This window comes from Dickeya fangzhongdai (assembly GCF_002812485.1).
GTDB lineage: Bacteria > Pseudomonadota > Gammaproteobacteria > Enterobacterales > Enterobacteriaceae > Dickeya > Dickeya fangzhongdai.
Genome location: NZ_CP025003.1, coordinates 575,041 through 689,932, shown reverse-complemented (window position 1 = coordinate 689,932; position 114,892 = coordinate 575,041). Strand labels below are relative to the sequence as shown.

The window sequence follows — 114,892 nt, the reverse complement described above, 5'->3', positions numbered from 1 at the left end:
AACATCGCCGGGTCGACCTGATAGTGGCATTCGATGTGCTGTTGCGCCAGCAACGGTTCACCGGCGGCGACGCGACCGATCAACGGCAATCCCTGATCTTCTTCTTCCATCAGCAGGCGAATACCGCGGGAAGCGCCGGTGACGATCTCAATAACGCCTTTACGCGCCAGCGCCTTGAGATGTTCCTCAGCCGCATTCGGCGAACGGAAGCCAAGCTGACTGGCGATTTCGGCCCGGGTGGGCGGCATACCGGTTTGTGAAATATGATCGCGAATCAGATCATAAACCTGCTGTTGTCTGGTAGTTAGCGCTTTCATTCCGCCCCCTGGTTGTTTATACAGTTTCGCTGTGAGTATATACAGGGAAAGTGCCGATGGGAACCGCGATATCGCTATTGCGCGGATTTTTCTGCGATTATGCAAAGCGTCACGCAAAACGATTCCACAGTATCGCCCCCCATACTCCGGTCGCCAGCAAACAGGCGACAAATACCGCCGCCGAACCGATGTCCTTCGCCCGGCCGGACAATTCGTGGTAATCCATGCCGACCCGATCCACCACCGCTTCAATAGCGCTATTGACCAGCTCAAACAGCACGATCAGCACCACGGAACCGATCAACAACAGCCGTTCCACCATTGAAACCGGCAGCCAGCAGGCAATAATAATCGCAGCAAGCGTGAGTAATGACTCCTGGCGAAATGCCGCTTCGTGCCGCCATGCCTGTTTCAACCCTTGTAGCGAATAACCCGCCGCCTTGATGATGCGGGTTATTCCGGTTGTTTTGTTCATGCTTACTCCACCTTTAATTTGTCATTGGCCGCAATTTTAACGCGTCGTCATGGTCTCATCACCACAGATATCCTGCCGGGTTTCTGGTATCCTTGGCCCGCATTGCTAACAAGAGGCTTCTGGTTGTTATGTCAGGTTGGCGTAGAATCTACTATAAACTACTGAATTTCCCACTAAAACTCTTGGTAAAGAGTAAGGTTATCCCACAGGATCCCGTTAACGAACAACGTCTGGATCCGGCGCGGCCGATCTTCTATGTGCTGCCCTACAATTCCAAGGCGGATCTGCTGACTCTGCGCACCAAATGTCTGGAGCTCAATCTGCCCGATCCGTTGCAGCCGTTGCAGATCGACGGAAAAACCTTGCCGAGCCACGTATTTGTCAACGACGGCCCGCGTCTGTTCCGTTACTACGTGCCCAAACAGCAGTCGATAAAGTTGTTTCACGACTATCTGGATCTGCATCGCAACAATCCGGAACTCGACATACAGATGGTGCCGGTGTCGGTCATGTTCGGCCGTTCCCCAGGCCGCGAAGGCCAGAATCAGGACACGCCGCATCTGCGGTTGCTGAACGGCATAGAGAAATTCTTCGCCGTTCTGTGGCTGGGTCGCGACAGCTTTGTGCGTTTCTCCGTTCCCGTTTCGCTGCGTTACATGGCGACCGAGCACGGCACCGACAAGACCATCGCCCACAAACTGGCGCGCGTGGCGCGTATGCACTTCTCCCGTCTGCGACTGGCGGCCGTCGGCCCGCGTTTACCGGTTCGTCAGGAGTTGTTCAACAAGCTGTTGTCTTCCCGCGCCATCGCCAAAGCGATTGATGATGAGGCGCGGGTCAAGAAGATTTCCCACGACAAGGCACAGCAGAACGCCATCACGCTGCTCGAAGAGATTGCCGCCGACTTCTCCTATGAAGCCGTCAGGCTATCCGACCGTGTGCTGGGCTGGACCTGGAACCGTCTGTACCAGGGCATCAACGTGCACAATGCCGAGCGGGTACGCCAGTTGGCGCAGGACGGGCATGAAATCGTCTATGTTCCCTGCCACCGCAGCCACATGGACTATCTGCTGCTCTCTTACGTGCTCTACCATCAGGGGCTGGTGCCGCCGCACATCGCCGCCGGCATCAACCTTAACTTCTGGCCGGCCGGTCCGATCTTCCGCCGTCTCGGCGCCTTTTTCATCCGCCGGACCTTCAAAGGCAACAAGCTCTATTCGACCCTGTTCCGCGAGTATCTGGGCGAGTTGTTTACCCGCGGTTATTCGGTGGAGTACTTCGTCGAAGGCGGCCGTTCTCGCACCGGCCGTTTGCTGGAGCCGAAGACCGGCACGCTGGCGATGACCATTCAGGCGATGCTGCGCGGCGGCACCCGCCCGATCACGCTGGTGCCGATTTACATCGGCTACGAACACGTGATGGAAGTGGGCACCTACGCCAAAGAGCTGCGCGGCGCCACCAAGGAAAAAGAAGGCTTCCTGCAGATGGTGCGCGGGCTGCGCAAGCTGCGTAATCTCGGCCAGGGGTACGTTAACATCGGCGAGCCGCTGTCGCTGACCACCTACCTCAACAACCGCGTGCCGCAGTGGCGCGACGCCATCGATCCTATCGATCCGCAACGTCCGGCCTGGCTGACGCCGACCGTACAGGATATCGCCGACGACATCATGGTGCGCATCAACAACGCGGCGGCGGCCAACGCCATGAACCTGTGCTGCACCGCGCTGTTGGCTTCCCGCCAGCGGGCGCTGACGCGCGAGCAGATGGAAGAGCAGTTGGAGTGTTATCTGCAGTTGTTGCGTAACGTTCCTTACAGCAGCGATATCACCGTGCCGAACAAAACCGCCGCCGAGTTGCTGGAACACGCGCTCGGTATGGACAAGTTCGAGGTGGAAAAGGACAACGTCGGCGACATTATTATCCTGCCGCGCGAGCAGGCGGTGCTGATGACGTACTATCGCAATAACATTCACCATATGCTGGTGTTGCCATCACTGGTTGCCAGCATCGTAATGCATTATCGCCGGATCACCACCGAAGAACTGCTGCGCCAGATAACGCTGATTTATCCGCTGCTGCAGGCCGAATTGTTCCTGCATTACAAGAAGTCCGAACTGTCCGCTGTACTGGATTCGCTGGTGTCCGAGCTGGCACGTCAGCAGTTGATTCTGAATAAGGACGGCGGGCTGGAACTGAACCCGGCGCGTATCCGCGCGCTGCAATTGCTGGCCGCCGGTGTCCGCGAAACGCTGCAGCGTTACGCTATTACCCTGGCGTTGCTGAACGCCAACCCGACCATCAGCCGCGGCGCGCTGGAGAAAGAGAGCCGCAGCATGGCGCAGCGTCTTTCGGTGTTGCACGGTATCAACGCACCGGAGTTTTTCGACAAGGCGGTGTTCTCAACGCTGGTCAACACGTTGCGTAACGAAGGGTATGTCAGTGACAGCGGCGATGCAGTGCTGGAACACGTCCAGGCGATTTACGCCATTCTGGGCGAGCTGCTGACTCCGGAAGTGAAGCTGACGATTGAAAGCGCCAGTCTGGCGCAGGAAAGCGACGATAGCGAACCTGCCGCCAGTATCGTCGAAAAAGAAGAAACCGAGTGATAATCAGCCCTGCGGATCGACTCCGCAGGGCTGCATTTATTACCAGGAAAACGGTTACAGACCGAACAGGATGCCGAAAAACAGCACCATCCCCACGTAGTTATTGTTTTTGAACGCCCGAAAACAGTCATCGCGCTCACGCCCGGCAATCAGTTTCTGCTGATAAGCGAACAAGGCGGCGGCCGCCAGCACCGACCAGTAAAAAACCTGACTCAGCCCCATCATCCGCCCCAGCGCCAGCATCGCCACCAGCGTCATCAGTTGCAGTACGCCGATAATCAGGGTGTCGTGACTGCCAAACAGAATGGCGGTGGATTTTATCCCGATCTTGAGGTCATCGTCGCGATCCACCATGGCGTATTCGGTGTCGTAAGCGACGGTCCAGCAGATATAGGCAAAAAACATCAGCCAGCAGGTGGCAGGCAATGATTCGCTGACAGCGGCGTAAGCCATCGGGATCGACCAGCCAAACGCCGCGCCCAGCACCAGTTGCGGCAGATGGCTGACGCGCTTCATAAATGGGTATACCCAGGCCAGCGCCAGCGCGGCGACCGATAACCAGATGGTCAACGGATTCATGGTCAGCACCAGGCCGAACGCCAGTAACACCAGCACGACAAACAGCACCTTGGCGGATTGTTCGCTCACCAAGCCAGCCGGCAACGGACGCGCGGCGGTGCGTTTAACATGACCGTCGAAATGGCGGTCGGCGTAGTCATTGATCACACACCCTGCCGCACGCATCAGGAACACGCCCGCCACGAACACCAGCAGCGTCCAGGGTGCCGGCGTTCCTCGCCCTGCCAGCCACAATGCCCACAGTGTCGGCCATAACAACAACAGGGTGCCAATCGGGTTGTCGATACGCATCAGGCGACAATACGCGCCCCAGCGTTCTGACGTTAACAGTCTTTCCAACGCCTGATTCTCCTTCTGCACTCAGCCCTGATGGGCGTCGGGGAAATAAATGGGGGCATCCGGCAAAAACAGCTCGGTGATCAGCAACGGATTGCCCGACAAAAGCAAACGTGAACGCCGCACCCACAGCGCCCCGCTTCGGCCGGTCTGAATCACATCGCGCGGCGGCGGTCCCTGCAGAAACAAATAACGCCCCAGCGGCGTGTTACCGATCTGCGTCAGGTCAATATCGGCCTCCTCCAGCGTCTGCTCCGGTATTACCGTGCGGCCGAATAACCAGGGCTTGCCATCACCCAGCAGCGTCACCTCACGCAGCCAATAACGTTCACTCAGCGGCAACAGCGCCGATTCGCCAGCCATATCCAGCGACGACACAAACTGCTCTTCGCTAACCTCCACGGTCAGCCGCAGGCAATGCCGTTCCAGACGACGCGTCATAGAATCGCGGTAAACCAACCAGTCCACCACTGACGCGGGTAAATCTTCAGGCGCGCACCACTCAACCGAGTGCAGGCTAGCCAACGCCTTATCAGACATGTATCCCATTCCACCCGGTGTTTAATAAATAAAATCTACCCAAAATAATTCGAGTTGCAGGACAACACGCTGGCGTGTTGAACAACGCTACGCGTTGGCCCTTCAGGGCAAGGCTCATTAGCGCCTTGTAACACGGCAACCGAATGAATCCCCGAGAGCTTACATAAGTAAGTGACCGGGATGAACGACAAATTGGCGTAAGCCGATTTGAACGCAGCCAACACACCTGCAACTTGAAGTATGAAAGGTATAAACGCGCTTATTGTAGCGCAGATGCTCAGTGTAGCGAAGAATCGTACGCTGATAACAGGCTCTGAACCGCCTGTTAACGATTTGAGTAATTTTTACACAATCTATCAGCCCGGCTCACACCCTGTTGCAAACTAGCGGGTAGCCAAACCTCATCACACATGAGGTACGTTCCTGCGCTCACCCTGCATACCGGCAGCCCTTAAAAAAAACTACCCGGCCGAAGCCGGGTAGTTTTTACAGTGCGACAGGCACCACAGCAAGAATATTGCTGCGGTCGCGCGGCAGATTACATCATGCCGCCCATACCACCCATACCGCCCATGCCGCCAGCAGCGCCTAAGTCAGGCGCGTCGCCTTTCGGCAGCTCGGTCACCATACATTCGGTGGTGATCATCAGGCCGGCAACGGAAGCCGCGTACTGCAGCGCAGAACGGGTTACTTTGGTCGGATCCAGGATACCCATGTCGATCATGTTGCCGTACTGCTCGGTCGCCGCGTTGTAACCGTAGTTGCCTTCGCCCGCTTTCACGTTGTTGGCAACCACTGACGGTTCTTCACCGGCGTTGGACACGATCTGACGCAGCGGCGCTTCCATAGAGCGCAGCGCAACTTTGATACCCACGTTCTGGTCTTCGTTGTCGCCAGTCAGTGCGCTGATGGATGCCGCTACGCGCACCAGCGCCACGCCGCCACCAGCAACCACGCCTTCTTCAACGGCGGCACGGGTCGCGTGCAGCGCGTCTTCAACGCGGGCTTTCTTCTCTTTCATTTCCACTTCGGTCGCTGCGCCAACCTTGATAACGGCAACGCCGCCTGCCAGTTTGGCTACGCGTTCCTGCAGTTTTTCACGATCGTAGTCGGAAGTGGCTTCTTCGATCTGCTGACGAATCTGGGTCACGCGGCCCTGAATCGCGGCTTCGTCGCCCACGCCATCGATGATGGTGGTGGTATCTTTGTTGATAACCACGCGTTTAGCCTGACCCAGATCTTCCAGGGTGGCTTTTTCCAGTTCCAGACCGATTTCTTCGGAAATCACGGTACCGGAAGTCAGGGTAGCGATGTCCTGCAGCATGGCTTTACGACGGTCGCCGAAGCCCGGCGCTTTCACCGCGGCCACTTTCACGATGCCGCGCATGGTGTTGACCACCAGCGTCGCCAGCGCTTCGCCTTCCACGTCTTCAGCGATGATCAGCAGCGGTTTGCCTGCTTTGGCAACGGCTTCCAGCACCGGCAGCATTTCGCGGATGTTGGAGATTTTCTTGTCAGCCAGCAGAATGAACGGGCTTTCCAGCTCAACAGAACCGGTTTCCGGCTTGTTGATGAAGTACGGAGACAGGTAACCGCGGTCGAACTGCATACCTTCCACCACGTCCAGTTCGTCCTGCAGACCGGAACCTTCTTCAACGGTGATCACGCCTTCTTTACCTACTTTTTCCATGGCTTCGGCGATCAGCTTGCCCACGGTTTCGTCGGAGTTGGCGGAGATGGTGCCTACCTGAGCGATGGCTTTGGTATCAGCGCAAGGTACAGACAGTTTCTTCAGTTCTTCTACTGCGGCGATAACGGCTTTGTCGATACCGCGTTTCAGATCCATCGGGTTCATGCCCGCGGCAACGGCTTTCAGACCTTCGTTAACGATAGCCTGAGCCAGTACGGTCGCGGTGGTGGTGCCGTCGCCTGCCGCATCGTTGGCTTTGGAGGCAACTTCTTTCACCATCTGGGCGCCCATGTTCTCGAACTTGTCTTCCAGTTCGATCTCACGTGCAACGGACACGCCGTCTTTGGTGATGGTCGGCGAGCCGAAGGATTTGTCCAGTACCACGTTACGGCCTTTCGGGCCCAGCGTTACTTTCACTGCATCAGCCAGCACATTAACGCCACGCAACATTTTTACCCGAGCGTCATTACCGAATTTTACGTCTTTAGCTGCCATTGGTAGTTTCCCTTGAATTCGTTTCGTTCAGATGATTACGTGAGATTAGGCTTCAACAATCGCCAGAATGTCGCTTTCAGACATGATCAACACTTCTTCGTTATCGATCTTCTCAGTCTTCACGCCATAGCCATCATTGAAAATGACGATATCGCCAACCTTCACGTCCAGCGGTTTCACTTCACCGTTTTCCAGGATACGGCCATGGCCAACAGCCAGGACTTCACCACGGGTGGATTTACCCGCTGCAGAACCGGTCAGAACAATGCCGCCAGCAGATTTTGACTCGACTTCTTTGCGCTTGACGATCACGCGGTCATGCAATGGACGAATTTTCATTGATAGCTCTCCTTTGAGAAAGTCCATATCAGTTTAGGTTAAACGCCGGACGCACTCTGGCATCCGGCCTTGTGGTGAACTAAGTGGGGACGTTTCACGACGCTTCAAGGGAAAAAAGAAATTTTTTTTGCGTTAAGTGAAATTTTTCCGCCGGCCTGCGCCCGGCGCCGTTCCGCGCCCCTTCCGGCCGGGGTCAGCGCGGTGAGGAATCGTTGGGTGGATTGCCGTCGTGGCGGTCGTCATCGGACTTGTCCAGCCGCTCGTGCTCGTCTTTGCGCTGAAACTCGCCTTCAAACACATTGCCCTGCCCGCCGTGACCGCCCGGACCCGGACGGCCGCGCCAGATTTGCAGGTGCGGCATCAGCTTGAGCGTCAGGTGCTTCTGCACTGGCGGCAGCAGCAGCAACAAGCCGAGAAAGTCGGTGAAAAATCCCGGCACCACCAGCAGGAAACCGGCCAGTATCAAGGATACGCTTTTAACCAGTTCGGCCGCCGGACTTTCCCCCGCCTGCAGGCGCTGCTGCATCAGCATGATGTTCTTCACGCCCTGGTTACGCACCATGGAGATCCCGATACAGGACGTCAGCACGACCAGCAGCAAGGTGAGCGCCACGCCCAGCACTTCGGCCACCCGAATAAAAATAGAGATTTCGATGTAAACGAACAAAAAAATCAGCAAAAGCGGTAACCAGCGCACCCGAAACTCCTGTGGTTGATATTTAACCCATTGATAGAAATATTGACTTAGAGCCTATCCCAATCGGCGTCATTGGCGCAGCCAGTTTGGACTCGGACAGCGCGCAGAACCCGGAGCGTACACGTAGTACGTGAGGGTTTCGAGCACTGCCCAGGTCCAAAATGGCAAGTAAAATAGCCCTATTGGGATAGGCTCTTAACAGCGCGCGGTCATATTCCTTACCTCATGCTGTCATCACGAACAGGTATGAAGATACGACCAGTTGGCGTGGTACAGTACTTTATACTCGAACACGCCATTTACCCATACTGGCGGACGCTAATCAGGAGATGGTAGTGCAAACGCCGTTTTTCAACCACGATGGTGATGTATCCGTTTATTCCTGCGCCACGGTCATGACCCTCATCACAGTTCACACAGTAGGAGAGAGATGACCGCCCATATGTGATCGGGGCAACGGAAATCCTGCATAACAACAGAATATCATAACAACAACAGCGAGCATGGTGGTTAAACATTCTGCTGCTGTCCTCCACGGTAAGACGATACATCCTATAAATTCTAATCGACAGAAGTAAGAGAAGGCTCTCATGTCAGATAACATTCGCATTGAAGAAGATCTGTTAGGTACCAGAGAAGTTCCGGCTGATGCGTATTACGGCGTCCACACGCTGCGCGCGATAGAAAACTTCTATATCAGCAACCAGAAAATCAGCGACATCCCGGAATTCGTACGCGGCATGGTAATGGTCAAAAAAGCCGCGGCCATGGCTAACCGTGAACTTCAGACCATACCGCGCAAGATTGCCGACACCATCATCAAAGCCTGCGATGAAGTGCTGGTCAACGGCAAATGCCTGGACCAGTTTCCGGTCGACGTGTTTCAGGGCGGCGCGGGCACGTCCGTCAACATGAACACCAACGAAGTGCTGGCCAACATCGGTCTGGAACTGATGGGCCATAAAAAAGGGGAATATCAGTATCTGAACCCCAATGACCACGTCAACAAATGCCAGTCCACCAACGATGCCTACCCCACCGGTTTCCGCATCGCGGTGTACAACTGCATTCTGAAACTGGTCGAAGCCGTGACCGTACTGGGCGATGGCTTTGAGCAGAAGGCGAAAGAATTCGAAAACATCCTGAAAATGGGTCGCACCCAGTTGCAGGATGCGGTACCGATGTCGCTGGGCCAGGAGTTCCACGCTTTCAACGTGCTGCTGAAAGAAGAGAACAAAAACCTGCTGCGCACCGCGGAACTGCTGCTGGAAGTGAACCTGGGCGCCACCGCTATCGGCACCCGTCTGAACACCCCGGAAGGCTACCAGCCACTGGCGGTGCAGAAACTGGCGGAAGTGAGCAAACTGCCGTGCGTACCGGCGGAAGACCTGATCGAAGCCACCTCCGACTGCGGCGCCTACGTGATGGTGCACAGCACGCTGAAACGTCTGGCGGTCAAACTGTCCAAGATCTGTAACGACCTGCGTCTGCTCTCTTCCGGCCCGCGCGCCGGCCTGAACGAAATCAACCTGCCGGAACTGCAGGCCGGTTCCTCCATCATGCCCGCCAAGGTCAACCCGGTGGTGCCGGAGGTGGTTAATCAGGTGTGCTTCAAAGTCATCGGCAACGATACCTGCGTTACCATGGCGGCCGAAGCCGGTCAGTTGCAGTTGAACGTGATGGAGCCGGTCATCGGCCAGGCGATGTTTGAATCCACCCAGATTCTGACCAACGCCTGCTACAACCTGCTGGAAAAATGCGTCGAAGGCATCACCGCCAATAAAGACGTCTGCGAATCCTACGTATTTAATTCCATCGGCATCGTGACGTACCTGAACCCGTTCATCGGTCACCACAACGGCGACATCGTCGGCAAGATCTGCGCCGAAACCGGCAAGAGCGTGCGTGAAGTGGTGCTGGAGCGCGGTCTGCTGACCGAAGCCGAGCTGGATGACATCTTCTCGGTGCAAAACCTGATGCACCCGGCTTACAAAGCCAAACGCTACACCGAAGACCAAGACGCGTCGTAATCCCGCGCGGTCTGTTCTGTAAGGCACGTCAGTCCCGCCTGGGGCTGCGTGCCTTTATTCTATTCACTACTATTCATTCGCTACTTTTTTCCGCGCCGCAAAAGGCCAGGCTGTCGCCACAGCCATAAGAAAAAGATATGGAAAGACGTTTTGCAATGTCACGGACAACAAAATCAGAAGGAACATCAACATGGTTATTCTGGAACTGTTTATCGTACTCCTCGCTATTTATTTGGGCGCCAGACTCGGCGGCATCGGCATCGGTTTTGCCGGTGGGCTGGGTGTACTGGTTCTGACGCTGGGGTTTCACATCAAACCGGGCGCGATCCCGTTCGACGTGATTGAAATCATCATGGCGGTTATCGCCGCTATCGCCGCCATGCAGGTAGCAGGCGGCATGGATTATCTGGTCAGTCTGGCGGAAAAATTGCTGCGCCGTCAGCCGCGTTACGTCACCTTTCTCGCGCCGCTGGTGACCTATTTCATGACACTGCTGGCTGGCACCGGCCACACCGCGTTCTCCACCCTGCCGGTTATCGCCGAGGTGGCGAAAGAACAGGGCATCCGCCCGTCCCGTCCGCTGTCGATCGCAGTGGTCGCCTCGCAGATCGCCATTACCGCCTCGCCGATCTCCGCCGCGGTGGTCTTCGTCGCCGGTCTGCTGGAACCGAAAGGCGTGAGCTATCTGGCGCTGCTCGGCATCTGCATTCCCAGTACGCTGATCGCCATCATGCTGACCGCCGTGTTCACCAACTTTCTCGGCAAGGAGCTGAAAGATGACGAGGTTTATCAGGAGCGCCTGCGCAAAGGCGAAGTCACCCTGCGCGGTCACGGCCAACTGGCGCTGAAACCGGGCGCCAAACGTTCGGTCGGGCTGTTTCTTGTCGGCATCATCGCCGTGGTGCTGTACGCTACCGCCATCAGCGACACCGTCGGGCTGATCCATAACCCGGTGTTGCCGCGCAATGAAGCGATTGTGGTGTTCATGCTGACCATCGCCACGTTGATCTGCCTGACCTGCCACGTCGATACCGCCCAAATCCTCAGCGCCAGCACCTTCAAGTCCGGTATGAGCGCCTGCGTGTGCGTAATGGGCGTAGCCTGGCTGGGCGATACCTTCGTCAAAGCGCACCTTGCCGATATTCAGAGTACGGCGGGCACGCTGTTGCAGAGCCACCCGTGGATGCTGGCGGTGGTGCTGTTCTTCGCCGCGACGCTGCTCTATTCGCAGGCCGCTACCGCCAAAGCGCTAATGCCGGCCGCGCTGCTGCTGGGCGTTAGCCCGGTGACGGCGATTGCCTCGTTTGCCGCGGTATCGGCGCTGTTCGTGCTGCCCACCTACCCCACGCTGCTGGCGGCGGTGGAAATGGACGACACCGGTTCAACCCGTATCGGCAAGTACGTGTTCAACCATGCGTTTCTGATCCCCGGCGTGGTGGCGATTTCGCTGTCGGTCGCCTTCGGCTTCGTTATCGGTCACCTGGTGCTGTAACGTTCCGCCGAATCGTAAAGTTTTTTCGGATCGGCGTTCCAGCGTCGATCCGGCCTTACGATTGCCGACCCCGCACGGTATAGTGTGTCAACCGTTACCGTTATCGAGGTCACGATGTCAAAACCCAACGACGATGCGTTATTCGGCAACAATGCGCAGTTCAACAGTAATGCGCAATTCAACAGCGCGGTGGTAGTACTCTGCACCGCACCCGATGAAGACTGCGCCCGACGGTTGGCCAACTCCGCGCTGGAAGCGCGTCTGGCCGCCTGCGTCACCATACTGCCGGGCGCTACTTCCCTGTATCACTGGGAAGGTAAACTGGAACAGCAGACGGAACTTCAACTGCTGCTTAAAAGCGACAGGGAACATCAGTCCGCACTGCTGACTCACCTGAAACAACAGCATCCTTACCAGACACCAGAATTACTGGTGCTGCCGGTCGAGGGTGGCGACAGCGATTATCTCTCATGGCTCAACGCATCTTTACGCTGACGGTTCTGTGCCTCAGCCTGTTTTTCAATACTCTGGCGTCGGCGCAAAGCCCCTTCGGGCGCAGCGCGACGTCGCAGTTCCTGCCGGTGGATCAAGCTTTTACCTTTGATTTTCACCAGCGTGGCAACCAACTGACGTTGAACTGGCAGATCCACCCCGGTTACTACCTGTACCGCCAGCAAATCAAGCTGGATAGCGCGCTGCTCGCGCCTCCGGGCCTGACGCTGCCGCCCGGCGAACCACATCGGGACGAGTTTTTCGGCGAGGTGGCCATCTACCGCCAGTCGCTGACGCTCAATGTCCCTTTACGCGACGTGCCGCCCGGCGCCTCGCTCAGCATCACCTATCAGGGCTGCGCCGACGCCGGCTTCTGCTACCCGCCGGAAACCCGTTCGGTGCCGCTCAGCGCCATCGCCAGCGCTATCACCAACGATACACCGGCAACGCCGACCGCCGTCACGCCGCAGCCGGACCGCGCTTATACCCCGCGGTTGCCGTTCTCGCCGCTGTGGGCGCTGCTCATCGGTATTGGCGTCGCCTTCACCCCTTGCGTGCTGCCGATGTACCCGCTGATTTCCGGGCTGATTCTCGGCCGCCAGCAACGGCTGTCCGCCGGTCGTACGCTGTTGCTGACGATGGTGTACGTACAGGGAATGGCGCTGACCTACACCCTGCTCGGCCTGGTGGTTGCGGCGGCCGGCTTGCGTTTTCAGGCGGCGTTGCAACACCCTTACGTCCTGATTGGGCTGTCGGTGATGTTTGTCGCGCTGGCGCTGTCGATGTTCGGCGTCTATAGCCTGCAATTGCCGTCATCCCTGCAAACACGCCTGACCCTGTGGAGCAATCGCCAGCAAAGCGGCTCCGCTGCCGGGGTTTTCGCCATGGGCGCACTGGCCGGACTGATTTGCTCGCCCTGCACCACCGCGCCGCTCAGCGCGCTGCTGTTGTACATCGCCCAGAGCGGCAACCTGCTGGCCGGCGGCGGCTCGCTGTACCTGTACGCGCTGGGCATGGGGCTGCCGCTGATGGCGATTACCCTGTTCGGCAATCGGCTGTTGCCCAAACGCGGCCCCTGGATGAATCACGTCAAGGAAGGTTTCGGGTTTGTGATTCTGGCGCTGCCGGTATTCCTGCTGGGAAGAGTGCTGGGCGATGTCTGGGAGTGGCGCTTGTGGGGGTTGCTCGGCGTGGCGTTTTTCGGCTGGGCATTTGCCCTCAGCCTGCGCAGTCACGCCGGCGGCATGCGAATGGTGCAGATTCTGCTGTTTCTGGGCGCGTTGCTGGCGGCCCGGCCGTTGCAGGACTGGGTGTTCGCGCCGGTACAGGCTGAACCGACCAGCGGCAGCCAGTTGCACTTCACGCCGACCAACACGCTGGATGACCTGACCACGGCGCTGAGTCGCAGCGACAACCGCATCACCATGCTCGACCTGTACGCCGACTGGTGCGTGGCCTGTAAAGAGTTCGAAAAATACACCTTCCGCGATACGGCGGTGCAGCAGTCGCTGTCCGCCATGCAACGATTGCAGGCGGATGTCACCGCCAACAACGAAACGCAGCGGGCGCTATTGCAGCACCTACAGGTGCTGGGACTGCCGACGATTCTGTTTTTCGACGCCAGCGGCCGGGAAATTCCGGGCTCGCGTGTAACCGGCTTCATGGACGCCGCCGCGTTTAGCGCGCACTTGCAGACGCTGGCGCGCTAACATCAAGCTATATCGCGGCAGGTGGTCATAAACTTGAAAGATGCCGGAGATAAACCACACTGGTTAGTGATGATTGATGAGCAGGAGGAGCATGATGCAACGGGAAGAAGTTCTGGAGCAGGCGCTGGCCTTGCTGGAACGGCGCGGATTCGCCGACACAACGCTGGATATGCTGGCCGACCAGTTGGGCGTCTCTCCGGCCGAACTGCAACCCTTCTGGCCCGACCGTGAAGCCCTGCTGTACGACAGCCTGCGTTATCACAGCCAGCAGGTGAATATCTGGCGCAAACAGGTGCAGTTGGATGAACAACTCGGCCCGGAGCAAAAGCTGCTGGTACGCTACCAACGGTTACAGGACGCCGTCAGCCAGCATCGTTTTCCGGGCTGCCTGTTCATCGCCGCCTGCAGCGCGTTCCCGGACCCGCTCCACCCCATTCACCAAATTGCGGAACAACAGAAACAAGCCTCGTACCACTACACCAAAGCGTTGCTGGAAGAACTGGAAACCGACGACACGGACATGGTGGCATTACAGCTGGAACTGATTCTGGAGGGCTGCCTGAGCAAGTTGTTGGTAAAACGCCAGTTGTCCGACGTGACCGTGGCGAAACGGCTGGCGGAAGACGTACTACGCGTGGCAATGTGCCGGAAACACGGCGCGCTGGCGTAACGCTTTCGCACCCGGCGAACCACGTCCGACAGGCCCATCGGCGATATGCTGTTGCTTATTTATGCAAAAACCGCATAAACGCCGAAAAAGCAGCCAAACCGTCAAAAAGTGGGTGAATTCACGTTGACGAAGCCGCCTGAATCCGGTTTAATGCGCCCCGTTGCCCGGATAGCTCAGTCGGTAGAGCAGGGGATTGAAAATCCCCGTGTCCTTGGTTCGATTCCGAGTCCGGGCACCACTTATTTGCATCAAAGCACGCTGGTTAAGAGTGAGATCCTTAACGGGCGGTTAACGCAGGGTTTGGTCATAGAATCGTTTTCGGCGCAGATAGCATTCAACAAGCTGCACTGTTTAACAAAGAACTGAATCCTCAAGATAGGGAATCTGTGTCCGCAGATTCCCTTTTCTCGATCGCTGTGTATAGTTACAGCCAACTACATTACTGTCAAGTCATGTAATTGGTTATCCACGCAAATATCTGTGTGTAACGCCAGCTCAGTCTCCAGTGTCCTCCCTACAATTTCCATATTCAATTCAATGTATTCCATCGTGGTACTGACACTACTGTGTCCCAGTAGATCTTTAACCAACTGCAAATTACGATCCGGCGTTTTCATCAGCTCGGTGGCCAACGTATGCCGGAAACGGTGTGCCGTCACCGCGAATCCACAGTCCCGGGCCAGTCGGCGGAAAAACGACCGTGTACTCTGTAATGCCTGGGCTTCATCATACTGATACTCGTCATGGTGGCGTCGCGACGGTGCAAAGCGATTGACATCAAATAACATGTCGAACGGACGGGCGCCGGCCAGTTTTGCCTGCGCCAGTAACCGTGCCAGCCTGACACGCAACTGACGAACGACAGGCACCCGCCACTCCCTGTGCGTCTTGCTTCCCTCCAGTCGCAGTTCGATGAATCCCTCATCGAGATTGATATCCTGCAATCGGAGGTGCAGTAGTTGATTCTGTCTCATCCCGGTATAGCGCAGAGTATCGAGGACAGTCAGCCAGTACCAGGCTGGATACAATGCACACCGACGTCCCCAGGGAGCATGAGACTCTTCGGACTCTACTCGTTGCATCAGCAGGTAGATTTTCGTCAACTGTTCTCGGGTGAGTGTCTTCTTTTTCTTCTTGTCTTTTTGAACAGCGACGTCATTAAATGGATTTTTATCCTGTTCAATTAAACCTTCCTCTATCCCAAAATTAAATATCGCCCGCAGGTGCGTCACTTTGTTATTCCAGGTATTGGCGGACAATTTGCGTTCCTTTAAGGTATGTCTTCGCCATTTCAACACATCACGGTGTGTTATTTTGTCTGGTAAAACTTCCGCACCGATATACTTCCTGAATCCCTTCACCACTTTCACATAACTGTCTTCGGTGACTTGTCGAAGATTGTGAGAGAAGAAATATTCATCCAGCAGTTCTTCCCAGGTCATTGACGTATCTGGCATAGACATTCCCTTCGATTTACAGAGTACAAAAACTGCACCTTTGCTGTGCGCAGACAAAAAATAAGCCTGCTAATCAATCAGATTGCCATACATCAGGGCAGGATCAACAACCGACTTTCATCAGGAATACGGTTTCCCCGATACAGTGTTGATGCTTTGACCAGATAGCCATGAATATGTCGAAACGTCCCGGTCCCCGAGGGCGTGCTATACACTTTTGCCTGAATGAAACGCTCCCCTTCAGATACCCGGTGTACGCCCAAACGCTCGAAAGATGACTGCAACGCGTTACGTTTTACCTTATTTCCTGTTTTCTTTTGAAACAGATAAAATATTTCCGGCACACATAAAAAAACGAATCCCGCGACTAAATGGGCGCGGGAACCGTCCTCGTTAATATCAATTTCTCCACTAATCAATCCGGCCGACAGCCATTCCAGAAACTCTGTTCCCTTATTATTTTCCCCCGTCACGTTTTCGCTGTTTTTTTCCGCATCATACTGATGATGTTCTGTTCCAGCGGATGCTACGTTTATGTCGTCAGGCTTTTCAGCATGGGGAACGGCCGACAGATTGTCGTGAGGTTTTTCCTGTTCGATGACCGGTATTGGCGTTTCCGTCATACCAGACAGCAGCCCCAACAGCGCCTGGGTATCATCCTGTTCAGGGGCTACCATTGCCGGCTCTGGCTGCGCCACCATGTCCGGGACAATGTTGTGAGATATAGCAGAACCGAGTACAGACACCAGTTCGCCCACATCAAGAGGAGTTTGCTGGGGTGTCGGTACAGCAGAGAGAGCCACACTAGCCACCGCAGGTAATGGCGAGTCTGACAAGGCTGATGTCAGACTTGCCGTTGCCAGAGGTTCAGCCTGTACCGTCTGTGTCACTACTGCTGCCACCTGGCTGACTACCTCTACCGGGGACGTCATCCTGGTCAGAGATGGTGCTGCAGCTTTTTCTGCAGCACTCAGCAACAACTCATCAATCAGTGGCACGGTTGCCGGCTGCCCCTGCATTCGCTGCGCCAGGCAATCGAACGCATCCGGGATACCAGACAACCAGGCTATCCCGGCAGCCGGCAGCAGTTGACTGGCCAGTATGTTAACCCGGCCCTGGGTCCGATACGGCGGGATAATATTGGCTGAGTAGCGAAAGCGAAACGGCTTCCCGGGCACAGTAAATCCCGGTAGCCAGCGATCGCCCCCTTCCAGTTCGCCCTCCAGTTCACAGAGCAGCGGCAGGTGATAAAACAACGCACACCAGAACACCACCGCATTCCAGAGCAATCCCTGTTCGGCTTGCTCTTCGGGCGGAATACCCGGTGGCAGAGTCCGGCCTTTGGCAAGCCTGACTGCGTAGGTGGTAAATTTAAGTGTCAGGTCGCCAAATGCGCCGGCGTAAGCCCATTCACCTTCACGAGTGGCCGGCACATTCTGCACACGACTCAGTAGTGAAAACAGCGGAGCCAGGTACAACTGCCGGTACAGCGCGTCAGGCAACGCGTTATTCTCATTGAGCTGCTGAAGAAAGTGCTGTCGCGGCGGTGGCGATACCAGTGCATCAAGTGACTGAGGCGGGTAATAGCCTGATGGTGACGGACCCGGTGATTGGGGACGAGTTTTCACGCCCATCGCACCGGAGCGTACATCCTGACTGGCGAAAAGCGTTCTGAGTCGATTAAACATTCACGTCCTCCTGCCTGTAAGCGGCACAGTCTTGAGCGACCCTCTACCGCAGGCAAGAAGAAACTCTTTTCGTGTTTTGAAAATTACGGCATGGAATCGTCAGTGTATTCAGCCGACAGCTGGGACACCGTCTCCACGACCTGAATCTGACTGCTTGCTGTTTCATGTCCTGCTTCAGCCTGTTCAGCCAGCAGTTGCAGCAACTCATTTCTGATCAACAGCTTTCGGGCTCGTGTTGTGGCCACATACAGCAGATTAGTCTCGTCCGTTCGCTCAGCCTCTGACAGCAACGGATCGGTAATATCGGCAAAATCGTCATTCAATATCACCGTATCCCATTCCAGGCCCTTACTACGATGCGCAGTTGATACCACGACATCGGCCTCGTTCTCCTTCGTCGTTGCCTGACGCCGTAACACCTGTAGCTTTTGTGGCAACGGAAAATACTTATCCAGTAGACCAATCGCCTGGTTCATTTCCACATCATTCGTCGCTTTGGCGACAGATTTATATTCGTCAAAATCCCGGTATTCACGACTAAGACGTGGAGTACGCATACGTTCGGGCATATCCACGGAGAACCAATACAGGTCCTCCAGCTCTTCCGTCTTATACCCTTCAATACCGCCCACCCAATACACGCGTTTCTCACGCAAACTGGCCTGAAGCGCAGAACCAATCACGCCGGCAACCGTACGACTGAGTACCGTAAAAGGCGAAACACCAGCTGGCACCCGATCAGCCACAATATCCTCGCCGCCATTCCCAACAACAGGATGTGTTTCGCCCTGGCGTTGCAGCAGTAGATTCGCCATATCAGCTACGGCAGGACCAAAGCGAAAACTTTGGGTTAACCAGAGCCGATCAGCACTTTCCAGCGCCGGCGCGTTCAGGGCATTATCCGCTCCCCGGAAACGGTAAATCTGCTGATGCCGGTCACCAACCAAAACCACATTGCAGTTCTGCCCTAATACCAATGCACTGGTCACAGGGTTAGCATCCTGCGCCTCGTCAAACAGGATGGTGTCCCATCGTTTTGAAAGGTCAGGTGATGACAACTGGAACAACTTCAGGTACGTGTCATGCGTTACGGGAAATGTCGAATCCATCCGGCTCATTTCATTCCACAAAAACTGTACGGCTCCCAGTATCTTTTCAGCATCCAGTCCATCGCGTTCGTCTTCATCTGGAAGGTGCTCATAACCCGGCGCTACCGATGCACTGCACAGAAAGTGATTCAAGGCCGATAACACTGTCCTGGCCAGCGCCCAGTGGCGGGTATTGAGCTTACGGGCAATATCGGTAATGCGTAGATTACCGGTCAGCCTGTTTTTGAAATGCTTGCCGAACTGCATCCAGGCGAGCTGATGTGACGTTTTGCACTCAACATTGAAGGGGAATTTTCGCTCAGCTTCATCGCGGACAGCGCGATTGTAAGCGAGATATAGCATCTTCGTATCAGGATTAGCCTGGGCGTATCGCACCAGTGTTGATGTTTTCCCCGTGCCGGCAAAAGCATTAACCACCAGATGCCGCCCTTTCCAGTGGATGACGGCCTCCTGCTCATCGGTGTTCATATAGGACATAAGGCACCTCGTAAGTGAAAAAAATCACGGTGCCAACTTCAAGGGATGGTTGCGACAATAAACTCAATATGCAGGGTTCGAATTTTTGAGCAAGTTAGTCAAAAACCCAGATATTTTTTGACCGCATCAATCGCCAAGAGCGCAGCTTTATCAAATGCGGCATCAAGAACACGTTTTGCTTCCTGTCACAACAGATCCGAATTCCGGCAAAAGCGGAAAGGACTCTACTGCCGTTCACTATTTAACAACTGCAGAAACGGCATATACCTGCCTTCATCATTCTTCATCTGTCTTTTTCTGGCTGGTATAGTGACTTAAAAACCGCTGGACAGAGCTCCGAATGGAACTACAGACAAGACTCGTGTTTATTGACACCTCTGCATACGAAACAAAAAAACTCCAGTTCGGTCATTTCGTTCTGGCCAGGCTTCAGCAGCTCGTCGAAGAAGAAAAAATACACCTGCTCATCACCGATGTGGTTCGCGCAGAAATAGAAGCACATCTGAAAAAATACGCCGAGGCGGCGGTTAAGGAACATAAAAATTTCCGTAAAAAAGGGAGCTTTTTATGCGTGGCCGACGAGGTTACGGGAGGTGGCCTCTTCCCGGAACTCACCTCAGAAGCGGTACTCAGAGTGGCTATGGAAAAATTCCGGGCGTTAGTTGATAACGGGTTAACCGAATCCGTGTCTGTCGCAGAAGTGAATCCGAAACTCATTTTTGATGCTTATTTTTCCGGCACCGCACCGTTTCACCGTGAGGCGAAAAAGTCGGAGTTTCCGGATGCGTTTTCCCTGGCCGCAGTGGATGCTGTGGCGAGGGCTCGTCACCATAAAGTATATGTCGTCAGTGCTGATGAGGATATGGCAGCAGTCGCGGCGGCTAATGACAATTATATTCACCTTCCAGCCATCGATACGCTGCTAGACCTGGTTAACAGGAATGATGACGAGCTGGCGGAACTGTCCACGTTTGCGGATGGTATTCTGGAGCAGCTGAAGGATGACGTGATAAGGATGGCACGAGAACATCTGAATAGAGCAGAGTTCATGCCCGTATCTTCCGGAGAGTACGAACCGGATATCTATGAAACAGAGATAACCGCAGTCAGCATTGATGACGTTCAGCTGATTGACGTCAGCAAAGATGACGCTACTTACGACATCACGTTTAAGGTTGATGTTACGGCCACCTACGATTACGAAGATTTCTCCGGCGCTGTCTGGGATAAAGAAGATCGTGCGTACTATGGCGTTGAGGTCTCCAGTGATTCCTATCGCCATCAGGAACGGTACACGGCGGCGCTTGAGATTGGATTTATGGACGGGATAAAGGCAAACGCGGAGATTCATTTTCTGAACTTTGATGACAGTATCTTCCTCCTGGAGCTGGACAGCGCTGAACATATTGAGTATGACGCGTATAAGCCTCAAGTACCCGATCCCTTCTGAACCACACCACCAGGTGCTGCAGTCCGCTGCGTAGCACCCGGCCAAAGAAGAAACAACCAGTCTTCGGACACGACCGGCATGCGTCCATGAGATATCCTCTCTGTCCGGCGGTACATTTACGTCTGGCCGCCATTCGCCGTACGCTGATTAACTGAGCGGTAAAAAAAGGCCCCGAGAGGCCTTTTGCATTGAGGTCAGAGAAGAGCCTCAGCCGTGGAGAAAATCACTACTGAGCAGGTGGGCCTCATCCGGAGTGAGGACGTCGGATGTCATGTCCGCAAACCGCACCGGATCATCGATGGTACCGAAGCTACCAAACTCTTCACGGATCTGTCGCAGCAGGTTATCCGGGAGTTTGCGGGCTGCCTGATAGGCACGATCAAAGATGTTGCCTGTCCCGACCGGACTGTCCACCAAAGCCCGGCCGGTATGGGGCAGGTATTTACCCAGCATTTCCTCTGCATAACGAACGGCCATACCCGCCTCAAGAGATGAGCTTTTTAGCGTACCCTTTGAGGCGCTCCGAGGGTTCAGCAGGTAAACAGCCCCGAGGGCCGCCTGGTAGAAAAACTGATCCCAGCGGTCGTAACGCCAGCCAATGCACAATCCGTAGTCATAGTCCCTGGCCAGTTCGCTATCATCCTTGAACGTTACTACACCTTTCGCAGGGTGATTTCTGCTGCACTCAGCAGCGGATAAAGCTCGCCGCCCAGCGCCTGGTTCCAGATATAAATGCCTACAAGTTCCCTGTCGGTTAACTTTCCGAAAACCCGTTCATAGCTGAACATTCTTTTTTGCGTGAATATTCTGTCCATCAGGTCAGGCTGATAAGCTACGCTGTCCGGCATAGTTTCTCCTTTTCTTTATCCGGCTGACTTCTCAGCCTGCAGTACGATACTTGAGATTACCATGCGCAGCTTGTAGGCTTTGCATCAGGTTGGTGTTAGGAACCAATGGCCCTCGGGTGTATGACCTCTCACAAAGACCGCAGATTTTGACCCCGGCTGAAGCCGGGGTTTTTGCGTTTAGGGCTTTAATCTTCACCTCTGTGACAGGCACTAACTGCGCAAAGACATCCGTTTGTTGATTAACTCAAACAGCTTTTCAAAGCGATCCAGCTCTTCATCAGAGAGGAGCATATTACCGGCATCTTTCATTTTACTGATAAAAGCTCTCGCGGGTTTTGCCTTAATGAACTTTGATTTTCCCTGAGTCAGAGCATGCTCAATCTGTTTGACAATGCGGGGGATTTTTTCATTCAGCGTCATATCAGCCGGATCAAGGTCGTAGCTTTCACCGAGCAGCTGCAGAAAAGTGGTTCGGTCGAAAAGGTCCTCAATGTCACACTCATCCCGCGGCTCTTCCAGCGCATCCGAAACAAATAATACATTTTTCCTGTTCAGCATGCCCTGTTGCAGTAATTCTGCAGACGTTGCCCGGCTCTGTTTCTCATCATCCAGCAGGACCACCACATTCAGGTTCTGCGAGGAAAGCAGGGATACCATATAGGAAACACGCTGAGCTCCTCCCGCGGGGGTGATGGTAATTTTGCTGCTCAGACCTTTTCTTCCAGCTGAGTTAAGAAGGTCAGAAATTGTGCTGAGATACCAGAAGTCAGTGATACCTTCGACAATCAGGTTATGGGAGCCAATGAAAAGCGACTGAGCGATGTCATACCCCAGTGCGGCCTGCAGAGGGAATAACGTTGTTGAATCGCCGCTGGGATCGTTCGTTACCGTTGTGCCCTTATCTTCCGCAATGGAAACCGTTTTGACGTCAGAAATGCTTTTGATCGGCACAAGAAACGGGGAATGAGTGGTAAAAATTATCTGGTTATCAAAGTCATTCGTCAGGTGGTTGAGTAAATCAGTCTGTGATTTGGCATGCAGATACAGTCCCGGCTCATCTAGCAGGATTATTGCGTTTTGCGCTTTGCCGCCTTTCGTATCGGCAAAAAAGGTGATGTAAAATGAGAAAAACCACTTAAAACCCCTGCTTCTCTCATCAAGATTAACCTCAACGTCATAGGAATTGTTGGAGTCCGAGACATAAGTATCGAAATAGTCGCTGTCCACATTAAACCGGACTTTCAGGGGCTTGTCCTGCCACAGCCTTCTGATTTCAGTGGTCACTACGGCTCCGGCACGGTTAACCAGCTGATTACGGACCTCAGACTCATTTCTTTTGGCCATCAGCTCAGCTGCGTCAATGCCCGCGACCTTGCAGAGCTTCTCAAAATTGATATCAGCCTTGGTCGGGTTGTTCTGCTGTTTCCGCTGGGCGTACTGTGCCATGTGGTGATGCCCGTCGATCTCAGGATATTCATCAACCAGTACAAAAACGGGGAGCCTAGACATCACCCATTTTCTGGCAGCAGCCTGCTTTGCGCCGTCACCGCTGATTTCATCGAGCTTATCTTCAATTTCAATCAGAGCATCCTCTGAAGCGATTTTAAGTTCAATATCATGCTTCGTCAGATATTTTCTCAGCTCCTGCGGCTTCCCTGTTGCTTGTTTTGACCAGGTAACAGGTCTGTCAGCAGTTGGTATCAGAGCAGTACAGATATCTTTTATTAATTTCAGTTCGGCCTGATTTTGCTCCGTGTTGTTTTCGGGCTTGTCGAAGAAAACCTCAACTTGCGCGATAATGGATCTGACATCTTTTTTAATCTGCTGACTGTCAAACGAAAACCCTTTTAATCCTGTAAAATTGATGTAGCGGGCTTCACCGTTGTAGCATCTGCTGATCCCGACGGAAGTAATCCCTTCGGCACGGGGATATATTGCAACGAGTTCGGCCAGTTCATTCGAAGTTAATGACCAGGAGGAATCAACCACGGGTGTGTCGGGAGTGCATTCGCTCAATTTTCTGTTACGGGGAAAATCCTTGATGGTATTTAACTCGGTAAACCCCTCCGCGGGGTTGAGGCTATGTAAGGCAAGCAGAAGGTTTGTCTTCCCGCTTTCATTTCTGCCCAGAATGGCCGTAAGTTTATCGGTGGTGATCACTTCACTGTCAAAGACAGATCTGAAATTCTGTATGCGAAAACTTTCAAGTTTCATTTATCGTCCTTATTTAAGCAGTGCAGTTACAATTGCGGTTACAGATGACAGGAAGGCAAGCCCCATGGCTGACCATATTTTTATGTTATTGCTTTTTATCTCGAAGCTGAGCCTTTTATTCTGTTCTTCCACCGCTATCATTTTAGTGACCAGGTCCAGCATGATTCCCATTTCTGCGGCGCTGATAGGCGGCGACTCACGGGCGTCTGTTTCTTCATTTTTTTTTCTCCGGGCATAACGCAGATGGATCATAAAAAGCGGTTCGCCCTGAGCGCTGAGGTTGCTTGACCGCCGGAAAAAGGCAGGATAACTGATCAATACCCTTTCAATCTCACCCATATCCATGCCGATGCTGTCTGCAATATTTCTGGGGGTTCTGCTGTTCCAGCGCTCATGCGCGCCGAGGTGCTGTATTAGCGCAGTCAGATAATGAAAATCGCGTACAAAGGAAACTTCAGGTTTTTTGCCAGAGGATTGCAGCGTGGAAAACATACGCGTCCTTATTAATTAAAAAAAAAGAATCGCACTTAAATAATAAATGTAATAAAGGCCACGATGTGGCCTTTTAGAAATAGACTCTCAGTCTTTCAGGTTATCGCGGACATATTCATCGACAGTATCTGCGATCGCGCCTGCGACGGCCGTCATTGAGGTGGGATTAAAGTCTTCAAACTTGCCGTCTGAGTAGACGTCAAACTGGCATTCGCCGGCCACAAACTGGAATCCGGGTTCTGATCCCTTTTCATTAAGGAGAGCCTGACAGGTGTACAGTCCCTCTTTCTCAGCGTGAAAGAGGCGGTGCGGGAGTGTGGGAAAGCGAAGGCAGGCGGTCGGAGGCTGCGTGGCCTTTTCACTGAGCCGGATGTCAACCCGCCATGCACCGTACTGGTAGTGCGCAGGTTTGGTGACGACAACCTGACAGAATTCACCGTCACGTTCGAAATCCCTGGCATCAGCCGAAATTTCATCCAGATGGTGCAACCGACGCAGTTCATTGACGTTAGCGTAGTACCGGTAGTAAGCGTCACCGGAAACGGAATAGAATATTTTCTCCCAGGCCTGACGCACAATATCCGGAGAAGACAGGGCTATTTCCGCAAACAGGGCAAACCAGAGAGCAGTTCCTTTGGGGATCCACTTGTACCCCTTTATTACCTGGTCAGCCCTAACGGTAAGGTAGCGGGTGTTATCGACCACTATGCGCTGCAACTCTTCATCACTGCGGATATTGAGCAGTTCACGCATCGCCATATTCCAGCGGGTGCCGAAATGATTGTCAACCTGATGGTCACTGACGACGGCACCGACATGTCCCGCCACCACTTCATCCAGCGCGCTGACAAGCTTGCTGAGCATGCCAAACGTTTTGATGCGGTCGGTCAGGTGCTCTTCTGCAATTTCCCGCAGAATAACCGATTTGGGTTTGTTCCACAGAATGGAAAGATCAGTCAGCGTGCGATCGAAGGAGCGGGAAAAACCGCGTACGGTATAATCCACGGTGTCTTTTTCATTAGACATATGATAAACCCTTTAGGTCAGATGTTGTGTGTTTGGCCGGTCCGTAAAATCTTGGCGGAGCTTGCGGACTGGCCTCTTACCCCTGCAATGCGTCATAAAGTGACGTGTTTGATGATGCAGTGTCGATTTAGACGCTAACACCCTACTTGGAATCTAGCAAGCTATTTTTTTGACCTACTTACATTGCATCATTAGCTGCCCTCATAAATAACTAAAGTTCTTTCTAGTCCATAATGGTTGGTTTTTATGACCAACCGCCTGCTATTTGTTCACTCTTCTTATTCCGGATCCGAAAACCCCCAGAACCGGATCGGCGTCCCCCGCACCGGCCCCCCGCGACGCAGAAACACCAGATGTGCCCCGCCGTCAGCAGGGTTTGGCCTGTATGTGGTGTTTTCCCCCGTCCCCGTCGCCGCGGCCCACCCGCGCCACAGCGCCTGTCCGCCGCTGCCACCACCGTGCTACACTTCCGAAAATTTGCCATACCGAAAAAAACGGATCCGCCCGCACCGGGCGTCCGGTAATTTAATGGTGTGACTGTTTCACAGCTTACCATGTGTCGCTTCCTTTCATTGTATACAAAATGAATCATTAAGAGTACATTAAATCATTAATAGGCAAGTAAGTCCTCATGTCTACTGTTATCGCTTTTTACCGTCACTGAATACGTTTTGTATAAGGAAAGAATCATGGCGAAGATCCAGGCCAGAAATGTTGACGAGACGCTGTTTGCGTGCATTGAGCAGTCAGCAATGAAAAATGAACGTTCCCTCGAAGGGGAGATCCGAATTGCCCTCCGGGAGTATTATCAGCCCGTCATTCACGCCGAGCCGGTGATATCTGACAGGGAACGCTGGCAGCGCGAAACGGGCAAGCGGCTGAAGTGGCTGTTAAACCGTCTCATGGCGGATAATTACTTCCGGGAATTTGCCGGAGCCAGACCGCTGGACACATTTGACCTGGTCCGCTTCGGCAGGCAACTGGATTCCTCGCCGGGTGTGCTGATGGATATCATGGAAGGACGTCAGGAGCTGTCCTTTACGCTGGCGGATACGATCGCCCGTAATTTTGATGCCTCGGCGGACTGGCTTCTGGGCGAAAGCGGGCAACCTTTTCCGTTTGTCCGCCTGGGCTCTGCGGGGTACAGTGAGTTTTTCTTTCCTGCCGGCAGTACAAGTGACTACACGTTTGAATTTCTCAGAATAGCCGGCGGCAGGCATGACGGCACCCTGATCATCCTGCGTCAGGATATACAGACGAAGCGGGTCACATCCGGCGTTGTCACGGAGAGTTTTTACCTAGGCAGCGGCATGGGAAGCGGCGGATATGGCAACCTCAAAAAGTTCCTCCTCTTTCTCAAAACAGCAGGTGCACGTCTGTCAATCAACACTTATGACTGGACGCCGGAGCACCCGGATTTTGATTTCTGGACGGTTATCGGCCAGCATCACCACGTCTATTTCCAGGACTCGCCACGCCGCTCATCGGCCCGCTGGCTGCAGCAGGTACTTAACGGCGAAGATCCGGGCGGCTGGTTTACCGGGTGGCAGGGCACGCTTGAGGAGGTGGCCCGTGCCCCCTACGGTACCGCCCCGGAGGATCACGACGACGAGGAACAGGCATGACCGTCCGCTACGTCCCGCACGTGACCCGGGATCGCGTTGACAGGGCGGCGTTTTTTTTCAATAACGGCGGCCATACCGGGCGCGTGGCCGCTGACTGACTGTTCTTTCTGGTGTGGTTATGACGCCATTCATGATGACGTCAGGGGGATATCACCCGTTTCGGGTAACGCGATTTTACTGTTAACAGGACTCCAGTGATGAGCACGACAAAAGACGACATGATGACCCTGGAAGAAGCGCGGTTAGCGGCGTGGATGGCAGAGCAGTACCCGGACCTGGAGCCGGATTCGGCAGAATGGGAGCAGGCGGCTCAACTCCACTTCTGGGAGCAGGATGCACGGGCTGCGCAGGCACAGTGGGATCACGAACATGACCTGTTTGTCGTCTCCCTGGATGATGTTCAGCAACGTTACCGGCACGCCATGCAGGAGCTGAGGAAACTGTATGCCTTGCTGGATGATCCGCAGCCGGAGATCGTGTACCGGATGGCCGTCGTGCATGCCGTGACCGTCATGGAGGCCTACCTGATGTACTGTGCCAGGGCGCTGCTGGAACATGACTGGCCGCTCCGCCGTTTTTTTGATGAGTATTTTGTGCCTTTTGCCAACGTAGACAAGAAAGAGAAGCAGGCGGCCCGCGAGATGAGTCTTTCTCTGTTCCGTTCCGTTGCACGGAAGTACGTTGCTTCTTCCATGACGTTTCATAACGTTAAAACCATTAAGCGCTATTTCGGTGCTGTACTCCACATTCCACCCGTCTGGCCGATTGAGCCACTGGGTATCATCGCAGACTGGCGGAACGACCTGGTCCACCGTAATGGGGTGGACAAACAGGACGTGCCACTCGATATATCGCCGCATCAGTTGCAGAATGCTCTGCAGAAGGTTTGTGCGCTGATCGAGGCGGCGGACATCGCCATGCAGCAGGAGATTGATCTTTTTGGCAACGGGCGAACAGAGGAAAACCGGGAGATTATGGCGTCAGCACTGAACATAACCTTATCTGGGGATGCATCCTCATGACCGGGGCCTATTTGTCCTGCAACTTCCAGGCGAGCTGATGTGACGTTTTGCACTCGACATTGAAGGGAAATTTTCGCTCAGCTTCATCGTGGGCAGCGCGATTATAAGCGAGGTAAAGCATCTTCGTATCAGTATTAGCCTAGGTGTATAGCACCAGTGTTGATGCTTTTCCCGTGCCAACAAAGGTATTAACCACCAGATGCCGCCCTTTCCAGTTAATGACAGCGGATTGCTCGGGGGTGTCTGAGTATGTCATGCCAGTATTCCATAAGGAGAAAAAATGATACGAACACTGTGCAGGGAACACCTACACAGACGCTATAGAAAACTGATTATGTCTTTAGTAAAACTTATGGATTAGCGCATAAAAAATAAGAAAGGATAAGAATGAAGATCACCAGAAAACAACACCATGTATATAGAAAATACCTATCCTCCTGGACTGACAATAAAGAAACCAAGGGGAAAATATGGTGTTACTTTAAAAAAAACAGAGCCATACATAACCCATCATTGATGGGGATAGCACACGAAAGAGATTTTTATGAACTAAAAGAGTTAACCGATCTTGAAAAAATAGCCTTGGCTTTTCTTTCAAAACCAAATAATAAATCCAAACAAGAACTTCCCCTGTTTGACACCTTAAAAAACGTAATAAAAATAGAAAACATCAACAAAAACCTGAAAAATAGCAAATTAGAAGACAAGGGGAATCAGAATCTTTCAGATTTCAGGAAACAGTTTGGCGAGGAAATTCAAGGATTTTATGAATCATGGGGGATTCATTACCTTGCCACTTTAGAGAAAAAGGACTTAGAATTTTTTCTCTGTGAAAAACAACGAATAGAATTCGCTTTCTTTCTGTTCATGCAATATGCCAGAACAACGAGCCAAAGAAAAAGGTTTATTCAACTTTATGAATTCATCAAAATGTCTAAACCTGTCATTGGAAAAAACATGGAAAAACTGGCCGAGCCACTCATTAGAGAACAGGTTTCTATATCCATAAGAACAGCAAGAGCTCAGCTCTATGAGATTGATAATAACTTAAAGATAGAAAAAATAGTACCCTACCTTATCGAAAATCAAGTTCTTGAAATGGTAACGTTATTTTCCATACTAAACCCGATGAAACTAGATTTGTTAATATCACCACCTAATAATCACTTTATCACAGCTGATCAACCGGTGATTAACCTAATGGCAGACCCGGATTATCAAAACATTCAGGGAAATAGTTTTTATTACCCAATAACTCCGGAACTAGCAATAAAAATGGCACAACATGATAACTGGCAAACTCAAATATTGCATATTTCAAAAGAAGAAGTTCACTCATTGAACGAGAAGATAGCTCAACTTAGCGACGCGCAAATCTATGCTTGCTGTAAAGAAGACCTAGAATGGTTATTGAACTGACATAAAAGCCTCCAGAGAGGCGTTTATGTCAGATATCAAATCATAACCAATCATATTAAAAAACTAGTAAGAATTTAAGATACACCCTCATTATGGGAGACGAGCAAGTAAATCTACCATTTCCTGGATAGATTGTTTGAGCTCTGCTTGAGTGTATCGTTGAGACTGCATAGTGACATTCTCTGGATGATGTATATGATTACGAATAAACGTTTGTAAAGTGGCTGGCCGTGGATTGCGTGGAATACCCTGATCTTCCTGAGTCCACTGCTTACTGCAAGCAATTCCATTATTATTAAACCACTGCTCAAAATTCTGAAGTGAGTGCTGACCACTTTGCTCCTGTAAATACCCATAAAGCTCGTTATGCAAATCTACCGTAGGTAGCTCATATGCCTTATAACTAATTTCCCCCCATGAAGGACTCCAAGGGAACATAGGTGATGCGCTGGCCTTAGAAATAAAATTCATATTATTATTTTTTTTGAAGATGAATAGCCCAGCATTTTTCAAATTTGGAGATGAAAGCATAAAAGGTGAATGTGTTGTTATAAACACTTGCTTCCTTTTTGATATTGCCATCAGTGCATTCAATAATTTTATTTGTCCAGACGGATGCAGGCAAATTTCCGGTTCATCTATGAATAAATAAAATGGCTTTGATACAGGAGCATTAGCGACATTAGATGTAATATCGGCATAAACCTGCAGAAGAGCAAGAGCTACAGCCCTTTGCATACCATGACCTTTTTCAGTCATAGGCACAGAAACACCATCATCGATAATAACACCAGCAGTTTTGAAAAAATTTTCAATCTGAAGTTCCTCAAAGGAAAAAGAGATATTAGCCACTCCAAATTGTGATGAAAAAACCTGCTGAACCAGACTCTCTATTTGTGATATTTTTGCTCTTAACTGAGATCCTTGATTGTTAAACAGCTCATGATAGCTTGTGACAAAATTTTTATACTCCGTTGTTTCAACATGACCTAGAGCTATATCTTTCAGCAATGAGCCACAGATTGTGGAAGCACCAAACTTAGACTCATCACTTGGATTGGTATCAGCCCAAATAAAATTATTATCATAAAACTTCTTGAAGGGGGCATCAATACCACTTGGATTTGAGTACTCCTGATCAGATTCATTCCAAAAGAGTATTTTCTTTACATCACCTTCATTAGTTTTTTTCCATATTCTTTTTACACGAAAGAACTCGGAGCTATTATTAATAAATATTTGATTCAAAAAAGAAGATATTTTATTTTCCTGAATGTGAGCTCTGACAACATTGCTTATATCGCCAGTATATGTAACTTCAACAGACAGACTATCGGGTTTTATATCAGGGTTAGATTTATTTACCAGTTCACTAACCTCCTTCTTTGTCCCATCCTTTATAAAGTCGAGGGCTTCAAATATTGTAGACTTACCAGAGTTATTCTCGCCAACAAAAATATTCAATCCACTACCTTCAGTGGTACCATCAGGAATATTGAAATCTATTGAATTATTACCACCATGATAGCCCTTGAAATTATCTATCCTCATCGATTTAATGAACATAATTATCCTTTACTTAAGCCATTCCCCAACCAATATTAAACTCTATCCACAGAGCTCCCCGATATATCCTTCACTGCACCTTTATCGACTGAAAAGACTATTCGTATAACGTAAGAATTTCAGTTTTTTCATGAAAGATACTCATATCAATGTTCCTTCCAATACAGACAACCGAATAGATAAGAATCATTTAATAATTTAGAATCAACCTTAGCTATACTGAATAAGGTTGTCAAAAAAAATCCTCAACAATCACCTAAAAGGCAAAACGCCTCCGAAGAGGCGTTCAACGTCAAACATCAAGCCGCACTATCCTGGTAAGAATCGAGCCTCCTGCTCCATCCCCCATAATAATGCGCCGGCGTAAAAAGAACGCGTCGGCAATCCCGTGTCAGCGCGTTCCCGGTGATCACCTGGGCGGGTATCCCGGCAAGAGACAACTGGACAAACGTCATGTCTGCCGCCAGTGAGTCAATATCCGTTGCCGAGACCCAAAGATGATGTGACGGGTCAAAACCCTGTTCCCGAAGCTCTTCTGCCGATGCCAGTATCATGCAACCCGCCCCACAGGCAGGTTCACTCAAGGTCACAAAAGGCTTTGTCTTAAGCAACGCATCAACCCCCATCAACTGTATTTTTGCCATCATCCGACTGACATCCCAAGGTGTGAAGAACTGCCCCATGCAGCTATCGCCGAATTCCAGTTGCATAAAGACACCGCCAAGAAAATCACGGGGGGCGTCATGCATACCCAGGATTATTCGGCTAAGCAGATGTGAAAAACGGATGACATCGTCCTTTTCATACCGCCCGATAGTTTCCATATACGCCTGTTCCAGGCTGTCATTCATACAGACCCGGTTGTGCAATGCTGCCGCCGCACAACTGACAAAATCGCGGAATACCTGATAACGCGAGTGGTAACGCGCTGTCGCATTGAACTCGGCAATAAATGCTTTTTGGTGATCAATAAAGGAAGGCATACGTATTCCCCATTAAAAAAAGGGAACACGCCCGCCGGGGAGTGCTCCCCTTTGGGTTAAAAAAAATGGCCACCGGTATTCCGGTGGCCACAGGTTAAAAACTACCAGTCGTGAACGGCAAAACCCTCAACCAACGATCCGGCACAGTCAAAATGCACCATATCGATAGCGTCACGTCTTACCAGTGAGACTATCAAACGCCGAACGTCTTTTGACAGCCCCACCTCTTTCAACTTCAGGACCGGTTTTGACCAGGCATAAAGCCGTATCAAATATCCCTGACCCGTGAAGTGTATCCACTCACTGCTGCCGTACTCCTGATAATTACAGGACAAATCCAGCAGCCGATCATTATCAGCCTCGGTCAAATGCCCGGTACTGACTACACGACAGTGAAGCAGTGACACTTTGCCAGACATAAGCGACCTCACTGCCCCACAGCCATACCGGCCGGGGTTGGCCCGGTCGGCGTATCGTCATTGACCAGGTACAACACCGGGCGGACATCGGACTCAGGTAACAAAGTACCGCTGCCCACATGCTCTCCCTGGTCATAACTGTCATAACGATGAACTGTGGTTCCTGGCTCGATGTACGTGTGCTGTATCAGGCAGTCAAAGGTCCGGGATAACACGGCTATCAGATCCCCTGATGGTGAAAACCGGGGTGAATCAAACAACACGGTTAAACTGCTTATTCCCTCCCGGGAATAACGTACCTTTTGTCCCACCGGCCATTCCATCCCAAAAAGCCGTGAATAAAGATTTAAGGTACCTGATATGCCTGTCAGCAGTTCACCGTTACCGTTCAACTCGGTGGCCAGGCGTGTTGGTAACACCAACAGCATGTCACAGGGTTGCGCGTAATCCGGAAACGCCATCAGCCTCTCCCAGCATGTGGCCACATCGATATCATCAATACCGACAAGACCAAACCACTGTTCGTACTGCCGTACCAGGATGTCCGAAATTATCCCGCGTGATACCAGTGGGACATTTTCCCACTTCACCGCGCCGATACCGGACTGATGATAAATGCGCTCGATCGAACGGATAGTGTCATCGTTCAGCACCGCATCCTTTTGCAATAACCCCAGCCATTGCTCGAATGCCTGATTCTGCGTGGATGAACTGCCAATCCCATGTGATATCAGCCCCGGATACGGCGGATATACCGTCGATTTCACCGGTTTGAGTATGCCGGCACATCCGGCCAAAAACAGCTGAATACTCTGCTGTATGGCATGGCGATAATGCGGAGTGCAATTACCGACGACCCATTGCTGAAACACATCCAGGCAAACGGATTTACCGGTGATATCCAGACGATTTTCGCACCATTCAAACATTGTCGAACTCCTCTCTCTTGAATAAAAAAGAGGGAGCTTCCCCACAGGGGGAAAGCTCCCCCGGTGGGTGATTAATGTTACAAACCGGTCATTCAACCTTCGCTGTTTACCGGATTTTGTTTCTCGATATCCAGGCTTGCCATCAGTTGATCCGCTGCCGTCAGATACGGCGAACGTGGCTGATAGGTATTCTTGTTCAATCGAGTCAATTCGTATCGGTCAACCAGCTCGTTGACCGCTTCAAACGGCTGGACGCCTTTTCCAATCTGATCGTTAACCACGCAGGCCTCTCCCAGATTGGTATCGTTCAACGTTAATCCAAAATGGTGGGCTAACAGGGCTGATGCCAACTGAGTCCAGTATTTTGCGTCATAAAACATAACGCCTCTCCTGTCAGGTAAAATGCCCCTGACCGCGCCCTGCCCCCAGCAGAAAAATGCGCCGCCCGGGACAGTACGTTTAAAGAAGAAACATCGTTATAACCAGCCACGCTCGGCAAATGACACCATTTCGCCATGACCAACAACAATATGGTCAAGTACCTTGACATCAATCAGAGCCAGTGCAGTAACCAATTTTTTCGTTATTGCATGGTCTGCCGAGCTCGGTGCAGCATTGCCTGACGGATGATTGTGAGACAATACGACAGCGGCAGCATTGAATGACAACGCCATCCGTACGACTTCACGCGGATACACTGCGGTCGCATTGATTGTCCCGAGAAACAAGGTTTCACTGGCAATCAGTCGGTGCTGGTTATCCAGAAACATAACGATGAATACCTCTCGCTCAAGGTGTTCAAGGTTAAGTCGAAGATACGTTCGCACACCTTCCGGCGAGTCCATAAAATACCCTTTCTTTCGGATACGCCGGTCAAGCAGTTTCAGCGCCATATCAATAATGCGCTGCTCCCGTTCGGGAAAACTCGAGCAGGATTGTGATATCAGTTCATTCATGAACAGCATCCTGCGTTACCTGGAACCAAATCGGTGACGATATTTCCCTTCTGGGGTAATATCGCTAATCTGCATACGCAGTGCGCGAATGGCATCCGCATGTCGTATCAGGTCAGTAGCTTTTGCACGTTTACTACTGAGCCGCACCACTTCATCAAGAGCGCGTAACGCCGTTATTCGCCATGTTGCTAATTCAGCATCCCCCTTGCACGCACAAAAATGCTGATGAGCAAGGTTGAACACACGTTCAGTCTCCTGCCGCAATGTTGCAACAGGAACCCAGACTTTCTCAAAACGACGGGTTTCAATATGCTGTGACGTGCCATTCAGCGTAATGATCAGGTCACAGAGATCATCCAGTACCTGACCATAAATGGCATGGTGAAAAAAGAAACTCCGGGCAAAATCATCCGTATTGGGTTCACCGGCATTCTGCTCTGCCTCTGCACTGGCCTGACGGACTATCTGTCCATCGTGGTGATACGCGTCATCAACACGCAGACAAACCGTTGGTCCCACTTTCACCAGGCGTAACGGTGTGTCGGGAATAACAATATTGCGTGTACCATTCAGAGCTTTCTGCAGCTCAAAAACGGGACGGAGTGTGAGTGAAGTAAAACGAAACATCGTTGACATGGTTATCTCCTTAACACAATTCCAGAGATAACCATCCCGGAGGATAGTTATCCTCCGGGAGGTTTAAAAGCCGAGAGCTTTACCCTATTAGGAAAAGTTTCTCTGCTCGTTTTGGCTTGACTAACTGGTCGATTTCAGTGACCAGGTAACTACCAGATCTGTTGATGCCTGAAATTCCTTGCTTGCAGGAATTTTGATTTTTCGGATAGGACCCAAGGTCGGATGCATACGATGGCGAAAACAATGAAAATAACGTTCTCTCAATCCAAACCATGATGTCTCCCTTTGGGTTTCCATATACTCCCACGCTTCGCCGAAATTTTCGGCTACAGTCGGCTGAGATAAATTGCGGTTTGCTTTATGATTAGCCAGTGCACTCCACAGGTAATCCCACTCCCTCGTGCCACGAGGAACAAGTGTCAGCTCTAAATCATCATATTTCATTGGTAAATCCCTCATTGGTGTAAAAGGGATTTATCCCCATCGGGGAAAATCCCCGTCTGGGTTGATTCTGGTGATTCTGGTTAAACTTCAGAGCTTCCGATCCAGTTAGCGTCACTGCCCAGATACGCATCCCAGGCATCATGACTTAACGCATCGTAATCAAATGATTCGAGTGCATCATGGGTCCATCCGCCTGATGGCGGAGGAAATATCCCCACGATATTCCCATCCAGATCTTTCACGATAAGCGACAGCGACTCACATCCTGCCAGCAAATCGGGCTCATGGTCATACCATGGACGTGCAACAATCATGCATAGCTCCGTTTCACTGGAAGCGATAACGCATTGTGGCCAGTTGGTTTGCCAACAGGCATGATGCAGCGATCGCCTGATTTCGACAGAGCAGCACATCCTCTCGTGGTATATGAAAGTCATACTCATAGGCAGCACCTTGCCACCCAGTCCGACTTTCAACCCAATAACGCCAGCCGTGATCAGCCTGGACAACTCTCGCGCGGAAACTCATATGACCGGAACGATTGATTATCCAGTTACCGATGAATCCCGCCTTTTGTTGCTGACGGAACCGCAGAGACAACAGGGAAAAGCGATCGGTTATGCTGGTAACGTTAAAGAAACGCGGTAAAACAAGCAGCATGATGTTCTCCTCATGAAAATGGGGAACATCTCGCCCGGACGGGAAGAGATCTTCCCCGTTCGGGTGGCAGGTATGTGAAATCAGAAAGAATCGTCTGGATAGACCGTTTCGGTCGATGCCGTTACCGGCACATCCGTCACCATGTCATCAATCTGAGATTTATGTTTGAAACCGCCAATCCGGGACAAATACAGAAAGCCGCCAGCAATAATCACACTCAACCAAATGAGTGACCATTGAATGGGGGTAAGTGCTTTGTAGACATGCCGCTTCGTTTTCACTTTTTTCATCAGTGAAAGCAGTAACTGACCTGTCCAGTATCCATCACGGTATGCAGTAGAATGACTCATTGTGGTTACTCCCAAATAGATGGAAAACCACTACCCCATTGGGAAGCAGCTTCCCTAAGGGTTCGAGTTAGTTGAACTGACCTTCATCACCACGCTCGTAACGGCGTTCAAACTACATGGTGATATCTGCTCTCAAAGGTGGGCAGATTTACCGCGCTTCTTCATCACGCCCCTTTCCTTTCAGGCTCTGGAAAGGTGATTCAGTCACCCGAAGGCGATCCTCACAGACTGATGGACCATTGGTGGTCGTCAATGACGACAAGTAAGCCTGCTAACAATACGTAAAAACGACGATTAATTCAACACGCAGTGAAGGAAAAAACATTATTAAATTATTCGTATCTGATACGAATTAAATATTGTCAGGAAAACTTGATAATCGTATTAATTCGTACCTGATACGATTAAGGAGTAAGCCTATCCGCCTGTCAAAAAACCAACGTAACATTCTATTACTCTTATATGGAATAGAGTATAAGGGAATAAGCTCTCCCGTGCCTGTAACTGCACTGTTTAATATGACACAAAAGAACAAATCCCAGACTCTTTACGCTAATCACTTCAGGACGTCATGCCATACATTACATGAAAATGGTTTACTCAACCAGTTCAGGAGTAAAAGTCTTAACCTTGCCTATACTCTGACTGACAGTGGGCGAGAAATTGCCCAAAAAATTTACACAGATTCAGTAATGAATACTAATAATACAGAAGGCTGATCGTAAAAAAACCGGTCGCAGCCCTGCAAGACTGCGACCGGAAATAATAAATGATTAATCCGTTGTCAAAGCGCATCTGCATCATTCAACTTTTGACTATAGACGCGCTTAATATAATCACCACGGCCATCGCCATGCCCCAGATCCATTGATGTCAATGCATATGCTTCCTTCTCGCTAAATCCCTGCGATTTATAATATGCTTCAGCATCCTGTGCATACGCATATCGTAATCCATGATTAGACTCTTCATTAACCAGCCCGCCAGTTCGTCGCATGACATTAATATATCGATCCATCGCTTGACTTAGCGATGGTTTATCAATCAATTTCCCGTTATGCGTGTCGGCGTAATCAATAGCGTTATTTAGAGCAGCCAGTAGTTTATCGCGATCAATGATTCGGGTATCTCTCGGCCTTCCACCTTTTGTTCCGAACACAACCCGGACTTTATCATCTCCCCGTAATAACGCCTGTCTCCACGTTTTGATTGATTTTGCAGACTGAACAGCTTCTTCATTTCGTAACCCTAAATGACGTGCCAGTTGCATGACTGCGGCAACGCCCTCATCCTTTTCTTTAACAAGGGCGAGCGCTGTGTGATAGCGCTCGTCCGATATTGCAACTTTCGTCCCCGCACGACTGGCATTTGAAATGCCCAACGCTTTATTACTTAGCCGTTCATGGTCCGGATCAGCCATCTTGGTTTTTCCTGCTGCCCGACATATTGCGCGAATAGCCGACATTTCATTTTGAAGCGTACGTTTTGAAATATTCTCAACCTGGCGACTTTGCATATACAACTCAATATGTCGAACCTTTAACTGTTCGGCAGAACGTATTTGAATATTCAAATCTGCCAACCGCCTTGCCAGTCGCTCAACAATCTTTGAGCGGTCAGAAATCGTTTTAAAACCACCTGACTCCCGTCTGGCCAACGTAACAAAATCGCGAACCAATAATCTTTCGTGTCTGGACATAAACTTCTCCCTGGACAAAACGTATGACGTCGCCCTTTCGTCTTAAAGCCAAAAGAGCGTTGCTGTACGTTTTGAACTGAACGTACTAAATGGCGGACATCTTCCCCTGACGGCACGGTTTCTTTTGCGCTTCCTGCGTCTTAACGGGTATCTGTGCATCAGGGAATGCAAGATGTTGAGGTATTGAGGGGTCTCAAATCAGTGGAAACTGACTGCAGCGCATGCTGTACCTGTTGCCAGGTCACCCCCGACGTCAATCCTCATTGACGTCGCCATCGATACCGCGTTAATTCTCTCCTATTTTCAAAATGTTAGGCGTATTCATGACGGTCTCCCGTGCGTTTACGCGTTGGTTAAATATCGCATCCAGCAAATTCCGAACGTATCCACTACGTGTTTGTCCGAATGTCAAACGTCCCGGAAAGCCTTGCGAGAACAGGTTAAAGCGTTGTGCGCTGCGCGCGTCACTTTGTCATCGCTTCGCGTGAGCAAAGTGACGCCGCGCAGCTTTAACCTTCCAATGCGACTCCCGTAAGCGGCCAAATGTACCAAATGGCCTTATACGTGCGTGCAAAGGTCGGACGCTGCTTTAGACGTATCTGAAATGCTCGTAAAGATGAAAACTTCACACAACAGTAATAACCTGCTGCTGAAGCTATCGAACTGGTTCTGGCACTGCCGACCAGTATTTGAGTGGATTAACTAACCTTCATCACCACGCTCGTAACGGCGTTCAAACTACCTGGTGATATCTGCTCTCAAAGGTGGGCAGATTTACCGCGCTTCTTCATCACGCCCCTTTCCTTTCAGGCTCTGGAAAAGTGACTCAGCCACCCGAAGGCGATCCTCACAGGCTGACAGATCATTGGTGATCGTCCCAAGACGATAAGTACAGCAGTGAGATACTAACAATGTGATTCGAGATCGTCAAACAGTTACCCACATACCCACCGGCAAAGTCGGCTCGACACTCGCCGACCGCTCCCGTTCGCCAGCCCCTTTGGTGGGAGCTGGCTCACTGGCTTATTTGCCCGTGGATATATGGATAACTGTGAACACGTATTACTCTGTGTATGAGTTAGCTAAATCTCTTTCTCTCCATATATCTGGTTTGATATCAATATCATCAACAGGAACACGTAAAAAACCTATCTTAGACAGTGCCAGAATTTTGTTTAATTTATTGTCTCTCTCAATCCTGCTAGGTCTTTGATGTGTTTCATCATCGAGTTCAATAACACAAACGACTTTATTCGTTTTCTTTGAAACCAGTACATAGTCAAGAGCCATGTTGTTTACTATTGCGGAAAAACGTCGATAACTCTCATCATCATAACTCTTATTTGGCACAAATATTATTTGCCCCAAAGAAACCTGACAATGGATATAACAATACTCGCCAAACCATTTATTCAGATTATGATAGAAAGCAGATTCACTTCTTGTAAGGAAATACCCTTTTCTTTTAATTTCCACCCCATTATTCACCATACCCCAGAACAAATCATCACGACCAATTCTTTTAGGTATGAACATATCTCTATATTCATACTGACTTCCATTCGGGGCGGAATGTGTTCTTTCCACACTACCTTTTTTAGAATTCGTGGGCTTCGGACCTTTAAGCCAATATATAAGAATCAAAACAACTATAACTACAACAATAAAATCCATAAAAAACCCATAGAAAATCTTGAAAAATTACAAAGTCACACCCACATCCACCCAAAATAATATTCTTTCAGAATAAATCGAAGAAAAGCCGCGTAGCGGCTTTATCCGGAAATAAAAACAACCCCTTCATTATTTATTTCCTGTCAAATCAGCAAAGATGGACATAATTCTTTTATTTATACTATCACATTCATCATTACTCGCTCCCGACGGATAATCAATATGACTATGGCCATGAGAAAAAAAACCGTCTGCACTAGTAAATTTAAATTTCACATCATAGCTTTCGTTTTTAAACTCATCACGAAGTGCTTCTTCAAAAGATTCACTAGTAATGTTTTCTCTTTTACAGCTAGGAAAATGAATGTCTATAACAAGCGTTCTTTCCATAAGGTATGTCTCTCACCCATAAAAATAGTAGTACCGAAAAATATTAATAATTCTTCTACCTGATAAAAAGCCGCTCACGCAGCTTTTTATCAGAATGGGATTACTTCCCTTTTGAAGGGGCATTCCCACGGTTGTTGCCAGATGGATTTCCGGTTGTACTTGGCCAATTACCACCAGAACCTGGATGGCTCGATGGCCCACGGCCTTGCCCCTGATTACTTCCCTTTGATGCTGAAGATCCGCTGTTTTTTGACATCGCTAATTATCCTTGTTTGGTTGTCCCGAGAAAAGAATAGTAGACATCATTCCGGGCTGCCACAGCGGCTCCGCTATTTTTCAACAGCACCAATCTTCAATATTTAGTCCCGGTACCCGTGCAAACTCCTTCACATTATTGGTCACCAAAATGGCGTCCGCCGCAATAGCATGCCCGGCAATAGCTGCGTCATTGTTACCAATCGGTGTGCCGACAGCAGCCAGCGTAACCTTGATGTCTGTGGTGGCATCCACCGCGGCACGATCCCATGGCAGCACAGTATCAAGGCGAGCACAAAACGCATCAACCAGCAACGCATGGCGTGGCGAAGCCTTTTTTCCAATTGCTCCGAACCGCATTTCGGCATAAGTAATAGCCGACACCACAATACGGTGACGTCTCAGTACGGCTTGCTCAAGTCGCTTCAGTACTGCTTCTGGTTGTTCACGCATTATAAAGGAGCAAGTACAGGTATCGAGCATGTAGGTCTTACTCATAGATCAAAACGACCCTCATCACTGACAACATCTTCACGTTCAATCAGAAAGTCTGAATCGGCTTTCTCTTCCTGCAGGAACGAACTCCAGGTGGGTTTGACCGGACGGAGGATAATCGTGTCACCTTCACGGACTATCTCCAGCTCGTTAACACCCTCAAAGTCCAGATCACGAGGCAGACGGATGGCACGGTTATTGCCATTTTTAAATACAGATACAGTTCGCATGTCTTTCTCCTGGCCGAAGGGCCGTTGTGCGCGTACTACGCATCTTACATATGTAAAGTATATGCAAACTTTTGATGTATGTATATGCTTAGGATATACTAAGATAACTTGCTGGTTTTACAATCAACACATCTTATGCGCCGGGTATATTTTGAGCTATACTGGTACTAAGTAACGCTTTGGATAATAAGGATATGACCATGCAAAACGCGGTTCAGAACAAGGCTTATCAGCGAGGGCTGAAAGTTGCCTCCATCTGGAAGAATGCGAAGAGCAATCTGATGCGGTGGGACGTAAAGTGCGTAGACTGGGCAACCAGACACCACATTCCCAAGTGGGTCGGTCACATGCCTGTCATTACGGGTATTGTGTTGTTTCTATCCGGTGCATTTCTGGGTGGTATTGTTCTTTCTGTCATCATGCTCTTTGTTGCCGCATTTGCATCAGTAATGTTTGGAAGCGCCTCCACCGTTACAACTGATAATGCCAGTAATACTAACAACAACGTATTTTCTGATGATCTGTTTGTATCTAAATCTCCAGAAAACTCGGATGTGTACGATCTTGACCATCCATATAATGACCCGCACTACAACGGATGCCCCTACGGCGACAAGGTCGAAGATTATAATACTTGCAGGAATGATGGATACACTGGTGTATAAGTTCAAAGGGAGCATGATTAGCTCCCTTTGTGCATTTTATGGTTTTTTCAACCCCTCATTAATTCCACTCTCAAAAGCTCCCATCGCTTTGCCGGCAACACTCCCAGCCTGCCCTCCTGCCTGCTGAGCCGCCATCGGGCCTTTATCTATAGCTGCCGCTAGCACATTGCTGACGTTAATCCCGGCCCATGACAATGCGCCCACCCACACTGCCGGCAGAACAATGAACATGGTTCCCAGCACAAATGTCATAACGATGTCATCAGATGTGTTTTGAAACCCAGCCAGATTAAATCGGCTATGAGTATCTGAGCTGTACAGCGCCTCCAAAAACCAACTATCTAACCAGCGAGCCAGTTCCCACCAGAACGTCAGAAAGTTCAGCGCAAAGATTACAAACGTCAGCGTAATTACCACTTTGAACTCATAGACACCAAACGCCAGAATTAACGGCAGCAATACGTACATGGCCATCAACAGTACTGCCTGAACCATCGGCAGCGCCTGACGCATCGCATCAAACGCCGGAAATGCTGCCAGGCTACCTAACGCACTGCCGGCAATGGCGCCTAGTCGGGTAGCCGTATTCATGGTGGTGAAGTCAGCGTTACCACCGTAGCCTGCATAAACCTGTCCGCCCTGTGAAATGTTGAGACTTTGCGGACTGACTAGGCGTCTAATCACGGCTTCCTTGTAATCAGCGGTACTTTTCCCCATCATTTTCAACGCTGCAGATAAACGCAGCCACATCCCTGGGTCTGCCTGATTAACCACCCTGTCCTGCAAACCGGTATCCGCCGTAGACCACCACTCGTTACACGTTGGATAACCGCCCCGGCCAGTGTTGGGTCGTCCACTGTCTCTCGATTCGCTCCAGGGGAAGCTGGGGCGTGGCATTTTAGAATTCAACGATCCGTAATAACGTGAGCGAAATGTCGAGCTCCCCAGCCACTCGATATCCCGCAACACTTCCTTGTCGGTAGTCATCCCCTGATCTTGTTGTTTCCACATGTACAACGCCAGGGCGTAACAGTCGTTTGTGAAGTCTTGCAGCTCTTCAGCCAGTGCGGGATTATCGATACTGGTATGCTGTACCTCAAAACGTACCTGTCGGAGATCCGGTCGGCATGGGATTGTCGCCACTGCGGCCTGCGTGATCCCTTTCGACAACCTGTGTACGACGGCCCACCACACCGGCACTGCAGCCGTCTGGTCGTTCAGGCTGGAAACAACGCCTGAGTATCCGGATTCATCGGGTGCCTTTGGCGTCCAGGTACCACAGGTTTTAGCGCGGGAAGCGTCATACTCTATCGCGCTCAGGCTGACATTAATTAACGGTACACAGCAGGCCAGCATGACGATAAATGCGCCGTAGATAGCATTCTCTATACGAGGAAGTGACAACATGCCTTTGTTGCCCTCATCCTCCCCTTCTTCTCTGACACGCATCCAGATACCCACGATCTTGAAGGCCAGTGGCGCCGCAAACAACCCGGTACCAATCAGGATGTTCCACAATCCATTATTTATTACCCAGCCCAGCAGTGTCAGAAAATACTCCAGGTAGCTGTTCGTGATCATGATGCCTCTCCCGGCGCACTAAAAATGGCATACTCGCAGATCAGCAAAAACACAGCTCCCACAATAGCTATGCGTATTAGCGACTTCCTGTACTCGGGCTTACAGCCGGAAGCGCGCCAAACCTTCCAGAGTCCCCAGCCTAACGCGCTATACAGTGCCAGCCGCCAGACCAGCCATACCATCCGGGTGTGTTGCATCCATTGCCGTAATGCCAGAAATTCATCGGGGTGCGACATCCCTAAACGTGCAATCAGGAGCGCGATCAGCATCGTACCCGTGATCACTGCCAGGATAAGTAATGTGCGCCGGACACCGCGACGCATCTGCCCGAGTACACGCTGAAGTGGTGGTATATCGGTGTGTTTAATGTCCATCGATGCCTCCCTTACTTCTGTGTGTCAGGCAACGACATTTGATTGAAGCGCGTATCTGTGTTGTCCTGTACCTGCTTCTGCGGGTTCACTTCAACACGATTATTCTCACGCTCAATGATTGTCAGTACCGAGTTACGTGCCAGTTCCCGCTTGAGCTCCATCTCGTTTTTCAGCGCAGCGATTTCTCGGTCGAGCGCTTCGACACGCTTCGTTCCTTCATCAACTGCGGCTTCCTGTGAAGCAGCGTTTGGCTCAGACATCCCCGTTACCAGCATGCGACGCATCAGCAATGCCGTCTCGACGGTATCTGCCATTGCGAGTTCACTAGCCAGGCGCCCGGTCAGGGCGGCGTTATCCGGGTCACGCTGTAGTGCGTAAATCACACCACTGGTGATACTCAGGCTCCCCGTTTTCAATTTGGCCAGGTTGGCCGCCGTCGGTTTTTCACTACCGTTCACCAGTTTCACCAGTTGCTCGGTATTGGCTTTTGTCGCTTCTTCCAGCATTGGTGCAAAGCCGGTTCCTGCCTGTGTAGTCCCAGGCTGCTGGGCATCATCGCCGCTGGTACATTCGGCGGCGTTCTTGCACGTTCGCATCGACCGATCACCCAATACCTGAACGACAGCTTTCGCGGCTTCTTCCGGGTTACTGAACTTCTGGCATACAGACCCGTTACAATTACTGGCACTGACCGAGGCGGTACTCAGCACAGGCTGGCTGGTCATCATGTTATAGCCAGCTGCGGCCAGGTCATGGGTTGGCCTGATAGCCGGCTGCCCTTTACCGCCACGACGCTGGCCACCGATCCAGTTCTGACCATTATTCCCAGTAAGCTTTTGCGAATCGTTATCGACCTGGATACCGTCCGCTTTTCCGCTGTTCACCATCTGCTTGTACTCATCCGCTAAGGCTGATTGCGTCCATTTGCTTGAGTCCGAGAAATCCATCATGCGCTTGGTCATGTTCTGGCAATTGAACATCGCTTTATCGAACGCCATATTCGCCTGCAATACCCCGTTGGTCAGCATGTCATACAGCCCCGGGTTAGCGCGCTGGATGACCGCGCCAGGTAAACTGCCCACGGCTCCCGTTGCGCCCTGGATAACCTCTCCCATTAAGTTCTTGAAACCCGATGTAACACCATTCAACTGGTTACCGACCGTGGTCCTGAGGTCAAAGTTCCCGCACTGCAGGTCCGAACTCCACCCCAGATCCACCCCCAGTTTCTGCATACTGCTGCGCGTTGCCGGCTGCGAGATAACTGAGCCGCCACCCAACGTGTAAAACAGCTTGTCTGACACACCGCCGCTCATATCGGCGCCATAACCCAGGGCGCTGTTATTCGCCTGAGGCAGATTGACATTAAACAGATCGGCGAATGCTCCTGGCGTCATCAGCAGGCTGATGACCAGGGCACATGATTTCACTTTCATGGACAACCCCATTAAAAATTCGTGGTATATAAAAGCCGCTGGCCACGACGCTGGCAGCAGCTGTACGGTTGCCAAAGTGCGTAGGCTTCATTGCCATTTTCCGCACTGACATGATCACCATCTGGAAAGATGGCGCAGGAGGTACTCATCTGAGGTGAGAGACGCTGCCACTTATGGTTGTTCGTGTTTTCGGTAACGGGTTCAGGTGGCCAGTAGCCGTCTGTACGGGAACCGGATAAAGCCTGGTAGACATGAGGCTGCCCCGTTCGGGTGATAATGTCGGCCACACGTTGGGCAACAATCGCAGATGCCTTGTCATCATCGGTATGCTGAACGAATCCAGACCGGGGATAGATACTGCCCCACATATTTCCTGAGGTCGTACTCCCCAGCTCGCGCTGTCCCGGCACGAGGGCTTCTGGATAGAGAAATTCAGGGATACCTGTTCGCCAGGCGATAGAATCCAGCGTGCTCAGAAAATACGGCATCAGTGGGGTGGCGGCACTGTTACAGGAATACCCCGGGATCTGGCCACCGATGATGGCTGCAGATGGATGACCGATCGCATCGGCATACTTGAATTTGATATTGGATTTACGGCGTCCAGGGTCCTTAATGTCAGCGGCGTTACCCCCTCCCGCTGACAAACCGGCAAACGCATTCGTCACCGTATTTTCCAACCCACCGGCCCCTTGACTGACCAGAGACATCTCCGCCCAAGGATTTCCGCCCGGCGCTATATAGGTGGATACCACGGCATCTGGAATGAAATGCGTTACTTTGACAGAGGTCCGTACCTGGCAACCGAATGGTGTGCAAAACAGCCAGTAACAAATTCCACTGATACGCCAGCTGATGCAAGTGGGTGATATCGCGCTCGCCACAATCTGTGCCGTATTGATCGCTGCGATCGCTGCCGGCTCACTGGCGGCCATTAGCATCATTCCCGCTGCAATCGGTCGTAACCGAACCCGCCACTTCATGGGCGGCCCCCAGTTTCAGTCGCTTTGGCTCTTAAGGCCGTCGCTTTGGCGACATCCAGCGTGCCGTAAACCACATCACGATCATCAAAAACAATAGCAGGATATTTACTGACGCCGAGTTCCCAGGCATGCATAACACCACGGTATGCAACCTGCAGCGCCTGCTCATGCCGCTGCCAGTCTGGCGATTGCATCATCGTTCGTACCTGTGAAGCCGCCTGCTCCATTGATGCCGACAGGTCACCAAACAGCGAGTTCTGTAGGTGTTCCGGGCCATCCAGCCAGACGATTCGCGTCCCAGGAGAAAGATTAACGGGGGGGTGTTGTGTGTCGGTATAGACGACAGGGTTGGCCAATAACGGCACAGGCGAGAGTAAAAGAAGAAAGGCAGCCACTTTGCTGTTCATCACCACGCTCCTTTGGGTTAAGAAATACCCTTCAGGGTGCAGCAGGCGCGAAAGATAAACAGCGATTAACTCTTTCTTATATCATGAAAATAAACGTTAAAAAGCATGTGACTGGCTAGCAAGCATATACACACCACTATTGATACACTGAAAGAATTATAGCCTTTGTATGTCAATAAATTATAGGATAGGGAGTGCTAACTATGTCCGACTGGGCCTTCATGAGGATCTGTGGCGTAACTGTTGATTCATGGCAAAACAGTTATGACCCATGGTATTTCAGAGCTACAGACCGTGTGCGGCACATCCATATCCCCCACACTCCACTTGATTATGAACATTACACCGAAGGCGATTTTATTGGTTACCGCACTACTGCGGCTCAGCTTCGCCGACGGCTGGCATTGCACGGATTTGACCGGGATTCGCTTGAACGCCATTTTAATGAATCACTAGCCTTGCTCATCGAGAGTATCCAGGTTGCACTCCTTCTACTTCATGAACGTCGTGAGGGCAATGAATTAGTCCATCACTTACTTAGTCGTGCCAGTAAGGTCCTACCATCCAGCACATTGGATGACTGGCTGTCACGTATCCCTCGCGCCATTTCACTAACCAAAGGAGATAGTGTTGAGGACTACTTCAACATTCAGGATCACCCTATTGAGGAAGATCCGCTTCTCTCCGTAATGCTTTCATCTCTCCCATATTTTTCTGATACTTCTATTGCTGCGAAATGGCACTTCCCTTGTCAACTTAATGATTTTTTTGCGGTAGCTATATTGGAAATCAGTGACGATGAGGAAATTTGCGAACTGGATATTACTGAACTGGTTTATGGCGAGCGGGCTGATGACTTTACAGACATCGAAGAGATTCAGCAGGGTGCGACAAGCTATTTTCTGACTTGCTGCAACTCGCTTACCCAGATAACCAACTTGTCCGCCACAGACACGGGAAACCAAGTACTTCAACGTATGTGTTATGCCAGCATTATTACTGCGATGGAAGCCTATCTGGGTGATGTTATGAAACGTGAAGTTCTGAATCGTGAACCAGTGAAAGTACGCTTTGTTGAGCATTACAAGCCTTTCAGCTCACAAAACTTCAAACTTTCTAATATCTATATTCAGCTAGATAAACTAGACAAACTCATCACTGAAGAACTGGATGGGATTGCATTTCATAATCTTGTTATTGCAAAACAAATGTTCGAGAGTGTTCTTCTTACGAAGTTTCCACAAAAAGAAATGGCAGAACTGAACCGTGCGGTAAAGACACGCCATGATATAGTTCATCGTAACGGGAAACGTACCAGTGGTGAGTTAATCGAGGTATCGTACGATGAGGTGGTCAGGCTGAAGGATATAGTGCATCGATTTACTATTCACATAGACCAACAGATTTTGGATGGTTTCGTCACTGACGATCAATAAAACCATAAAGAGATCACACACGTGATCTCTTTATACATATTAATTGCGCTAGGAAATATGACTTGAACTATATTCAGTAAGCTGAGTATGTATACGTATTAGTACATCCATAATCTCTTGCTCTTCTTCAGTATAATCACGTTCACCAATATAGGTAGCTAACTTACTGCTAATATCCGCATAATCAGCAAGTAGCTTATTAATTACTTCAGGATCCATTTTATTTTCCTTATTTTAATCGTACAGCCTTTGGCTGTACATATACATTATACCGTAAAAGATTTTTTCGTTCCGAAAATCTAAGTCTCTATAGATATAACGTGCCGATCTCCCCATCGGCACATTTTCATCATTACCTTATTAGTGGCTGTCCGAATCTGATGACGACGTATCCGAACCCGAATCTTTGAGCCGGGCCAGTTTCCGACGCAGACTTTCTGTCGTAGCGGCGGCATTGCGACGCTGGCTTTCTGCATCATCAAGCAACCGCTGGGCATCAGTGCTGATTCCCGGGATTTTATCCGCTGCCATCTCTTTCAGATACAACACCAGATACACAACATCCACCGCATCCGGCACGGATACATACCAGCGAGGATGATCGTACTCGTCCGACTCTGGCCAGCTGGTTGTGCCGGCCACAGTGATCAGAATATCGACGCACTGGCCAACACCCCGTTCGCCTTCAAAATGCAACGCCACGTTGCTGCGCGTACCGACCCGATGCGGGTGACAGGTAACACGGCATTCGCCTGGCACTCGCTGCCGGATAGCCTCTCGCAGGTGCTGAAGGGCCTGATCGTTCTGCAGAGAGATCCCTGCCACACCCTGTGGGTACAGGTTAAAAATGACCGGAAATGTACTGCTCTCCGGCTGAATAGCAGGCGTCGGGTATTTCAGTGTCATCATGCTGATTTATTCTCCAGGCCTCTGGCTTTGTCTAACGCCTTCGCGACCAATATTGCCGCATCCAGTTCCGAACAATTGTGTTCGTTCATCAAACGACGTCGCTCCACTTTTTCTTCTTTTTCTGTCATTCCCAAAGCCAGGTAAAGGCTGGGAGGAACCGCTCTGAACAATGCCTGAATGTTTTTCGACAGCACCACCCCTTCGGTATAGCATTTGTCCAGCTTACTGGCAGACATCAGCACCGACTTCTGCTCATCTGTCAGCGACTTGAACCGACTAATGTCATCGACCTCTTTTTTAGGCATGACAAGACACAGCCACCACTCGGCCATATTCAACATCTTGCGGGAGATATCAGGGTAGTCTTCCAGGTTCTGCGTCGCCAGCCACAGCCAGGACCCCAGTTTTCGCCACATCTTGACGATTTTGGTCATGTACGGTGCCAGCAGCGGGTTTACAGTGGCGATATGCGCTTCATCGACGGTGAAGACGATATCCCGCCCGAGATACTGATCGCGCTCGGCGATGTTATTGATGGTATTCGTCAGTGACACCATGGTCAGCGCCATCTGGGCCTCGTAGCCTTCTCGCGCAAAATATCCCAGGTCGATCAGCGTAACATCGGCTTCTGGCCACAACTGTCCTTCCCGGTTGAACAGCTCCGCTTCAAAACTCCCCTCAAGCGTGAAAATCCCCAATGACTCAGCCATTTCAGCCGCTTTAGCCTGCCGCTGGGGGTTTCGGTTCACATCCACCGAAATCCCCAGCAATGCACGCTGCAAATCAGAAGGCAGCATCTGCCGCCCCTCGGCGTACGAGGCTCGGGCACCCATCAACAATGCCTCACGGATCATGGTGCGATCGGCTCGCTTCAGGTCGTCCTCTTCTTTGACATCCCCCCCGGTGATCATCATCCTGGCCGATATCTCCATTTCCCCGAGGATGTCACGTTTTTCGGTATCCCCTTCCTCGTCATCTTCTTCAGCATCGAGATCGGGCAAAGCATCAGCATCCAGCGTTAATGGTACATCGCTATTCAATAGCTGATGAGCATCACCGAACAGCGGCAGACTCAAGCCATTTCCCGGCTTGATACTCACTTTATTGACGGTCAGTCCCAGCCGCTCAAAGTAATCGGCCAGCAGCCCAAACGAGTTGCCGGCTTCAGCAATAAACAGGCGCGGACGATGAATGGCCATTGTCTGTGACAACAGGGCACAAAGTGTCGCCGATTTACCGGCACCGGTCGGTCCAAACAGCAACATATGCGCATTCTGCCCGCGATCTTTTTTGTTGAGCGGGTCAAACGACAGCACATCACCGCCGCGGTTGAAGAAGCTAAAACCAGGATGCCCCGTTCCCGTCTCCCTCCCGGTAACCGGAAGCAACCCCGCCAGGTGCTGAACCCAGGTCAGTCGTGTATACCAATGTTTTTTATCCATCTCCGGGTTAAAACACATCGGTAATGCACGTACGTAGGTATTCAGCGGCCCGACATCGTATTCCGGACGAACTGGTTGCAGACCTGCCCCCAGCAGTACCGTAGTCAGCTCTACGCGCTTGTGATTCAGCGTTTTCAGATCGTCTGCGCGCAGCAGGAAGGTCAGACCGGCGCGGTACAACTTATGCCGGTTACCCAGGTATTCCTTCACCGTCCTGACATCCTGACGCACACGCCCGGACTCGGTATTTTCGCCGACCGCATTCTTGGACAGACTGTTAAAATCAGCTTCCAGCTTGTCTTGTGGCTGAACCACAATCGTCATGCAGAAAATAGTTCCCTCCGGGAAGAGGTCCATCAACGCATTGATTTTCTCTCCCCGAACCTTCTCACCCGTCACGGCGCCGGGTTCAGGCGGCTTACGCAGCTTCTCGACCGGTAATGCGCAATGGGCCTGATTGTCAAACCACCACACGCCATTTTTGGCGTCAGATTGTGGCGGATTGAACCAGAGTGTTTCAGCAAAATCATTCATCACCGGCATCATGCCGTCCGGCGTATCGCGACTGTCAAAATATGCCGCCTGTCGATATAAAACCTGTTTATCCACCCAATCGGGCGCTGGGTTGAAGTGACGCAACAGCCAGTCATGTACCTGGTGACCATTCTGCCGAACACACACTACGCCGGCACCCGATAACGCGCTGGTTACGCGTTCGCACACCTGGTTCAGCATCTCCACCGGTGGCATCGGATCACGGTTATTGCCAATCCATCGATAGACCACCATACGCGTACGACGTTGCTGACCACGCCAGGGTTGTCCGGTGATCAATGTGTCGTGAAACAGCCCGTCCGGGCGCGCAATTCCCCGTAAATGTCGTTCAGTCTCCTGCAGCCAGTCCTCGGTGAATGCACTGCCCTGCGCATGAGGTTTAACGTAGCTCCGTAGCCGGTCTATGTAGACATCAACATTATCCTCATCCTGGCAATAGAACTGTATAACCCACGGATTCTCATCATATTCATCAAAACTATCCTGTATCGCGTCTTCAACAGTGTCGCGGATCTGCTCCAGTCGATCATCTGTTCGCCCCTCAGTGGCCACAGGGGTCAGTTCAAACACGGCGCCAACAGAAATACCGTCATCCAGCAGCAGGCATTGCTCCCGATCCAGGTACTCCACCCATGGCAGAAAATCGATAATCGATGGGTTGGCATGATTCAGCCGCTCCTCATCGAGGACAGTCATCTGCCCTGGACGCGTTAATGCGTCACGCCCGGATACATGATGTGGAACACCCTCGCCGGAAGAGAACGGAATATCCTGCCTGGGTTCTTTCTTTTCGCGAAGCGGCGCGTCTTTCTTGAGGCGCTTTCGATCAAATAACGAGAACAGCATTACAATGCCTCCACGCGTTCGCCAGGCATCGCATATTGCGTCTGGCTGTAAAATGGAAACACAGTGCTATATCCGGGAATTGGCGTATTACCATCAGCAAGATGCGGAAAGAGGTACATCACCATATCGGGGTTCGGCAACCGGGGAAACTGCTGACTGATTTCGCTCTCCTGGGTACGGCTGTAACTGCGATCATCACGTAACGACGCTTGTGTCTCTCGTGAATCCAGTGGGCGGCGTAATGCGTCTCTGGCCTGGGCCGCCTTCCGGGTAGTTCCCTCCCCGTCTGCGCCATTCCACAATTCAAGCATGGTATGTTCTCCTGCCGGCAACATCTCCTCTTTCGAAGTTGAACATCCCCCTAACAGCAGGGGGATCAGCATAATAATCATCAATTTATCCATGTCAGCTTCTCGCATCAGTCCAGACCATGCTGACCGGCACTGTCTGCCGGCAACACAAAATTGTCATAACGAACCTTCCGCCCTTTTTGCTCGTAGTCGATCGCCAGTTGGCGGGTAATATGCACTGCCAGACGCATACCAGGGGGCACATAGATGGCGTCGAAGGTCTGGCCATAACGTTGTTTCACCCAGTCCGTCGTTTCACTCAGCCCCCCGGCAACAGCCTTACCGAGCACAGCCTGCCCTGCATCACCAGTCAGTGACGACGTCACTCCGCCATAGCCGTTCGTCTGCGTCGTCTGCTGGTTCTGACTCAGAGCACTGGCGGCTCCTGAGCCTGCAGACAAGGCGAATAGGGTCGGCAGGTAGGTGGAGGCATTAGACTTTCGCTCACCGCTGATACACGGGATCCCGGCTTCATCTGAGATCCAGCCGATACCGCTGCTGGCACTCCCACCGGATGTATTTTGATTACCGCTACTGTTGCCGGCATTGCTGCTGCCATTAGCATCGGCGCGGGGTAACGTACGCACAGTTCCGTCGGCAAAGACAAACGTAATGCTGGTCACCTGCCCCCGGACACACGACAACGTCCAGTCCCCACTGGCCGTGCCGGAGACAATCGCACCTTCAACGTCAGGCAGCTCGATGCCATTCGCCGTGAGGTTGTCTTTACCAATTAATACTTTGAACGGGTACGGATCAGTGACCGTACCGTTAATAGGAATGCGGCCGAGTAAGGCCGTCATTGCACGGCTGCCGATGAGGGTGGAGTTTTCAGGTAAGGTGTAGACAGGATCAGCCTGCTCCTTTTCCTTTTCGCCAGAGTACCCTTTTACCTGTTGTTCATAGGCGGCCTTCTGGCGTGTGAGCTCGTTGTCGCTCAGAAAAGAGGTCGGAAACTGAGGCGCAGACAGGGTACCGCCGACGCCAGTAGTTGTCTTATCCGACGGCTTCTGATCTCTGGGCGTGACCCACAGCATGCCATCAGCGCCTTGCGTCGTGGTGCCACCGGCATCACTTCCCATCCCGTCAAGACCCAGACCCAGCGGAATATCGCCCTGCCCCTGACCTGATTGTGGGTATCCTCCGGTGACATGACTACCCGGATTGCTCATCGCATTGGCCAGTTTATCCGTCAGTTCCTGAAACCTGCTCTGCAGCCGGATCTGCTCATCCTGTAACTGTTTTTGCCGTGCGTCATACGACTGCTGCACGCCTGCAACCGCTTCATTGACCTGCCCCGAAACATCAGTGCTGCGTTTCGTTAGCTGGTCGTTTTGCTTTCGCAGCTCTTCATTCTGTTTACTCAACGCAGACAGTTCACCACGGACCTGATTCAATGAGCCGACTAGCGTTCGTAACGTATCCTGCGGCGTATCACCCGCGACGCCCAGCGCTTTGAGCTCTTCCTGAGATAAACCCAGCGTTGTCGTTGTCTGCCCACCGCTGTTTTGCACGGGTGTCGACTGACAGCTTTTTACGCCGATCAGGGCACCGGCCACCACGACAGTCGGCACAATAATCTTGACCAGCATATTCGATTTAATCTGCATGCTTGCTCCCTTTTCGGCTCTTGTCGGGTTTGGCGCTGACAGCGATCGTCGGCTCGGCGACAAAGGCAAGCTCAGGTCGCCCGGCTGTCACCAGATACAACGTTGTCGTGTCTTCCGGCGATCCTGTCGGCCCCACCCATCGATGCTGGAATGTTGCTGAAACGAACTGCCCTTGCAGTACACGCGGATCCAGCACGATTTTCCGGCTGACGGTATTACGGACCCGTAGGGCTACGACTGTGCGGGTCCCAACCCCCCAGGCGGCCAGCGTTGAAATCTCCAGCGGTTCTGACGGGTAAAGGGTCGTAATTCGTGCGGGCAATCGGGGGTTTACGGGGTGGATCCCTGTCACTGGCTCCACAGCCCGTAACGGACCATACAGTGACTGCGCGGCATAACGAGTCAGAACAACAGGCAGGGGGGCGTTGTAATGTGGCGTCTGCGGTTTTGTCGCGCTGGCCTCTTCCGCCGTAGCGGAAGAAGAGGTGGATTTACTACGACTCGCTTTATCTGCTGCCGTACTGCTGTTAACGGAGGTCACATCACCGTTATAAACAATACGGACTGGCTCTGTTGGGCCAGTAGGTGTGGCAGTGACATCCAGCAGGATGATTTCGCCACTCTCCATATCCTGCAGTTGGACACGCGTTTGTGGAAAGGCACTGTCAGCCTTGAGATACACAGCTCCGCCCGTCGACTGTACTCTCAACTTGCCATCCAATGCCCTTGGGAAACCCACTCGCACATTTTTGTCCGCAAAAACGACGCGTTCCTGCCCCACTTTTAATGGGATCGGCAGCGGAATGCGCTCCCATTTCATGAGTTCATCCGCTGAGACACCCAGTGATACAGCCAGCAGGATAGCCATCATTCCAGCGCGGATACCTGGGGTAAAGGGAAGACGACTCAGACTCACTGTGTTCCCCCTTTTTTATCAGTCTGAGGCTGATGCGAAATCTCCAGCCGCTGGGGAACGCTGTCATAACAGTCCAACGCCAGGCCAAAGGGATTACGCTCGGCATCCCCCTCCCACCGAACCACTTTCAGAGGATAACGAACCAGAACGCGTTTGACCGGCTCTGTGTGATAATACTCGTCGGTAACCAGATCAAGCCGGACAACCCAGTTATCGCGGCTCAGGACATCCACACTGTCGGTGTTATAACCCCGCCCTGGTATTTCATAGACAACACGAACACGATCCAGCAGCTCATTGCTCAATGAGCGTTTTTTCGCATCCGCATTCAGAAAATCCTGACAGGCCGGTGTCAGATACGACGACAGGCTGTAAATTTTGGCGGGATAGTCCTGTTCACCGTTTTTTGGCCAGGAGTTCAGTTGCTGGAAAATGTAGTAGGCAAAGCTGTAGACGGTAGGTGCGGGCACCTCCCACCATGGCCGGGTACTGCCCGTGCGCAGATCAGGCGGAGTATGAACAGTCAGCTTATCCGGCGCCCGCATCCATCCCCAGATTGTTATCACTAACAACACAACCAGTACGCCACACGCGGTACGCAACGTTAGTATGTGCTGATCGCGATTTTGTATCGCATGCCGAAAACGGCTCATGAGTCCCCCTTGATTACTGATCGGCTGCGGCGTAATGACCAACCTTGTGAATGGATAATCAGTGCGGCTTTTCCCCACCCCCAGTGACGTTTCTTTTCCTCCAGCCGCTGCCAGATGTAATTTTCCGGTTTGCCTCGCTTGATACTCGACATCCAACGCCCCCCGAACCCGATGACCAACAGCGGAGTCAATAACATGCCGGTTGGAATAATGACCCAGCCGACAAGGGGAATAAGAAACAGCGACCAGAGGAAGCCCGCGCCGACACCGACCAGCGCAGCCAGGCCTAATTCGGGAGTAGTGAAGCCGCGGAATACGACAGGTTCAGCGTTCAGACGATCCGGTAAAAATCGAATGGTCTGCATAAAGCACCTTACAGAATGATGCTGGCTGATTTGCCCAGCAGCCAGATGACCACGACAAGCAGAATGGCGCCGACAACCACAATCGAACCGAATTTGGTCCAGGACGCACGTTCATTACGCACATCAACAAACGTGTGACCTGCAGCGATCGCAACGTTGATGAACATGATGGCGGCAACCAACAATCCCCCCAGGACAATACCGTCCTGAAAATAGCCCTTTATTTGCCCCAGCAGCCCCGACCCGCCACTCGATTGAGGTGCTTCGACTGACGGCAACCCCGCCAGTGCGGTATTGCTCAGTACACCCATGGTGAACCAGACGAACGCTAAACGTGACAGCAAGTTTTTAAACATCAGGATTCCTTATTCCTCTTGGAAAGATTCAATTTAGCTGGCAAAGATCCAGATGCTCATCACCAGCAAAATGGTGGTTTTTACCGCGAAGCGCCCTAGGGCAGCATTCCGTACCTTTTCATTCGCCCATCCGTTCCATACATCATTCAGTGCCCATGCAGCCCACAAAAACAGCGCGGCCAGAACAAATCCGACGCAAATAAGGTTGAGAACCTGAGGATCAAAACCGCCGGACGCGGCTTTAAAGGCGGATGATTGCGCTGCGGATAACCCCATCAGGGACGCTCCCGGCGATAATTACCAACCAGCGTACCGGCATCGCGTGGCTGTGCCCGGGACGGTGCCAGATACATATCAATGCCGGCTTTAATGGTGTTGAGGTCTGTCGTGATGCGCTGATAATCAAAGTGATAGCGTGCCCGATCAGCCGGGTCTGATTGCGCAGCGGCAACGCGAGCCCGCTCTAACGACGCCTGTACCTGCTCAAGCAGACGCTGTGTGCTGGCCAGTTCGTCCTTTTCTGATGCTTGGGCTGGCATAGACAGAAGCAATGACGCCCCAAGCAGGCAAGCAGGAAGTGCAGAAAGAGAGGGAAACATGCACACCTCACAGTTAAGTTAACGGTGTGCATAGCATGGGGAATCAGGACAATCAGGTCAGCGATAAACCCTTTATGTAATTTTGAAAATTAACCAAACAACCTCATCTATTATGCAAGCATAACCTGATAATATCCTAACACGGAGGGTACTCTCTTGACTTTTATGTCAAATGAGCTAAATAGCTTCTCATAATAGCGCTACACTTGTGAGAGATGACATCCCGCCAGCTCTTGAACCGCGCAATGATAAGTGGAGCATTAATGCGAGAAACTATTTAGATAACCAGTATAAAAGTGGTTAGATATTCTCATATTATGAGCTATATTAGAATCTATTCCATTACGGCTATCTTGCTTGCAATTTTGCTCCTTACACTTGGGCTGTGCTCAACACCATAACGTACTTCGTGTACGCTTAGATGTGGCAAAGATATTTGAGTCTAAGCTGGCCAAGCAAGTTATGCCTACAGGGATAGAATCTGATTCAATTGCTGGCTAATAGATTGTAGCCAGATAGCTCTTGAGGGATTAGGGATCAAGCGAAATATAAAACATCATTTAAATGGGGACTTTATAATGAAGTATTTTTCCACTGGATTTTACGTTGACAACACAGCTCAATTAAAGAATATATTTGATGAATGTTTCACGTGGGTTCAAGAGTCACCTCACACATCATTCATACCAGCACAATTATTTTGCGATTATAAAAAGGAGTACAATCCATTTGAATCCGGGAATGAAAAAATAGAGATACTCATTCACGAAAATAAATCAAATAATATCACAATGTGTTGTTTCAGGTATTCAAAAATATCCACCCCACACAAATGGATAACGGACATATCTGTTAACAAAGACTTAATCCAAAAAAAAACATGGGTTCAAGTAGAGTCAAGTGTTGTTAGTCAAGAAGCAGCATACTCAGCCCCACAACCAAAAAAACCTCTTATTGTAATGCGTTTAATTGAAAAATTCCCTGGAGGGAACGATGATTTCTTTCCGATTAGTATAGAACCTTTCAGATTTAAAGACGACAACGATAGTATTAAGTTTGCATCTGACATTATAAATGGAAACACAAAAAATAAACTACCAGTAATATATGTCAGCTCAAAATATTACTTCAATGAGCACCCGCATAATATAATACCTGAGCGTTTAGCCAGAAAAGTTTGTGGCCTAGCTCATGTAGTAGTTGAGCCTGGGAGTAAAATCTTCTCCAATAAAGTTAAGCGCGCTACAAATGCTAAAAATGCTTATAGCGGTGTTGTTGGGATATATTGGCCAAAAGGACAAGGTATTAGTTTCTATAAACGAAATGAAAAATCAGCCAAGGATTTCGAGGATGAAATATATGAAGAAGTGCTCAAGGCGACTACAACAATGGCACCAATCTCTAATAGCGGTTGGTCAGAGATACAAAATCAAAAGACAAAAGAATCAATCAACACATTGAAGGAAAAAGGAGAACATACACAAGAGCTGATTGAACTATACGAAGAAGACAATACTGCGCAAAAAGAAAAAATAGATGAACTCAACCAAAAAATAAATCACCTAGAAAATAGAATAAGAATATTACAAGCTAAAGCCCCTAGCCAAGGAGATATATCAATAAGCATCGGCGACGAAATTGATTTTTATGAAAATGAAATAAAGGGCTTTATAATAACATCATTAAAACAGTCACTATTATATAAAAAAACCAACTGCAGAAGTTACCACATCATCACTTCAATAATCGAAAACAATCAAATAAAAAATGAAAAAGAGACTCATTCAAATGCATTAAAAAGAGCACTCACGGGATATAGAAACATGGATAAACGCACATTAAGCCAATTAAAAGACCTAGGATTTGACGCAAAGGAAGAAGGTAAGCACTGGAAAATAACATATAATGAAGACTCACGATACACATATATCCTACCTAAAAGCGGGAGCGATCACAGAGGATCGCTAAATGCCATATCAGATATTGACAACCTGATTTTCTCTTAATGAAATTCATTAAAAAGGCTTGGTTAAAGACATAACCAAGCCATATCAATCTATGGTCACCCCCCTTTTTGCAACACTGATTTTGACTTATGACAGGCTTGCTTAAATCTATTCGGCGTCTGGTGAACAGCAACTGCTCGCGCCACGATGAGTTCCGCGCCTGCTGAACCTTAAAAACAGGTCGGCTTCAGAGAGCCATTTGATATGCCAGGTTCATCGGCAGGCCGATATGCCGTTCATGTCATCAATAATCAGTCTTCGCAAAACCAGATAGTAACTTTCTAATTGATTGATACAAAATCAATTTAAGGTGTATTTTCTATTTACTGAACTCTGTCTGATGTGCTGTAACGGCCCATGCTATACGCGCCAGTTTGTTTGCAAGAGCACATGCCACAACGTTCGAATGGTGGCTGGCAAGCTGCTTTTTAACCCACTCCGCCAGACGCCCCGAATTATGTTCCAGCCGTCGCATGAAAGCCCGGGCACACTGAACAAGTAAACTTCTTAACACCTTGTTCCCTCGCTTGCTGATACCCATTAATGTCGGTTTTCCGCCCGTGCTGTACTGTCTGGGGACAAGTCCTGTTGAAGCAGCAAAATCACGACTGCTGGCATAATTTTTTCCGTCGCCCAGACGTGTGGCCAGCAGACTGGCTGTTACTGGCCCGACACCGGGGATAGTAAGCAGCCGTTGCGCTGTTTCATCTTCATTGAGGTGTGTTTTCAGCTCGTTATCGATTTCTTTAATTTGCTCACTAAGATAGCCGTAATGCGTATGGAGCCTTGCCAGAAGCCTTTCCAGGTAAGGTGGGATACCATTTTCCTCCAGTACCGAGGGAAGGCGTTTTATCACTGCACTGCCGCGTGGCAAGCTGATACCAAATTCCAGCAGGAAAGCATGCATCTGGTTGGTAGTTTTAACACGCTCCCGTATCAGAGAACTCCTGACGCGGTGCAGAGCTGACATGGCCTGCTGCTCTTCTGTTCTGGGCGTTACAAAACGCATAGAAGGTCGGGAAGCTGCCTCGCAGATAGCTTCAGCATCAACAAAATCGTTCTTGTTACTTTTGACAAACGGCCGGACAAATTGTGGCGCAATCAACTTAACCCGATGGCCCAGCTGAGATACGGTTCGAGCCATGTAATGTGCCCCGGCACAGGACTCCATTACCACGGTACAGGCCGGGTAGGTTGCAAGAAAGGTGGCAAGTTGAGAACGAGAAAACTTCTTACGTAGCAAGGCATTACCTTGCCGATCCTGGCAATGAACGTGAAAGGAATATTTACCCAGATCGATACCAATAAGCGTCGCGGTTTGCATGATGGAACCCTCTGAAGAATTGCACCCTGCCAGCGTACTGCCCACAGGGTGGGGGTGACCATCTCATTAACCGGAGGAATTATATATATTTCTTAAATGACGCTGTCGTCACCGTAATCGCCGTTCCCAGTAATAGCGCGGCGGGCAACAGCAAAAAATTGGGGTAGATTGATGTTGGCCAGGACAAATAAAGCATGCACGGAAAATAAAATGCCGGCTTCACCAGTCGCTTGGCATGGTGATACAAAAACGAGGACTCATAACCTGCGCCAAAACGGCGCAGATCCCGACGCCCCAGGCCTTCAACCACCGCAACAATCACAACCATGATAAACAGCGGCACCGACAACATCAGAATCGTAACCCTGACCAAGGTAATGACCGTGACGTACACCGTGGCCAGCAAGTACTCCCGCAGATAACCGGCCAGCCAGCCACTCCAGGCATTCAGCGTTCGCGCCATTTCATTGCCGCTTAGTGCCTGTACCTGATACTGATTCTTCACCCAATCCATAAAACCGCTGTTCACAAACGCCCATTGGTAGGCCGTATTGATCCACCGAACAACGGTAATGGACGGTTCAGACAGCAACAAGCTGCGTGTAAACCCAGACGACAGGTAGCCCAGTTCAGTATTCATCACCCTCAGGCTGTGAGCCGCCCCTTCATCTGGCCACAGGAACACAATTCCAGCGTATTCAATCAGCAGACTCAGCAGTAACGACGCTATGACAATGCCAATCAGTTTCCATGGCCATCCCCATATCAGATTGTAAAACAGCCCATGCTGACGTTTGGGGGCTGGTTGCTGAGTCGGGGTTTTATTCTGCTGTGCCATGAACACCTCCGACATTCGGCAGTGCGCTACCACTCCACCATCCTTCACTGGAGTGATAATTCCGCCGCATTGCCTCCGCAACATCCTGCAGACTGGCAGGCATCAATGCATCATCAATGTCATTAGCCGGCAACGGCATACGAATCTTCCAAAGCTGGCCACCTTCCAGCAGTGCGAACGCCTGGCCTTTGGGCAGGCTGACGACATCGGGGGGCTCAATCAACGGGGTCTTCACTGTACCGACACGATCTTGCGTACTTGAAGTAAAGTCCTGCCCGGTTTCAACATTGGGGCTATCTGAATAACCTGACACCAGGGTTTTGCTATAAATTTCAACCTGAGGCAATTGTGTCGTCAGCAGTTCAGCGGTCTTGTTGTCACGCACACGCAGCATGATCAACGTGTTGAAGTTACCGATGACCTGAGCTGTTTTCGCACTGTTGCCAATACGGGCTTCAATGTCTGACGATGTTTGCGTGTACGCAGTCACTTGGACACCGGCACCGCCCCCTTTATTGATCAGTGGAATGAATTCATCACCCATCAATTCGTTGAATTCATCGCAATGCAAGTTTACCGGTATTTTCTCATCCTGTTTTCCAGGCAGGCCGGCATTCACACCGTATTTATAGATATGGCCAGCGACACTGACAAGGTCAGCAAACATGGAGTTTCCCACTGCCGACGCGACTTCGCTGTCGGTCAGTGCATCAAGGCCGATATAAACAACCCCGCGTTTACGGACAATCTGTTCCCAGTCAAAAATCGGCCTGGGATCATCCATGTCGAGATAATCAGGGGATAACAGTGACGCCGTCTTGCCCGTCGTCAGCTTTTCCAGCAACGGCAACAGCGATGCAACAATCTTGTCGAAGTAGGTCCGGTCATAACGAACAGCGCTACGCAGGCCATCTAAAATAGGGTCATACAGCTTTTTCCCGGTTTCTGAACTTAGCGCCACCTCTATCGCCCAAATCCCGGCAGCATTTGGCTGCCCCTGCATGTTCCGAGGTACATCGTCATCCTTGAGTACGCCCAGGTTATTTGTGATCTGCTGCTGCAGCTCAGGCAATTGCTCACGAATGACTTTCTCCGCATAGCGTTGATACAGGTCTGCAATGTTATTCACATAGCGCATGATCAGTGTGTAGTCTGGCCGTTCGCCCAGTGCGACCAATGCTCTGGCTACAATATTCACAAAACGCCAGGCGAACTCCTTAAACGCTGCACTGTTACCCTCGCCGCTCAGTTGCCCGGCCACTCGCGAGGCAACTTCAGACACGCGACCAAACCGACCTACCGCGTTATAGCGGGCAGAAATCTCCGGCCAGCCCAGATGAAAGATATACAGCGCATCTCCGCGCCCAGCGCGGTGCGCCTCAGCCCAGACCCGGCGTAATAAATCCGCATCGCCTTTCGGATCAAATACGATGGTGACATCGCCGCGGCGGATATCTTGGGTGATCAATAACTCGGCCAGTCGGGTTTTGCCAACCCGTGTGGTTCCCAGAACAATCGTGTGCCCGGGCCGATCGCCCAATGGCATGGTGACGTCGGCTTCATTCGGCTCGATACCGTGCAATACCGGCTTACCACCGACTGGGGGCAATGGGCGAACCGGATTCAACGGCGTATCAGCGTTCAATAATCGGGTCAACCAGGGTAAATGATGCTCTGTTACATTCTCCAGCCGCCGTGCTGCCTGATACAACTGTGACGGCCGAATGTAACGTTCAACCTCAGGTCGCAACGTATCATGCAGCCGCTGTGTGTGTTTCTGTGTCCACATGAACCCCTTGCCGAGGAACAACCGACGTCGGCTGACAGGGATTTGCTTGCTACTCATAACGTAACGTGGCAAGCGGCGCAGGTTACGGCGATATGCAAGAACCTGCATTCCCTGGCGAGTACGGACAGCAGCCAATACGGCAAAACCGCCGGCAGTGACATAACTGACTGAAGGTGCCAGGGCCACAGCCCAGGGCGCTTTAACACAGACAAACGCGGCAACAGCAGATACTGCAGCAGTATTCAGTTCAACTGCCGGGCGCAACAATGCCTCAACCACATAACGATTGCTCATTTTTCACCCCAAATATTGTCCAACCAGTGAGGGTTACCTGCCAATAACGTCAATAAACGTTGCCCACTGATAATGAAAAGTGCGGTATTGCCATGGCACCATCCTGATGCGTATTTCCAGCTTTTATCACCCGTCCGTCCTGTATGAATGAAGAAGCCATTACACTGGTGCTTTGTAAGCAGTTTTGAAAATGCGCTAACGTGGTGGGGTGATATTGCGTTTTTGTAGCGTTTGGCCTGAATCAACCAACGCTGTCCATGGATAAATACCTGCCCATCCATGCCGCCATCACCGCTATATGCAGCGTTACGGATCACCTGTAACCCGTAACGCTCAAACGCCAGCAATAGCAGTTCCTCAAAGACATACGGGTTGACACGCCGCAAATACGCCAGCCGCGGCCCATCACCGGCCAATGTTTGCAATTTCGTCAGTACCCGTTCCGCACTGGCACGATAACGACGGTGACGCCGGGTACTCGCTTTTTCACGTACACGCCACCTGTTTGATATACCGAATGCAATACCGAAAAAAATCACCATCCCCAATAAAGCCAGCGATGTTGGTACCGGGAACGTAGGGATCACGGCACCACCTCAGATGCCAGTCCGGTATCCGTGATTAACACCGGATAATGTGTTATGTGTAAACGCCGGGCCAGCTCACTCCCTGACGCCGGTGCCATCTGAATGCCTGGAGCCAACTCTCTGAGTGACTGCACTGCACTCATACTGCTGACGTTGACAATCAGACCAACAGCGTTCTTCTTTTTAATCTGCGCCGCATTCATCTGTAGCCATGAGCGGGACGCAGGATCGTCCCCGATCAGAAATAAGGCACCAATACCTGGCAGTCGCAGGGGCCGATGCGTTTCGATGCCTACACTTAATTCCGGCGTGAAAACAGGCAACATAGCCGCCTCTCCTGGCTGACCCCGCCATACTTTAGTAGTATTGAGATCCTTGTCCTGCCGATTAATCCCATCAAAAAACGGGGCGGTATCGTTCCCGCCCAAATCGGCCACAACATTCAATGCAGCTATTGTGGGCAGCGGGTTTATCAAGGTCATGCACAATACAGAAACAGCTATTTTCATCGGGAACTCCGGGGTTCAATCCAGACAAACAGAGAAGCGGGAGAAGCAAGAGGAGGAGAAATCGAGCCCGAGCCAGGCTCAATCATGGTCAGCTTGTGCTTTACACTTGCGATGTATTTTGCCGCTGCAGGACCGCCTGACGGATGGTGATAGCATCCCGCCGCCTGTAACCAGCTACCAGGCTGCCGCTCATAGCATTCACGCAAAATACGAGCGGCTACGTTCAAATTAGTGTAGGGTTCGAACGCATCCCACGAGTTTGCAAACCGGGAGCCGTTCCACCCCCAGTTCACCTGCCCTAACCCGATATCGATATTCTTGTGTGGCGTTGTTTTCAGAAAGCGCTGCAAAGCCTGCCAGGCTTCAAGACGTGTTTCATATTGGTATGACCGCCCGGCTACATTCAAACTCCATGGCCACGGGCGAAAGCCGTGTGGGAGCTTACGACTCGACTCCTGTAACGCAACAGCATAGAGAGACTCAGGTGGAACCTGATGAGAGTACGCCACTCGCTGATAACCGTCTGGAACAGGCTGTCGAGCGACAACATGAGTTGGCAGCAAGAACACCAGCAGCATCAGAAGGCCACGATACGCCATCCATCATCCCCCTGCTGCAGCAATACCGGCATCAGCCCATTACCAAAGCGCATCCATCTACCGCCATCATGGTTCAGTGTTACCTGGCGACTACGAACGCGCTCAACAGGGATACTCCTCTCCCTGGCCCACTGTCGTAGCTTGTTGTCATCACCATCACTGTCGACAAGATAGATATCAACCGGCCGGTTATCAGCCAGCACTGCTGCCAGACGTGAATTACAATTTCCACATCCCGAGGATTTAACAAACAGGGCCAGACGACCACCATTATCATGTGCCACACCACCGGCATTCCCGTTCCCCATGTTGACGGGTAAAACATTCGGATACAGACGATCCCAGGCAGCGGTCACTTCGCGCTGGAATTTCAAAATCTTCTCGGTGCGCTGGTATTCTTCTCTGACCCACTTTTCCGCCAGTTGCCGACGTTCTTCATCACTACGAGCGTCAATACCGAGCGCAGTCAGCGGATCCAGTCCTGGTGACTGGATGCCAGTTTTCCCGCGCATCATGTCCTGATAACGCGACCACTCATCGTCAGTCAGTCCCCACTGTGATGACTGGAGTCGTGACAAACCCTGATCGAGTGTTTGCGTACGCGAATTTTCCACACGCACACTGGTATTTACGGATGCATTGACCAGACTAGATGCCGATGCCAACACCAGCATCGCGACAAACTTCATACGCATATCTTTTTCCTTACCGAACTGTGAGAATCTGAGGCGTTCCGTTAACCTGGAATCGTGCTTGATTTCCCTCAATACTGGTCAACGTCCAGCCATTTTCAGACTCTCCCGGCGTCAACATCCGTATCTGAGACCAACGATTTCCATCCACCGTGTTCGGGATAATGACAGCGTATTGCTGTCCTCCCCGATGCTCGATGCTGGTTAAAGAAAAGGGGGCAGGTACGGGTTTAGTCACCCGTTGAGACTTTTTTACAGTGCGGTTTCCCGTCACGTTGTTTGCTTTTGCGGATACCTGGGGGGACAGCTTTTCCCATTTGGTTTGCCAGTCAGATATCAACTGCGAGAGGCGCTTATCATGTGTATCAGCTATCCCCTGCAGCCCATCAATACGCTGTTCAAGCATTTTCATGCGCTCCGGGAGCAGCGACTGCGCTTCAGAACTTTGAACATATTGGTTGAGTATTCTCTCTTGCGAGCTTTTCCACTCTTGCTGGGACTGACGCCAGTTATCAAAATCCTGCACAGAGACAAACACTTTCTGAAATTTACCGAGGCGCTCATCGAGTTCCCGGACCTCTGCCGGCAACTGTTGCAACTGGCCGTGGCGAAATGCGGCATCCAGCGAAGCTAATTGCGTACTCTGACGCTGAATAATCAGAAACAGCACACCACAGAGCACCCATGGCACACAAAGCGTGAACCCAATGCTTGCTTTCACCAACCATGAGAGAGCGAGCGGTTTTCGTGGTTCACGTAGTGAACCTTCCCTTTTCTCTCCACCGAAAATCCCCATACGTTTAGCGGCTGTTTCAGCAGAGGTTTCCTCCCGAGATTCAGGAAAGGTTATTTCATCAGACTCATGACCAGAAAACGCCGCCAGGTGTTCTTGTAATCCAGGGGCCAATACAACATTTGCGTCTGATGAATCTGAAGAGGAAGGTCCAGTCGTCATACCTGACATCCTTTGGTTAAACGGTTTTCGCCAATACTGTGCAAAAACCGCCAACCTGAGACGACAAACAACTGAAAATGGAGGCTGTAAAATTTAAACAGATATGGAGGGAACTACCGGGAAATTCGGCCCTGGGCGGTGCCGCTTTTGTAGATATAACAGCGGTTATTCCACTCGGATACTATTCAGATATTTCTTTCAATTCATCGCTGCTTAAATCAGTCATCCGCAAGATTTTGAATGCTCGATGACAAATCCAATTTCATGAACTTTCTGGCAATCGCTGTAACCTTGCTCGTGCTCTTCGTCTTCTGGCAACACTTCAAAGACAGAACGAGCCAGCGCCTCCTGTTCGGCATTCATTGCGCAATAACACTGATTCTCATGGACAGTGAGGGAGCCGTTGGCATGGCGCAGGAAAACCATGTCAGATCCAAATTGACCAACTTTCTTGCGAACCTGGACGCAGTATCCAACACGCGTGTCGTCTCGCTGAAAGTTAGGGCCAGTAACAACGAACTGGCCTTGTGCCGGGTGACAGGAAAGCCCGATCATTCTTTGAAAATCGTTAAGTTCAATAATCCGGGCCAGGGCATATTCTTTTGTCATTCCGGTGGCGTCAGTCATCGCTAGTCCCCTCATCTGAGTTCGGCGTGTTCCCATAATTGCGATGGGAATCAGCTCCCATCGCGCTTTATAAATGGAATTAGAAGGTAAAACTCAACTTCGCTGCGGCGCCGTAGGTATTGCTGCTGGTACCCACCATGCCGGTCAGGTCAAGATGGACTAAACTGAACGGCGACAGGCCCACACCGGCAGTGATCACGCTCTTGTCGCTGTCTTTCAGGTTTGCACGGTAGCCTGCGCGCAATTGCGCCCAGTTCCAGGCATTCAATTCGGCACCCAGGCTTGCATACTGGTTTTTCTTCTCGCCGGAAAAACCACTGGCTGGTGTCAGGTCAACGTCGGTGGCAAGCGTCACCGTGCCATTCGTCCAGGCAGTACCGACGGTCGCTTGAGGACGGATTTCAAACGTACGCTTGATGCCGTTTACTTCCTTGCTGTCGATACTCCGTGCCACCAGGTTCTGGCCAACCAGGCCGACAGTCCAGTCGGGGGTTAAATCCATCGCAACGCCCACATCGACGTTGGCACCTGACTGGCTATTCTTGAATTCCCCATTGCGAAAGTCTGACGAACTGTAGTTATTGATGCCGACGTTGTAGTTGTAGATGTAGACCTGCTGCAGTTTGGGCGTCATACCGACTGAGACAGTTTTTCCGGCCAGCGTGAGAGACTTCGCCGCTGAAATGCCGTATTCGGTAACAATGGCACCGACGCCATCTGCGCGGGAGGTCAGTGAGTTCAGATCCGCCGTCGTCGGTGTTCTACCGGCAATCACAGAATCTAGGTAAGCCAGATCGTTATCCGTCACTGTCGCTTTTGCGCTGGCTACACCCCAGGCCTTGGCGGTAAAGGCGAACGGCAGCGTGGCATTAGGAACGGCAATCGCAGTAGAAACTGCAGCGTCAGCAGAGCCACCTTTTCCTGAAATGTCCTGAAACGCGTTTTTCAGGTTCTGGGCAGATGCTGTGGTATTAGTGTTGAACGCAGTCGCCTGTTTGTAGCTGTCCCAGCTGTTTTTCACCGTATCGAACTTGTCTTCAATCTTATCGGGGTTAGACACCGTGGCGCTAACAGAAGGCAGGATCAGGCTGACATGGTCATGGCTGTTAAACTTGGTCAGTAACGCGGGATTAACCAACGCCGCCGAACTGTAGTGCGAAGATGCTACGCCAGTACCACCCATGGCGTCGTTACGTGCATCAGACCAGGTGCCTGCTGCATATGATGACGAAGCAACAGCAGTAAAGCCTGCGACAATAAAGCTACGAGTTATTAATGAAAGTTTCATTACTTATTTCCTGTGTTGATATTTATTTTCTGAGTATTCCCTGGCATTGGAGCAGCATTCATTTGGTTTTCTGGAATAAAGAACCCCTGGTGTGAAAAAGAAATTTCAAAAGATGAGACTATTCAAGGCCTGAAATAAATGCGCTGTAATCAGCATATTCTTTTATTGGATTATCAATAATCATGATTGGCAAGACAGAGCCTAACAGCAGCGACTCAACTTGCTTCTCTGAAAATAAAAAATATTTAACCCCACCATTATTAACGTTTACCGCATGATAATGCTGTAAATTCAAATCTGATGTAATACCTTTCATATAAACTTTAATGTATGGAATCGGTACGTTCTGAATAAATCGCCACGTTCTGGTGAATACACCAGACATTAGATATGACTCATTGCACCGAAAAAAGACGATCTCCGAATCACACTCAACACCGTCACCATTAAATGGACGAATGCCGCTGATCGGATAGTTGCTCTCACAGCACAACCACTCAACATCGACACCAAACCAGTCTGCAAGCTGACGGAGTACTTGCATATTAAGCAGATCAAGCGTCCGCTCGGCATTGGATAATGCACTCGAACTGATCCCAAACGGCGCCAACAATTGCGCCTGCTGAATTACACTGAGTTGATTAGCATCCATCAACAAGCAAAAACGCTCATATACGCCATTCATTTTATCTGCGGAGGATGCACGAGCTTCAGATATCACACCCTCGACGATCATTCCATACAGCGCTGATTTAGACAGCCCCAGTATTTCAGAATACATATCCAAAAAGGCCTTGCTTTCAGGTTTAATTCGTACAGAAAACTGACTAGAGAACTGGCTACTTCCACCTGAATTGCTTTCCTCACTGGTATCCGGCACGATATTGCCATTACCAGAACGCAATAGAGATAATAATGCAGTATACGTTGGATTCATTTACTGCCGCTCCTAAAATCCAATTCAATGTAATTCGCTCTAATGTATGAACGAAGTTAATCGACATATTTCATCAAGTAAAATGAAACGATTCGATCGGTTCGATCTAATGTATCGATCAGAGTAAAGTCATGTAATCAGAAACTCATTTTTCATTTTGAAAATTTAGTGTTGGCGATCGATAACAAACATCATCCCCTGCTTCGATACTGTGACCCGTCGCCATTCCTGCAATAACATCTGCAGCGAGATACCAATACGTTCAGTGCGAGATATTTCTACAGGAACAACACGATACCGACAGTGATGCCGAGTCAATGTGCCAGCCGCCAGGCGTATTGCGCCGGGTCGAACAAGATGTGATCGAAACACAATACGCCTGTCACCACGCTGTACGGCCGACTCCAGCGCTGATACAAACGTTGAATTAAAATAATCCAGCTTCGATTTGTTGAGAGTGCCAACACGTGAGAATGTAGCGAGATGGATAAACCAATATGACTTCCCTCGGCGCCTCATGCCAAAAACCCTGAATCCTCGTAATGTAAACAGGCAAATCATACGGTGAACAGGGCAATACACTGCAATAGCAAACGCAACCAATAAACAGATATTCATGTTCTACTGCCCGACAATCAGCTTACCGACATAATTGCACCCTGCCTGGCCACCGCTTGCTCGACACTGGCACATCGGTTGCGTACTCAACTGGCCGGCACATGTTGAAGCCGAGTTGTTGTCGCAAATGCTGTACGGGCATTGATAGACGTTGATGTTCGTAGCCGTGCCTGACGACGCCGTCCAGACACCATCTTTGCATGACAAGATACCGCCTGAACCGTCACGGCTGACCAGGCCGTTTGGGCCGCATCCGACACCAGCGGTATTTACCTGATCCAACTGCAGAACCTCACCGGAACTTAATCGGCCATTTGCTCGAACACTGCCACCCAGCATCATCCCTCCTGTGTAAATATTTTTATCGTTCACAGACCGAACCCAATCGTTGTCTGTCATATAAAATCCGCCGCCGTGGTCGGCGTTAAGCCAGCCAAGATTCCCCCGTGAAACCAGCCATCCGTTTCTGCTGGTAACATTACCACCGGCGGTCACAGCGCCGCTGGCATTCGCGTTCGCCGCATTCACATCACCACTGAAATTCCCTGTCTGCGCGTTGACGGCGTTGACGTTATCGAGGTTATTGCTTCCCATATCGATGCTGGTATGCATGGTGTTGAGATCGGGTTTGCCGGTGACCGAAAAGCGGTAAAGCCGGTCATTTTCACCGCGGGCGGCCCCTAATTCATCCGCAGTCAGCAGTGTGGCAATATGGCCCTGCGTGCTGCTGACACCGAACTGTGCGAGAGGAACGGTCCAGCTCCCCATAGCGCCGGTGGCAATACCGGACGTCCAGATGTATCCCCCCATGCCGGCAGTGATATCCATTGATATCTGACGCAGAGCGAAAAACGGCAGCGCGGAACCGTCCTGCGTGTAAACCAGCGCCTGGAGTTGATCGGTATTTGTGGCATTGCGCATCACCGCAGCACGGTATCCCTGCCCGTCGATGGTGGTTTCGCTGAACCCCTGCTCCAGGAAACCGGTGTTTTTCAACATCACCGGCGTCACGATAACAGGCACCGTAGTCGATGCACTTGCTAGCAGCGTATCGTAATAGCGCCCGGTATAACTCTTCACGGCCTGAGTGAAGCGGGATACCTGCGCGGAGGTGTTCATCCATATCCGTTTCTGCATCCAGTCACTAATGAGCGAATAACCCCATACGCTGACCAGTAGCAGGATAACCAATGCGGCACCGGTGCTGAGGATTGCCCAGCCCCGGTCGGTTGTTTTTGTTGAGTACACAGGCGTCACCATGTAATAAGCGGCTGATAAAGTTTAAGCAGAGTCACTGACATCGCACCGGCACACAACCAGGGACCCATCGGTCCGCCCTCACTGCTACGACTAACCGATATCTGCCATAGGACAAAAAGCACCACACCAGTCAGCAGGGCATAAAGCCAGTGATGGCCACCAAGCCATGCGGCAATGGCACCGGCCAGCCACACATCACCTAGCCCCAGACACTCGCGGCCATGAATCTTCGTTGTGACATAACGCCAGCCGCCGAATATCCCCAGCGCGGCGACAGCTGAGAGGATATGTCCCGTAAAGCCTGGGTGCAGGAGTGCGGCTGTCAGACCCGCAATCAAGCAACTCACCGTCATCTCACGGGGCAGCAGCCCCGTCAGCGCATCGGTAAGCGTCATATTGAACAGAAAGAGGCTGAATAACAGCGACAGCAGCCGTTCCGTTACTGGTGCAGGGGAAAGTATCATGCCGGTTGCCACTGCCGCGTAGAGCCAGGTGAACCCGGAAGGTACCGGGTTAAAAAAAACAGCAAACCATTCGCCTTCATCATCCGATGTCATCAGGCGTAGGCGAACCAGGCTCGCCATAAAATTGAAAAGACAGAGGCCCAGTGGAAAAATGATGATAAGCGTGGGCCACGGCATACTCAGCGTCAGCAGCGTCACAGTTTTATTCCCCGTTCTTTCAGTAAAAGGCACCGGTAAATGGCATAAATCCGGTTGGCGTAGGACTCGCGTGTTTCATGGCGATCCTGCCGAAAACCGGCGTTGTAAGAGCCCAGGCAGTTCCAACTGATACCACACACCTGAAAGTGCTTCGCCAGAATCCAGGTGCCAATCTGTACATTGAGACAGGGACGTGTAAGCAAATCCTGCGGGCTGCGGATATAGCCCTGCGCTATCAGCGTCGGGATGTGTGAGGAGTTAACCTGCATCAGCCCATAATCAGTGCTGAGCGCACGCCCGGTTTTTTTATCACGGTTAACATTCGTAATCCCTGGACGCAGGCTGCTTTCACCGGTGGCAATGGACTGAATCAGCAGTGGATCGATGTGGTACTTTGCCCCTGCTGCGTCAAAGCAGAACGCCCCCACACGGGGGCAGAGCAGGATGAGTAGCAGGAAGATCGGCAGCCGAAGCATGTCATCAGCCGTTATGGGTAAAGACCAGCGTATTGTTACCGGTCATGCCGGTGTCGCCGGTACAGGACTTGCCTGCCTCTTCAGCGCTCACCACACCATCGCTGTAATCGGTGCTGTTGATGCTGATGGCACTGAAAGCGCCGCCGGAACCAAGCTGGGTGGTAATGGAGATACAGTCTGCTTGCGGCACTTTCTGCGTAGTGACGGAGAAACCGTTGTTAAACCCGTTAGATGCCACCGGCGCCATGACGACCTGTCCGCCGTAGCTGTTCCACATCGTCGCCGTACCGGAACTGGCAGTCCCCTGAATCGTCCAGCCGGCTTTCGGTGCGCCGCCCTGCTGAATAAGCGTGCCGGTCATGGTCGTGCCGCTGGTAAAGTTATAGCCGCCTTGGGTCTGCTTGAGCTGCTGTGCGTTGGTCACAACGGTCTGGATATTTGATGTCTCCACCGCAACAGACTTTTTGCCTGAGAGGCTCCAGACAAGCGCCCCGACAATGCAAATGACGATAACCGTAAATAACGCGATACTGCCGTGCTCAAGAATACCCCAGCCCCGGTCCGGCTGACGCTGGTGATGCGGTAATGTCTGAGATGTCATGGTCGTTCCTTAATGTATGTTGAAGGTGTTCATGTCCTGAATCTGCATTACCATCAGCAGAATGAGTAAGAAAAAACTCATAATCAGAACAAGAGAAAAGAACTTTGTGACGTTCGCCCGACGGGCAACGCGCGCCAGCGCCTGCTCCAGCCAGCGGTCAGCATAGTTAGAGATAAGTGACGCAGCGCTGTTGCCTTTATCCAGCAACGAGAGGTAGTTCACCGCCTCCCTGCTGGGAAAGTCGTAACCGCTTTGGCGCAGTGCCATGCCCAGCGAATCACCCTCGCTCATGCACTCCATCGCCGCATCAATACGCTCCTGCAGCCAGGGCGGGGCGAATTCGTTCAGGATCTGCAGCGCTTTGAGCTCCTGCACGCCAGCACCCAGCAGTGCACCGATATTCATCAGGAAAACCGCACCCTGCAGATCTTTGTAAACTGACCAGGGCAACAGATAATCGGCCAGGCGCCGCAGGCGCCCCCGCCAGCGAGGCAACGACCAGAACGCCAGCAGCACTAGCCCGACAGCCGCACCTGCCGCGGTCCCCCCCCACTTATCGGTCCACTGCGCCACCCCGTTCATCAGTCCGAGCGCACCTGTCCAGCGTGCCGGGTCAGACATTTTGCTTAAGGTGGGTACGAGTGCCAGGTTGTTGGTCAGTAGCAGCCCCGTACTCAGCAGGGCTAATGCCGCCGGAAATACTGAGGCGAAGATCACCTGTCCGAGGATGCTCCGGCGAGCGACGATCAGCTTGTCAGCCTGCATCAGCGCACCGGGAATATTGCCGGTCTCCATCCCGGCGCTGATGAGCGCCGCTTCTTCATAAGGGGCCCAGGCGGCAAGCACATCCTGCAGGGAGCGGCCCTCACGGTTGTCTTTCACGCCCTCAATGCAGTCTTGTACCAGCTCATGATAGGGGTGCCATCGCTGGCCAAAGTCGGTATGCACCTCACCTATCATGGTCAGCGCCTCTTTCAGCGGTTTACGGTTTTCCAGCAGAAAGCGCAGGGTTTCGTAAAACGGCTGGCGATACTGGCCTGTAAAGGTGGCCCTGACCAGGCGATACCGCAGTTTTTCCGCCAGTGACATATCACGCTCAGGTGAAAAACGTGTCTTAACCGGCATGCGGCACCTCACACTGCATAATGTCGTCCTCGTCCAGTGGACAGATAAGATCGCCTTCCAGCGGATCAACACGCCCCTCCGCGAGATAACGCAGCAGGTGCATGCGGCGGGTAATACCGCCCTGGTTTACCCAGTACTGACGGGCAACGGCCGGACCGTGAGACAACCAGAGCTGCATCAGTCGGGCATCCGTCCGGACCACCTCGGCAATTGCCGTGCGACCTGTTACGCCGCGACTGACGATGCGGCCGGTCAGCGGAACCGTTTTCTGGCAGAGAGGACAACCCTCGTGATTACGGAAGAAGAGTTTGCTGGTATCGCACACCCCTTCGACCGTGCAGTATTTTTCCAGGCGCGCGCGGGTTTCGCCGTCAAGCTCAGGCGCTTTCACCTGCCAGGGAATACGGCATTTTTCACACAGCAGCGGCACCAGACGCTGTCCTATCAGGCCAGTGACCAGTGACGCATCCGCCAGAAGATGGCGGTCAACGCCGAAGTGTTCCATACGACGCAGGGCGCCGATGGCGCTCTGGGTGTGCAGGGTGGAGAACAGAGCGTGGCCGGTCTCACTGGCGTAAATGGCGGCGATAAGGGAGTACAGGTCACGCATCTCTCCGTTCAGAATGGCATCCGGATCGAGACGCAGCGCGGAGGCATTGGCGTTAGTCCAGGCACGGCTGATGGCCTCCGGCGAGTTATCTGCAGGCATGACCGGCGTCTGGATAGCCCCCGGAATACGTCCCTCCGGCGGATTCTCCAGCGTCAGCAGGCGCTTTTTTCCGCCGGTCAGTTTCAGCCAGATATCACTGAAAACGCGCAGCGTGGCGCTCTTCCCGGAACCGGTCGGCCCGGTCAGCAGCGTCATGCCTTCCGGCAGGCGCAGGATTTGCATGATGAGCTTAATCTGCTCCGGCAGAAAACCCAGCTGCGGCAGCGAAGGAACGTTATCGCCGTCATCGGGAATGAGCCTCAGGACCACGATAAGGCCGTCGGGCGTGGGGCGGTGTTCATAGCGGGCGCCATACAGACCGGCACGGCGGGCAAACTTTGCATCGATGCGCCCTGACTGCTCGCGACCGGCAAAAAATGACTGTTCGCGCACGTCGCACATCGAAAGATAGGCAGTTGAGGACAGCGTCATCCCCTCAGCATCTTTCACTTCATCCACCACTTCCAGCTCGCCGTGGATACGCAACTGGACGATGCTGATCTTACGGTCAGCGCTGATTTCCATATGAACGTCAGATGCACTGAGCTCGTTGCCCAGCCTCATATAGCTGATGACCCTGTCCTGCGACACGCTGATATCACGGCTGTTCAGGTCACTTTCGCTAACGCTCTGAGACAGACTCAGCCCCTGACGCTCTGCCACCTCGCGCCGACGGTTCAGCTCGCTCAGCGTCACAAACTCGGTTTTTGCCGTCGGATACTCGCGGGTGACATCCATCACCCAGCGCTGTATGGCGGGTTCTTTTCGCCGGTTACCGTCGATAAGCAGCGTCATCCCGCCGGACGGATGCCGTTCGGCAAACACAAAATCCATAATCTCTTTATCAGGTGTCATCGTTCAGACTCAGAAGGAGAGTTCGGAATTGTCACTGAGGCGCACGAGCGTGGACGTGACCTCCGTGACACGCTTTGAGGTGCCGGGGATCTGATCGCCGTTCACCACCTCGGTTACACCACCGTCTGGCAGTACGATGCGGGCGCGTAGCTGTGTGCCGCGACCGTAAATCTCCTGCAGGCGCACACTGCCAGCACGCTTCTCCGTGACAGACGTCGCGGCCGTTTGTGACGGGACTGGTTGCGTCATGAGCGGTGCTGACGGTTGCATGGATGTCGCCAGATAATTACGGTCGGTACTCTGCCCGGACTGGCTTTCCCGCAGTTGCTGTTCCAGACGGGCGGTCTGGACTTTCTGCTCCAGGATCAGGATGCGCGCCTGAGCGGTTTCTAATTCTCCCTGAGTAACGTTGGAAGGCAACGTATCGCTAAAACTGGCAGCCTGAGCTTCTCCGTAAAGCAGTGCCAGCAAGATGAGAAGCCTGCCAGCTAAACTAGTTCTGCGCATAAATGCTCCCCTTGATGGTGTAAGAGTACTGCCCCTTCGGGCTCATAGTGATGGACACGCTGGTCAGGCGAAGACCTGTCGCATCAAAATCCTGCATCAGAATCTCAGGCTGTAGACGAGAGCTGACGGAAAAGGTAAATTCCCGCCAGTCCTGTACGGGCGTGTTTTTTTCCTGACCAGGCGGGACTGCAGGTGGCTTCACCTCCGTAAATTTCACGTCCAGATTGCGGCGCTGCAGGTGCGAAATAAAACGCATCAGTTGCGCATCCGCACCGGGCAGCGCTTCATCGGTGTACTCGCCTACGTTGTATTTACGAAAGGGGATGAAAATATCACCGTTTTTACCCCCTTCACTGAGGTTAAATACGGCAGAAAGGCCAAACAACTCTTTGACACGACGGGCGAAATCTTCAACAGTTGCGCCCGGCGTAGCGATGAAGCGCTCACGCAGACCTTCAGAAACACATTCACCGTCGGTAAAACGCCATCCGGCTACAGATGCATATAGCGGCTCCCGCGTCAGCCAGCAGTTGCTGAGTAGCACTGATACGGGAGGCTGTGAGGCCCACGGGTGCGGTGCGCGGACCGGGGTCACCGACTTTTCAGGTGTCATCGCCATGCGTGCACGAAACGCCGCCATCGCAGCCGCCTGTTCTGCCTTCTGCTGCACGGCGTCATACCAGTAAGCGCCGGATGCCATCGCCAGCGTCATCACGGCTGCGGGCAAGATGAGTGACAACGGCGTCAGGCGTTTACGCAGGCGGCAGCGCTTCAGCTGCACACCACTTAGCCTGTCCGTCAGTGTCATGACATAGCGGTCATCGTCTGCCGTGGCCGTACAGCGCAGGCTCGAGGCATCCGCATCGTTAAAGCGCAGAAAATTCTGTGAGGCTAATTCAATGGCCGCTCGTGAACCGGTGACGTCGCCCATTACGGAGAGCTGACCACCGCTGGTGGCAAAAAAAACCCACAGGTCTTCATCCCGACTCAGGCGATAAATGCCCCATGCATTGCCGCCTTCGGTCAGTTGAAAAGCCACGGCAAGGGAGTAAAGGCGGCGATGCATGCGCCCCGGAGAGACAACACCCGCCATTGACGCGTTTCCTCTGCCGGCAGTCACGCAATGGGTGTCCGGCGAAGCCTTACTCCGCAGCCTGGACATTAATGCGCTCCGCAGCGGCGCCCAGTGAAGACCGGCCATCCAGTCACGCCGGTGGTGCGTGATACGGATACCGGTGCGACGTGCTGTTTTTTTCTGTGATGACATGGTTACCTCAGCAGAACAGGGGTGATCATGATGACGAGCGTGGTTCGGCCACGCGTGCCGGTCTGACCGCCGCCCAGGATAAAATTACCCGGCGTGAATGTGCCTTGTTTATCAGCTGACAGGTTCTGCTGCTCCGAGCCGGTCAGTACCAGTGTCTGGCCGGAACGCAGGTTGACCTTACGGGCGAGCCCTTCGGTTGACGTGCTTGGCATGTCATTTCGGGTATTCCCGTCACGGCTGATGAAACTTTCAATCTGCGGCGGGCTGGTATAGCTGAAGGCGAATTGCAATTGCACGTCACCGTTTTCCTGAATAAACGGCAGCATGGTCATGAACAGTCCGGTAGTAATTGTGGTAACCGTCTGGGAGGAGGTCACTCCGACGTTGGCGGTTGCCGTCGAAGTCGCGCTGGTCAAAATACCCTTTTGCTTAGACAGTTGATAAGCCACTGGGGTCAGGTTGGCGGTCGGGTTGGTCTGATTCAGCGCCATGCTGACGTTGCCCTGCTCGGCCAATGCCTTAATCAGCAGACTGGAGCCGGAAAATTTAGCAGCGTTGCCGCTGGCTGTATCGAGAATGGAAATACCGGCGCTGGCAGCTGATGAGGAGGCATTAGCCATTGAGCCGGTCAGGCTGGCACCCACATTCTGCAGCGATTTATAGACCAGCCCCCAGTCCAGCCCCATCTGCTCGTTACGCGTCTGGGTGACGCTGACAATCTGGATGTTGAGCTGGACCTGGCGGCTCAGAACCTTGTTCTGATATTCGATGTAGCGACCAATCCGGTTCAGAACATCAGGGGTGTCGGTTACGCTCAACGTCCCCGAGGCCGCGGACAGCCAGAAGCGTCCAGATTTTGGAGTCAGCATCTGCTCGATGGTTTTGCGGATATCATCGTACAGATCGCTGTTCATGCCGTAATCAGTCTTCTGATTCGAGCTGATGTCGCCGGTTGCCCCCCCTGCTGTACCGCCACCGCTGCCGAGCTGATTGCCGGAACCAGAGTTGATGGAAGCGCTGCTGTTCACCTTCGTATTGAGGATAGCGAGTTGGAAGGTACGCGTATCCTGCTGGTAGAAATACACACCATTACTGTCGCTGCGCCATGACAGCCCCAGGCTGCTGGCCGCCATATCCAGCAATCCGCGGATATCACCCTGATATTTCAAGCCGCGGATAAGCGAGGGGGACTGATGAACGGAGACAGCCTGCGCAGGCGTGGCGCCCATCTGTGCCAGAGGGACCCGGCCGTTATCATCCGGTGCCGGTAGATTACCGCTCATCTGAGAGGTCACTACAGATCCGGTGGAAACGTTGCTCAGTGCGGCAAATGCGTCCGGCGTGATAGAGACGCGCACGCCGCAGAGTGTGGTGATGCGCTGCCCCAGCTCAGGCAGTGAGATACCGTCCGGCCGGTTAATCGTTATCTGACAGGCAGGCAGGTTTTTTTCATCCGGCGTGGACACGACCGGCGTAACCGGCCGCAGGTTGACCCAAGGTTGATCAGACCAGACGACGGTAGGCTGTGTCAGGGCCTGGCGGCTCTGTAGCACCCGCTGAGCGGTATCGGCCTGACCCGTGGCCTCCTTATCCATTTTGCTGATTTCATTCAGCGAACATGATGACAGCGCAAACGCGGCGGCCAGCGCTGTCAGGCAGAAAGGTAAACGCGGCATCCGCAGCTCCCTGATGAGGTTAATTGAGGTAAACAATGCTGCCATCCATTACGCCGGACGGCAGGGGCAGGTTCATGTCGGTGCCATCCGCCATCCGCAACCGCCCGTTACTGACCGTCAGCGCCAGCGCCGATGTCACGGACTGCGTACGCAGCGCAGCAAACACGCCATCGGTGGCGGGTACCCAGACCCAGAGGCGTCCTCCCTGAATCATGGTCTGAATACGGCTGTCAGGTACGGGGACTATGCCGACCTGTACAGGAGAAACAGGACCATCGGCTACCGTGCGTCCGTGGCGCCAGTTATTCACCGCATCAGCGGTGCGCAGTATGTCGGTGGCAAGCTGACTGGGCTGTGTCTGCAGCTGTGCCAGGCGGACGTGTTCAGCCGAGCGGCGCTGTGCATCGCCGGCCATCAGCGCGATAACCAGGCAGAAGACAAATACCGGCAGCGCATACCCCATCTCAATGACCTCCCGCCGGGGTATCACTCACGGAAATCAGGCACTGAATGCGGTTGGCCTCGGCAAACAGCGGTTTTTCCGCTTTGCGGTAGAGGTCAAAAACCTGTACCAGGACAGATTCGAAGTTGCCGTGAAACACCAGGGGGGCATCAATGCGGTAGTCCAGCGACACCGGCCAGATGACCACCCAGTTCCCGCCATTGCTGCACGTCGCTTTTGAAGCCCAGCCGGTCAGGGTCTCTTTCAATGTCGATCCGACGTCAGCTTTCCATGTCGGTCCTGTCTGTGCTGCTGGCACCAGTGATGAAGACAGTTTCGCAGGCACAGGGGGAGTAGCAGCGGGTTGAACACTCGCTGCAACAGGCGTCTGCGTTTGTGCGGGACGAGCAGACTGAGGTTGTGCCGCCGGTGCCGGAGGTAACGCCGTGGTAGGTACATGAGGTGTTCCCCCTGACACTTTCGGCACAGCTTTCGATGCAGAGTTAGCACTGATCTTCTGGTTCGGGTTATATGGCGGTAAATCAAATGATTTAACCGGTGCCGACGCGGCCGTTGTTGCTGTTGAAGACGCTGCCGCGACCGTGGGTTGAGCGCTCAGTGTCTTAGCCGAGGGTAGCGGTGGCAGCGGCTGGGAGTCCGGTTTCAGCAGAAATTTTTGCTGTGATTGAGCGGTCGCAGCAGCCGTTGCAGGCACGGGCGCCGAAACGGTTTTTGTACCCGTGGTAGCAACAACGGGTGTGGATACGGCAAATGAGCGATATTCATCCCTCAGTACGAAACAAATCTCGCGGTTCACATCGTCAACACGCAGGCGCCATGCCTGGCCGGCGACAATTTGCAACGCTTCGCTGAGACGAACCGGACCGATGGATCGTTGTACAGCAGGAAGAGGACGACTCAACAACTCGGAAAAGACTGGAGAGTTGGATGGACAGAGGGAATACCCGGATTCAAGCAACAAGTAACGAAACCCGTCACCGACGGATTTCACGATTGATGCTGGCATCGTGATATCGACTATCTGATTGAGAGGATCTCGCTGTGCGTCAGTAGGGCGAGTATTGACGAGTGTATAGCGATCATACCGTACGACCTCTGGCGATCGGCTTTGATAAATGTCATTTACACGCGGTGCAGCAGTGGAAGAGGTATAGCGTGAAAAATCAGCAGACGAGTTCTGTTGAGCACAGCCCACAAGGAATGTCGCCGCACAAGCCAGCATGGGCTGCAAAGTTGGTCGTACCATCAGTCTCCACCGTTTAAGAGTAATCTCAATCAGGTGGTTATTCTGACGACAGCCCGACTCAGGACAACGTTAAACCCTTTATTACAGACGTAAAAAAACGCCGGAAAACCGGCGTTATCATGAAAAAAGACTATGTGTTCTTATTCTGGATAAAAATCGGGATTAACAGCCTGCTCAAACGACCAGGGACAGTTAGCCGGGAACAACCCACGATTCAGGCCGGTTTCACGTTCGGCGCCAATCACCGCATCCCCATAGGCATCAGCGATAATATCCTGGAGCCGGGACTTGAGGCTCGGGTTCTCGGACAGAACACGCGTTGCTTTGCGGCGCTGTTCCTCTATTGTCAACTGCCAGCTTTTTCCACGATGGCTCGGCTGGTATTCCCACTTCAGCAGATGCATAAACAACACCTGAAGCCGGGACTCCAGTTCACGTCGTTCGCTTCGCCCCATCGCTTCAATTTCCTCCAGCAGGTTATGAACGTCTAACTCAGCCAGACGGCCAGAGCGTAACAAACTCGCCTGCTCCTGAGTCCAGCCGTAAAAGTCATTATCATAACGGATTGTCATATATCCTCCCCTGAGCTGCGGGCATACCCACCTTGATGCCCTGAGTCTGTCAGAGAAAAAAAAGTTAGTCAAAAATAGCAAAACGCCGGAAAACCGGCGTTTTAAGAAGTAAAAAAATGCTCTGTCAAAGGACAGTACCATCATGGGTCTGCGTCCATGTCCCATCACGCAGCGCTACTTCAGCAGCATGTAGAGCACCTGTGTTAAACGGTTGGTAATCAGAAACATACCACCGCTCACATGACTCACGTGTTGATACGACTATTCCATCGTCAGCGTAGTACGTTCCGATGTAGTAGAACGCAAATGGTTTATGTTGAAACAAAACCCGATTTTCAAGTGTGTGGCCACGTGCACTGGCAATAGACCCGTGCTTACGTGCATCAAAAGATGTATTGTGCATTGAAAGTTCTCCAACGATAACAAGGAGAACTCCCCTGCAGGGAAGTTCTCCCTGCAGGAAGTAAAATTACAGAATTGACAAAACTTCCGGATGTTGACGCCAACGGCGGTCGACATCAGCTAGCAATATGACTCTGACAGATTCCCATAGCTTTTCAGCGACGTAAGAATAGTCATCCGATGCTTCGAGTTCAGCCTCGCGATCTATTTCGTCACATTTGGCACGCAAATCTGCAGATTCAGCATCACTCTGAACCGGTTTAGTCCATCGAATTCCATTAGTATATACAGCACACAGAACAAGCCGACCAAAACGATCATGAATATGTATATACTTGGGATGAAACTTATTAATATTTTCTAATCGGTCATGAACCTCTGACGTTACTCGGTCAACAGCTTCTGAGATTGTTGCACCTGTCACCCGAAAAGATGCATCACGAAAAACTAAATCATCGGCGAACTCTTCATTGTTCACACGATACTCAATCTGACCGCTAACAACAGCAACAAATTGTTTGTTAAACACATCCTGACGCAATGCGACACCAGGTTCATAAGGTGTATGCAAAAATATATTAGTAGTGTTCATAAAAAGCTCTCCAAATTAAAGTTAATAAGGAGAACCCCAGGCGGGAATTCTCCCGCTGGGAAAGGTTAAAGCGCCAGAAAAATCCTGGCGCATATGTTTAGGAAATAGCATACAGCGCATGGTTAGGAATACTTAAACCGAGCGCCGCGAACGGTATGTCGTCGTCAAAATCCATCGGTGGTTCATTCCCTGCAGAACGCTGTGCCTGAGGCGCGGAGTTCTGAGGCATACCACTGTGTGATGGAGCTTCTGGTTGCTGAGGTTGGCCCCAGCTGTTTGCAGGATTCTGAGCACCGCTACGATTACCCAGCATCTGCATTGAACCATTGATATCAACAACAACCTCTGTTGTATAACGATCCTGACCGGACTGATCCTGCCACTTACGGGTGCGTAATTGACCTTCAATATAAACCTGGGCACCTTTTCTCAGGTATTCCCCGGCAATTTCAGCCAACTTGCCGTACAGGGTGACTCGATGCCACTCAGTACGCTCTTTCTGTTCGCCCGTCTGCTTGTCACGCCAGGTATCTGACGTGGCCATCGTCAAATTAGCGACAGCGCCACCGTTAGGCATATAACGAATTTCAGGGTCCTGTCCCAAATTGCCGATCAAAATCACTTTGTTCACGCCACGAGAAGCCATAATCTTTCTCCTTTCCATTGAAAAACACCCCGCAAGCGGGGTGTCATAGGTACCTGTTATCAGAACGAATTTTCCACATACTCTTTGGGAGCAGCAGCGCCATTCTGAGGAGGCACGGAGTCAGATTTTTCAGCCTTATAGACCATTTCCTGGCCTATCTTAATCCAGTCAACCTTGATTAAGCGGGCTTTCTGGCTGACACGCTGTTCACCAGCATGATCACCAGACTTCAATGTAAAAATCTCGGCAGAGAGATTGCTCAACGTGAATCCAATAAGAACTTTTTTATCTTCATCAACCGCTTTTTGACAGCGGCTAATCAGATTACTCGCTTCCTTACCGGCCACCGTGACATCAAAGCGCACATAGTTTGCTTTATCTGCCGGACCACTCAGGGCATTAATAACACAGCTCAGAAATGTTCCCGACTGCGCATTGACCTGACGAATGTTGCTGACATACCCCAAACCGCTAATCAGGATATTGAAATATTCTGGTTTGCCGGATTGGGCGTTATTGCTAGCTTGAGAGTTGTTATTTGCAGACATAATGTGTTTCTCCATGGAGTTAAAAAGGTTCGACGGAGAAAACATCATCCCTGGCGGGAAATGTTTTTCCCGTCAAGGATCAGGATCAGCTGTTATCCTGACTTGTCTGGTACGTTAAACGGACCTTCATCACCACGCTCGTAACGGCGTTCAAACTACATGGTGATATCTGCTCTCAAAGGTGGGCAGATTTACCGCGCTTCTTCATCACGCCCCTTTCCTTTCAGGCTCTGGAAAGGTGATTCAGTCACCCGAAGGCGATCCTCACAGACTGATGGACCATTGGTGGTCGTCAATGACGACAAGTAAGCGTGTTCATTTTTTAACTAATAGGGCTTACGGTCAAACCTAAATTATTTATCGCCTATAAAAATAAAAACGGCACCGGTTTTACCCAGTGCCGCCTAACGGGAACGTACCAATTCCCTGAGGTTTACATCGTAGCTCCGGAGAGAGAAAGTCTCTGTCTCTCGACGCGGTTTTCACGGAGGGAATGCGCCTTACAGATCGACTGAGTGTGCGGTAGCCATCTGTCGTGCTGGTGATATTTCAGTTCCCGTAAAACTGTCGTATCACCCCGTAGCATGCGGGGTACTGCATCAAAGCGTGACCAACATACCAAATATATTGCGTGTCAGGTAGCCGGTTTACTCTTACTTTTGGCCTTCTTACCTGACTTGCCTTTAGGTCCATCATTCACAACGCCTTTGCAAAGCGGATACTTGGTACATCCCCAGAATGTGCCGTTATCCCCTCTTCGTTTTCTCATCAGGTTACCGCACAGAGGACACGGTGGCGATACAGGTTGTGTCAGCGTTATATTCTGCTGCCGCCCTTTTTCGACCAGATGTACTGTCCATTCTTTTTGCTTCTGCATAAACGCATCCAGCGACATTCGGCCTTCCGAAACATCATCCAACGCCTGCTCCCAGAGAGCAGTCATACCAGGATTGGTTAACGCCTCAGGCAATTGCTGTATAAGCTCTCTTGCCAGTTGTGTTGAGTAAATAGACTTATCTCGCCGTTTAAGATAATTGCGCTTAAAGAGCACATCCAGAATTCCCGCCCTGGTCGCCTCCGTTCCCAACCCCGCATTATCACGTAATATCTTTTTCAACGTTGGATCATTAACCAGAGCGGCAGCATTCTCCATCGCAGCAACCAAGGTACCGTCAGTAAATGGAGAGGGTGGCTTAGTTTGCTGTGATTTAACTTCACATCCCACCACCTGGCAGTGGTTACCCTGCTGCAGGGCTGGAAGAATGCCGCTCCCATCACCATCATGTACTGCATCATCTTCTTTTTCATTGGAAAAAAGCACTTTCCAGCCTGAGATGACATTAACCCGGCCACGAGTCTTGAATAACTGCCCCCCGACATTAAACGTTGCGTCCGTAACATCACTCTCATGCAGAGGAAAAAACTGGGCAAGATAATGCTGCCGAATAAGCTGATATACATTCAGTTCATCATCAGAAAGCCTGGTGATATCAAATGGCTGGCGTGTTGGAATGATGGCGTGGTGAGCGCTGATCTTCTTATCGTTCCATACCCGCGAAACGAATGAGCGATTAGCCTGTTTCACGACCGATATAAATGCAGGATCAGACTGCACGAGTGCAGAAAAAACATCATCAACTTCGCCTTTCATCGATTCAGGCAAGTACCCGCAGTCGGTTCTGGGATATGTCGTTGCTTTATGAACCTCATACAGCGACTGAGCTATTTCCAGTACCTGGCTGGCAGATAACCCCCATTTGCGTGAGCAGGCTTGCTGCAGAGCACTTAAGCTAAAACACAGTGGTGCAGGCGTCTTATCCCTTTTCAAAGAAACATCAATGACGGACGCCAATCCAGTTTGCCGACACAATTGTTCTACAGCCAGAGCAACATTATGCTGAATACACCGTTTCTCATCATCGCAATAGCCCGAAGCCGGCACCCACTGTGTTCGGAACGTTACACCATCCTTGGATAGATCAGCGAATACCGACCAATAAGGCTTTGGAACAAAATTTTCTATTTCAAGATCACGCCGGACAACAAGTGCTAATGTTGGCGTCTGAACACGGCCAATAGACAGCAGCTCGTCAATCCCTTGAGACTGTGCTTTCAAAGTATATAGGCGAGTCAGGTTCATGCCGATAAGCCAGTCTGCTTTACTACGCCCCATTCCCGAATAATAAAGACGCACCGTTTTTTCACCGGGGAGCAGGTTGGCCAACCCTTTACTGATACTGGCATCATCCAGGGCCGATAACCACAAACGCTTCACATCACCGGTATAATGGCAGTAATCCAGTAATTCACGCGCCAGTACCTCACCCTCCCTGTCGGCATCAGTCGCAACAACAACTTCGGCAGCCTGCTTCAGTAAGCGTTTAACAACCCCAAACTGCTCAGCAGAACTATGCTTTACAACCATCTTCCATTCGGTCGGTAAAATGGGCAAAACATCCATCTTCCAGGATCCATACTGCTCGCCATACGCCTCTGGAGGTGCCAACTCTAAAAGGTGCCCAAATGCCCAGGTAACGACGGTTCCACCACCAGATAGAAAGCCCTGGCCTTTTTGTGTTACACCAAGAAAACGAGCAATGTCGCGTGCCTGGCTAGGTTTTTCACACAGGAAAAGTCGCATATCACCCTCCTGCCCGTAACGGCATAGAGAATGATGAACGCACCTTGCCGGACATAATGTCGGGATCGGGGTGGCCAAAACGATTTATCGCGTTAATACCCTGAGGGGTTTTCGCACGAATATCGCTTCGTGTAACGCTGAATGTCCGGTAGTTCTGCACCAACGAATAGATTTGTCTGACAGCATAACCATTATTATCCAGGTACCGATCACGCTGTGCCCTGGAAATCAGCCCGTAATGAAACGCCTGAAAGACCTTTAGCGCCAGTTGATCATAACCAACCAGCAACCAGACACAGCGATACCCCAACGGAGAATGGCTATATACGCCTATATTCAATGGTGAAACGGAACGAACATCCGTCAACGACAGTGAGTGTGGAATAGACTCAAGAATAGAAGTCAGTTCTTCAATATCAGTCTTGATTGCCTGGCTTGATACCTCTAACGCGTTTTCCAGCTTTACCAATAATGCATCTGCATACGGATTGTCGGCATCAGAGTCTTTGTTTGCGACGCCGGCCACAGCAATAACCTGAGGCATACTAAAAATCGTCGGGCGCCGTTTTTTCTCTGCCCTAACGCTAGTGTTGCCTTCATTCCTGCGACCATCCCAGAGGCGAATCGCATAATGTGTATGTAATTCCACCGTTAACGATGATTTTAACGCTCCAGAGCGAGAACGTTTTTTAACGGTAGATTGCTCCTGTCTGCGTTTTTTCGCAGTAGAAACAGGAACACCTTTCCCATCTGCGATTGCTCTTTGTTCGGTATCAGACATCTGACGATTCCTTAATAGCCGGTCGAATATTTTGACGTGTGAGCAGAAATATTCAGGGCAAAGAAGATCGCAGCCAATTCCAAACCAGTTTTGCGAATGCGCAAAAATTAGTGATTGTTTTTTAGCCGCTGTTGGCAGTGCCAACAGCGCTTAATTTTCAACCACCCCGTTTCCACTATTACCAGATATCTCACCACGGGTATCACATAAATCGAATTGATTGTTTTTTAGCCACTACTGACACTGTCAACAGAGCTTAGTTTTTAATCAGCCCAAGATACTCCTCCGGATATGGGCAAGGACATCCCTAACATGCTCGGGTGACGAAATCACGGCTGACCCGGATGTTGGCGGCGGGCTTACCAGCACAGTGGACGGTGTCTGGGCTACAGCCGGCTGTTCAGGCTGGTTAGCGCGAGGGGATTGGGTAAACAGTTTTCCCCCACGGGCTCGTTTCATCACGGCCAGCAACCAGCCTACAGGGTTGACAATGCTGCGTTCTGCCAGCGCCTTGTCCAGTGCCAATACGACCTGCTGCCCTTGTTCGTCAGGCAGTGCTTGCAGTTGCTGGGTTAGCATATCGCGATCATCAGCGCTGAGTTGCCCGATGAACTGCTCCGGCAGTACGTACGTATTTTTTTTCACACTGTGTGAAGAACTACGTACGTAACGGTTCGGATTCCGAACTGGGTCATAACTCGTTGAATTTCCAATTAGTTCGGATTCCGAACCCGGTACACTCTCCCCTGATGAATGACTAAGTTCGGCTTCCGAACTCAGCTTTTTAGCTACCGAACTCTGTACTTTTTGCCCGAGTTCGGATTCCAAACCCGGGTATTTTACTCGCTGTCTTTCTGCCATTTGCCGTGGGGTCTGAACCGCATCAAGGCGACTTTCGATAAGCGCGATGCGGCTATGGCGATGGCGCATGGTTGGGTCTTCTCTGATGTCGTTGAGAACTTCCCACGCTGTTTGACTGATGGTTTTATTTTTACTCCGGCAGGCGTCCGCGACTGTATCTAACCAGCCAGGATCCAGTATTTCTGCATCGCGGAATGACAGGGGCTCATCATGTTGAGCATAGATGTTCCCTCTGACCCGCCCCTTTTCATCTCGAACACGTTTGCACAGGCTGAGCCAACCAGTAATACGTAACATCAACAGCACCCGGCTGACGGTCTCTCTGGAAGCCATGCCTTTATGGGGGGAGGCCAACTGAAGCTGTAATTCATCGTAGGTCGGAAAGACTGCCCCATCGTTCTGCTGGGCATAAAGGCGGATCATCATCCATGCCATCTTGTCGAGCGGGGATAAGCGCGTATCTAATAGTAAGCGACGGGGATACGCATCATGAACATTCCCCATATAAAGCAGCCCACTGCGCAGTTGCAACTGCCCGGTATCATCCTCGCCGGGTATTCGTTCAGCCAGCCGCAGATTCATTTTCTCAACGGTATACGCTATCAGGCTATCAGCCGGCAGATTCATGTCATCATTATCCTTGTTGTTGATTCATTTTTATCAGCCATTCCGACCTAATAAAAAAATCAATGCGCTTATATCTGCATCCGGGATAAGCAAGATGCAGTATAAATACACTGACCAGTCATCTTATTGTCGGGCCTTGTTAGGGTATTCCAGTGCCGACATATTAATTAAATAGGTATAGTTCGGCACAATTTCGCGCTTGAGAGCATTCAGGGAAACCACATCGTTAGATGATCCCGCCTTCTTTTTCTCCAGTGCTGCATTTATCGCCTCAATCAGCAATATCCCAGTAATTTCCACATCCATTGATTACCTCACTTACGTATTTCATTGTTATATCGCTCATGATTCATCAGTTCCCATGAGTAGCCATGATTGCGACTCAATAAACGCCAAAAAGGGCCAACGTCAATTTTCAGATACCGCGTCCCCTTATCATTCAAGCGAGTATAATTACGCTCGCCATTCCTGAAACGCCTGACCTGGACTTGGGCTTTTTTGCTATAAACATTGGGGACAGTGGACGGAACATGTAATCCCGGAATAATTTCACGCAAACGGCTCATATAAGTGCGCTCCTTATTAGTCACACAGCCTTTCTCTGTGATTCTTTAAAAGCTGATGATGCAGGTGACAGCGTCTTCCAGCCTTTAACCGCATGCCATACAGCAGTCAATGACACATCCATTTGCTCGGCGGCCAGCATCATGACGTCAAGCCCCTCAGCACTGTCGATGTCTGACACTGCCGCTTTTTGCCAGCGTTCCCACAGTTCCTCGCTCTCTTGCTCGCTCAGTACCACCCCCCTGCCGGGCCGGACGTCAATACCCGCGATGCGCCGACGGTTAGCCACTTCAACACTGGACAGGCCAAACATGTGCTGCATCAACTCAATCGAACCACCCAATGACAATGCACGATCAATGCGTTGTGAACGTAACTGCTCGCGTCGCGCATGCTGAATGAGCCGGACGAAATTTTCATGATGGATCTGGAACTGCAACACGGAAACGGGGCTGTTAGAAAGATAGTGCAAGTCCTCAATTGTCAGGCTGAGCAACAGCTGCATTTCTTCCTGTTTCAATCCCAAAGACTCACAACGCCGGATATAACCGCTTTTCAGGTCCATCACCAGTTGAGTTAATAAATTGTTTGCCGCCTGAGCGACATTGGCTGCCTGTAGTAAATTTTCACTCATCGTCAATTTTTCCTTTTTTCATCAGAAAAATACTTTTCCAAGAAATACCCATACAGAGATTTAAAATCAGAAATCAATAATTGATTGGTGTTCATTGTCTTCAGAAACAATGAACAGGAATGATGCTGACTCAATATCTCCCCGTTTTTATCCAGTGCTTTTACCTCTTCGGTGTACGATTCCTGAATCTGACGTTCTTTCTCTCGTATCGCACTGGATAATGCATCCAGCAGCACCTCATAATAAGTGCCGCTATTCAACTTCAATTTCCCCATTCCTTTATTGCTCTGTTTGCTCTGATACAACCTGACGCTGAAGTTCTCGTAAGCGGCGTAATACCCGAATTAATCGCATCGTTTTTACTACATAGATATCGGGCAGAACGGGGAGATCAGCTTTCATTGTCGAGCCAATAAAATTCAGGCAAAAACTGAACATATTAAAAGGCGTCTCCCCGTGCTGACCTGCCAGTCCCCCTAGGAAAAGAATAAAAGCGGTATCTGACACAGACGATGTTGTATACCCCGCATCCATCAGGCCTTTCGCTTCATAGACCTCATTGGTATGTCCCATTGCGTCTGCCAGTTCAAACGCCAACCGATATGCACAATCTTGCAGGTGCTCAATATCGTCCTGCAGCGACGAGATTTGCCAGATGTCGGTCACCGGCTCCAGGCCGCTATTGGCAAATGAAACTGAGCCTGAAGGCTGCGTCGGCGAATGCGGTTCGGATAATGGAGCGACATACTCGCCGTCGTTCGTTAGCGGAGTGCTACCGGAGTGAAGGAACGGCGTCCCAGGGGCCATGTTCAGATCGTTGGTTTCATACTCACCGTCATCATCCAGATGTTCTGGTACCCCGCCGCCCTCTCCAGCAGTAACGCGGATCTCGTTAAGCGCACTGCTCATCGGCGTAAAGGCCGGCCCCTGTTCATGATTGATGCCTGATGTAGGATTAACATCAGGTGCCGTCTGTCGCGTAGGGTTAGGTTGTGGCCAGGGCTGGGTTTCACCACCGTTACTCATCGGCGTTGGCGGTTTTATGGCATGCGATTCCGGGCTTTGATTGCCCTCATCATGACTTTTATTGGAATCGGTATCACTGAGAAATGTTGGCAGCGGTTCGGTTTCGCCAAACAATTTACGCTGGTTGCGAACCTTCGGATCTAGCTCCATCAGCCATCGATCGTAGTTCAGTGACGGATGCGGCAGCGCACGAATCAGGTCGCCGATAAATTCATCTCTGAACATATCCAGTGACCAGTGATCAGGCGAATCAAATTTCTTACAACAATCGCCGAAGACTGTCTCAAAGGGTACATCAGGTGACGTATTCAGTGCGTATTCAGACCAAACCTTTTCTGCATCATGGCGTAGTGATAGCAGGCTTCTTATTTGTGGAGCGCCCATACCTGATTCCAGCAAATCAGGCATATGGGGATACAGATAGGTCAACGTGCTTTCCATGCGGCTGATGCTGGAATGATCAATCGGCAGTCCCTCCTCGGTTAGCAATGTGGCCAGTTCACGCAGTGACACCGATTTGCCAAGTTGCTCCTCATAAAGGGCTCTTGCCGTCTGGACACCAAACGCCTTTTCAATGAAGGTCAGTTCGCCGCGAACTTCGTTTTCTGCCAGATGACCAATGACGCACTGAAGCCGCCCCGGCCATGGTTTGAAAATGACCGTATGACGGAAAAAGCGTTCATCTCGGGTTTCCGCCCAGAGTTCGCTCAGGATTTCATAGCGCGTGTTGCCGCCATCACTAAATACAAAGATATCCGGTACGTTCGGGTCACGAGTGACCTTCAGGACCGTATCCAGGCCGCGGTGGCGGATCGACTCTTTAATTTCCTCATACTTCGGATTACGACTTTTTCGCGGGTTATCCGGGTGCGGCGCCATCTGATCCAGCGTCAACACCATTGGCATTTCACTTATAGGAAGCGCAGCAACCTGCTGTGATGGTTCACGGCTTCCCTGCAGCATGGCGCTACCCAGTTGTAATGACGCAATTTTGCCTTTCATCTGTATTTCTCCCCATAGCCGAGATTCCATTCACAGAACCGCGTATATTCCGCTTCGTACGCCAGCCTGATGGTCCCAAGCGGCCCTTGCCGCTGTTTGCCGATGATCAATTCTGCTAACCCCTTGTCAGACGTGTTAGCGTCGTAAAGTTCTTCTCTATGGATGAACGTGATCAGGTCGGCGTCTTGTTCTAACGAGCCACCATCTCGCAGGTCAGCAAGCGTTGGCCGTTTGTCTGCTCGGTTTTGGGGAGAACGATTGAGCTGGGATAACACCAGCATCGGGACCTTGAATGATTTCGCACAACTTTTTAGCCCGAGAGAAATGGCGGCTATCTCCTGCGTACGATTCTCGGCTCCAGGACATTTCATCATCTGCAGGTAATCGACCATGACCAGGCTTGGCTGACCATACTTGCGGATAAGACGGCGGAGACGTGAACGCAGCAGCGATGGCGTAAGCTCGCTGTTATCATCAATGATCAGCCGGTTTCTCCATTCCGACATGATGCGAGCGGCATTCGAGAAACGGCCCCAGTCTTCATCACTCATCTGCCCGCTCCGCATGGCTTGCATGCTCACACGCGCCAGTGATGACGCCATGCGCATCAATAACTGCTCTCCGGGCATTTCCAGGCTAAAAATGAAGACAGGTTTATCACGTACTAATTCCATGGTATTGCCCGCAATGCAGAGCCCTAAGGCGGTTTTCCCCATCGATGGGCGTGCCGCCAGTAGAATCAAATCAGCCTCCTGCAGACCACAGGTCTGCTGATCGAGTTCAGTGAACCCCGTCGGCGTACCTGTTATCCCATTTTTGGATGTCATATTGCGCTCCAGCCGATCTGCTAACATTTCCAGACCTTGCTGAACGGTGATTTCAGTGTTGGTTTCACGCTGCCCGGTGATATCAAACAGCGCCTGTTCGGCCTGTTCGGCTATCTCACTGATTTTTATTCGCCCGTATGTCGTTGACGATGCGTCAGACGTGATTTTTCTCCCCAGCGCGATCAACTGACGTGCCTGGCTCCGATCCCTGACGATATCGGCATAGGCAATGATGTTGGCTGCACTGGGTGTATTCTTCGCCAGCTCCGCCAGATAGGCGAAGCCTCCGACTGCTGCAAATGCATCTGCACCATTGGGTTGCCTCTCAATCGACTCCGACAAGGTGATCAGGTCAATTGGCTGACTGGCATCGACCAGCCGTTGCATTTCGGCGAATATCCGCTGATGTGCGCGTTGATAAAAATCTGTCGCGCTAATACGCTCGACAACATCATCCCACCGGTTGTTATCCAGCATCAGTGAACCGAGGACGGATTGCTCCGCTTCGATGGAGTGTGGAGCCTGGGGCGCTATTGGTGCCGGGTTAGCCATATACCGCCTCCCGTTTTTCCAGGCTCAGAAGCGCTTTTACCAGTCGATCATGAGTACGAGGGGATACCAGCATGATTGGCCAGTCACTCAATGCTGGATAAATCCGCTCCCCATTAGGGGAATAACCTATTTCCAATAGCTGCCGCTCATATTCAACAGTGTTGTAGGTCAGCGCACTGTTTTCATTACGGCTAATCGACTGCTGATGCAGTTCGTCCTCAGTGCTGAGGTTGTAATAACCGATTGCAGATGCCGTCACGCCCCATACCTCCATCATGAGCGTTACCAGTTTTTTTACGGGAGAGCCTGAGGGCTCTACCTCAAAAAACACCAGTTTTTCGCAACTCTCAGCACGGTCAGTGCAGAAACAGATAGCGCGATAGAGCGTTCTCATCGTCCGCCCTCCTGCGTAACACGCAGCGCTGAATCAACATTAAAACCATGTAGATTCATAGCATTGAATACATTCATGTAAATTTCTGAAAAGGGAGCCGGACTCGATATCGGCAGGGATATACTCCCTCCAACTGACAGATCATTTTCTGACCGCAAAGTTTCCCGACTCCGGTCAGAAGGAACTGCCAGTAATTTCATACCCACAATGAATTGAGAGAACGGAATATGAATAAACGCCAATATGAGTCCGACATTGATTCCGATTTTATTAGTCAACGCTCTGAATATTTTTACCATCTGGCTGGTCAGCAATACGACAGACACCCGGGCGCAGAACTGATGCAGAGGTCCTACCGGCTGCTGTGGCTCGGAGAGTGGTTGCGGCTGAAAAACCACTGGCATCAACAATTCCAGGCATGTACTCCCCGGGAGGCATTGGAATTCGCCCTTATCAGACAGCACCAGTGGACACCGGATACCGTGAAACAGCTGTCCGAGCAGGAGATGAGCCTGGCCCTGACCGATTACTGGACGGAATTTGCAGCCGATCCTGAGTGGGGTCCCAGGCAGTATGACATCGAAAAACAACTCGACAGGCTGGACGACCCGTTCACCGGAATGGATGTCTGGTCGAAAAAAAGCCCGATTCCGGCCTGATTGTTGAGCTGACTGAGATATTGCCAGTCCCTCCTGGACTGGCCTATCCGCAGGTTTATGAAGATGGTGATTGTTACGCATTGGCCATCCCCTGTGCTCTAGGTTTCCCCTTTGCTCTAGGTTGATTCCGTAGCACGGAATCGAACCGATCTTTCCAACATGGGAACAGCTCGCAAGCAATTTTATGCATGGTCACAGCAGCAGCTGGACTCACTCGATCTGTTTTATACTCAAGACGATGAACCGGCTGCCTATAAGCGTGACCGTACTTATATACTTCAAGTTGGTCGATAATTGTTTCAAGCATCTTGATATCGACCTTTTCAGAATAAGAATAGGTCTTCTGAGATATGATTTCGCATAACTCTTCAAGAGTCTTCTCATCAAGAGATGTGCCTTCATAGCAATTGACCAGAATTTTAATGCTTGGTATCTGTAGCCCATAAACTTCAAAAGCAGACAGTCGTGACAACATACGTGTTGATCCGCGGATAAACTCCCGAACGTCTGGAAGAATTGGCTTAACCACTCCTAGAACGCTTTCCGTGGCAGCCATAACCACGAGCTCAGCCATCACCCCGCCCGCACCTTTAGAATCGATGACGGCAACGTCGTAACTTTGGAAGGTAGGGTGCTGCAGAATATTCTTGAGGCGTATCCGCCCATCTGGAGCGTGCAGCATCGCATTAGGTAAGAGTTCATCAGGATCGTTTGAGATGATGAGATCGAGATTAGGTATTGTGGTGCGGGAAATTATACTTTCTGGTCTATTAAGATCCGCAGTCTGCATGAGCAACTCAAAGAGCCCATGGGGTGCTTCATATTCTAAAGGATAGTGACTGCTAGATGTCGGTTGCGAGTAGTCACCATCAATCATTAGGGTTTTTAAGCCAGCATCAGCAAGAAAACCAGACAGATTAGCTGTTTCGGTAGATTTGCCTTCACCGCCTTTCGGCGAAGTTACGGGTAAAATTTTCATTTTGCACACTCGGTTGAGCGCGCAGCTTACTTAACAACTATCTCAGCACGGGGATTGAAAATCCCCGTGTCCTTGGTTCGATTCCGAGTCCGGGCACCACTAATTCAGAAAAACCAGCCTACGGGCTGGTTTTTTGCTTTTCAGCTTGCGGACTCTCCATCGAACTACGTTCGATTGTAAGCGCACCCGTTTTAGTTCCACACACTTTTTGATATTTCCGCGTTTTCCACCATCAGTCGGTATTCTTCCGGCGTCAGGTTATTCAGGGATTCATGGGGACGTTCACGGTTATATTCATGCAGCCAACGTTCCGTGATTTCCCTGACCTCATTCAGTGTTCTGAACAGGTAAAAATCCAGTATTTCTGTTCGGTACGTTCGGTTAAAGCGTTCGATAAAGGCATTCTGTGTCGGCTTGCCCGGTTTAATAAATTCCAGTGCTACACCATGCTCTTCCGCCCATTGTGCCAACGTCAGCGAAACCAGCTCCGGGCCGTTATCCATCCGCATCTTTAGCGGATACCCTCGGTTTGCCACTATCCTGTCCAACACCCGAACAACGCGTTGTGCCGGTATATTCAGGTCAATTTCTATCGCCAGCACTTCACGATTAAAATCATCCACCACGTTAAACGTACGAAAACGTCTGCCGCAGACCAGCGCATCATGCATAAAATCCACTGACCAGCTCTGATTCAGGTGTTCCGGCGTCGCTAATGGTGCTGGATCACGCACGGGCAAACGTTGCTTTCCTTTACGACGAAAATTCAGTTTCAGTAAGCAATAAATACGATGAACGCGTTTGTGATTCCATGCATGCCCCTGCCTGCGTAGCTTCTGGAACAACTTCTTGAAGCCGTATCGCGGATAGCGTTCCGCCATGTCGGTCAGTGCCTGAATGACCGGCTCATCACGCCGGGTGTCAGGCTGATAAAAATAGACCGTCCTGCTCAACGATAACGTCCTGCATGCCTGGCGGATGCTCATCGTAAACTGCGCGGTCAGATAACTGACGAGCTCACGCTTTATCGCTGGTTTTAAAGCTTTTTTTCAATAACATCTTTGAGTGCCCGGCACTCCAGACTGAGATCGGCAAACATCTGTTTCAGTCGCCGGTTTTCGTCCTCCAGATCTTTCATCTTTTTGATATCAGAGGCTTCCATTCCGCCAAACTTCGCTTTCCAGTTAATGGGATGGACTACCTCCTCCCCCTGCGGTTAACTGTACGAAATATGCTCAACAGGAGAGTCACCATGAATATCGTATTTCTGGGTATTGATCTGGCTAAAAATGTTTTCCAGCTTTGCGGATTAAACCAGGCTGGCAAACCGGTTTATACAAAACGTACCGGCCGAAAAGAATTACTCCAGACGGTGGCAAATATTCCTGCCTGTCTGATTGGTATCGAAGCGTCAACAGGGGCATTTTACTGGCAACGCGAGTTTGAAAAACTGGGACATAAAGTAAAAGTCATCAGCCCACAGTATGTAAAACCTTTTGTTCGCGGGCAAAAAAATGACGGTAATGATGCACAGGCGATAGCTGTGGCCCTTATGCAACCCACGATGCAGTTTGTTCCGCCTAAAAGTCCCGAACAGCAGGATATTCAGGCTCTGCACCGTGCAAGACAACGTATTGTCAATCATCGTACTGCAACCGTCTGTCAAATCAGAGGACTGCTGCTTGACCGGGGAATAACAATCGGTGCAGCGGTCTCAAGAGTTCGTCATGCAGTTCCGCTGATCCTTGAAGATGCAGAAAATGGTCTCAGTACCAGAATGCGCAGGACGATTGCAGAACTCTATGATCTCTTTAACGATCTTGGTCGTCGCATAAACTTTTTTGATAAAGAAATAGAGGCTGTGTTCAGGCAATCTGAAGCCTGCCAGCGCATTGCCAAAGTTAAAGGTATTGGTCCTAAAACGGCAACGGCTGTTGTTGCCGCTATTGGCAAAGGAACTGAATTTAAAAATGGTCGTCACTTCGCCGCGTGGCTTGGTCTGGTTCCCCGGCAACACTCAAGTGGTGACAGGCAAGTTCTCATGAATATGACGAAAAAAGGCGACAAGCATCTGCGGACTCTTTTTATTCATGGTGCCCGCGCTGTCGTCAGGGTTGCCACGAATAAGAATGATAGCTGTCTGCATCAGTGGGTTAATCAGTTGAGGGAACGGCGAGGGTTTAATAAAACGACCGTGGCGGTAGCTAACAAGAACGCGAGAATAATCTGGTCGATGCTGAGAAATGATACAGAATATCAGGCAGCCGGAAGTTAATTCCCAGCCAGAAAAGTTGCAGTGTACTGAGAAATGGTGACAGGTTGCACCTGCACAATCGGAACCTGATTTTTATACTGGCCTCAGAGGCCGTCCAGTTGTTGAGGCGATCGTGTGCGGATTACCCATTTGGGCACAGGTTTTCCTGATGCCGGATAGATGTAAGCAACAACCCAAAACCAGAATCAGTGCTTGCAAAACGGAGGTAGTCCATAGATGTAGTACGAAGCCTCGGATATTCCCGCTTCGCGGCAGACGTCTTTGACGGTACGTCCGGCTTCAACGGACTTCAAAACGGCGATGATCTGGTGCTCGGTAAATCGGGCTTTGCGCATAGCGATCTCCTCAACGGGACATAATCAGTATGTCGGAAGATCTCTAAAAGTGAATGGTTCGGTTTAGCGGGATACTTACACGATGACTCGCTTCTACGAAGCTCGCCCTACGGGCCAGCGCGAGAACCGCGCTGTTCAACGCCTGCGGCGTTAGTCCGAGTCCGGGCACCACTAATTTAAAGAACCCGCCCGCAAGGCGGGTTTTTGCTTTTCCACGCAGTAATCATCTCGGCGACATACCAACCGTATTGATTTATCCTTTCGTGCCTGGAAAACTTGGGGTCAGATTGTGGGTCATTCAGTTACCCACAGGCAAAGACAGTTCGACACTCGCTGACCGTTCCCGTTCGCCTGCACCTTTTAGTGGGAACTAATTCACTGGCTTAATTGCCCATGGATATGTAGATACAACAAAATTAATGCACGGTTATTACTTGACAGAGCTGCTTATTAATCAGTAAAAACTGTTAATTATGCTCTTGCTGTAGTGGTTCTTACATCATTAAACCTTAGATTCCCTATACAACAACGCCCTCTAATCACCACTCACCCACGAGCTAATGCGGAAATATCATGGAGCCGTAAAGGTTCTATAATCAGCAAGATTCCAATCGCTGGAAAAAAGTGCAAATGTATAAAGTGCACCGCTGGACATTCTGCCTACGCCTACAGTATCAGAGCCGACCACTTGACGTGATGTACCTTTGGGAAATAACCAATCCCATGTGGTATAACCACTTAGTCCACTCCATGCTGGCATAACGCCCTGATACAGTGCCCACCAAACCTTATCATGGTTATTTTCCGGAACAGACCAGCCAAAGAAAATTTGGCTACTAGACTTGGCAGTAACTTCTGTCAGGGTATAGGCAGTTGAGAGCGCTTCTAGATTTATGGGAGTCTTAGGAGGTATGGGGTATAACGAACGCTTTCCATCTACAATATCAATTAGCGTAACACCGATTGACTCATCGTGTAGATACTTGACTTTTATATCTGTAAAAATGATATAAAACTCGCCAAAATTGGTTTTTCGAGTTAAAACTACAGTACCACGTTCATGCGCCATATATGACTCAAAAAGATAACTAAACGAATCACTAACTACAAATTCACTTTCTTGTAGATAAAAATTTGAATTAATTTGTCGAACAATGCAATCCGTACCGACTTTTATCTTTTTCAAAATAATTTGGGGAAGCGAAGGGTGGTCTTCATTATTGGTAATGGGCGGAGCCTCATCAACAAAAAAAACCGGAGGGTGAGAATTTGCTGTCTGATCTTTGTAAAAATCTTCGTACTTATGATTGTAGTAGAGTGTATTTTTATCACTATTTTTAGATTTTTTTATTATAAGTATTGGTTCCATTTTTTCCTCGCTTTTCTGGTTTGGTTTATATAACACCTTTCATTCAGGCACAGTTCCTTTAGGTACAGACTGCCAAGTATTTGCATCCCTATTATAGCGCTGCCATTCCTTTCCTCGGTGCTTTTTATATAAAGTATTGAAGCGTGTTCCTCCGAGAATTTGAAATTGATACTCGCCATTCAATGTGCAGTTTCTAAGCCCTAATATTGGAGAATCCGGGTTTACTTGAAGTGCGTATACAACCTCCCCAAACTCTGAGGCAAGTTTATAATTTAATGCAAAAGATACAAACTGACTTGGAGGTGTGTCACTGGTTTTTATTGACAAAAGACGCATCATAAAATAGGTTGATTCACTTGGAGACATATCCGTTCCTGGATGTTTTAATTCTAGTTGAGGGCCATTTTTGCTCCAAAAATCACTCTCTGAAATGCCCCTTCTTATAGCTTTATCTCGAGCATTTTGACCTTTGGAGTATATTACCCCGTACAATAACTCATTAGTATGCCAATTATCGGCATCCTCATAACCACGATATACCCAAGTTTCAGGTGCAGTTACTTTTGTTCGTGTTATGCTTCTGTCTTCACTTGAGGTCAAATTGGCTTTAGCCTTATTGAGAGTTACAGTACCCATTGGCTTATTTTTCTCCCCAATTTCGATAAGATCCCGAACTTGGTCAGAAGTATAGCAACCATCTCGAATAGCCTGTTCCACAGTTACGCCTGCATATGTTGATCCGATAAATGTAGAAAAAATCATGATACAAGATGAAATAAATAGTTTATTCATTATTAGCATTCTCGCCTCACTGATAATTTATAGAAACTTTAAATTTAAAATTTCTTTTTGCATTCAGAATAATGGCCTTATCAAACATTGTAATAATTATGACTTCTGCATAATGGGAAACCCCAAACCCTATTCATGAATTAGAAATTTTGAATCAATTTCTTCATATGATTATATTTCTTGTAATTATTGAATGAGGAGTTCGAACACACTGTAATTAAGCGTAACTCTTTATATTTTTTTTGCAACCTTAACTCTTGGCTAAACGATAGCATGGTATCTGGTTGATATATTTGTTTTTAATAATACTATCCACACTATAACAGCCTAGCCGTCGCCCTGCGCGACAAATGTTAAGCCGTCGACAACAGCCCGTTACAGTACCGGCTGCCGGTACTGAACAAAGGGAAGAGATCACAAGGCGTTTTTTTGCATTTCAGAAGGCTTGCTGGCTTACATTCTTTTCATGCCGCCCCGGTAAACCTTATCCTGACAAACCTATTGCGCAATGCAATTGCCACACATCACACTCAGAATATCGGATAGTAAGAATGCTAACCTTCCGTCTCATTACACCCGCACAAAAATAAGCACTCTCTCAATTCAACTCCCTGACCCCATACCCCACGACTATTTTATCCGCAGCAAGACTTTTGGTTACCACGGTTCCGGCGCCAACTTTTACGTTATCGCCTAATGTAATGTCGCCAAGCAGAATGGCATTGGCGCCAAGCTCCACCTGATTGCCCAGCACCGGACTTTTAGTGACCTGACCTTCACGGTTTATCACGCTGCCAATGGTCACACCCTGCCGTAATGTGCAGTTCGTCCCGATGATGACGTCGGAATTCACCACAATGCAGTGCGGATGATATATTTTCAGCCCAAAACCGATTTGGGTTCTGTGCGGGATTTCCACACAAAACAGCCATTCATTAATCACTTTATTCAGAATCACAAAAGGAATGCTGATAATTTTCAGCAGCGCATTTGATGACTGGTAAAGGGTAGCAAGGCGAAACAGCAGTATTACCAGTTTGGCTTTAATACTGCCCGCCGTTTTTACTTCACGCCATACATGGCCGATATTGTTCAGCATATGAATATCTATTCTTAATTCCGTGCTCAGTGCACCGTTACCGTGGAAACCCGATACCAACCGTCGGCCTGTTTGCCCTCGTTGGCGAGATTAATTCGCGATACTCCCTTTGTGTCCAGTATCGCCACGTCAATATTATACAGCCCGGCTGGCAGTGCTTCCGGCATCGTCAGTTGGTAGACGGACGTATGCTGCCCCGGCAACCAAGAGCGAATGTCATCCGCAGTTTTTCCCATACTCATCGCGCTGTTGTCATTATTCACCACGCGATAGGCCAAATCATATTTCAGATAAATGGGCGCTACGCCGTCATTAACCCACTGATTATTTAGTATCAGACTCTGCCCTTGCGCTAATTCGGACTCATGAGTTAAAGAAGCCAGGCGGAAACGATAGCCGAGTTTGGTCAGCGCGTTATCCACGATGTCCCGATACTCCGTCGGCACGCTGCGCGATTTCAGATTAATGGTGCTGGCGTGTTGTGCCAACGCCCAGTCAAAGGTCGCCTGCACTTGCTCACGCGTATAATGCTGAACGCTCTGCCACTCCGACATATAGCCACAGATTTCCAGACTCACCGGCGCACGTTGCCACACCGTACTAAAGTTTGGATAAAGCGCCGCCGCGTTTTGCAGCCGCTGCGGATAATCATCTTGCATGTGACTCCACGTCGTCGAAAAATTATGCCAGTCGCCCAAGCAGTCGGCGCGCCATCCCGCACCTTGTTTCACGGCGCTTGCCAGAGTGTCGCCGCCGTTAATCAGCATGATTTTTGGGCAGCTGGGAAACGCGGCAAAATACATTTTTACGTACTTATCTAACTGGGCTGATGTGTAACGCTCAAGCAGCGGCTTAATGGTCGGGAAATTACTGTTGTGCCACTCTCCCCATGACCCCACCAACCCAATATCGATATAAGCCAGATTCAAATTACCGTCATAGCGCTGACCAAAAGCGTTAAGCAAACGCTGGCTATATTCGATAAACAACGGATCGTCCAGATCCGGCACAAAGGTTTTTTTGTCCGGCGTCCACTCGCCCTTGATCCCTTTTTGGATCAACCAGTCAGGAATCTTCGAGCCGCTGGCAGGCTCATCAAGCGCCATAAAGCGCAGCCCCACGTTCATCGCCGGTTGATGCTGGCTAGCCAGTTCGAAAATGGCATCCACCAGTTGAAAGTTATACTGGCCTTCGACCGGCTCCAGTTCACTCCAGTACAGGCGATCATATTCAATACCGGTGTCGGGATAATCAGCCAGCGATAGCGTAGCGCCATTACCCTTGTTAAAACTGGCAACGCCATTGCCCGGATTCGTTAACGGGCCATTTAGCCCTTTGGGAGTGACGGTCGTCATCGTGCCTCCAGCCACACCCACTACAGAAAATAACAAACCTCCTACCGCAATCATTTTAAGATTCATCTAAGACTCCTTATTTCCACGTCAGTAGAAACCGGAGGTCAGTGATCCTTCAGTCTGAGCCACCAATCCCAAATCCCTAAGTGGAAATGTGGGAAAATATCAATACCCAAGGCAGACTTAATCATGTACAGCGTCAATAGCGCCGCAAGCGTACAGAACAGGCAGGTAAACAGGATCAACGCGGTCAGCAGTATGCAAAACAGCGTTGATTCTTTACGGGGACGTTTACGGTGATCCTGGCCAAATAAAAAGACGAAATAATAGCGTCGGCTAAAAAAAGGGAAACTCTTACGCACGTCGACCCAGTGCATTGAAGCCGCTGTGATCGACAACACCGCCTGTTCAACGGCCTGCCGTTGTTCCAGGGTAAGTTCTGCGTCAATGTTCCCATCAAGGGCTTCATAGAAGCGTTCAATGACTAACGGACGTTGATTCGATTCGTTCACTATTTACCTATTGATTTATTAACTCATTGACCTATTGACTGAGGTATAAACCGCCATCGTTTGTTGCGCGATTTTTTTCCAATTATACCTTTGTAAATATTCAGAGTAATCAACAGCAAACGATTTAGAGCGCTGTGTAATCTTTTCGGATAAATCCGCCACGTCTCCAACATTAAAATAGGTGTCTGGCGCTAATTTCACCTCCAGATTAGCGGGAATATTGCTAACCACGACAGGCAATGAAAACGACATGGCCTCCAGCAGCGCAATGGGTAACCCTTCATGATATGAAGGCATCACAAAGAGTTTAGCCTGTGAAAAGACAGTTTGCAGTTCATGACCTTTTAAAAATCCGGTCAGGACCACATTAGGGGTGTCATGGGCTAACTGTTTTAACCGCATACTATACGCAGTGGGGTGATCGGCATCGCCAACCAAAACCAATGGCATCGTGATACCTGATTGCTTATAGGCGGTGATGAGATCGTGCAAACCTTTTTCTTCCACAAAACGGCCAACCGCAACCAAATAGTTTTGTGGCTGAAGAGAAAAACGCGCCAACGTTTGATTGATAACTTCCGGTGTTAATTGCTGAGATAAGTTCACGCCGTTATAGATAAGATGAGCATCATTTCGTCCATATTTCTGCTTGATCATATTATTAATAACTTCGGAGATTACAATCACTTCATTGGCATATTTCACGGCCACCTTTTCACCCAGCAACAACACTTTCTTTGCCAGGAACCCCCACTTCTGGCGGTCATAGTCCGGGCCATGATGAGTAAAAACCACTTTTTTACCCAGCAGACGCAGAAGCGGCACCACCAGCCCTGGGCCAATAGCGTGGACATGTACTACCGTGGACTGATCAAAGCAGGTGATAAATGCCGCCAGTACCGAATGGACTATTGCTTCTAATGAACGTTTTTTCGGCGCTAATAAAGCGCGAGTCGTTACTCCCTGATACTGTGATTCTTTATAATTAACATAAGGTGAACGTGCGAGAACGCAAATATCCACATCAAATTGCTGTTTAATAGTCGGGTATAAATTTTGACAATGTGTTTCCACACCGCCTAACACGTTTGGAATGCCACGTGTTCCCAGAACGGTAATTTTCGTAGTCATATTATTTATCGTTTAATAATTCCTGATAAAGCGCCAATAAAGATTCTGTGTGTTTACGTAATGAATATTTTTCACTAAGACGCTGACGCGCATTCAATCCCATTTCTCTGGCTTTTTGCGGATTCAACGCCAGGTCATCCAGCACATCGGCTAATGCCTGCACATTGCCTGGTTCGAATAAAACGCCGTCTACATTATCGCGAATCTGTTCGGGAATGCCGCCAATACGCCCGCCCACTACCGGTTTGGCGAACGCCATCGATTCCAGCACCGACATTGAACAGTTTTCATAATATTCGGAAGGAACCACCACCGCGCGCGCATATTTAATAAGCTGGTTAAGTTCTTCGCCCTGCTGTTTATAGCCCAGGAATTCCGCATTCGGAAATTGCGCGACCAGATCGTCATACAGCGGCCCGCTGCCTGCGATTTTTAACGGAATTTTATTGCGCATTTGCTGATGCGCTCTGGCCAGCGTAGCCACGCCCTTTTCCCGACTCAGGCGGCCAATAAAAAGAAAATAGCCGTCGTCTTCAACATCCTCCACCGGCAGGCTGTCATTAATGCCGTTCACAATCACGTCAATACGGGAATTCGGCAGCTTGCGAATTAATTGACTACGTAGAAATTCGCTGGGCGAAACGATCGCGTCCAACGCCTGATAATTTTTGGCAATATTCTGCCAGGCGCCTTCTAACGAAAGCAGCAGGCTTTTCGAAGCGGAGCCTTGCTGGCAACGATATTTAAAGGCGTTAAATACCGAGCCGGTTAAACAGGCGTCACAGACTTTTCCATCGCGCAACATGGTGTACGACGGGCAGATAATCTTGTAGTCATGGGCCGTTAACACTGTTTTACACCCAAACTGACGGGCAATTTTAATCAACGACGGCGTGAGCTGATGATAGATATTATGAAAATGAACAATATCCGGCTTTTCTTTACGCAATAACGCCAGCAACTTCTTACATGCCTCAGCGTTATGAATAAAGTTCACGGCCGTTTTAACTGCTCCGATCACGCCGCTGCGCTGATGATAATCCACATTATCAACAAAATAGGGAGAGTAATCTGACGGGAAGTTATTTTCATGCTGCATTGAGAAAGCGATAACCTCAACGCCAGCCTTTTTCAGCATATCGCTTTCCTGAAAATAAACCGTTTCCGCGCCGCCCTTGATATAGAAAAATTTATTGACTAATAAAACTTTCATCATACCTGCCTATTCATGAATAACCTTGCTGTCTGGCGGCGTCATGGGATCGCGCATGGGTCTGGTTAACCCTTTGACCAATCCGGCAGAAAATACAGCCAGATTCATCACGCTTTGTAGTCCGTTCAGCAGTGAACGGTTTTTCATCGTTTTTAAGGCAATAAAAGCGAGTAGCGGCAGCAACGCCACGCCAATAATATCGGCGTTAAACGTCAACAAACTCATCAACAGCGCCAGCAGATAAACCGCAAAAATCGCCTCGTTTTTAACGATGTGTAACGCCTCGCGGAAATAAGGCATGCCCCATGCACTGCGTAAAAGTTCGCCCGGCGCCCAGAGAAAACCGTTCGTCCAACGGTATTGCAGCATTTTATATGTTGGCATGGTGTATGACGTGTGGCGGAAATAAGGTACGTTAAGGCGATGTAATTTATATTTGGCATAGCGCAGACGAATGCCTAATTCCGCCTCCTCATAACCATGTAAGCTACGGTTGGTGAGATAGCCTATTTTTTCAATTGCCGAACGGCGATATAAGCCCCCGCCGCCTAAATGGCCACAGTCGCCCAGCGGATATATTTTATGAAGACGTTGTTTGCGCGATTTAAACTCATAGTTCGCCGCGCCATCCATCTCTACCGTTCCAGCTACGCCGGCGTAGTCTGGATGCGCCGCTAAAAATGCGATGCCCTGCTCAATAAAGCCATCTTCCAGCACCATATCGCCGTCCATCAGCAGGAGATAATCCCCCTGACTGTACAGATAGCCAAGCTGATGCCCCACGCCGCAGCAGCGTTCAGACGGCTCAGTCAGCGACACCACGGTTACCCCTTTGGCGCTGGCAAGCTGCTGAGTGTTATCGGTCGATAAGCTATCGGCAACAATAATTTTATGGGGATAATCCGCAATATGGCGACGAATACTGTCGATGGTTTGCTCGATGCATTCCGCCTCATTAAATGTCTTAATACTCACTGAAATAAAAGGTTTCTCACTCATACAATTTTCCGGTATAACGGCAGACAGAATGGCGAATCACCAGACTTGAGCCCAGAGACAAATAAAACAGGAATTGCAGCATGGGAATAATCATCAGGATCTGGCTATAAGGCAGACTCAGCAGGCACCCAACCGCAAAAACATTAAAGGCCGGAGAAAAACTCAGCAGTTGCAGATCCTGTTGGTCTACTTCATTACGCTCCAGCATCGGCTTTGGTCGCGCAATAATTAAGATATAAATAATTAACCCGATAAAAAATAACGATCCAACGATGCCCACTTCCCATAGCAGCACACTTAGCGAAGTCGAATCGATAATCAGGTTGTAGATAATATTTAAAAAGCCAGGAGAAACGGCGCTTCCGCTATTTGTCGCATTTAAACCGTAGCCAAATAACGTACCGGAAAGCCCCCACATATCGTGATTTTTTAGCCAGAAGAATATCGTCGTAAGACGGCCAAGCTCACCTGATTCCATAATGTAGTTGGTATCAAAAATATAGCCCAGCGAATCCATAAATACGCTTAACGCACTTTTCGTCGGGTCACCGCCAAACGCCGAGGAATAACCCGAGGCCAAAATGGTAATCGCGACGGTAATGAGTAACGCCATGCCGCTAAAGATCAGCAAAATCGCTTTCAGGTTTACGTTATTCATGCCTTTGATGTAGCTCGGCATTAACCAAACCCAGGCCAGCAATAACGGCGAAACCAGAATCACGAATTTCACTTCTCCCAGAATACATAGGCCAAACCCCAAAACGATATGCACCGCCATGGATTTAAACGACGTTAAACCATGTTTAAATTCCGAGACTTTCAGCAGCATAATCAGCAGACAGAACAGCCCCATCGCCGCGGTATTGCCCCCGCCCATCGGGTCGCCGCCAAACGTGCCGACCACGGAGTCCCATTTTTCATCTTCGCCACGAAGCGCCACACGCCGCGGCAACACAAACAACACCTGATAAATCACGACAGGAAACTGCGCGTAGAACACCCAATACAAACTGCGGGTCACGCGGTAAATTTGTGATTCACGACAAAACCCCAGCAGCAGGCAAAACATCATCAACGACAAGGCAATCTCGTTTTTAAAACCAACGATCGTGACCGTTATTCCGCCCTGCAATAGAGTAGACACTCCCGCCATCGCCAGAAAAGAGAGATACAGCGTGAGCACCACCAACTCCTGCGTATCCAAATGCAACGCATCGTAGCGGGTCTGCATAATCAGCAACCCCACCATGATTAAAGCCAAAATAAAAGGCAACCACAGCACCGCCAGTAGGCCGGTGAAATACTGCGTCAGCCCGCAGAATACCAGCGTAATGACGACATAAATCTGCAGGTAAAGCCCGGTATTCAAAATCATGACGCTATCATCATGCTTTTCAGCAAATTGGCGCGTTTATTGACTTTGAGATAAATAAACGCATAGCGTACAAACGTCAGCACGGAAAACAGAATCATGGACGTGGCATAGTGATTATAAAAATAAGGCACAATCACAAAAGCGACTAATACAACAGCCAGCTGTTCTAACTGAATACGCAGGAAATAGCGATGAGAACCAAATATTAGCTCAATCACCGTCAGCGGACACACCGCCAGCGCAGGGAATAAATAAGGTAGCATATAGCGAGACGTTGGAATGGAGTTAATCCACTCTTCGCTAAAAAACAGGTGCATCACCAGCGGATAGAAAATAAATATCCCCAGCGTGCAGACAACCCCAGACATCAATAATACCAGGCGAACTTTTTTGAATTCCTCGTAGTTGAAACGCTTATTTCTGAAATCGACGGACCACGTTGAAAAAATAGAGTTACGCACCGCATTACCGATGATCACCACCGGAGCCAGACAAAAGCGGCTCACCACCGAGAAATAACCCGCCGTCAACGCGGAGAACCAAAAATTAATCAGCATCACAGGCAAATTACTATTGACCATCGCCAGCACTTCGGCGCTGCCAACCCGGGTGAGATGGTGAACATGCTGATGAAAGAAAGCCACATTCCGCTGCGGACTAAAATTTCTGAACGTAACGGTGTGAATATTGAACGAATGTAAAATACAGCCGCTAATAAGCACAATCATGGCGCAGGCCCAGGACCAATAAAATGCGCTGGTATGTGAAGTAAACACCACCGAAAGCACCACCACCGCCGAGACGGCGAGCCGCTGAAAGGCCAGAAAACGATAGTTACCCTCGCGCAGCGATAAATTCTCCGCGATCAGCACCCACGCATAGGCAAGTGTCAGCAGGTAGAGAAAGAACACATTTCGCTGGAACAGCCATGCGGTCAGCATCGCGTAAGGCACCGCGGTAAGCAGGCTTTGCAGCACGCTGAACACCACGCTCTGCGCCAGTTCACTGTCTGGCTGTTTTGGAATCAGCAGTTGCGATGCAAAGGTACAGACTTGCGCTCCCACCAACACGATGCTGTAACTCAGCGCGTAGATTCCCACCTCGGCCATGTCGTATTTATGTGAAATCAGCCAGATAGACAGCGCGCCAATCAGTTGTGAAAGCACCGACGACCCCGCAATGGTAGAAACGCTTTTTAATAAACTCATCTTTTCAATAAACTCAGCTTTTCAATAAACTTATAGGTGGCCCGTACTGTTGATTAGCGCATTCATGTGTTGATTCAGGGAGCGAACGCCCTCTTTGGTTTCGAGGTTCTTATCCGCCACCCGATTTATTACCGCGCCAATCAGCACCGCGCGGTGGTGCTTCACTTTCTCAATGGCATTAAGCACATCGCCCGCACGCCACGCGCCGGCTTTCAGCACAAAAACCACCCCGTCTATCACCCGGCTAATCAATTGAATATCCTGCGTTTGATTCACCGCGGCCACGTCAACGATAATTCGCTGATAGCGCGTTTTCAGTTCAGTCATCAACGTCACAAAATGCTCGGACGACAGCATCAGTAAAGAAGACGTCGAGGCATTACCACGCGGCAGGAAGCTTAAATGTTCATTGATTGTCACCAGCGCGGCATCCAGCGGTGATTGACCTTGCAGTAGCTCCGCCACGCCAACCGCGGCAGGATGCGCCAACTCTTGCGTCAGCCCGCCGTCGTTAAAGAAATCCAGATCGATAAGCAGCGTTTTTTGATCAGCGCTGAAGGATGTCGCCAGCAAATGCGCCAGCAACGATCGCCCTTCGCCATGCTCTGTCGAGCTGACGGCAAGGGTTTGGCAGGAGGGATGCGATAGCAAAATGTGGGTTCGCATGCTGTGGACAATATCGACATCCAGCGGCGATTCGGTGATCAAACGCACCACCTGCGAGCGCCTCACTCCATTGGCAAAAGTGCGAATTTCACCCACCGGCGCCACATTCAGGCGCTTTTTCATCTGGCTAATGCTGTTGATTGAATTATCCAGCGCGGCTCTCACGATGAAGTAAACCACGGAGAAAATCAGGGTTAGCATGACAACCATCACCAGCAGCATCGCTTTATTGGGCTTCGACGGATGGTCAGCCGGCACCGCCGGGTCATAAAGTATCGCGTCCGGCTCTAAATAGTTACCCGCGAGCGTCTGCTCCTTCGTGCGCTGATAGAGCGCCTTATACAGTTCTTTGGTTTTATCCAGCGCCGTGGTCAGGTTGTTGTATTCATCACGTTTAGACGCCAGCGTTTGAAAATCCGCTTTCTGTTGATTCAACAGCTGCTGATAGTATTTTTCATCCTTCAACGCCGCCTGATACTGCTTATTCAGCCCGGCTTCCAGTTCGAATAACACGGTGTGGGTCTGTTCCTCAATCGCCTGAACCTGGGCTTCGGCTTCCAGGATTTTGGTATGTTTCAGCCCATAGCGTTTACGTAAATCATATAAAGAGCGCCGGGCCTGAATCAGCGCGATGCGCAAATCCTGAATCTGGGCATGATTAGAAATATCGGGCAGAGAAATCACGTTTTCCAGCGACTTACCCGCGTTCAAACGCACGCTGTTGTAATTCGTTTCCGCCCTGATGCGACGCTGGGTAGCATCCGCCAACTTAGTGGTGACGATCCCCAACTGTTCAGTCTCAAAGCCATCCACGCCACGGAACGTGAGCAACCCTTCTTTCTTCAGAAACTGGTCGATTGCAGCCTGTTGCTCAACGACTTGCTGCCATATCTCTTCCATCTGTTTTTGGTTCAACGCCTTGGCTTTCAGCGTCTTGAGGTGCTTTTGCTTAGCCGTATAGTCAATAAACGCCTGCGCCACGCCGTTAGCGATGTCGGCCGAAAGCGCAGGCGATGCCGATTCGTAGGAGATAGTGGCGAGGTGTGTGGTGCGAACGCCGTTGATAGTGAGGTTTTTCACTATCGCATTCAGCGCGTTATCGACCCGCTGTTGCTCATCGGCGCGTTTATCCGCGCTTTTGTCGGCATCGCCGTTAAACGCGGGGTTTTGGTCCAGCCTGATGTCCCGCACGGCTTGTTCCAGCACAATACGTGACTGCATCAACGCATACTGGGTTTCGTAATAGCCGCTGCGGGTGGAATCATAGCCATCGACCTGCGGCAACGGCGAAACGTTATCCTGTTGCGCTTTCAGCAGCACCGTTGCCGTCGAAACATATTTGGGCGTGATCATGCTGATCAGCGGGTAAGCCACTACCGCGCTAATCAGGCCAGCCAGGATGATCTTCCAACCGTTCTGTTTGATCTTTTGGGCAAATCTGGAGAAATCGATCGTGCTTTCCAATTTTCTGCCATTTTCCACTATAGATAGACTCATGGTCAGAAAAAGCTCATACCGACAACCACGGTGTCGCCTGGGTGAACAGCGCGTCTTACATCAACATTTTCAATCAGTTGATTGCTATTCGACAGGCGAAGACTCACATCCTTGCGGTCTGCGCGATCGGTAAATCCGCCGGCCAGCGCCAGCGCTTTTTCAACGGTTAAGCCCGGCTCGTAGGCATACCCGTTCGGCTTCTCAACTTCACCGGTGATATAGAATTTCCGGAACTCGGCGATGCTGACCGTCACCATCGGGTTTTGCAGATAATCACCGCGCAGGCGATGGGCCAGTTCCTCGCCTACCTGCCCCGGCGTTTTCCCTTTCAACACCAGTTGACCGATGTAGGGGAAGTTAATCGCGCCGCTTTTATCCAACATAAATGTCATCGTCATCTCCGGCTCGCCGTATACCAGAATATTGACAGCATCGCCTTCGTCTAACTGATAACCGGTTGTTTCATTGTCAGTTTTTTCCAACTGTTGTGGGCTTGACGAGGTGCATCCCGCCAACCAGACGCTTAGGCACAGAAAAATGCACAGTTTTATTATTTTCACGTTAGATCTGTACCTTAGCTGTAAACATAATCAGGGAGTTATCGCGGCCCAACATTCTGACGACCTGGCGATCGCCATCAGGGCCAATAAAGAAAGAATCGGTATCTTGATTGGAACGCAGCGTATTCAGTTGATACTTTAATTCAACATTAATCGAGGGCCTGAAGTTATAACTCATAGCGAAGGTGAACACCCTATTTCTGTCTTTGCGATCCTTCGGGTAATTCTTGTAACCCTCGGCCAGGTATGAATAGTCAAACGTGGTGGAGAAACGATCGGCTAGCCAAAAATGCTGATAGGAGATGCCGTATTTAGAAGCCATGATATAGCCGCCGACTTCCGACGGATCCTTGATATGCTGCGACGTATGTACGGTAAAAACGGATTGTTCGAGCGGTTTCCACTCAGCCTGAATATCCCAGTTTACCCCGCTAAAATCCCTGGCGTTTGGGTTATTATCGAATGTCTTATATAGCCAGGCCACGTTCGCATCCACGCGGGTTTTGCCCGTAAGCTGCGATTTAATACCGTATTCCAGGTAATACTCATCATTGTCTTTTTGCGAATCGACCTCATAACGGCGCTGATTGTTAATAAAGCGGTAGCGAAAGCGTGTTGTCCGTGAGTATTGGTCAGATAATTCGGCGATCAAACCGTTCTCGTGCCATTCCTGCCCACGAACATAGTTATAAAAATCAATATCGGTATTTTTAATATCGTCCACGTGGCCTAAACGCAGTTTTTTAAACAGCAGAGCGACTTCGGCTTTACCGCGCCCTTTCGGAGCGCCATAGCTGTAACGTAATTCGCTGTTAAACAGTTCGCTGCTCAGCGGCGAATTAATACCGAAATCGCTGAACTGTTGTGGTCGAAAACCTTCGGAAATACCACGCCCGCGCGCCTCGTGCCCGAGAGAATCTTCAAGACTGAGCGTTAACCCATGCTTTAGCCCGTAGCGCCATGCGCCATTAAAGCGAAAGAAATGATCGGTGTAATTATCCGCCGAATCGCGGTCGTAACGACGATAATCACCGGAATACATCAACAGATATTGGTCCTGATAACGCGCGCCAATGGCTTTAATCATCGGCCTGACGCTCTGAAAATCAGAACTCACCGCGTCTTGATCATAAGCCTGATAGGTCACGTTATTCTCATGCCCATAATCCAGACCAACCTGGCTTTGAAAATCAATACCCGCAATGCCGATATGCGATTTCGGCGTCAGATCAGCCCAGGAGGGATGCGGCATAATCATTCCAGCGGCGATGATCAATTTAGTACGCATTTTCACCGATAAAACCTTTGAAAATGGTTCTAAAGATAATCTTGATATCCAGCCAAAGCGACCAGCTCTGAATATAGGCAATATCGTAGTGAACCCGTTTTTCCATTTTATCGAGGGTATCCACTTCGCCACGATAACCATTAACCTGCGCCAATCCTGAAATACCAGGCTTCACTTTATGGCGAATCATGTAGTTTTCGACCAGTTGCCGATACTGCTCGTTATGCACCACGGCATGAGGACGCGGGCCAATAATCGACATCGTGCCTTGCAATACATTGAAAAATTGCGGCAGTTCATCCAGCGAAGTACGGCGTAAAAATGCGCCAAAACGCGTAACGCGCGGATCGTTTTTAGTCGCCTGCGTCACAACGCCGGCGTTTTCCATCACGTGCATCGAGCGGAATTTCCACACTTTGATTTTGTTGCCGCTCAGACCGTAGCGATCCTGCTTGAATAACACCGGTCCACGCGACGTCAGCTTGATACCAATCGCAATCAACAGCAGCAACGGCGAAATCATCAGCGTAATCACGCCGCCAATCACTAAATCCTCAACACGCTTAATAAAAGAACCAATACCATCAAACGGCGATCTGAAAATACTGATAGTCTGAATGTTATTGATGGAACGAAACTGCGATACATATGAGCTGTAGGAATAAAGGTCAGGAATGATGTAGGTATCAACCGTAGTATCGGACATCATCGACAGAAAATAGCGAATGCGTTTCAGCGCAATCATCGGCAGTGCAATATAAATCTCATCCACCCTGCCCGCTTTGGCTTCTTCAACCAGCGCACTCACATTGCCTTTAAACGGGCTCTTAGTCAGATAGCCGCAACGGGATGGGCTGCGATCGTCGTAGAAAGCCAATTCCAACTGCATATTGGCATACTCTTTGAGCAATGCTTTTTCCGCCGCTAACCCACCGGGCGTTAAGCCCACAATAGCAATCCGAATCCGTTTTTTAGCCGTACATTTAAACGTAATAAAACGCGTGAGATAGAGGCCGCATAACGAAAGAGTATACCAATACAGCGTCGCGGAAAAATATATGTTATCGAGATGATGTAATAGCCCTAGCGAATACAGCGTGCCGGCATATTCCCTGACCACCTCAACAAACATGACGGACAACAATGCGGAACCCCACAGTTTTCTCTGCCCGCGAAATTGCATATTCTTAAGCCCATTATGATATAAGCCGGTATATTCTCCAATAAGTAAAAAAGAGGTGGAAAATAGCAAACTAATCATAATGACATCATCGAAAGCGCCCATTAAAAATAGCCTGGCGCTGACTATTAATGTTAAATTAATTGATAAGAAATCCATCAATTTAATAACAAAAAAGTCATTCCCATAGGAAATCTTTATCTGATTACTAGACACTTTTTAATCATAATCCATTAAGTTTTTATTATTGACGCCTCTCCGAGACGGATAATATATCACCTAAACGAAATTTAAAATAACAATCAGAAGAATCTCAAAAAAAATTTATTAAAATACAAAAAATCTCAGTATTTTCCACAATGATTATTAATTTATAAAATATAAATGTTCACGTTAGTAATTTAACTGCAATTATTTATTGTATTATTATTTATATAATAATATTTATAATTAATAATTATTTTTACGTGATCGATAAAGAATAAAATTTCACCAATCATGCTGCGGTAGCCAGGAGGTGCAGAAAATGATTCGGGTCTGGTCATATCTGTAATCTGCACGCGCCACTCGAATTATTTGGGGTATAGCCGCTCAGATACAGGTGATGGATAAACGCTACATTCGTCTTGATATTCATGATGCCGTCGCCGGTTTTCTTCCCTGTCCAGCGAATCAGGGAAGAAAACCGCAGGAATACGCATCGTTTCGTTCGTCTGCCGCCCCCCGGTTGCTATGTTCTATACGCTATGTGCTATACGCTATGCGAAGCGGCAATGCGAGGCGGCATCTCAAACGTCACTGACAACCGGGCCAGACGTTACCCGGCATAGTTGCCGAATTCACAGCTCAGTTGCGTCCATTTGCGAGCCTGCTCGCTCAGGGTGAAGCCCAGACCGTGACGATCCGACACCCACATGCGTCCGTCGCGCAGTTCAAGCTGCTCGTTAAACAGCGGGTTGAGCCATTCAAAATGTTCCAGCCAGGGTTCCAGCGGGTAGGCGGCGGCCAGATGCAAATGCACCTCCATCGCAAAATGCGGCGCCAGCTTACGGCCGTGTTTCGCCGCCAGATCCATGATTTTCAGGAACGGCGAAATACCGCCCACGCGCGGCGCGTCCGGCTGCACAAAATCGCTGGCGTTGCCCAAAATCAACTGCTCATGTTCCCGGAAACTGGTGAGCATTTCCCCGGTGGCGATCGGTGTGTCGAGGGCCGCAGCCAGCTGCGCGTGGCCTTCCACATCGTAGGCGTCCAGCGGCTCTTCAATCCAGATCAGGTTGAAAGCCTCCATTTTGCGCCCCATGCGGATCGCGGTTTCACGATCCCACTGCTGGTTGGCATCCACCATTAACGGGAAATCA

114 protein-coding genes, 1 tRNA gene and 3 pseudogenes (2 of these 118 running past the window's edge) are annotated in these 114,892 nt (G+C 50.5%); 16 read left to right on the top strand and 102 right to left on the bottom strand.

The genetic code is table 11. The features are described 5' to 3' along the window. Positions 1-317: the 5' portion of a transcriptional repressor LexA gene (gene lexA, locus CVE23_RS03290; protein ID WP_022632067.1), read on the bottom strand. 295 nt of this gene lie to the left of the window's left edge; 317 of the gene's 612 nt are visible here — the first part of the coding sequence; the start codon lies at positions 315-317; the stop codon falls past the left edge of the window. 109 nt (positions 318-426) lie between these two features. After that, positions 427-792 carry a diacylglycerol kinase gene (locus CVE23_RS03285; RefSeq protein ID WP_038662574.1) on the bottom strand — a complete coding sequence of 122 codons (366 nt, stop codon included), beginning with the start codon at positions 790-792 and terminating at the stop codon, positions 427-429. Positions 793-920: 128 nt separating this feature from the next. Here CVE23_RS03285 and plsB point away from each other — a divergent pair, with 128 nt between their 5' ends. Beyond that, a complete protein-coding gene (gene plsB / locus CVE23_RS03280; RefSeq protein ID WP_038917765.1) occupies positions 921-3,398 on the top strand; it encodes a glycerol-3-phosphate 1-O-acyltransferase PlsB in 2,478 nt (825 codons plus the stop codon). Between the two features lie 54 nt (positions 3,399-3,452). On the opposite strand, the gene ubiA is transcribed toward plsB, so the two are convergent. The 5 genes from ubiA to CVE23_RS03255 form a co-directional block, all read right to left on the bottom strand. Continuing rightward, positions 3,453-4,316 (bottom strand): 4-hydroxybenzoate octaprenyltransferase, encoded by an 864-nt coding sequence (ubiA, locus tag CVE23_RS03275; RefSeq protein ID WP_100848897.1) that lies wholly within the window; start codon positions 4,314-4,316, stop codon positions 3,453-3,455. A 21-nt stretch (positions 4,317-4,337) separates the two neighbouring features. Beyond that, positions 4,338-4,853, bottom strand: a complete 516-nt coding sequence (gene ubiC, locus CVE23_RS03270; protein ID WP_038917764.1) for a chorismate lyase — start codon at positions 4,851-4,853, stop codon at positions 4,338-4,340. A gap of 538 nt (positions 4,854-5,391) precedes the next feature. Further along, positions 5,392-7,038, bottom strand: coding sequence for a chaperonin GroEL (groL, locus tag CVE23_RS03265; protein ID WP_033570628.1), 1,647 nt, complete (start codon positions 7,036-7,038; stop codon positions 5,392-5,394). A 45-nt stretch (positions 7,039-7,083) separates the two neighbouring features. Next, entirely contained in the window at positions 7,084-7,377 is a 294-nt protein-coding gene (locus CVE23_RS03260; protein ID WP_013316258.1) for a co-chaperone GroES, read from the bottom strand. A gap of 193 nt (positions 7,378-7,570) precedes the next feature. Beyond that, complete coding sequence (locus CVE23_RS03255) at positions 7,571-8,074, bottom strand: FxsA family protein (RefSeq protein WP_038662588.1); 504 nt, start codon at positions 8,072-8,074, stop codon at positions 7,571-7,573. Positions 8,075-8,664: 590 nt separating this feature from the next. On the opposite strand from CVE23_RS03255, the gene aspA reads away from it, so the two are divergent. From aspA to CVE23_RS03220, 6 genes are all read left to right on the top strand, one after another. Continuing rightward, positions 8,665-10,104, top strand: a complete 1,440-nt coding sequence (gene aspA, locus CVE23_RS03245) for an aspartate ammonia-lyase (protein WP_038917763.1) — start codon at positions 8,665-8,667, stop codon at positions 10,102-10,104. Positions 10,105-10,294: 190 nt separating this feature from the next. Beyond that, positions 10,295-11,596 (top strand): anaerobic C4-dicarboxylate transporter, encoded by a 1,302-nt coding sequence (locus CVE23_RS03240; protein ID WP_038917762.1) that lies wholly within the window; start codon positions 10,295-10,297, stop codon positions 11,594-11,596. A gap of 114 nt (positions 11,597-11,710) precedes the next feature. After that, positions 11,711-12,091, top strand: coding sequence for a divalent cation tolerance protein CutA (gene cutA, locus CVE23_RS03235; RefSeq protein WP_071605148.1), 381 nt, complete (start codon positions 11,711-11,713; stop codon positions 12,089-12,091). After that, entirely contained in the window at positions 12,067-13,797 is a 1,731-nt protein-coding gene (locus tag CVE23_RS03230) for a protein-disulfide reductase DsbD (protein WP_100848894.1), read from the top strand. Before cutA ends, CVE23_RS03230 begins: the two co-directional genes overlap by 25 nt. A gap of 94 nt (positions 13,798-13,891) precedes the next feature. Further along, entirely contained in the window at positions 13,892-14,467 is a 576-nt protein-coding gene (dicD, locus tag CVE23_RS03225; protein ID WP_038917759.1) for a division control transcriptional repressor DicD, read from the top strand. Between the two features lie 162 nt (positions 14,468-14,629). Continuing rightward, positions 14,630-14,705: transfer RNA gene (locus CVE23_RS03220), tRNA-Phe, on the top strand. A gap of 196 nt (positions 14,706-14,901) precedes the next feature. Here the strand turns inward: CVE23_RS03220 and CVE23_RS03215 are convergent. The 3 genes from CVE23_RS03215 to CVE23_RS03205 form a co-directional block, all read right to left on the bottom strand. Next, a complete protein-coding gene (locus CVE23_RS03215) occupies positions 14,902-15,930 on the bottom strand; it encodes a tyrosine-type recombinase/integrase (RefSeq protein ID WP_373287785.1) in 1,029 nt (342 codons plus the stop codon). Positions 15,931-16,016: 86 nt separating this feature from the next. Further along, positions 16,017-17,612 (bottom strand): conjugal transfer nickase/helicase domain-containing protein, encoded by a 1,596-nt coding sequence (locus tag CVE23_RS03210; protein WP_100848892.1) that lies wholly within the window; start codon positions 17,610-17,612, stop codon positions 16,017-16,019. Between the two features lie 83 nt (positions 17,613-17,695). Continuing rightward, positions 17,696-19,198, bottom strand: a complete 1,503-nt coding sequence (locus CVE23_RS03205; protein ID WP_100848891.1) for a UvrD-helicase domain-containing protein — start codon at positions 19,196-19,198, stop codon at positions 17,696-17,698. A gap of 340 nt (positions 19,199-19,538) precedes the next feature. Here CVE23_RS03205 and CVE23_RS03200 point away from each other — a divergent pair, with 340 nt between their 5' ends. Further along, entirely contained in the window at positions 19,539-20,648 is a 1,110-nt protein-coding gene (locus tag CVE23_RS03200) for a PIN domain-containing protein (protein ID WP_100848890.1), read from the top strand. 207 nt (positions 20,649-20,855) lie between these two features. On the opposite strand, the gene CVE23_RS03195 is transcribed toward CVE23_RS03200, so the two are convergent. The 5 genes from CVE23_RS03195 to CVE23_RS03175 form a co-directional block, all read right to left on the bottom strand. Continuing rightward, on the bottom strand, positions 20,856-21,125 hold the full coding sequence (locus CVE23_RS03195) for a hypothetical protein (protein WP_145958405.1): 270 nt from the start codon (positions 21,123-21,125) through the stop codon (positions 20,856-20,858). Between the two features lie 176 nt (positions 21,126-21,301). Continuing rightward, positions 21,302-21,496 carry a hypothetical protein gene (locus CVE23_RS03190; protein ID WP_100848888.1) on the bottom strand — a complete coding sequence of 65 codons (195 nt, stop codon included), beginning with the start codon at positions 21,494-21,496 and terminating at the stop codon, positions 21,302-21,304. Between the two features lie 210 nt (positions 21,497-21,706). Then, the gene (locus CVE23_RS03185; RefSeq protein WP_100848887.1) at positions 21,707-23,710 is read right to left on the bottom strand and encodes an AAA family ATPase; all 2,004 of its coding nucleotides are present in this window, start codon (positions 23,708-23,710) and stop codon (positions 21,707-21,709) included. A 9-nt stretch (positions 23,711-23,719) separates the two neighbouring features. Beyond that, a complete protein-coding gene (locus CVE23_RS03180) occupies positions 23,720-24,202 on the bottom strand; it encodes a hypothetical protein (protein WP_100848886.1) in 483 nt (160 codons plus the stop codon). An 87-nt stretch (positions 24,203-24,289) separates the two neighbouring features. Further along, on the bottom strand, positions 24,290-25,228 hold the full coding sequence (locus CVE23_RS03175) for a hypothetical protein (protein WP_100848885.1): 939 nt from the start codon (positions 25,226-25,228) through the stop codon (positions 24,290-24,292). Between the two features lie 689 nt (positions 25,229-25,917). On the opposite strand from CVE23_RS03175, the gene CVE23_RS03170 reads away from it, so the two are divergent. Then, entirely contained in the window at positions 25,918-26,853 is a 936-nt protein-coding gene (locus CVE23_RS03170) for a hypothetical protein (RefSeq protein WP_100848884.1), read from the top strand. Positions 26,854-27,050: 197 nt separating this feature from the next. Continuing rightward, positions 27,051-27,875, top strand: a complete 825-nt coding sequence (locus tag CVE23_RS03165) for a HEPN domain-containing protein (RefSeq protein ID WP_100848883.1) — start codon at positions 27,051-27,053, stop codon at positions 27,873-27,875. A gap of 25 nt (positions 27,876-27,900) precedes the next feature. Here the strand turns inward: CVE23_RS03165 and CVE23_RS23005 are convergent. Continuing rightward, positions 27,901-28,131 (bottom strand): annotated as a pseudogene (locus CVE23_RS23005) (DNA helicase); the annotation flags it as partial. Positions 28,132-28,262: 131 nt separating this feature from the next. Between CVE23_RS23005 and CVE23_RS03155 the strand changes: the two are divergent. Then, entirely contained in the window at positions 28,263-29,294 is a 1,032-nt protein-coding gene (locus tag CVE23_RS03155; protein ID WP_100848882.1) for a DUF4238 domain-containing protein, read from the top strand. A gap of 90 nt (positions 29,295-29,384) precedes the next feature. On the opposite strand, the gene CVE23_RS03150 is transcribed toward CVE23_RS03155, so the two are convergent. The 16 genes from CVE23_RS03150 to vapB form a co-directional block, all read right to left on the bottom strand. After that, positions 29,385-30,860, bottom strand: coding sequence for an ATP-dependent nuclease (locus CVE23_RS03150; protein WP_100848881.1), 1,476 nt, complete (start codon positions 30,858-30,860; stop codon positions 29,385-29,387). 299 nt (positions 30,861-31,159) lie between these two features. Beyond that, on the bottom strand, positions 31,160-31,843 hold the full coding sequence (locus tag CVE23_RS03145) for an N-6 DNA methylase (protein WP_100848880.1): 684 nt from the start codon (positions 31,841-31,843) through the stop codon (positions 31,160-31,162). A gap of 101 nt (positions 31,844-31,944) precedes the next feature. Next, positions 31,945-32,262 (bottom strand): DUF5983 family protein, encoded by a 318-nt coding sequence (locus CVE23_RS23215; protein ID WP_100848879.1) that lies wholly within the window; start codon positions 32,260-32,262, stop codon positions 31,945-31,947. An 8-nt stretch (positions 32,263-32,270) separates the two neighbouring features. Next, positions 32,271-33,191 carry a DUF1281 domain-containing protein gene (locus tag CVE23_RS03135; protein WP_100848878.1) on the bottom strand — a complete coding sequence of 307 codons (921 nt, stop codon included), beginning with the start codon at positions 33,189-33,191 and terminating at the stop codon, positions 32,271-32,273. 92 nt (positions 33,192-33,283) lie between these two features. Beyond that, a complete protein-coding gene (locus CVE23_RS03130; protein WP_100848877.1) occupies positions 33,284-33,571 on the bottom strand; it encodes a TA system toxin CbtA family protein in 288 nt (95 codons plus the stop codon). Between the two features lie 96 nt (positions 33,572-33,667). After that, a complete protein-coding gene (gene radC, locus CVE23_RS03125; RefSeq protein ID WP_167389537.1) occupies positions 33,668-34,147 on the bottom strand; it encodes a RadC family protein in 480 nt (159 codons plus the stop codon). A gap of 15 nt (positions 34,148-34,162) precedes the next feature. Further along, positions 34,163-34,783 (bottom strand): hypothetical protein, encoded by a 621-nt coding sequence (locus CVE23_RS03120; protein WP_100848876.1) that lies wholly within the window; start codon positions 34,781-34,783, stop codon positions 34,163-34,165. A 120-nt stretch (positions 34,784-34,903) separates the two neighbouring features. Then, positions 34,904-35,227 (bottom strand): hypothetical protein, encoded by a 324-nt coding sequence (locus CVE23_RS22635; protein ID WP_145958404.1) that lies wholly within the window; start codon positions 35,225-35,227, stop codon positions 34,904-34,906. Between the two features lie 80 nt (positions 35,228-35,307). Next, complete coding sequence (locus CVE23_RS03115; protein ID WP_024109656.1) at positions 35,308-35,541, bottom strand: hypothetical protein; 234 nt, start codon at positions 35,539-35,541, stop codon at positions 35,308-35,310. A 13-nt stretch (positions 35,542-35,554) separates the two neighbouring features. After that, positions 35,555-35,887, bottom strand: a complete 333-nt coding sequence (locus CVE23_RS03110) for a hypothetical protein (protein ID WP_100848875.1) — start codon at positions 35,885-35,887, stop codon at positions 35,555-35,557. An 80-nt stretch (positions 35,888-35,967) separates the two neighbouring features. Then, positions 35,968-36,237: a hypothetical protein gene (locus tag CVE23_RS03105; protein ID WP_145958403.1), complete on the bottom strand. Its 270-nt coding sequence runs from the start codon at positions 36,235-36,237 to the stop codon at positions 35,968-35,970. A 784-nt stretch (positions 36,238-37,021) separates the two neighbouring features. Continuing rightward, the gene (locus tag CVE23_RS03100; protein ID WP_100848873.1) at positions 37,022-37,936 is read right to left on the bottom strand and encodes an integrase domain-containing protein; all 915 of its coding nucleotides are present in this window, start codon (positions 37,934-37,936) and stop codon (positions 37,022-37,024) included. A gap of 1,062 nt (positions 37,937-38,998) precedes the next feature. Further along, the gene (locus CVE23_RS03095; protein WP_100848872.1) at positions 38,999-39,610 is read right to left on the bottom strand and encodes a DUF2726 domain-containing protein; all 612 of its coding nucleotides are present in this window, start codon (positions 39,608-39,610) and stop codon (positions 38,999-39,001) included. Positions 39,611-39,739: 129 nt separating this feature from the next. Then, positions 39,740-40,000: a hypothetical protein gene (locus tag CVE23_RS22630; RefSeq protein WP_145958402.1), complete on the bottom strand. Its 261-nt coding sequence runs from the start codon at positions 39,998-40,000 to the stop codon at positions 39,740-39,742. A gap of 336 nt (positions 40,001-40,336) precedes the next feature. After that, positions 40,337-40,753 (bottom strand): type II toxin-antitoxin system VapC family toxin, encoded by a 417-nt coding sequence (locus tag CVE23_RS03090; protein ID WP_100848871.1) that lies wholly within the window; start codon positions 40,751-40,753, stop codon positions 40,337-40,339. Then, complete coding sequence (vapB, locus tag CVE23_RS03085) at positions 40,750-40,980, bottom strand: type II toxin-antitoxin system VapB family antitoxin (protein WP_024109781.1); 231 nt, start codon at positions 40,978-40,980, stop codon at positions 40,750-40,752. Before vapB ends, CVE23_RS03090 begins: the two co-directional genes overlap by 4 nt. Before the next feature lie 200 nt (positions 40,981-41,180). Here vapB and CVE23_RS03080 point away from each other — a divergent pair, with 200 nt between their 5' ends. Next, the gene (locus tag CVE23_RS03080; protein WP_100848870.1) at positions 41,181-41,645 is read left to right on the top strand and encodes a hypothetical protein; all 465 of its coding nucleotides are present in this window, start codon (positions 41,181-41,183) and stop codon (positions 41,643-41,645) included. Between the two features lie 36 nt (positions 41,646-41,681). On the opposite strand, the gene CVE23_RS03075 is transcribed toward CVE23_RS03080, so the two are convergent. Genes CVE23_RS03075 through CVE23_RS03055 form a run of 5 tightly spaced genes read right to left on the bottom strand, consistent with a single transcriptional unit; the run spans position 41,682 to position 46,423 of the window. After that, positions 41,682-43,226 (bottom strand): conjugal transfer protein TraG N-terminal domain-containing protein, encoded by a 1,545-nt coding sequence (locus CVE23_RS03075; RefSeq protein ID WP_024109779.1) that lies wholly within the window; start codon positions 43,224-43,226, stop codon positions 41,682-41,684. Then, a complete protein-coding gene (locus CVE23_RS03070; protein ID WP_100848869.1) occupies positions 43,223-43,600 on the bottom strand; it encodes a hypothetical protein in 378 nt (125 codons plus the stop codon). Before CVE23_RS03070 ends, CVE23_RS03075 begins: the two co-directional genes overlap by 4 nt. A gap of 11 nt (positions 43,601-43,611) precedes the next feature. Then, positions 43,612-44,994 (bottom strand): integrating conjugative element protein, encoded by a 1,383-nt coding sequence (locus CVE23_RS03065; protein ID WP_225622675.1) that lies wholly within the window; start codon positions 44,992-44,994, stop codon positions 43,612-43,614. Between the two features lie 50 nt (positions 44,995-45,044). After that, complete coding sequence (locus tag CVE23_RS03060; protein WP_225622674.1) at positions 45,045-45,977, bottom strand: TIGR03756 family integrating conjugative element protein; 933 nt, start codon at positions 45,975-45,977, stop codon at positions 45,045-45,047. A gap of 35 nt (positions 45,978-46,012) precedes the next feature. Next, positions 46,013-46,423: a TIGR03757 family integrating conjugative element protein gene (locus CVE23_RS03055; protein ID WP_100848867.1), complete on the bottom strand. Its 411-nt coding sequence runs from the start codon at positions 46,421-46,423 to the stop codon at positions 46,013-46,015. A gap of 203 nt (positions 46,424-46,626) precedes the next feature. Between CVE23_RS03055 and CVE23_RS03045 the strand changes: the two genes are divergently transcribed. Next, a complete protein-coding gene (locus CVE23_RS03045; RefSeq protein WP_145958401.1) occupies positions 46,627-47,859 on the top strand; it encodes a HEPN/Toprim-associated domain-containing protein in 1,233 nt (410 codons plus the stop codon). 48 nt (positions 47,860-47,907) lie between these two features. Here the strand turns inward: CVE23_RS03045 and CVE23_RS22850 are convergent, their stop codons facing one another. The 11 genes from CVE23_RS22850 to CVE23_RS02995 form a co-directional block, all read right to left on the bottom strand. After that, positions 47,908-48,078, bottom strand: a complete 171-nt coding sequence (locus tag CVE23_RS22850; RefSeq protein WP_167389536.1) for a hypothetical protein — start codon at positions 48,076-48,078, stop codon at positions 47,908-47,910. Between the two features lie 141 nt (positions 48,079-48,219). After that, positions 48,220-48,768, bottom strand: coding sequence for a hypothetical protein (locus CVE23_RS03040; protein WP_024109770.1), 549 nt, complete (start codon positions 48,766-48,768; stop codon positions 48,220-48,222). Beyond that, complete coding sequence (locus CVE23_RS03035; RefSeq protein ID WP_100848864.1) at positions 48,765-51,611, bottom strand: conjugative transfer ATPase; 2,847 nt, start codon at positions 51,609-51,611, stop codon at positions 48,765-48,767. The genes CVE23_RS03040 and CVE23_RS03035 overlap by 4 nt, the downstream gene beginning before the upstream one ends. Further along, on the bottom strand, positions 51,611-52,015 hold the full coding sequence (locus CVE23_RS03030; protein ID WP_100850397.1) for a TIGR03751 family conjugal transfer lipoprotein: 405 nt from the start codon (positions 52,013-52,015) through the stop codon (positions 51,611-51,613). The genes CVE23_RS03035 and CVE23_RS03030 overlap by 1 nt, the downstream gene beginning before the upstream one ends. A gap of 14 nt (positions 52,016-52,029) precedes the next feature. Then, the gene (locus tag CVE23_RS03025) at positions 52,030-53,571 is read right to left on the bottom strand and encodes a TIGR03752 family integrating conjugative element protein (protein WP_100848863.1); all 1,542 of its coding nucleotides are present in this window, start codon (positions 53,569-53,571) and stop codon (positions 52,030-52,032) included. After that, positions 53,561-54,442, bottom strand: coding sequence for a TIGR03749 family integrating conjugative element protein (locus tag CVE23_RS03020; protein WP_100848862.1), 882 nt, complete (start codon positions 54,440-54,442; stop codon positions 53,561-53,563). Before CVE23_RS03020 ends, CVE23_RS03025 begins: the two co-directional genes overlap by 11 nt. 41 nt (positions 54,443-54,483) lie before the next feature. Beyond that, on the bottom strand, positions 54,484-55,140 hold the full coding sequence (locus CVE23_RS03015; protein ID WP_100848861.1) for a PFL_4703 family integrating conjugative element protein: 657 nt from the start codon (positions 55,138-55,140) through the stop codon (positions 54,484-54,486). Beyond that, a complete protein-coding gene (locus CVE23_RS03010; RefSeq protein ID WP_100848860.1) occupies positions 55,137-55,505 on the bottom strand; it encodes a TIGR03750 family conjugal transfer protein in 369 nt (122 codons plus the stop codon). Before CVE23_RS03010 ends, CVE23_RS03015 begins: the two co-directional genes overlap by 4 nt. Positions 55,506-55,513: 8 nt before the next feature. Then, positions 55,514-55,816, bottom strand: a complete 303-nt coding sequence (locus tag CVE23_RS03005; protein ID WP_225622673.1) for a TIGR03745 family integrating conjugative element membrane protein — start codon at positions 55,814-55,816, stop codon at positions 55,514-55,516. Between the two features lie 78 nt (positions 55,817-55,894). Next, positions 55,895-56,137 (bottom strand): TIGR03758 family integrating conjugative element protein, encoded by a 243-nt coding sequence (locus CVE23_RS03000; protein WP_024109762.1) that lies wholly within the window; start codon positions 56,135-56,137, stop codon positions 55,895-55,897. Continuing rightward, positions 56,137-56,460 (bottom strand): integrative conjugative element protein, RAQPRD family, encoded by a 324-nt coding sequence (locus CVE23_RS02995; RefSeq protein WP_100848858.1) that lies wholly within the window; start codon positions 56,458-56,460, stop codon positions 56,137-56,139. Before CVE23_RS02995 ends, CVE23_RS03000 begins: the two co-directional genes overlap by 1 nt. Positions 56,461-57,038: 578 nt before the next feature. On the opposite strand from CVE23_RS02995, the gene CVE23_RS02990 reads away from it, so the two are divergent. Continuing rightward, the gene (locus tag CVE23_RS02990) at positions 57,039-58,466 is read left to right on the top strand and encodes a coiled-coil domain-containing protein (protein WP_100848857.1); all 1,428 of its coding nucleotides are present in this window, start codon (positions 57,039-57,041) and stop codon (positions 58,464-58,466) included. A 319-nt stretch (positions 58,467-58,785) separates the two neighbouring features. On the opposite strand, the gene CVE23_RS02985 is transcribed toward CVE23_RS02990, so the two are convergent. The 36 genes from CVE23_RS02985 to CVE23_RS02815 form a co-directional block, all read right to left on the bottom strand. Beyond that, positions 58,786-59,790, bottom strand: coding sequence for an IS110 family RNA-guided transposase (locus CVE23_RS02985; protein WP_100848856.1), 1,005 nt, complete (start codon positions 59,788-59,790; stop codon positions 58,786-58,788). A 79-nt stretch (positions 59,791-59,869) separates the two neighbouring features. Further along, on the bottom strand, positions 59,870-60,628 hold the full coding sequence (locus CVE23_RS02980; RefSeq protein WP_100850396.1) for a TIGR03747 family integrating conjugative element membrane protein: 759 nt from the start codon (positions 60,626-60,628) through the stop codon (positions 59,870-59,872). After that, positions 60,612-62,711, bottom strand: a complete 2,100-nt coding sequence (gene traD, locus CVE23_RS02975) for a type IV conjugative transfer system coupling protein TraD (RefSeq protein ID WP_100848855.1) — start codon at positions 62,709-62,711, stop codon at positions 60,612-60,614. Before traD ends, CVE23_RS02980 begins: the two co-directional genes overlap by 17 nt. Beyond that, entirely contained in the window at positions 62,708-63,253 is a 546-nt protein-coding gene (locus CVE23_RS02970; RefSeq protein WP_100848854.1) for a restriction endonuclease, read from the bottom strand. The genes traD and CVE23_RS02970 overlap by 4 nt, the downstream gene beginning before the upstream one ends. Positions 63,254-63,294: 41 nt before the next feature. Next, complete coding sequence (locus CVE23_RS02965; RefSeq protein ID WP_100848853.1) at positions 63,295-63,807, bottom strand: integrating conjugative element protein; 513 nt, start codon at positions 63,805-63,807, stop codon at positions 63,295-63,297. Further along, on the bottom strand, positions 63,804-64,406 hold the full coding sequence (locus CVE23_RS02960; RefSeq protein WP_225622635.1) for a lysozyme family protein: 603 nt from the start codon (positions 64,404-64,406) through the stop codon (positions 63,804-63,806). Before CVE23_RS02960 ends, CVE23_RS02965 begins: the two co-directional genes overlap by 4 nt. Next, positions 64,385-65,101 (bottom strand): TIGR03759 family integrating conjugative element protein, encoded by a 717-nt coding sequence (locus CVE23_RS02955; protein WP_100848852.1) that lies wholly within the window; start codon positions 65,099-65,101, stop codon positions 64,385-64,387. Before CVE23_RS02955 ends, CVE23_RS02960 begins: the two co-directional genes overlap by 22 nt. 10 nt (positions 65,102-65,111) lie before the next feature. Continuing rightward, complete coding sequence (locus tag CVE23_RS02950; protein ID WP_145958400.1) at positions 65,112-66,053, bottom strand: hypothetical protein; 942 nt, start codon at positions 66,051-66,053, stop codon at positions 65,112-65,114. A 222-nt stretch (positions 66,054-66,275) separates the two neighbouring features. Further along, on the bottom strand, positions 66,276-66,680 hold the full coding sequence (locus tag CVE23_RS02945) for a plasmid protein (protein WP_100848850.1): 405 nt from the start codon (positions 66,678-66,680) through the stop codon (positions 66,276-66,278). Between the two features lie 79 nt (positions 66,681-66,759). Beyond that, positions 66,760-67,968: a conjugal transfer protein TraF gene (locus tag CVE23_RS02940; RefSeq protein WP_100848849.1), complete on the bottom strand. Its 1,209-nt coding sequence runs from the start codon at positions 67,966-67,968 to the stop codon at positions 66,760-66,762. Positions 67,969-68,086: 118 nt separating this feature from the next. Then, positions 68,087-68,905 carry a helix-turn-helix domain-containing protein gene (locus CVE23_RS02935; protein ID WP_145958399.1) on the bottom strand — a complete coding sequence of 273 codons (819 nt, stop codon included), beginning with the start codon at positions 68,903-68,905 and terminating at the stop codon, positions 68,087-68,089. 621 nt (positions 68,906-69,526) lie between these two features. After that, positions 69,527-70,771 carry a shufflon system plasmid conjugative transfer pilus tip adhesin PilV gene (pilV, locus tag CVE23_RS02930; RefSeq protein WP_100850394.1) on the bottom strand — a complete coding sequence of 415 codons (1,245 nt, stop codon included), beginning with the start codon at positions 70,769-70,771 and terminating at the stop codon, positions 69,527-69,529. A gap of 5 nt (positions 70,772-70,776) precedes the next feature. Further along, positions 70,777-71,445, bottom strand: a complete 669-nt coding sequence (locus CVE23_RS02925) for a prepilin peptidase (protein ID WP_100848847.1) — start codon at positions 71,443-71,445, stop codon at positions 70,777-70,779. Beyond that, a complete protein-coding gene (locus tag CVE23_RS02920; RefSeq protein WP_100848846.1) occupies positions 71,442-71,921 on the bottom strand; it encodes a lytic transglycosylase domain-containing protein in 480 nt (159 codons plus the stop codon). The genes CVE23_RS02925 and CVE23_RS02920 overlap by 4 nt, the downstream gene beginning before the upstream one ends. 4 nt (positions 71,922-71,925) lie before the next feature. Further along, positions 71,926-72,522, bottom strand: coding sequence for a type 4 pilus major pilin (locus CVE23_RS02915; protein ID WP_100848845.1), 597 nt, complete (start codon positions 72,520-72,522; stop codon positions 71,926-71,928). Between the two features lie 9 nt (positions 72,523-72,531). Further along, the gene (locus CVE23_RS02910; RefSeq protein ID WP_100848844.1) at positions 72,532-73,647 is read right to left on the bottom strand and encodes a type II secretion system F family protein; all 1,116 of its coding nucleotides are present in this window, start codon (positions 73,645-73,647) and stop codon (positions 72,532-72,534) included. Beyond that, positions 73,637-75,211, bottom strand: a complete 1,575-nt coding sequence (locus CVE23_RS02905) for a GspE/PulE family protein (RefSeq protein WP_100848843.1) — start codon at positions 75,209-75,211, stop codon at positions 73,637-73,639. Before CVE23_RS02905 ends, CVE23_RS02910 begins: the two co-directional genes overlap by 11 nt. A 9-nt stretch (positions 75,212-75,220) precedes the next feature. After that, entirely contained in the window at positions 75,221-75,718 is a 498-nt protein-coding gene (gene pilP, locus CVE23_RS02900; protein WP_100848842.1) for a type IV pilus biogenesis protein PilP, read from the bottom strand. Beyond that, positions 75,705-76,985 (bottom strand): type 4b pilus protein PilO2, encoded by a 1,281-nt coding sequence (gene pilO2 / locus CVE23_RS02895; RefSeq protein WP_100848841.1) that lies wholly within the window; start codon positions 76,983-76,985, stop codon positions 75,705-75,707. The genes pilP and pilO2 overlap by 14 nt, the downstream gene beginning before the upstream one ends. A gap of 2 nt (positions 76,986-76,987) precedes the next feature. Continuing rightward, the gene (gene pilN, locus CVE23_RS02890) at positions 76,988-78,661 is read right to left on the bottom strand and encodes a PilN family type IVB pilus formation outer membrane protein (RefSeq protein WP_100848840.1); all 1,674 of its coding nucleotides are present in this window, start codon (positions 78,659-78,661) and stop codon (positions 76,988-76,990) included. Positions 78,662-78,680: 19 nt separating this feature from the next. Next, the gene (pilM, locus tag CVE23_RS02885; protein WP_100848839.1) at positions 78,681-79,124 is read right to left on the bottom strand and encodes a type IV pilus biogenesis protein PilM; all 444 of its coding nucleotides are present in this window, start codon (positions 79,122-79,124) and stop codon (positions 78,681-78,683) included. Position 79,125: 1 nt separating this feature from the next. Next, positions 79,126-80,370 carry a PFGI-1 class ICE element type IV pilus protein PilL2 gene (gene pilL2 / locus CVE23_RS02880; protein ID WP_100848838.1) on the bottom strand — a complete coding sequence of 415 codons (1,245 nt, stop codon included), beginning with the start codon at positions 80,368-80,370 and terminating at the stop codon, positions 79,126-79,128. A gap of 140 nt (positions 80,371-80,510) precedes the next feature. Next, positions 80,511-80,942 carry a DUF29 domain-containing protein gene (locus CVE23_RS02875; protein ID WP_024108354.1) on the bottom strand — a complete coding sequence of 144 codons (432 nt, stop codon included), beginning with the start codon at positions 80,940-80,942 and terminating at the stop codon, positions 80,511-80,513. A gap of 469 nt (positions 80,943-81,411) precedes the next feature. Continuing rightward, a complete protein-coding gene (locus tag CVE23_RS22625) occupies positions 81,412-81,936 on the bottom strand; it encodes a hypothetical protein (protein ID WP_145958398.1) in 525 nt (174 codons plus the stop codon). Positions 81,937-82,033: 97 nt separating this feature from the next. Further along, on the bottom strand, positions 82,034-82,582 hold the full coding sequence (locus tag CVE23_RS02870; protein WP_024109635.1) for a single-stranded DNA-binding protein: 549 nt from the start codon (positions 82,580-82,582) through the stop codon (positions 82,034-82,036). A gap of 59 nt (positions 82,583-82,641) precedes the next feature. Continuing rightward, complete coding sequence (locus CVE23_RS02865; RefSeq protein WP_100850393.1) at positions 82,642-83,130, bottom strand: STY4534 family ICE replication protein; 489 nt, start codon at positions 83,128-83,130, stop codon at positions 82,642-82,644. Positions 83,131-83,764: 634 nt separating this feature from the next. Then, entirely contained in the window at positions 83,765-85,771 is a 2,007-nt protein-coding gene (locus CVE23_RS02860) for a DNA topoisomerase III (RefSeq protein ID WP_100848837.1), read from the bottom strand. Position 85,772: 1 nt separating this feature from the next. Further along, positions 85,773-86,552: a PFL_4669 family integrating conjugative element protein gene (locus CVE23_RS02855; protein ID WP_100848836.1), complete on the bottom strand. Its 780-nt coding sequence runs from the start codon at positions 86,550-86,552 to the stop codon at positions 85,773-85,775. A gap of 267 nt (positions 86,553-86,819) precedes the next feature. Next, positions 86,820-88,040 (bottom strand): STY4528 family pathogenicity island replication protein, encoded by a 1,221-nt coding sequence (locus CVE23_RS02850; protein WP_100848835.1) that lies wholly within the window; start codon positions 88,038-88,040, stop codon positions 86,820-86,822. 123 nt (positions 88,041-88,163) lie between these two features. Continuing rightward, positions 88,164-88,346 (bottom strand): hypothetical protein, encoded by a 183-nt coding sequence (locus tag CVE23_RS02845; protein WP_100848834.1) that lies wholly within the window; start codon positions 88,344-88,346, stop codon positions 88,164-88,166. A gap of 8 nt (positions 88,347-88,354) precedes the next feature. Further along, the gene (locus CVE23_RS02840; protein ID WP_100848833.1) at positions 88,355-88,606 is read right to left on the bottom strand and encodes a ParE family toxin-like protein; all 252 of its coding nucleotides are present in this window, start codon (positions 88,604-88,606) and stop codon (positions 88,355-88,357) included. 20 nt (positions 88,607-88,626) lie between these two features. Continuing rightward, positions 88,627-89,238, bottom strand: a complete 612-nt coding sequence (locus CVE23_RS02835) for a DUF2857 domain-containing protein (RefSeq protein ID WP_024109629.1) — start codon at positions 89,236-89,238, stop codon at positions 88,627-88,629. Positions 89,239-89,240: 2 nt separating this feature from the next. Next, positions 89,241-89,513, bottom strand: coding sequence for a hypothetical protein (locus tag CVE23_RS02830; RefSeq protein ID WP_145958397.1), 273 nt, complete (start codon positions 89,511-89,513; stop codon positions 89,241-89,243). A 4-nt stretch (positions 89,514-89,517) separates the two neighbouring features. Next, positions 89,518-91,266, bottom strand: coding sequence for a ParB family protein (locus CVE23_RS02825; protein WP_100848831.1), 1,749 nt, complete (start codon positions 91,264-91,266; stop codon positions 89,518-89,520). Beyond that, positions 91,263-92,645, bottom strand: a complete 1,383-nt coding sequence (dnaB-PI, locus tag CVE23_RS02820; protein ID WP_100848830.1) for an SPI-7-type island replicative DNA helicase — start codon at positions 92,643-92,645, stop codon at positions 91,263-91,265. The genes CVE23_RS02825 and dnaB-PI overlap by 4 nt, the downstream gene beginning before the upstream one ends. Next, entirely contained in the window at positions 92,638-93,039 is a 402-nt protein-coding gene (locus CVE23_RS02815; protein WP_024109625.1) for a hypothetical protein, read from the bottom strand. Before CVE23_RS02815 ends, dnaB-PI begins: the two co-directional genes overlap by 8 nt. A 227-nt stretch (positions 93,040-93,266) precedes the next feature. Here CVE23_RS02815 and CVE23_RS02810 point away from each other — a divergent pair, with 227 nt between their 5' ends. After that, on the top strand, positions 93,267-93,698 hold the full coding sequence (locus CVE23_RS02810) for a hypothetical protein (RefSeq protein ID WP_100848829.1): 432 nt from the start codon (positions 93,267-93,269) through the stop codon (positions 93,696-93,698). A gap of 73 nt (positions 93,699-93,771) precedes the next feature. On the opposite strand, the gene CVE23_RS02805 is transcribed toward CVE23_RS02810, so the two are convergent. Together CVE23_RS02805 and CVE23_RS02800 are read right to left on the bottom strand one after the other, a co-directional pair. Next, positions 93,772-94,677, bottom strand: a complete 906-nt coding sequence (locus CVE23_RS02805) for a ParA family protein (protein ID WP_100848828.1) — start codon at positions 94,675-94,677, stop codon at positions 93,772-93,774. A gap of 191 nt (positions 94,678-94,868) precedes the next feature. Beyond that, positions 94,869-95,863, bottom strand: a pseudogene (locus tag CVE23_RS02800) (IS3 family transposase); the annotation flags it as partial. Positions 95,864-95,929: 66 nt separating this feature from the next. Here CVE23_RS02800 and CVE23_RS02795 point away from each other — a divergent pair. Continuing rightward, a complete protein-coding gene (locus CVE23_RS02795) occupies positions 95,930-96,952 on the top strand; it encodes an IS110 family RNA-guided transposase (protein WP_100848778.1) in 1,023 nt (340 codons plus the stop codon). Positions 96,953-97,170: 218 nt separating this feature from the next. Here the strand turns inward: CVE23_RS02795 and CVE23_RS02790 are convergent. The 16 genes and pseudogenes from CVE23_RS02790 to CVE23_RS02720 form a co-directional block, all read right to left on the bottom strand. Next, positions 97,171-97,287: pseudogene (locus CVE23_RS02790) on the bottom strand (transposase); the annotation flags it as partial. Between the two features lie 571 nt (positions 97,288-97,858). Continuing rightward, entirely contained in the window at positions 97,859-98,656 is a 798-nt protein-coding gene (locus CVE23_RS22620) for a hypothetical protein (RefSeq protein ID WP_145958396.1), read from the bottom strand. 39 nt (positions 98,657-98,695) lie between these two features. Then, on the bottom strand, positions 98,696-99,448 hold the full coding sequence (locus CVE23_RS22615) for a hypothetical protein (protein ID WP_145958395.1): 753 nt from the start codon (positions 99,446-99,448) through the stop codon (positions 98,696-98,698). A gap of 598 nt (positions 99,449-100,046) precedes the next feature. Continuing rightward, positions 100,047-100,547 (bottom strand): serine acetyltransferase, encoded by a 501-nt coding sequence (locus tag CVE23_RS02780; RefSeq protein WP_100848826.1) that lies wholly within the window; start codon positions 100,545-100,547, stop codon positions 100,047-100,049. A 26-nt stretch (positions 100,548-100,573) separates the two neighbouring features. Beyond that, positions 100,574-101,968 (bottom strand): DUF4832 domain-containing protein, encoded by a 1,395-nt coding sequence (locus CVE23_RS02775; protein WP_100848825.1) that lies wholly within the window; start codon positions 101,966-101,968, stop codon positions 100,574-100,576. Positions 101,969-102,006: 38 nt separating this feature from the next. Further along, positions 102,007-102,414: a hypothetical protein gene (locus CVE23_RS02770; RefSeq protein ID WP_038917744.1), complete on the bottom strand. Its 408-nt coding sequence runs from the start codon at positions 102,412-102,414 to the stop codon at positions 102,007-102,009. 18 nt (positions 102,415-102,432) lie between these two features. Further along, positions 102,433-103,545 carry a glycosyltransferase family 4 protein gene (locus CVE23_RS02765; protein ID WP_049854612.1) on the bottom strand — a complete coding sequence of 371 codons (1,113 nt, stop codon included), beginning with the start codon at positions 103,543-103,545 and terminating at the stop codon, positions 102,433-102,435. 1 nt (position 103,546) lies between these two features. After that, positions 103,547-104,758 carry a glycosyltransferase family 4 protein gene (locus CVE23_RS02760; protein ID WP_049854656.1) on the bottom strand — a complete coding sequence of 404 codons (1,212 nt, stop codon included), beginning with the start codon at positions 104,756-104,758 and terminating at the stop codon, positions 103,547-103,549. A gap of 9 nt (positions 104,759-104,767) precedes the next feature. Next, positions 104,768-105,757, bottom strand: a complete 990-nt coding sequence (locus CVE23_RS02755) for a glycosyltransferase family 2 protein (protein WP_100848824.1) — start codon at positions 105,755-105,757, stop codon at positions 104,768-104,770. Continuing rightward, positions 105,750-107,132 (bottom strand): capsular biosynthesis protein, encoded by a 1,383-nt coding sequence (locus CVE23_RS02750; protein WP_100848823.1) that lies wholly within the window; start codon positions 107,130-107,132, stop codon positions 105,750-105,752. The genes CVE23_RS02755 and CVE23_RS02750 overlap by 8 nt, the downstream gene beginning before the upstream one ends. Further along, on the bottom strand, positions 107,129-108,340 hold the full coding sequence (locus CVE23_RS02745) for a lipopolysaccharide biosynthesis protein (RefSeq protein WP_100848822.1): 1,212 nt from the start codon (positions 108,338-108,340) through the stop codon (positions 107,129-107,131). Before CVE23_RS02745 ends, CVE23_RS02750 begins: the two co-directional genes overlap by 4 nt. A gap of 30 nt (positions 108,341-108,370) precedes the next feature. Continuing rightward, on the bottom strand, positions 108,371-110,503 hold the full coding sequence (locus CVE23_RS02740) for a GumC family protein (RefSeq protein WP_038917739.1): 2,133 nt from the start codon (positions 110,501-110,503) through the stop codon (positions 108,371-108,373). Positions 110,504-110,505: 2 nt separating this feature from the next. Further along, positions 110,506-111,063: a polysaccharide biosynthesis/export family protein gene (locus CVE23_RS02735; protein WP_049854616.1), complete on the bottom strand. Its 558-nt coding sequence runs from the start codon at positions 111,061-111,063 to the stop codon at positions 110,506-110,508. Between the two features lies 1 nt (position 111,064). Continuing rightward, entirely contained in the window at positions 111,065-112,351 is a 1,287-nt protein-coding gene (locus tag CVE23_RS02730; RefSeq protein ID WP_038917737.1) for an outer membrane beta-barrel protein, read from the bottom strand. Beyond that, a complete protein-coding gene (locus tag CVE23_RS02725; RefSeq protein ID WP_082170976.1) occupies positions 112,341-113,747 on the bottom strand; it encodes an undecaprenyl-phosphate glucose phosphotransferase in 1,407 nt (468 codons plus the stop codon). Before CVE23_RS02725 ends, CVE23_RS02730 begins: the two co-directional genes overlap by 11 nt. Positions 113,748-114,348: 601 nt before the next feature. Further along, on the bottom strand, positions 114,349-114,892 hold the 3' portion of the coding sequence (locus CVE23_RS02720) for an L-talarate/galactarate dehydratase (RefSeq protein WP_038668965.1). The gene runs 656 nt beyond the window's last position; 544 of the gene's 1,200 nt are visible here — the last part of the coding sequence; its start codon lies beyond the right edge, outside the window — the gene reads right to left on this strand; it ends in the stop codon at positions 114,349-114,351.

What these genes read in the sequence shown, in the direction of transcription:
- CVE23_RS03100 (WP_100848873.1), bottom strand. Translation starts at nt 37,936, where the DNA reads ATGTCCAGACACGAAAGATTATTGGTTCGCGATTTTGTTACGTTGGCC.
- CVE23_RS03030 (WP_100850397.1), bottom strand. Translation starts at nt 52,015, where the DNA reads ATGGATAAATTGATGATTATTATGCTGATCCCCCTGCTGTTAGGGGGA.
- CVE23_RS03000 (WP_024109762.1), bottom strand. Translation starts at nt 56,137, where the DNA reads ATGGGGTTATCCGCAGCGCAATCATCCGCCTTTAAAGCCGCGTCCGGC.
- CVE23_RS02830 (WP_145958397.1), bottom strand. Translation starts at nt 89,513, where the DNA reads ATGGGGAAATTGAAGTTGAATAGCGGCACTTATTATGAGGTGCTGCTG.
- CVE23_RS03215 (WP_373287785.1), bottom strand. Translation starts at nt 15,930, where the DNA reads ATGTCTATGCCAGATACGTCAATGACCTGGGAAGAACTGCTGGATGAA.
- CVE23_RS02805 (WP_100848828.1), bottom strand. Translation starts at nt 94,677, where the DNA reads ATGAAAATTTTACCCGTAACTTCGCCGAAAGGCGGTGAAGGCAAATCT.
- CVE23_RS03105 (WP_145958403.1), bottom strand. Translation starts at nt 36,237, where the DNA reads ATGAGTCATTCTACTGCATACCGTGATGGATACTGGACAGGTCAGTTA.
- CVE23_RS02905 (WP_100848843.1), bottom strand. Translation starts at nt 75,211, where the DNA reads ATGACACCTGATAAAGAGATTATGGATTTTGTGTTTGCCGAACGGCAT.
- CVE23_RS02840 (WP_100848833.1), bottom strand. Translation starts at nt 88,606, where the DNA reads ATGAGCCGTTTGCGTGAAATTATTCCGGGATTACATGTTCCGTCCACT.
- CVE23_RS03210 (WP_100848892.1), bottom strand. Translation starts at nt 17,612, where the DNA reads ATGTTTAATCGACTCAGAACGCTTTTCGCCAGTCAGGATGTACGCTCC.
- CVE23_RS03120 (WP_100848876.1), bottom strand. Translation starts at nt 34,783, where the DNA reads ATGTCAACGATGTTTCGTTTTACTTCACTCACACTCCGTCCCGTTTTT.
- CVE23_RS02865 (WP_100850393.1), bottom strand. Translation starts at nt 83,130, where the DNA reads ATGTCTGCAAATAACAACTCTCAAGCTAGCAATAACGCCCAATCCGGC.
- CVE23_RS03175 (WP_100848885.1), bottom strand. Translation starts at nt 25,228, where the DNA reads ATGTCTAATGAAAAAGACACCGTGGATTATACCGTACGCGGTTTTTCC.
- vapB (WP_024109781.1), bottom strand. Translation starts at nt 40,980, where the DNA reads ATGCGAACTGTATCTGTATTTAAAAATGGCAATAACCGTGCCATCCGT.
- CVE23_RS23215 (WP_100848879.1), bottom strand. Translation starts at nt 32,262, where the DNA reads ATGTCTGGCAAAGTGTCACTGCTTCACTGTCGTGTAGTCAGTACCGGG.
- CVE23_RS02950 (WP_145958400.1), bottom strand. Translation starts at nt 66,053, where the DNA reads ATGACGACTGGACCTTCCTCTTCAGATTCATCAGACGCAAATGTTGTA.
- CVE23_RS03095 (WP_100848872.1), bottom strand. Translation starts at nt 39,610, where the DNA reads ATGGATTTTATTGTTGTAGTTATAGTTGTTTTGATTCTTATATATTGG.
- CVE23_RS03090 (WP_100848871.1), bottom strand. Translation starts at nt 40,753, where the DNA reads ATGAGTAAGACCTACATGCTCGATACCTGTACTTGCTCCTTTATAATG.
- CVE23_RS03060 (WP_225622674.1), bottom strand. Translation starts at nt 45,977, where the DNA reads ATGATGCTAATGGCCGCCAGTGAGCCGGCAGCGATCGCAGCGATCAAT.
- CVE23_RS02825 (WP_100848831.1), bottom strand. Translation starts at nt 91,266, where the DNA reads ATGAAAGGCAAAATTGCGTCATTACAACTGGGTAGCGCCATGCTGCAG.
- CVE23_RS03205 (WP_100848891.1), bottom strand. Translation starts at nt 19,198, where the DNA reads ATGTCCTATATGAACACCGATGAGCAGGAGGCCGTCATCCACTGGAAA.
- CVE23_RS22615 (WP_145958395.1), bottom strand. Translation starts at nt 99,448, where the DNA reads ATGAATAAACTATTTATTTCATCTTGTATCATGATTTTTTCTACATTT.
- CVE23_RS03185 (WP_100848887.1), bottom strand. Translation starts at nt 23,710, where the DNA reads ATGAAACTTGAAAGTTTTCGCATACAGAATTTCAGATCTGTCTTTGAC.
- CVE23_RS03190 (WP_100848888.1), bottom strand. Translation starts at nt 21,496, where the DNA reads ATGCCGGACAGCGTAGCTTATCAGCCTGACCTGATGGACAGAATATTC.
- CVE23_RS02985 (WP_100848856.1), bottom strand. Translation starts at nt 59,790, where the DNA reads ATGCAAACCGCGACGCTTATTGGTATCGATCTGGGTAAATATTCCTTT.
- CVE23_RS02920 (WP_100848846.1), bottom strand. Translation starts at nt 71,921, where the DNA reads ATGCTTCGGCTGCCGATCTTCCTGCTACTCATCCTGCTCTGCCCCCGT.
- pilN (WP_100848840.1), bottom strand. Translation starts at nt 78,661, where the DNA reads ATGCCGCGTTTACCTTTCTGCCTGACAGCGCTGGCCGCCGCGTTTGCG.
- CVE23_RS03135 (WP_100848878.1), bottom strand. Translation starts at nt 33,191, where the DNA reads ATGTTTGAATGGTGCGAAAATCGTCTGGATATCACCGGTAAATCCGTT.
- CVE23_RS03115 (WP_024109656.1), bottom strand. Translation starts at nt 35,541, where the DNA reads ATGATTGTTGCACGTCCATGGTATGACCATGAGCCCGATTTGCTGGCA.
- CVE23_RS03045 (WP_145958401.1), top strand. Translation starts at nt 46,627, where the DNA reads ATGTCCGACTGGGCCTTCATGAGGATCTGTGGCGTAACTGTTGATTCA.
- CVE23_RS02740 (WP_038917739.1), bottom strand. Translation starts at nt 110,503, where the DNA reads ATGAGTCTATCTATAGTGGAAAATGGCAGAAAATTGGAAAGCACGATC.
- CVE23_RS02870 (WP_024109635.1), bottom strand. Translation starts at nt 82,582, where the DNA reads ATGGCTTCTCGTGGCGTGAACAAAGTGATTTTGATCGGCAATTTGGGA.
- traD (WP_100848855.1), bottom strand. Translation starts at nt 62,711, where the DNA reads ATGAGCAATCGTTATGTGGTTGAGGCATTGTTGCGCCCGGCAGTTGAA.
- CVE23_RS02945 (WP_100848850.1), bottom strand. Translation starts at nt 66,680, where the DNA reads ATGACTGACGCCACCGGAATGACAAAAGAATATGCCCTGGCCCGGATT.
- CVE23_RS03080 (WP_100848870.1), top strand. Translation starts at nt 41,181, where the DNA reads ATGCAAAACGCGGTTCAGAACAAGGCTTATCAGCGAGGGCTGAAAGTT.
- CVE23_RS03110 (WP_100848875.1), bottom strand. Translation starts at nt 35,887, where the DNA reads ATGCTGCTTGTTTTACCGCGTTTCTTTAACGTTACCAGCATAACCGAT.
- CVE23_RS02845 (WP_100848834.1), bottom strand. Translation starts at nt 88,346, where the DNA reads ATGGATGTGGAAATTACTGGGATATTGCTGATTGAGGCGATAAATGCA.
- CVE23_RS03005 (WP_225622673.1), bottom strand. Translation starts at nt 55,816, where the DNA reads ATGGGTGTACTGAGCAATACCGCACTGGCGGGGTTGCCGTCAGTCGAA.
- CVE23_RS22630 (WP_145958402.1), bottom strand. Translation starts at nt 40,000, where the DNA reads ATGGAAAGAACGCTTGTTATAGACATTCATTTTCCTAGCTGTAAAAGA.
- CVE23_RS03035 (WP_100848864.1), bottom strand. Translation starts at nt 51,611, where the DNA reads ATGCTGTTCTCGTTATTTGATCGAAAGCGCCTCAAGAAAGACGCGCCG.
- CVE23_RS22625 (WP_145958398.1), bottom strand. Translation starts at nt 81,936, where the DNA reads ATGAACACTACTAATATATTTTTGCATACACCTTATGAACCTGGTGTC.
- CVE23_RS02750 (WP_100848823.1), bottom strand. Translation starts at nt 107,132, where the DNA reads ATGATTTTGAATACCGGGCTTTACCTGCAGATTTATGTCGTCATTACG.
- CVE23_RS03130 (WP_100848877.1), bottom strand. Translation starts at nt 33,571, where the DNA reads ATGTTTTATGACGCAAAATACTGGACTCAGTTGGCATCAGCCCTGTTA.
- CVE23_RS03070 (WP_100848869.1), bottom strand. Translation starts at nt 43,600, where the DNA reads ATGGACATTAAACACACCGATATACCACCACTTCAGCGTGTACTCGGG.
- CVE23_RS03230 (WP_100848894.1), top strand. Translation starts at nt 12,067, where the DNA reads ATGGCTCAACGCATCTTTACGCTGACGGTTCTGTGCCTCAGCCTGTTT.
- CVE23_RS22635 (WP_145958404.1), bottom strand. Translation starts at nt 35,227, where the DNA reads ATGAAATATGATGATTTAGAGCTGACACTTGTTCCTCGTGGCACGAGG.
- CVE23_RS02755 (WP_100848824.1), bottom strand. Translation starts at nt 105,757, where the DNA reads ATGAGTGAGAAACCTTTTATTTCAGTGAGTATTAAGACATTTAATGAG.
- CVE23_RS03260 (WP_013316258.1), bottom strand. Translation starts at nt 7,377, where the DNA reads ATGAAAATTCGTCCATTGCATGACCGCGTGATCGTCAAGCGCAAAGAA.
- CVE23_RS02775 (WP_100848825.1), bottom strand. Translation starts at nt 101,968, where the DNA reads ATGAATCTTAAAATGATTGCGGTAGGAGGTTTGTTATTTTCTGTAGTG.
- dnaB-PI (WP_100848830.1), bottom strand. Translation starts at nt 92,645, where the DNA reads ATGGCTAACCCGGCACCAATAGCGCCCCAGGCTCCACACTCCATCGAA.
- pilO2 (WP_100848841.1), bottom strand. Translation starts at nt 76,985, where the DNA reads ATGTCATCACAGAAAAAAACAGCACGTCGCACCGGTATCCGTATCACG.
- CVE23_RS02815 (WP_024109625.1), bottom strand. Translation starts at nt 93,039, where the DNA reads ATGAGAACGCTCTATCGCGCTATCTGTTTCTGCACTGACCGTGCTGAG.
- CVE23_RS02835 (WP_024109629.1), bottom strand. Translation starts at nt 89,238, where the DNA reads ATGAGTGAAAATTTACTACAGGCAGCCAATGTCGCTCAGGCGGCAAAC.
- CVE23_RS02990 (WP_100848857.1), top strand. Translation starts at nt 57,039, where the DNA reads ATGAAGTATTTTTCCACTGGATTTTACGTTGACAACACAGCTCAATTA.
- cutA (WP_071605148.1), top strand. Translation starts at nt 11,711, where the DNA reads ATGTCAAAACCCAACGACGATGCGTTATTCGGCAACAATGCGCAGTTC.
- CVE23_RS03065 (WP_225622675.1), bottom strand. Translation starts at nt 44,994, where the DNA reads ATGACGCCAGGAGCATTCGCCGATCTGTTTAATGTCAATCTGCCTCAG.
- CVE23_RS02730 (WP_038917737.1), bottom strand. Translation starts at nt 112,351, where the DNA reads ATGCGTACTAAATTGATCATCGCCGCTGGAATGATTATGCCGCATCCC.
- CVE23_RS02910 (WP_100848844.1), bottom strand. Translation starts at nt 73,647, where the DNA reads ATGCCGGTTAAGACACGTTTTTCACCTGAGCGTGATATGTCACTGGCG.
- CVE23_RS02745 (WP_100848822.1), bottom strand. Translation starts at nt 108,340, where the DNA reads ATGAGTTTATTAAAAAGCGTTTCTACCATTGCGGGGTCGTCGGTGCTT.
- CVE23_RS03055 (WP_100848867.1), bottom strand. Translation starts at nt 46,423, where the DNA reads ATGAACAGCAAAGTGGCTGCCTTTCTTCTTTTACTCTCGCCTGTGCCG.
- CVE23_RS02780 (WP_100848826.1), bottom strand. Translation starts at nt 100,547, where the DNA reads ATGCTGAACAATATCGGCCATGTATGGCGTGAAGTAAAAACGGCGGGC.
- pilL2 (WP_100848838.1), bottom strand. Translation starts at nt 80,370, where the DNA reads ATGGTACGACCAACTTTGCAGCCCATGCTGGCTTGTGCGGCGACATTC.
- CVE23_RS03200 (WP_100848890.1), top strand. Translation starts at nt 19,539, where the DNA reads ATGGAACTACAGACAAGACTCGTGTTTATTGACACCTCTGCATACGAA.
- CVE23_RS03170 (WP_100848884.1), top strand. Translation starts at nt 25,918, where the DNA reads ATGGCGAAGATCCAGGCCAGAAATGTTGACGAGACGCTGTTTGCGTGC.
- CVE23_RS02810 (WP_100848829.1), top strand. Translation starts at nt 93,267, where the DNA reads ATGAATAAACGCCAATATGAGTCCGACATTGATTCCGATTTTATTAGT.
- plsB (WP_038917765.1), top strand. Translation starts at nt 921, where the DNA reads ATGTCAGGTTGGCGTAGAATCTACTATAAACTACTGAATTTCCCACTA.
- CVE23_RS03040 (WP_024109770.1), bottom strand. Translation starts at nt 48,768, where the DNA reads ATGATGACACTGAAATACCCGACGCCTGCTATTCAGCCGGAGAGCAGT.
- CVE23_RS22620 (WP_145958396.1), bottom strand. Translation starts at nt 98,656, where the DNA reads ATGGAACCAATACTTATAATAAAAAAATCTAAAAATAGTGATAAAAAT.
- CVE23_RS02850 (WP_100848835.1), bottom strand. Translation starts at nt 88,040, where the DNA reads ATGAATCTGCCGGCTGATAGCCTGATAGCGTATACCGTTGAGAAAATG.
- CVE23_RS02965 (WP_100848853.1), bottom strand. Translation starts at nt 63,807, where the DNA reads ATGAAAATAGCTGTTTCTGTATTGTGCATGACCTTGATAAACCCGCTG.
- CVE23_RS22850 (WP_167389536.1), bottom strand. Translation starts at nt 48,078, where the DNA reads ATGGATCCTGAAGTAATTAATAAGCTACTTGCTGATTATGCGGATATT.
- CVE23_RS03165 (WP_100848883.1), top strand. Translation starts at nt 27,051, where the DNA reads ATGAGCACGACAAAAGACGACATGATGACCCTGGAAGAAGCGCGGTTA.
- CVE23_RS03075 (WP_024109779.1), bottom strand. Translation starts at nt 43,226, where the DNA reads ATGATCACGAACAGCTACCTGGAGTATTTTCTGACACTGCTGGGCTGG.
- CVE23_RS02795 (WP_100848778.1), top strand. Translation starts at nt 95,930, where the DNA reads ATGAATATCGTATTTCTGGGTATTGATCTGGCTAAAAATGTTTTCCAG.
- CVE23_RS02970 (WP_100848854.1), bottom strand. Translation starts at nt 63,253, where the DNA reads ATGGTGATTTTTTTCGGTATTGCATTCGGTATATCAAACAGGTGGCGT.
- CVE23_RS03285 (WP_038662574.1), bottom strand. Translation starts at nt 792, where the DNA reads ATGAACAAAACAACCGGAATAACCCGCATCATCAAGGCGGCGGGTTAT.
- dicD (WP_038917759.1), top strand. Translation starts at nt 13,892, where the DNA reads ATGCAACGGGAAGAAGTTCTGGAGCAGGCGCTGGCCTTGCTGGAACGG.
- groL (WP_033570628.1), bottom strand. Translation starts at nt 7,038, where the DNA reads ATGGCAGCTAAAGACGTAAAATTCGGTAATGACGCTCGGGTAAAAATG.
- CVE23_RS02915 (WP_100848845.1), bottom strand. Translation starts at nt 72,522, where the DNA reads ATGACATCTCAGACATTACCGCATCACCAGCGTCAGCCGGACCGGGGC.
- CVE23_RS03240 (WP_038917762.1), top strand. Translation starts at nt 10,295, where the DNA reads ATGGTTATTCTGGAACTGTTTATCGTACTCCTCGCTATTTATTTGGGC.
- pilP (WP_100848842.1), bottom strand. Translation starts at nt 75,718, where the DNA reads ATGCGCAGAACTAGTTTAGCTGGCAGGCTTCTCATCTTGCTGGCACTG.
- CVE23_RS03010 (WP_100848860.1), bottom strand. Translation starts at nt 55,505, where the DNA reads ATGCAGACCATTCGATTTTTACCGGATCGTCTGAACGCTGAACCTGTC.
- CVE23_RS02765 (WP_049854612.1), bottom strand. Translation starts at nt 103,545, where the DNA reads ATGACTACGAAAATTACCGTTCTGGGAACACGTGGCATTCCAAACGTG.
- CVE23_RS02940 (WP_100848849.1), bottom strand. Translation starts at nt 67,968, where the DNA reads ATGAAACTTTCATTAATAACTCGTAGCTTTATTGTCGCAGGCTTTACT.
- CVE23_RS02935 (WP_145958399.1), bottom strand. Translation starts at nt 68,905, where the DNA reads ATGAATCCAACGTATACTGCATTATTATCTCTATTGCGTTCTGGTAAT.
- CVE23_RS03020 (WP_100848862.1), bottom strand. Translation starts at nt 54,442, where the DNA reads ATGATGGCTATCCTGCTGGCTGTATCACTGGGTGTCTCAGCGGATGAA.
- radC (WP_167389537.1), bottom strand. Translation starts at nt 34,147, where the DNA reads ATGAATGAACTGATATCACAATCCTGCTCGAGTTTTCCCGAACGGGAG.
- CVE23_RS02760 (WP_049854656.1), bottom strand. Translation starts at nt 104,758, where the DNA reads ATGAAAGTTTTATTAGTCAATAAATTTTTCTATATCAAGGGCGGCGCG.
- ubiC (WP_038917764.1), bottom strand. Translation starts at nt 4,853, where the DNA reads ATGTCTGATAAGGCGTTGGCTAGCCTGCACTCGGTTGAGTGGTGCGCG.
- CVE23_RS03155 (WP_100848882.1), top strand. Translation starts at nt 28,263, where the DNA reads ATGAAGATCACCAGAAAACAACACCATGTATATAGAAAATACCTATCC.
- CVE23_RS02980 (WP_100850396.1), bottom strand. Translation starts at nt 60,628, where the DNA reads ATGGCACAGCAGAATAAAACCCCGACTCAGCAACCAGCCCCCAAACGT.
- CVE23_RS03015 (WP_100848861.1), bottom strand. Translation starts at nt 55,140, where the DNA reads ATGAGCCGTTTTCGGCATGCGATACAAAATCGCGATCAGCACATACTA.
- CVE23_RS03145 (WP_100848880.1), bottom strand. Translation starts at nt 31,843, where the DNA reads ATGCCTTCCTTTATTGATCACCAAAAAGCATTTATTGCCGAGTTCAAT.
- aspA (WP_038917763.1), top strand. Translation starts at nt 8,665, where the DNA reads ATGTCAGATAACATTCGCATTGAAGAAGATCTGTTAGGTACCAGAGAA.
- CVE23_RS03150 (WP_100848881.1), bottom strand. Translation starts at nt 30,860, where the DNA reads ATGTTCATTAAATCGATGAGGATAGATAATTTCAAGGGCTATCATGGT.
- CVE23_RS02960 (WP_225622635.1), bottom strand. Translation starts at nt 64,406, where the DNA reads ATGGCGTATCGTGGCCTTCTGATGCTGCTGGTGTTCTTGCTGCCAACT.
- CVE23_RS02860 (WP_100848837.1), bottom strand. Translation starts at nt 85,771, where the DNA reads ATGCGACTTTTCCTGTGTGAAAAACCTAGCCAGGCACGCGACATTGCT.
- CVE23_RS02855 (WP_100848836.1), bottom strand. Translation starts at nt 86,552, where the DNA reads ATGTCTGATACCGAACAAAGAGCAATCGCAGATGGGAAAGGTGTTCCT.
- CVE23_RS03025 (WP_100848863.1), bottom strand. Translation starts at nt 53,571, where the DNA reads ATGCAGATTAAATCGAATATGCTGGTCAAGATTATTGTGCCGACTGTC.
- CVE23_RS02875 (WP_024108354.1), bottom strand. Translation starts at nt 80,942, where the DNA reads ATGACAATCCGTTATGATAATGACTTTTACGGCTGGACTCAGGAGCAG.
- CVE23_RS03180 (WP_100848886.1), bottom strand. Translation starts at nt 24,202, where the DNA reads ATGTTTTCCACGCTGCAATCCTCTGGCAAAAAACCTGAAGTTTCCTTT.
- pilM (WP_100848839.1), bottom strand. Translation starts at nt 79,124, where the DNA reads ATGGGGTATGCGCTGCCGGTATTTGTCTTCTGCCTGGTTATCGCGCTG.
- CVE23_RS02955 (WP_100848852.1), bottom strand. Translation starts at nt 65,101, where the DNA reads ATGCGTATGAAGTTTGTCGCGATGCTGGTGTTGGCATCGGCATCTAGT.
- CVE23_RS03195 (WP_145958405.1), bottom strand. Translation starts at nt 21,125, where the DNA reads ATGGCCGTTCGTTATGCAGAGGAAATGCTGGGTAAATACCTGCCCCAT.
- CVE23_RS02995 (WP_100848858.1), bottom strand. Translation starts at nt 56,460, where the DNA reads ATGTTTCCCTCTCTTTCTGCACTTCCTGCTTGCCTGCTTGGGGCGTCA.